The sequence below is a fragment of the Corallococcus caeni genome, assembly GCF_036245865.1.
GTDB lineage: Bacteria > Myxococcota > Myxococcia > Myxococcales > Myxococcaceae > Corallococcus > Corallococcus caeni.
The window spans coordinates 1,429,077-1,530,149 of record NZ_BTTW01000002.1; the positions used below are offsets into that span (position 1 = coordinate 1,429,077).

Consider the following 101,073-nt stretch of genomic DNA (forward strand, 5'->3'; position numbering starts at 1 on the left):
GCGAAGGCCCCCGCGCCGGTGGAGCGGTACACGCGCGTGCGTCCCCCCTCCTGGTCCGGGTTCCACAGCACGCGGTCCGCCTTGCCGTCACCGTCCACGTCCGCGAAGTACACGCGCGTGCCCGCGCTGGTGTTCGCTCCCGTCGTGCTCGTCACAGCGGCGCCGAAGGACACTGTGCCGTTGCACCTGGACACGAAGGTGTCGAAGGCGCCGGACTTCAGCGTGGGGTTCCAGCGCACCAGGTCCGCGCACCCGTCGCCGGTGACGTCCGCGAAGAGGAAGCGCGTGGCGTCGCTGGTGCTGGCCGCCTGCGTGACGGCCACGCGGTCGCCGAAGGTGCCGTCGCACTTCGCGGGGTAGATGCGCACCTCGCCGTCCCCCAGGTTGGGACGCCAGAGGACCTTGTCCGCGCAGCCGTCGCCGGTGACGTCCGCGAAGAAGAAGCGCGTGGTGGCGACCCCGCTGGTCGCGCCCGTGTTCTTCACCGCCGCCATGAAGCCGCCGTCGCACTTCGACTTCGCCACCCACGTCTCGCCCTCGCCCACCGCGTAGTTCCAGGTGATGCGGTCCGCGCAGCCGTCACCGTCCACGTCCGCGAAGAACAGCTGCGTGCCCGTGGACGTGCCGTTGGGCGTAGGGGAGAGGGTGGAGCCCGCGGAGAAGAGGGCGGGGCGGAGGGTGGCGAGCACCGGGTAGTGGTCCGACGGCGTGAGGCCGCCGCTCTCCGTCCGGTCGATGGCGGGCGCGGACGAGGTGAGCTCGCCCCCGTTGTGGAAGATGTAGTCCAGCCGCTGGTAGTTCGTGGACGTGGAGCCGCTCCACGCGTTGTTGAACGTGGCGTCGTCCACTCCCGTCACGCCGTCGAAGCGCGCGGTGCGGAACAGCCGGGCCCCGGCCTCCAGGTTCTCGATGGTGGCCTCCCCCGGCGTGGACTGCCCCTGCGCGTCGGAGTTGAAGTCCCCCATGGCGATGACCGGCAGCCCGCCGGGCTTCGTGGCGAGGAACGACGCCATCTGCTCCGCCTCCTTGAGCCGCCCCAGCGAACACTCCGCCCCGTAGGCGAAGTGCGTGTTGGCCACGAAGTACACCTGGCCCGACGTCAGGTCGCGCAGGCCCACCCAGGAGATTTTCTTCCCTTCCGCGTGGCTGAAGCACGTGGCGGTGGATGCATAGGGATTCACGAGCGCCTCGTTGCCCTGGCCCACCTCGGAAGCGATTTCAAAGCGGCTCTTCTTGAAGAAGATGAGCTTGGGGCTGCCACCGCCCGGGTTGTGGACGCCGTAGGGCTTGTCCGTGCCCGTCAGCCCCGCGATGAGGTCCGCGGGGATGCTGGGCCCGCCGGAGGGCGCCTGGGCCTCCTGCACGCCCACGATGTCCGCGTTGTTCACGAGGATGCGCTGGATGACCGCCGCCTTGCGGTTGCTCCACGCGCGCACGCCCGTGTCCACCGGGCCCCGCACGTTGTACGTCATCACCCGGAACGCCTTGTGGCCCGTCACCGCCAGCGCCCGCGACTGCCCGAGCAACGCGTCGCTGGACGGCAGCTCGCCCCCTTCCGGCCCACAGGCCAGGAACAGCGTGGCGGACAAGGAGGACAGCGCGACGGAGCGCGCGAGACGGGAACGGAAGCATCGCATGATTGCGATTATACATGGAAAACGAGAAATAACATCAATCCCGTCCCCGTGCTGAAACAGCCGGAATGTCTCACGGCGCACGGCAGGCCGCGCCCGGCGAGGGTGCCGGACGCGGCCTCGGGCTGACTGCGATTGCGTGCTACTGGCGCACGACGCGCTTGAGCTTGAAGGGCGAGGGGGACTCGCTCATCGTGTAATAGGCCGTGCCGGTCGGGTCGTACTCGATGGCCTCGCCCTGGCCCTCCACGGTGTCCGTCAGGGAAACGGGCGTGGCGGCGAACGCGGTCTCGAAGGCCGCGCCGGGGGCGGCGCGGAACTCATACACCTTGCGGTAGGTGCGCAGCAGGAAGCGGTTGGCGCACGGGTGGATGGCGCCGGACGTGGCCGCGCCGTAGTTGGTGTCCGTGGTGGTGGGCAGCGGGAGGTTGGCCACGAACACGAGCGTGCTCATGGTGCCCGGCGTGGGCAGCGGCTGGGGGAACTTGTAGACCTTGCTCGCGCCCGCGTAGGACTTGGTGATGATGTAGATGTCGCCCGTGGTGGGGTGGACCATGATGGTCTCCGCGTCCTTGGGCGTGTCCGGGTACTGGAACGGGAAGGCCTCGGCGGTGAGGTTGCCGCTCGTCTGGCCCGCGCCGATGTCGGGTTCCGGGATGCGGTAGACGGCGAAGGTGGACGGCGGCGTGGGGAAGTTGGCGCTCGAGCGGCCGATGTCGCCCATGTAGATGCACTGGCCGGCGGGGCACGGGCCGCTGGCGACGTCCTCCCAGTCCGCGGGCGTCACGTTGGACACGTTGAAGGTGCCCTTCGTGCTCGCGTCCGCGGTGCTGATGGCGACGATGGCGGTGGTGTCCTCATTGTGCGCGTAGAGGACGCCCGGCGTGAGGCGACTGGCGGCCAGGCCCGACGGCTCCACCAGCGCGGTGGCCGTCACGGTGCCCTGCGTGGTGTACGCGGTGGAGAAGGTGTCCCCCACGGAGCAGGACGCGGAGGCGTTGGCCGCGCGCAGCGCGACGACCTGCGCGATGTTCGTCTCCGCGTAGGGGGACGAGCCGTTGAACGAGCCCTGCGCGCCCGCGGCGCCCAGGTCCTTGTAGGCGACGTCGTAGATGACGCCCGTGGACGAGGACACGAGGCAGGTGTCCACGGGCTCGGTGAAGCCCGCGGGCGGGACGATGGGGCTGTCCGGGCACGCGGCGCCGGTCCACAGCTGCGAGCCGAACCACACCGCGACGCCGTTGGCGGTGCTGGTGGTGAGCGCGGGCGTGTTGAAGCTGGAGGTGAGGCCGTTCTTCTGGCCCGTCTGCGCGTCGATGGGGTTGGCCGTGTCCGCGCCGGAGAACGCGGAGATGCTGCCGGCCATGTAGCTGGCGATGTCCAGCGTGAACGCGTACGAGGACGGCTCGGAGGCGGTGGCCACCTTGTAGAAGACCCACGCCTTGATCTGCGACGCGCTCTGGTCCGAGCGCAGCAGCGTCCAGCCCGCGGGCGGCGTCGCCACCGCGGCCACGTTGTTGCGGTTGATGATGCGCGCGAGCAGCACGTCACCCACCGCCGTGCCCGTGGGCTTCGCGATGCTCAGCGACGTGCGCGTGCTGCCGCCCGCCGTGGCGCTGCTCCGGTACGCGATGGTGGACACCGCCTGCCGGGCGGTGGCGACCTCCTGCTCGGGGAGAGAAGGGGCGTCCGCGTCCAGCGGCCCGCACCCCGCGAGCGCGAACAGTGACACCGAGCACAGCATGCGTGAAACATTCCGGTTGAAGAACGTCAAGATTGCTCCTGCGAGGGGGATGAGGCGGGTACGGCAGGAGGTTGTCGGCGGGACGCGGAAAGTGTTGCGGAATTCGCGAGCCACCGCCGTGGACGTTGGCTGTGATTGCAAACTTCCGCGAGAGCCCTTTCCCTGCGTGCGCGGTTGTGGAAGAGGGTGGGGCATGAAGCGCCATGCCTCCGCCACCGAACGCAACCGCGAACCGCTGCTCACCGTCCTCCGGGAGGTGCTGCCCGCGTCGGGCACGCTGCTGGAGGTGGCGAGCGGCACCGGCCAGCACGCCGCCTTCTTCGCGCGGGCCTTCCCGGGGCTGACCTGGCAGCCGACGGACGGGGACCCGGCGGCGCTGGAGAGCATCGACGCGTGGCGTGCGGAGGAGGGGCTGTCCAACCTCCTGCCCGCCCGCCTGCTGGATGCGGCTTCGGAAGCGTGGCCGGTGGCGCACGCGGACGCCATGCTCTGCGTGAACATGATCCACATCGCGCCGTGGGCGGCCTGCCAGGGCTTGATGCGGGGTGCGGCGCGGGTGCTGCGTCCGGGCGGCCGGCTGGTGCTGTACGGGCCCTACTTCGTGGAGGGGAAGGACACCGCGCCCAGCAACCTCGCCTTCGACGAATCACTGCGCGCGCGCGACCCGGCGTGGGGCGTGCGCGAGCTGGGCGCGGTGACGGCCGAGGCCGCGCGCCACGGGCTCCAGCGCGAGCGCGTGGTGGAGATGCCCAGCAACAACCTCACGGTGGTGTTCAGCCGTTAGCGCCTCCACCGGGACGGCGTCTCCACCGTCCCGGTGTCTCCTTCCGGCCTTTGGCGTCTGGCTACAGGCCGGGGCAGTGGCCGCCCTGCATCTGGCGGGCGGTCTCGTGGACCTCGTCGATGAGCTGGCGCTTCTGCATCTCGTCCATGGCGGAGTAGGTGATGGTGATGCCCTGTGGCGTGTCGGTCGCGACGGCCTTGGAGGGGACGGTGGGCGCCCCGGCCATGCCCCGGTTGGCGCCGCCGCCGCCGGTGCCGCTGTCGTCACGGCCGCTCTGCTCCTCCGTGGAGGCGTCGCCCATGTCCTGCTCCTGCGCCAGGTCCAGGGGCGTCTCCGCCGCGCTGGTGCGCTTGGACTGCTCGTCCAGCATCCGCCGGGCGCGCGTCTGGAGGTCCGACACTTGGGAGGTGTCGGACGTGGTGAACATGAGCGCCACTCCGTCCGACGTGTCCTGCGTCTGGAGCTGCGTGCCCGGCACCGACATGGGGCAGCGTTGATCCACCTTGGATGGCGTCGCGGTGGACTGGGCGGACGCGGGCATGGGCTGCTGCGACTCCTCCTTGTGCATCCCCTTCTTGGAACAACCGGCGGAGAAGCAAAGCGCCGCGGCCGCGGCGAGCGTCAGCGGAAGTCGGGACATGGGCATGGTGTGCCTCCTCTGTCGTGGGTGCGTCGTGGGGCAAGTTGGAGCGAAGATTCCCCCTTCGCAACGCGCCCTCCGCGCCGCCGTGCCTGACAGCCCCACCCCCTGGATGGACGCCTTCATCGCGGAGCGGACACGCCGGTGCGTGGCTCACCACGCGGCTTCGAGCTGGAGCATCACGCCGTGCTTCTCGTAGTTGCCGTTCGTGGCGTCGTACGCGTGGCAGAGGTGCGCCGCGCCCTCGCAGGCCGCGGCGTCGTCGTCCGTCAGCCGCATGTCGATGTTGGAGCGGTTCACCAGCAATTCGTAGCGCGCGGTGAGGCGCAGGTGGCCCGACAGCCGGGCGCTCACGGTGGGGCCCAGCACGAAGCGCGTGTCGTGGCGGCGGCGGACGTTCCATGTCTCGGTGTCGCCCCCGGTCGTCACGACGCGCAGCGAGTTGTCCTCCAGGTAGCGGCGCCACTCCACGTCCGCGTCCAGGCTGGCGGTGAGCCATGGCAGGGGTTGCCACCGGCCGGAGGCGCCCACGGCGTGGCCGGTGAACCCGAAGGGAATGACATACGTCCGCGACGCGAGGGTTTCGTCCACGCTGGTGAAGGACTGCTCCAGCGTGCCGATGCGGTCCTGCCGGTAGCGGTACCACGCAGTGACGTTCGCGAGCCCCAGGCGCCACTCCTGCGACAGCGTCGCGTCCAGGCGCGGGCCGGTGAGGTAGGCGAACTCCTCGCCGAGCCCGTCCTTGCCCGCGGCGCCCAGGTCCAGCCGCGTGGTGGTGTGTGCGGTTTCATCCCAGGCGAGCCAGGCGTTGGCGTTCACGGAGGCCTGGAGCCCCCGGAAGTCCTCCAGGCCGGTGAAGAAGAGGTCTCCCCCCGCGAGGATCCCCACGCGCACCTGGCGAGCGGCCTCCCACTCCACGGCCGCCGTCGCGCGGTGGAGCTGGAGCGAGTAGTCCCGCACGGAGGATCCGGAGTAGGCGCGCTGGCTGCCGCCGTAGGACAGGGCCGCGAAGAGCCGGTCGGACAGGCGGAGGCGCGCGGTGAGGCCCACGCTGGCTTCGGCGAAGGCGCTCGCGGTCACCACGTCCGCGTTCGCGCCGGACACGTCGCGCGCCGCGACGCCCACCTGGAGCACGTTGCTGTCGAAGCCGGGCCCCAGGCTCGCGGAGGCCCAGGCGCCCGGGCCGCTGGAGCGCAGGCCGTAGGACAGCAGGTCCAGGTACTGGTGCGCCGTCCTGCGGTCCAGCGGGCTCAACGTCAGTTTCAGCGCCGCCGTGAGGTCCTCGCGGGCCTCCGTGCGCGAGCCCAGGCGCCAGGCGGACGCGCCCGCCATGAGCCGGGCCCTGCCGGAGTCGGGCTGTCGCGTCGCCGCGCGCAGGAAGAGCGCTCGGGCCTCGTCGAAGCGGCCGGCGTCGAAGGATGCGAGCCCCTGGCGGTAGGCCTCGTCCCCTTCGTTCGCGACGGGGGCGAGCAGGGCGCGCAGCTCCTCCACCTGCAGGGCCTCTTCCGTGGAGGCACCCGCCGCGGCTCGCTCCGCCCACTGCGCGGCGCGGTCCGGGGCGCCCGCGTCGAACGCGGCGAAGCCCGCGTTGATCCACGCCGCACGGGCGAGCGGGGCACCTTCACGGACGCTGGCGAAGGCCTCCTCTGCTTCCACGAAGCGGCCCAGTGCGTAGAGACACGCGCCCCGGTTGAAGTTCCAGGCGTCGGGCTCCGGAGCATCCGGCGCATGCCCCGCGGCATCGAAGGCTTCCAGCGCTTCCTCAGGGCGGCCGGTGCGGAAGCGGGCCAGGCCCACGAGGTACAGCGCGGCGCCCGACGGCTCGGCCTGGAGCGCCTGCTGTTCGGCTTCCGCGTACCGGCCCGCCGCGAAGGACTGGCGCGCGTCCTCCAACGGCTCCCCGGCCGCGAGCGCCACCAGGAGCAGCAGGCCCGTCCACACGCACCGCGACGTACCGCATTCCCCGCACCGGAGCGAGGGCAGCGCACCGCGCCAACGGTCACGCGTTGAAGGAAGGGGCCCTCCAGTGGACCCGGTGCGAACCGACCCGGCCCGTCGCCGCGCCCTCGGACCTGAACCCTGTCCATGAATGAGGAGAGAGCCTCCCGGGGGACTCCTCCCGGCGGCGGCGCACCGCGCGAACTGGTCCGACAGTCGGACAGGTTGTGAGCACCGCGGCGGCCCCCCGTGCTGACGAGCCGCCCATCAGACCGGCCTCGTCACCCGTCGTGGCCGGGGGCCTCCGACCCCGCCAGGCAGCCGAAACCTGTCCGACAGTCGGACCGGTTGGGACCGCGCCGGGGGGGAGGTGGACACCCCTGGAGGTCCGGAGGCGCAGGGGGAACCCGCTCCCTGCTGGCGCCGTGGGGCACGGGTCCTGTGCTCGGACCCGGCTGTCTCCACCCACGCTGTTCGTTCACAGGCCCCGGGGGCTGTGCCGACCGTCAGCGCCGGGGCGGCGGGGGCGGCTGCTGATTCGGTGGGGGCGGCGCGCCGTCGGTCCTCGGGGACGGTGAGCGCATTCGGCCCTCGTCCCCTGGCGGACGCGACCCGTTGGGACGGCCGTCCTGTCCCGGCCCCCCTGAAGGCCCACGCGCCTCATGGCCCGGGGGCGGGCGGACCGTGTCGCCCCGGGGCGGCGGGGCAGGGCGCTCCATGTTCCTGCGTCCCAGGATGGTGTCCACCTGTTCCCCCGGCGCGATGACGTCCACCGTGTGCGAGCTGCGCACGTGCGCTTGCTGCGCGCCGGAGGGGGGCGGAGGCACGGGGGCCTCGGGGGGCCTCGCGGCCTCCGTCGGTGGAGGCGCCGGGGCCTGCTGTGCTTGCGCGGCCGCGCCCCCCCACCACAGGAGGGCGGCGACGGCCGGTGTCGAGAGCCAGGTCTTCATCCGCCCGTGACCTCCAGCACCACGTCGTGCTCGATGCGCTGGTCGCCCGCGCGCGCCAGCGCCGTCACCAGATAGCGCCCTGGCCGCTGCCCACGCACCGCGATGGGAATCACGTTGCTGCCAGCGCTCAACGGCTGCGTCCACTGGTAGGACCGCAGCGGAAGCTCCTCTCCGTCCGCCCAGAAGGACAGCCCCTCCGGCAGGCTCACCTGGAAGTCCGCCTGCTCCACGGCCACGTCCGCCGTGAAGTCCAGCTTGATGACCGCCACCTTGCTCACCGGCACCTGGGTCCCGGGCCGCTCGAGCGCCGCCATCCCCGGGCTCTCCGTCCCGGTGGCGGCCGGCGTGCCGCGCACCGCGCCCAGCACCAGGAAGGTGGCCACGCCCATGGCAACGCCCACCGCCGGCCAGAGCACCGGCGCGCGCCGCCGCCAGAAGTCCCGCACCGCATCCCACCCCGACGCCGGTGTGGGGGGACCGGCCTCCACCAGCCGCCGGTGGAGCAGGGCCTGGAAGTCGGGCCCGGGCGCGTCGTCTCGCAGCGCCGCCAGACGCTCGCGCAGCACGCGGTCCTCCCTGTCCTCGGGCTCACTCATTTCCTGCTCCTTGCAACATGCGACGAAAGGTCCGGCCCGGATGTTCCAACGGGGCCTTCTTCTTGCGAGCCGTCGGGGCCCTGGCCCCCCGCCAGCAGGGCCTTCAGGTGCGCCCGGCCCCGCGACAGGCGCGACTTCACGGTGCCCACGGGCACCCCTTCAATGGCCGCCACCTCTTCATAGCTGTGCCCCTCCACGTCGAAGAGCACCACCGCGGTGCGGAACTCCGGCGGCAGGGCCCGGAGCGCCCGCCACAGCCGGTCCCGCTCCTGGGCCCGCATGAGCCCTTCGTCCGCGGACTCGGCGTCCGACGCCGCCTTCGCGTGCTCCTGCTCCAGCGGCTCCTCACGCGAGCGCTCGCGGCCGGCGCGGCTGCGGGTGGCGTCATAGAACGCGTTGCGCACCACCGAATAGAGCCACGTCTGGAACGCGGACTGGAAGCGGAACGAGCGCAGGTTCTTGTAGACCTTCACCAGCGCTTCCTGCGCCAGGTCGTCCACGTCCGAGTCCGACGCGGCGAAGGCCCGCGCGAAGCGGCGCACGCGCGGCAGGTGCGAGGACACGAGCAGCTCGAAGGCGCGCACGCTGCCGTCCTGGGCTTCGAGGATGAGTGCGCGCAGCTCGTCGTTCACGGTCGGCCGGCACTCTATCCGGCCCCGGTGCGCGCTCAAAAAGCCACGGGAAATTCCCGCCGGGAACACGGCGGAAATTCATCTCGTCTCATGGGGGCAGACGGACAGCGGCCGGGCACCGGATGACAAGGGAGCACGCACTCATGAGGCACTCGAGCAGGGGCAGTCAGTGGCTGGGAGCAGTCGCGCTGGTGGTGGGCACCATGACGGTCGGCTGCGGCAGCGCTTCGCGGACGTCGACCACGGACGCCACGTCGGATGTGTCCCAGGCGGTGGAGGCCACGTCGGACTCGAGCGACGCGGTGGAGGTGTCCAGCCTCCTGCACGGCCTGGACAAGCTGCGCCCCCAGGCCATCGAAGGCTTCCACTGTGACGCGAGCCCGGACATCACCACCGTGGACGTGTGTGGCAAAACGCTGCCCGCCACCGTGCACCTGGAGTGGACCGACTGCGCGGCCCCCGCGCGTCCCGAAGGCCGCGGTGGTGGCGGCCAGCCTCCCGGTGGTGGCCAGCCTCCCGGTGGTGGCCAGCCTCCTCCGCAGGATGGCACGGGCTCTCCGGTGCGCGGCCAGTCCTTCGACGGGGGGGACGGCGGTGGGCGGCCGGGCGGCCCCGGTCCCGGTCCGCGTGGCCCCTCCAGCGGCACGGTGGACATCGTGAACGCGTACGAAGCCTCCGAGGACTGCACGGGCGCGGTGACCCAGAACCAGACCGTCACCTTCGAGGTCTCCAGCACCAACTCCGACGGTGAGGTCTCCACCGTGAAGGGCACCACCGCCTCCACGTCGGAGCTGGTGGACGGCGCTCCGCCCCGTCAGAAGAGCACGCAGGCGGACGTGACGCGCACGCGCACGGACGCCGACGGCACGGTGGTGAAGTCGGTGCGGCTGGAGGGCTCGCTGTCCGTCGCGTTCTCCTCCGACACGCCGCCGGTGCGCACCATCGACGGCGCGTACACGGAGACGGCGCTCGACGGCACGCAGGGCGCCGTCACGCTGGCGGGCATCGTCCGGCCGTCGCGCGACGTGTGCCCCTGGCCCACGGGCGGCACGCTCACGCGCACCACCGCGGACGGGGAGAGCCACGTGCTCGCCTTCGGTCCGGAGTGCGGCGACGCCACGCTCGACGGCGCGGAGCTGAGCCTGCCCGACCGCTGCGAGCGCGGCGGCGGCCGCCACTAGCCTCACGAGGTGTCGCGGTCCGGGGGACCTCCCGAACCCCTCCCCCGAACGTCCCCCGGGCCGCGAGCCTCAGCCCCGCTTCGTCATGTCGAACAGCGCGCGGGCCTGCGGCCCCAGGAACCCGTCGAACCCTCCCGAGCGCTGGGCAATCTCGAAGTACGCATACGGCCATGCGCGCGTGCCTCCGCCCCGGAGCGTCAGGGGCAGCGGGGCCGCGTGCGTGGCCGTCTGCCTCAGCGACGTGCCGGGCGCGCCCTCGATGTCTGTCTTCATGGGCACGCCCGCCTCGCGCATGCGCCGCTGCCACGCCTCCACGTCATCCACCGCGCCGGTGAAGTGATTCACCTTGCGGCCGAAGGCCAGCAGCCACGCGCCGTACTGCGTCTCCTTCTCCAGCTCCAGCAGCGCGGCTTCATCCGGAGGCGGCGGCGCCGTGAACCACGCCGCGAGCGCCTCCACGTCCTCCGGCGGCGCGGGGTCCACTGGCAGCGCGGCGAGCAGCTCGCGGGCGCGCGGCGACAGTTCCTCCGACTTCAATTCGGACAGGAACACGCGCGGCAGCCCTTCCGGGTGCGCCAGATAGATGGCGGACAGGTGCGCGTCCGGGAACGTGTACGCGCCGGCGGGTCGCCAGCCGAACCGTTCGAACACGCGGGAGAAGAGGGCGATGCCTCCCTCCGGCCGCGCGAGCGTGCGGAACGCGACGTGGTCGTTGCGGAAGCGTCCCCCGGACAGCGCCACGAAGGTGCGCGCGAAGGGGACTTCGGAGGCATAGCGCTCCCACAGCAGGTCCAGCAGCCGCGAGGCGTCGGAGGCGGAGGTCGTCATGCGCGGCATCCTATGCCGCGGGTCCCTGCCCTCAAGGACCCCGCGGCGTGTCAGCGCGTGTTCAGCGCAGCTCCACGCCGAGCCCGCCGAAGGTCATGGCCTCCAGGTGGCCGCCGTCTCCGGAGTGCGTCATCGGCGCCTCCGCGAGCCCCACCGCCACCAGCGAGTCCCCGTCCGCGTCCACGCCCAGCAGGTGGAAGTGGCGGTCCTGCCCCGTGGGGCCGGGCCGCTGCGTGCGCACCGTCTGGCCGTCGGCGGACGCGAGCGCGAGCAGGGCCCCGGCGCCGCGCGAGATGCTCATCCCGCCGTACCACCGGTCCCACCCGGAGGCGCCCACGGCGACCAGCCCCGCGTCCGTCCAGCGCAGCGCGGAGAAGTGGTCCGCGCGGCCCGTGTCCACGCGGTGCTCGAAGCGCAGGGCGCCCGAGTCGAGCGACCACACGCCCAGGTAGCCGTCGTAGGGCGTCATCCGGTCCTGCATGCCCGGCGCGGACGGGTACCAGGCGATGGTGCCCTCCGCGTCTTCCGTCACCACGGTGCCCGCGAGCGCCACTTCGCCGCCGCGCACCGCCATGTCGAAGACGACGAACTCCGCCGTCCGGGTGGGCACGAAGACGTGCGTGCCGATGCGCGTCCCCACGGGCGTGAAGGCCGTCACGGCGAAGGGCTGGCGTTCGGTGTCCACCGGGCTGGTGACGTCCTCACCGGAGCGGCAGTGCACGGAGGTGAAGTCGTTGAACGTGCGGCTGGAGGCCATGCAGCGGGAGCTGTTCCACGTGCGGCCCACCACCAGCTGGCCCTCCGCGTCCACGGCGAGCAGGGGCCGGAGCGCGGCCTCGCGCCAGCGGAACTCGTCGTAGGCCCAGGCGGCCGGCTGCGTGGAGTGACGTCCGTCGACGACGCGGGTCCACTGCTCGCGGTAGCGCCCGTCCGTCCACTGGAGCGTCATCAGCCCCGACGCCAGCTCCTGCGTGTCGGGCCCGCCTTCCGGGACGGCCACGAGCGACAGGAAGGCCACGGCCACGTCCTCGCCGCGCGCCTCCGTGCGCAGCCAGCCGTCGGTGAGGGCGTGGACCCAGGGCGACTTCATGCGGAACGCAGGGGAGGGCAGGGTGCCTCCCAGGTCGGAGCCGGGCAGCGTCGCGGGCGCGGGCAGCGGCTGCCGCGACAGCACCTGCCCTTCCACGGACAGGCGCACCAGGTCGAAGGCCTCCGCCGTCGCGCCGGTGCGCTCGACGCCCAGGGTGATTTCGCCGGACGGGTGCACGGTGAAGTCGCTCAGGAACTCTCCCGCCGCGGCGTCGAATCGCCACAGCGGCGTGCCGTCCCGGGCGGACACGGTGAGCCGGCGGGTGTCCCGGCCTTCCGCGTCCCGCGTCGTCTCCAGCACGAAGGTGCGTCCGGAAGCCCGCCGCACCTTGAGCCCACCGAAGCCCGTGCGCGGCCGCACCACCGAGGACGGCGTGCCCTGCTCGAACGCCCGGGTGAGCCCGGGCACCGCGCAGTCCGCGCCCTCGCAGGGCGACGCGGGGCCGTCCGTTCCGTGACACGCGGAGGCGCCCCACGACAGCAGGGCGCCCAGCAGATACCGCGTCCGACGGAGGTCCATGGCTCTCATGCCTCCTCATACGGAGGCACGCGGCCCGGCGGGTCGTGCCCACCGGTTCTGCCATCCTTCCCGGAGGGCACCGCCCGTGGCTTCAGGCGGCGCGAACCTGTCCGACAGTCGGACCGGTTTGACGCGAAGGGCTCCCAGGGCGGGGTGCGTCGTTCCGCGCCCCGGGAGGCCACCCGCTACGGCACCGACACCGCCTGGAGGGCGGCGCGGCTGGGCGCCTCATCCCCCGTGACGCTCACCACGAGGCGCTGGAGGCAGCCCGCGAACTCCTGCTTCAGCGCGTCCGCCGTCACCGCCTGGAGGTGCGCGGGGCGCTGGGCCAGCGCCTCCACCGGGAAGCCCCGCACGCGCGCCTGCAGCAGCGCCGTCACCCAGGCGTCCGTGGAGATGAACGACACCGCCTGCTGCGCCAGCAACCGCGCCCGGGCGAGCTCCAGGTCCTGCGCGGACACCTCCTTGGCGAACGCCGCCAGCGTCTCACGCAGCGACCCCACGCCCTCGCTCAGCCGCTGCGCGTCCAGGCTGCCCTCCAGCAGCAGGTGCGCCGCGCCGCCCCGGCCAATCCAGGGCTGGGCCCCGAAGCCGTACGACGCCCCCGTCCCGGAGCGCGTCCGCTCGTAGACCTCCACCTCCAGCAGCTCCGCCATCAGCGCGTAGCGCGCCTCCAGCTCCGGCGTGGCCGTGGGCAGCCGGCAGGCCAGCTGCACCTGGCCCTGGCTGGCCCCGGGGCGCGCGGTGAAGAGCGTGCTCACGTTCGCGGACGCGGCGGGCAGCACCGGCGCCGGCGGCACGGCCACCGGCTGCGGCTTGCCCCGGCTCCAGTCGCCCAGGTACTTGCGCACCAGCGGCTCGACCTCCTTCACGTCGAACTCCCCCGCCACCACCACCACCGTGTTGCCAGGGCGGTAGACGTCCTCCAGCCACGCCTGCGCCTCGGACCAGGACACCTTGCCCATCTGCGCGCCCGTCGCCTCGTTGGCGTAGGGGTGCGTGCCATAGAGCGCGTGCATCAGGTCCCGGTGCGCCAGCACCTCCGGGCGCGTGTCCACCGCCTCGCGCCACGGCTGCACCTGCTCGCGCCAGTAGCGCACCACGTCCTCCGACGTGCGGGTGGTGGACAGGTCCTCGGCGAGCATCGCCAGCATGTTGCCCACGTTGCCCGCCGTGCCGGCCATGTCCACGCGCACGTGGTCCAGCTCCGTGCGGGTGCCCGAGTGCAGGCCCCAGTCGCTCAGGTGACCCTCGAAGTACGACTCGCGGAAGGCGCCCCACTTCGCCAGGTCCGCCACGCCCGGCTTCTCTCCGTGCGCCGTCCCGCCGCCCAGCGCCGCGCCCACCCGCACCACCGGCAGGCCCGGCCGGGGCACCAGCAGCACCTCCATGCCGTTCTCCAGCTTCAGCACCTGCACCGGGGCCGTGGTGGCCGTCAGCATGGAGGGCGTGACGCGCTCGCCGCCCACCACCGCGGGCTCGCCCCCGGGCAGCTTCGCCAGCACGGGGACCGCCGTCGGAAGGCCGCTCTCCCCGGGCCGCACGAGGAGGGCGTGCGCCCGGTCGCGCTGGAGCCACTGGTACGCGAAGTCCGTCACCTTGCCGCCGTCCAGCCCCATCAGCGCCATCTGCGAGCGCGTGTACGAGCGCACGTCCGTCGTGAAGTGGGTGAGCAGCGCGCGGCTCTTCGTGCGCGCCAGCAGCCGCTCCGACTCCAGCACCATGCTGGTCACCACCTGGCGGCGCAGGGACTGGAAGTTGAACTCCTGGCCCAGCACGTTGCCGGCTTCAATCTCCCCGGTCCACGTCTTGTAGACCTGGTCCAGGACCTTCTCCGCCGAGCGCTCCGGGTGGTCCCCGCGCGACAGGTGCACGCGCACGATGAGCAGCGACGCGCGGGTGCCGGACACCAGGCTCGTGGAGATGCCCGCGATGTCGCCGTCGTTGCGCACCGCTTCCCAGAGCTTGTTGTCCAGGCTGACCTCCACGAAGTCGTGCAGGGCGCTGGCCTCGTCGAAGGCGCGCGGCAGCACCCACGACAGGTACAGCTCCGGCGACGGCACCGCCGCCGCGTACACCGGCAGCGTCTTGCTGACCGGCGCGACCGGAGGCTCCGCGCGCTTCGCGGGCATGCGCGCGTCCTGGGCCAGCGGGGCGCCGGTGCCCACCCACGCGGACGGGAGGTTCTGCTGGAGCGTGGCCTCCACCTCCGCCAGGTCCACGTCCCCGGAGATGACCAGGGTGACGTTGTCCGGACGGTAGTGGGCGCGCGCGAAGCGGTGCGCGTCCGACAGGGTGAGGGCGGACAGCGACTCGTGCGACCCCGCCACGGGCCGCGAGTACGGGTCCCCCGCCGGGAAGGACACCGCGTGCACCCAGCTGTACACCTGGCCCACGTAGCCCGTCTCGTTGCGCTGGCGCAGTTCGTTGCGCACCACCTCGCGCTCCACCGCGAAGACCTCCGGGCTGACGTTGGAGAGCGGCGACGACAGCCGCTCGCCCTCCAGCTTCACCAGCGTGGCCAGCGACTCCTTGGGGGCGAGCTCCTCATAGGCCGTGTAGTCCAGGCTGGTGGAGGCGTTGGAGTGGCCCGCGCCGGAGGCATTGAGCCGCGCCCGCACGGACGGGCCGTTGGCGGGCCGTGCGCGGAAGGCCAGGTGCTCCACCAGGTGCGCCAGCCCCTCCTTGCCGCCCGGATCGCTGGAGCTGCCCGCGCCCACCACCGCGACCACCGCCACCACGGGCGAGCGCGCGTCGCGCTCCACCACCACGCGCAGGCCGGACGGCATGCGGAAGTCACGCAAGGGGAAGGACACGTCGCGCATGACGACCTGCCCGCGCTGCGGAAGCGTGGCGCAGCCGCCCAGCGTCAGGGACAGGGAGGTCAGCGCGGCCACGGCCAGGCGCGACGCGCGGAAGGGACCCGACAGGAAAGACATACGACTCCAGGTACGGACCCGGAGGCAGCCCACGCGGGGCGCACGGCCCCACGCCTCCCCCCGGGCGGGAAATGAATGAATGCAGGTGTGAATGGCCGGGGAGACAAAGCCTGACGGAAGACAGGCCGGAACGACAAAGGCAGACGACGGCGGGTTCATAGCATTCCCGCCACGGGCTCGTCACCCCTCCCCCCCCCCCTCCCAGGAGGGAATGGCAGGAGTTGCAGGGAGCCCGGGCTCCGCCGGGTCCCCGGTCCTCCGGCTAGGATACGGGCCATGTCCCGTCCGCCGCGCACCGTGCTGCCGCTGCTGGCCTGCGCCCTCTGCGTCTCCTCCTGCTACTGGCTGGACAACCTGCCCAGGGCCTCGGGTGAATGCGTGGGCACGCATCAGGGACGGCGCGTGCACTGGCCCCTCCTGGAGGAGTCCTCGCTGGTGCACCGCTCCGAGCAGGGCGAGCTGCCGGACACCTTCGTCGACCTGGACTACACGCCGGACGGCGAGCCGGCGCTGGAGGGCTTCGGCGTGGACATCCACCTGGTGGAGGGCGCCCGGGTGGAGGAGGACCGGACGGTGGGGCTCCATCCCCAGCAGGGGCAGCTGGTGCCCGCGGAGCCGTCACTGGTGACGCGGTGGGTGGGGAACATCGGCGGGTCGTCCGGCTACCTCGCCGTGCCGGGCGTCCCGGTGGAGGGCTCGGTGACGCTGGACGCGCTGTCGGGAGCGGCCGCGGAGGGCCACTTCGTCTACCGCTATGCCGACGGCGGCCAGCTGACGTGCACCTTCGAGGTGATTGTCGCCGCCAGCGAATGACGCGGTGGGACTGACAGGACGGGTGGGGGGCCTGGTTGGGATGGGCCGGATCCGCGAGTGGCGCGCGCACGTCGGCCCCCTCACGGAAGGCTTTCCCGCCGCGTCCGGCGTTCCGGTGGAGGGGGCGCTGGGACGACGACGATGACGACGACTGAGCCGTGCGCCGGCGTTTGTTAGTCTCAAGGCCATGGGCGTCCACGACTACCGATGCAGTGTCTGCGGTCCTCCCACGACGTACGCGTGCGGTGAGAAGACAGGCGAGGAGTGCGAGGAGGAGGGGATGGGCGATGACGAGGCCATCCTGGACCTGTTCTTCTTCGCCGCCGACGAGGCGCCGGAGGACGCCGACGCCTTCGAGGCGGCCCGGGGCCGCGCCCGGCGCACGCGGACGCAGCCCTTCGGCTACGACTGGGGCGAATGGGAGTTCGTCCCCAGCCTCAACTACCGGCAGCTGCTCATGGATGACGACGACGCCACGGGCGTCTGGCGCATCGAGCCGTTCGACGAGGACGAGAGCGACGGCAACCCCGTCTCGCTGGAGATTCCGGAGGACGAGCGCGTCTGGGTGGTCAACTACTGCTCCAAGTGCCATCCGCTGTTCGCGGAAGGCAAGCCGCCCCAGGACGAGCCCTGTCTGGAGTACCTCCGGGCCGTCGCCGAGAACCTGGAGCTGGACTTCGACGGCGTGAAGGGGAGCGCGGACAAGCCCGGCTTCATCGCCACCGTGCGGGAGCGGGTCGCGCGCAGGCGGCCGGTGTCCCGCTGAGCGCGGCAAGCGCCTCAGCCGGTGGAGACCCGCGCGGCGGCGGCGCGGAGGTCCTCCGGGAGGTTGGCGACCCAGTCGGTGACCTCTTCCAGGTGCAGCGTCTCCTCGCGCAGGACCTCGCGGAAGGCGTCCACCAGGTCGGACGGCCCCAATTCCTGGGTCAGGTCCACGAGCAGCGCCCAGCCGGCGTTGTTGAGGATCTCCGAGATGAGGACCGCGCGCAGCGCGTCCTGGAGCGTGGCGCACGGGTCGTCCACGGCGCGCAGCAGCCCATGCGTCCGCGGGTCGGCGCCGTCCCCGGACACCGTCACCTGGGCCGCGTCCATCCCGAGCCGGTAGATGCACTCGCGGACGAGGTTCAGGTGGTCCAGCTCCTGGTTGTGCAGCTCCACGAGCCGCTCCGGCGTGGGGCCTCCCGGGTAGCTGCCCAGGGCATGGGTCTTCACCAGGAGCCCCGCGTAGAGCCGTGAGCTGATCCGCTCGAAGGACAGCCGCTCCCGCAGCTGGGCGACGAAGATGAGGGGCGTGGGGTGATCCGCGGCCTGGAGGGCACTGCCCACCACCTCCTTGAAGTCCGGCAGGTGCAGCTCCCCCAGGTGCCCCGCGATGCGCATGAGGTTCACGCGCAGGAAGCGCACGGCGCTGCCGGAAGGGGACAGGGTCGGGTTGCGGAACAGCTCCTCCCGGGCCACCTGCTCCAGCTCCTCGGCGCTGAGCCGTGTCGCCGTGTGCTTCAGGCCCCAGTCACCACCTTCACCAGAAGACATCTCGGCCCTCCCCACGGGCATGCCTTCCAGCGCGATGGCCCGGAAGGGGGGCACAACGTGGAGACGATGCGCCCCCTCCGCCATTGGTACTGGGGTGCTATCGCGCCGCCGCCGGGGCGGAGCCCAGGGACTCGCGCAGCCTCGCGATGTCACGGGAGGGTGGCGCACCGAACATCCGGCTGTACTCGCGGCTGAACTGGGACGGGCTCTCGTAGCCCACGGAGTGGCCGGCCATCGCCGCGTCCATGGCCTGCGCCAGCATCAGGCGCCGGGCCTCCTGGAGCCGCAGCTGCTTCTGGTACTGCAGCGGGCTCATGGCGGTGACGGACTTGAAGTGGTGGTGGAGCGCGGACGGGCTCATGTGGACGGCGCGCGCCAGCCGTTCGATGCGCAGCGGCGCGGCGTAGTGCTCCTTGAGCCAGTGGATGGCGCGGGTGACGGACTCCCGGCGGCTGTCCGCCACGGCGATGCGCCGCAGCCGTTCGGAGTTCTCCCCGGACAGCAGCCGGTAGAGGATCTCTCGGATGACGAGCGGCGCGAGCACGGGGATGTCGCGCGGCGTGTCCAGCAGCCGCACCAGCCGCGCGGTCGCGTCCAGCAGCGGCGCGCCCACGGGGCCCAACGCCAGACCCCGGACCTTGTCCGTGGGGCCGGGCGCGTCCAGCTCCGCCTCCATCATCAGGCTGCCCAGCTGCCCGGGCTCCAGGTCCAGCCGGAAGCACAGGTAGGGCGCGGCGGGCGAGGCCTCCACCACCTGCCCCGTGACGGGCAGGTCCACGGACGCGACGAGGCACTGGTCCGGGCCATAGACATACAGCTCGTCGCCCAGGAGCACCTGCTTGCGGCCCCGCGCCACGATGCACAGCGCCGGTTCCTGCAGCGCGTGCAGCGGCGTGGAGGGCTGGGACGCGCGGATGAGCACCACGCGGGGGATGGCGGTGGCGTGGATGCCGTCCGTGGGCGTGTGGCGCTCCAGGAGCGTCGCCAGCTCGGACAGGTGCGGGCTCAGGGCGGAGTCGGGGCGGGCAGTGGGCATGCACGCCGGTTCTAACCCCGGACGGAAGCGGGTGCTCGTGCAGGAATGGGCAAGGGTCCGCGAGCATCCGGATACCGCCGTCCCCGCGCTCCTTGAGAGGGTGCGTTCATCCCCGGCGCCCTCTTCGCGCCGGGCCTTCCACAGGGGACGAACGCGATGACGACGGACATCCAGGGCAAGGTGGTGGCCATCACCGGAGCGAGCAGCGGCATTGGCGAGGCGACAGCTCGCCTGCTCGCCAGTCAGGGCGCGAAGGTGGTGCTGGGCGCGCGCCGGGCGGACCGGCTGGAGGCGCTGACGGGCGAGCTGAGGGCGAAGGGCGGTGAGGCTCGCTACAAGGCGCTGGACGTGACGAAGCGCGAGGACGTGGACGCCTTCGTGGCCTTCACGCTGAAGGAGTACGGGCGGCTGGACGTGCTCATCAACAACGCGGGGGTGATGCCGCTGTCGAAGCTGGACGAGCTGAAGGTGGACGAGTGGAACCGGATGATCGACGTGAACATCCGGGGCGTGCTGCACGGCATCGCGGCGGGGCTGCCGGTGATGAAGCGCCAGAAGTCGGGGCAGTTCATCAACCTGTCTTCCATTGGCGGGCACTCGGTGGTCCCGACGGCGGCGGTCTACTGCGCCACGAAGTACGCGGTGCTGGCCATCTCCGAGGGGCTGCGCCAGGAGGTGGGCGCGGACCTCCGGGTGACGGTGATTTCTCCGGGAGTCACGCAGTCGGAGCTGGCGGAGAGCATCAGCGACGCGGCGTCGCGCGAGTACATGCGCGAGTTCCGCAAGGACGCGATTCCGGCGGATGCCATTGCCCGTGCCATCAGCTACGCCATCAGCCAGCCGGCGGACGTGGACGTGAGCGAAATCATCATCCGTCCCACGTCGAGTCCGTACTGAGCGTGGATTGGCGGAATGTCAGCCCTCGCATAGGGTGGGCGTCCTCTCAAAGGTATGCCCATTCTGAAACGACCTCTGTCTGCCTTCGTGCTCGGCGCCTGCCTGTTGGCGCTGGGCGCTTGTGATTCGAACTCCAACCCCTCACCTGACGCGGGACCTGGCGTGGACGCCGGGACCGACGCCGGCACCGACCCGGATGCGGGCTCGGATGCCGATGCCGGCACGGACGCCGGCTCGACGGGCGGCATCCCGGAGGGCCATGTGCTGCTGACGCCGTCCGCGACGGAGGTCCACCGCGTTGCGTGGGGACGCGTGGAGACCCCGCTCCGGTTCGCCTTCGTGCCCCAGGCCGGGCACCACTACGACCTCATCGTCGAGGCCGGTTCCGATGGCTACGTCCTGGAGATGCGGGACGAGGCAGGGAAGTCGCTCGACTACGGCATCCCGAACCGGGGCGTCAGCTCCACCCCCCATGCGTGGCATTGGTCCGGGCTCACGGGAGGCGCCGTCCATACGGTGGAGGTCGCGTGGTACTCCGAGTACTCCGAAGCCCCCGTGGCGCCCTTCTCCTTCCGCTTCGTGGACACGGGCCTGGACGACCATGGCGACCTCTTTGCCACGGCGACGCCCTGGACGCCCTCGGAGCAGGTCCTGACGGGGGCCGGTGAGCACTGGGGTGAGCGGGATCTGCTCTCCTTCCAGACCGTGGCGGGCAACGTCTACGCGCTCGAGTGCACCTTCCCCACCCCTTACTGGCAGCTCGCCATCCTCAACTCGCGCGGACAGGACTACGGCCCCACGGACAACGGCTCCTTCGAGGAGACCCAGGCCGCCGCGGCCTTCAAGTCTCCGGGGGGCGTGTTCTACGCACTCATCAAGGACCAGAAGGACAACACCTCCACCCAGCCGTACACCTGCGTCTTGAGGGGCATGGGGGCGGAGGACCACGGGGACACCCTGGAGACCGCCACCGCGCTCTCGGCGGGCACGGCGTCCGTGCAGGCGAAGATGGAGACCTTCACGGACAAGGATGTCTTCTCCCTGGGCGTCGTGGCCGGTCACCACTACCGGGTGTCCTGCACCATCGACGGTAACAAGCAATGCGAGGTCTGGAACATCGAGCCGGGCAGCACCTCCCCGGGCCCGTCGGGCAGTGACCGCACCGTCACGGTCTTCAAGACGTCCCAGGCCACGCACTTCGTGCGCGTGAACATCAATCCGGTCGTCCCGACGCGCTGGGTGGAGGGCCACTACACCCTCCAGTTCGAGGACCTGGGCACGAACGCCCCCTGATGCAGCCCACGCCGCGGTCCCGGGACAGCTGCCCGGGACCGCGGTGCTTGCATCACATGTTGCGCCGGTACTGGCCGCCCACCTCGTACAGCGCGCGGGACAGCTGGCCCAGCGTGCACACCTTGCAGGCGTCCATCAGCGCGCCGAACACGTTGCCGTTGTCCAGGGCCGCGCGGCGCACCGCCTCCAGCGCGGCGGGGGCCGTCTTCGCGTTGCGCTTCCAGAAGGCGTCACGCGCGGTGATGGCGTAGTCCTTCTCGTCCTTCGTCGCGCGAATCACCTCCGGCGGCGTCACCGTGGGCGAGCCCTTCGGATCCAGGAAGGTGTTCACGCCGATGATGGGCAGCGTCCCGTCGTGCTTCTGCATCTCGTAGTAGAGCGACTCCTCTTGAATCTTGGAGCGCTGGTACATGCGCTCCATGGCGCCCAGCACGCCGCCGCGCTCGGAGATGGCGCGGAACTCGTTGAGCACCGCCGCCTCCACCAGGTCCGTCAGCTCCTCGATGATGAACGAGCCCTGGTTGGGGTTCTCGTTCTTCGACAGGCCGAACTCCTTGTTGATGACCAGCTGGATGGCCAGCGCGCGCCGCACGCTCTCCTCCGTGGGCGTGGTGATGGCCTCGTCGTAGGCGTTCGTGTGCAACGAGTTGCAGTTGTCGTTGAGCGCCAGCAACGCCTGCAGCGTGGTGCGGATGTCGTTGAAGGCAATCTCCTGCGCGTGCAGGGACCGGCCGGACGTCTGGATGTGATACTTCAGCTTCTGCGACCGGTCGTTGCCGCCGTACTTGTCCCGGATGGCCTTGGCCCAGATGCGGCGGGCCACGCGCCCCAGCACCGCGTATTCCGGGTCCATGCCGTTGGAGAAGAAGAACGACAGGTTGGGCGCGAAGTCGTCGATGTGCATCCCGCGCGACAGGTAGTACTCGACGAAGGTGAAGCCGTTCGCCAGCGTGAACGCGAGCTGGGAGATGGGGTTCGCCCCGGCCTCCGCGATGTGGTACCCGCTGATGGACACCGAGTAGAAGTTCCGCACCTTCTGGTCGATGAAGTACTGCTGGATGTCGCCCATCACGCGCAGGGCGAACTCCGTGGAGAAGATGCAGGTGTTCTGCGCCTGGTCCTCCTTGAGGATGTCCGCCTGCACCGTGCCGCGCACCGCCTGGAGCGTGGACGCGCGGATCTTCGCGTAGACCTCCGGCGGCAGGACCTCGTCACCGGACACGCCCAGCAGCAACAGCCCCAGCCCGTCGTTGCCCTGGGGCAATTCGCCCTGGTAGCGCGGACGCGGCAGGCCGCGCTCCTGGTAGAGCGCGTCGATCTTCTTCTCGACCTCGTCCACCTTGCCGTTCGCGCGGATCCACTTCTCGCACTGCTGGTCCACCGCGGCGTTGAGGAAGAAGCCCAGCAGCATGGGCGCCGGGCCGTTGATGGTCATGGACACGGACGTGGACGGGTCCGCCAGGTCGAAGCCGGAGTAGAGCTTCTTCGCGTCGTCCACGTTCGCGATGGACACTCCCGAGTTGCCCACCTTGCCGTAGATGTCCGGCCGGTGGTCCGGGTCCTCGCCGTACAGCGTCACCGAGTCGAACGCCGTGGACAGGCGCTTCGCGGGCAGGCCGCGAGACACGTAGTGGAAGCGCTTGTTGGTGCGCTCCGGGCCGCCCTCGCCCGCGAACATGCGCGCGGGGTCCTCGCCCTCGCGCTTGAGCGGGAAGACGCCCGCGGTGAACGGGAAGGCGCCCGGCGCGTTCTCCCGCAGGAGCCACGTCAGGATGTCGCCCCAGTCCTCGTACTTGGGCAGGGCAATCTTGGGCACGCGCAGGTGCGACAGCGTCTCGCTGATGAGGTCCAGCTCGATGACCTTGTCGCGCACCTGGAACTGGTACTTGGACGCGGCGTAGCGCTTCTTCGTCGCCGGCCACTCGGCCAAGAGGCGCCGGCAGTCCGCGTGCAGGCGGCTCTCCAGGTCCTGGTACAGCGCCACCAGGTCGCCCAGGTACGCGGGCTCGCCCTCCACGCGCTCCGTCACCTGCACCACGTCGCCAGCGTCCTTGGGCTCGACGATCTCCAGCTTCTTCTTGCCCACGTTCTGGCGCAGGGCCTGGATGGTGCCGTGCAGCTGGTACATGCGCCGGGCGATGGCGGCCTGGGCGCGCACGAAGCCGTCGTAGGACTCGCAGGCCTCGACGATCTCCGCCAGGTAGCGCGTGCGCTCCGGGGGGATGATCCACTTCTTCTCGCTCATGCCGGGCGTGAGGGAGAACCGGCTGTCCAGCGTCGCGCCCGTCTTCTTCACCAGCGCGTCGATGAGGGCCCGGTAGAGCGTGTTCATGCCCGGGTCGTTGAACTGCGACGCGATGGTGCCGTACACGGGCACCGCGTCGTCGTTCAGCGTGAAGGCGTTGTGGTTGCGCTTCCACTGCTTCTTCACGTCGCGCAGCGCGTCCAGCGACCCGCGCTTGTCGAACTTGTTGATGGCGATGACGTCCGCGAAGTCGAGCATGTCGATCTTCTCGAGCTGCGTCGCCGCGCCGTACTCGGCCGTCATCACGTAGAGCGCCACGTCCGAGTGCTCGGTGATTTCGGTGTCCGACTGCCCGATGCCGGAGGTCTCCACCACGATGAGGTCGAAGCCCGCCGCCTTGCAGACTTCAATGGAGTGGGCGACGTGCCGGGACAGCGCCAGGTTGCTCTGACGGGTGGCCATCGAGCGCATGTAGACGCGCGGGTTGTCGATGGCGTTCATGCGGATGCGGTCGCCCAGGAGCGCGCCGCCGGACTTGCGCTTGGACGGGTCCACGGAGAGCACCGCCAGGGTCTTGTCCGGGAAGTCCGCCAGGAAGCGGCGCACCAGCTCGTCCACCAGGCTGGACTTGCCGGCGCCGCCCGTGCCCGTGATGCCCAGCACGGGCACCCGGGGGGCGTCCGCGACGGCGGTCTTCAGCGCGGCGCGCAGCTCCTCGCCCGCGTCCGCGAAGTTCTCCGCGATGGTGATGAGCGACGCGATGCGCTCCGGCTCGCGGGGGAGGGGCTGCTTCAGGAGGCCCTTGTAGTCCGCCGGGCGCTTCTCGAAGTCACACTGGGAGATGAGGTCGTCGATCATCCCCTGCAGGCCCATGGCGCGGCCGTCGTCCGGGGAATAGATGCGCGCGACGCCGTACTGGTGCAGCTCCTCGATCTCCGAGGGGAGGATGGTGCCGCCGCCGCCGCCGAACACCTTGATGTTCGCGCCGCGCTCGCGCAGCAGGTCGATCATGTACTTGAAGTACTCGACGTGGCCGCCCTGGTAGGACGTGAGGGCGATGCCCTGGGCGTCCTCCTGGATGGCGCAGTCCACGATTTCAGCCACGGACCGGTTGTGGCCCAGGTGGATGATCTCCGCGCCGGAGGACTGCATCAGGCGGCGCATCACGTTGATGGCCGCGTCGTGCCCGTCAAACAGGCTGGCGGCCGTGACGATGCGGACGTGGTGGCGGGGCCGGTACGGCTGGGGAGCGGTGGTCGGTTGGGGGTGTCGCACGGGCGTACACTAGGAGTGCGGTGCAGGCCCGGCAAGCGATTGAGACAGGCGTTGGCCTTTGAACGACGCGGCTTGTCAGGCCTGCGATTGCGGCAGGAACGCGCCCAGCACACGCAGTGCGGCGGAGGTGGGCGTCGCGCGGCCTTCGCGTACGGCCTGCTCCAGGACGGGCACCAGGGCGGCCACCTCGGGGTGCGCCCGCAGGGCTGCTCGCAGGCCATCGTGCACCATGGCCCACATCCAGCCCACCTGCTGCTGGGTGCGCCGGTGCTGCAGTTCTCCAGAGGCCTCGCGCTTCGCGACGACGTCCTCCACGGAGGCCCACAGCGTGTCGATGCCGGTGCCCTCCATGGCGCTGCACGTGGTGACCACCGGCTCCGCGCCGGGGCGCATCAGGTGCAGGGCGGCGCGGTACTCGGCGCGGGCCCGCGTGGCGCGCGGCAGGTTGTCGCCGTCCGCCTTGTTGATGGCCACCATGTCCGCCACTTCGAGGATGCCGCGCTTGATGCCCTGCAGCTCGTCCCCGGCGCCCGCGAGCATCAGCACCAGGTAGAAGTCCACCAGGTCCGCGACCATGGTCTCGGACTGGCCCACGCCCACCGTCTCCACCAGCACCACGTCGAAGCCCGCGGCCTCGCACAAGAGCAGCGTCTCCCGCGTCTTGCGCGCGACGCCGCCCAGCGTGCCGCTGGAGGGGCTGGGGCGGATGTACGCGGCCTGTTCCCGCGCCAGCCGGTACATGCGCGTCTTGTCGCCCAGGATGCTGCCTCCCGTGATGCTGCTGGACGGGTCGATGGCGAGCACCGCCACCTTGTGGCCGCCTCCCACCAGGTGCATGCCCAGCGCGTCGATGAAGGTGCTCTTGCCCACGCCGGGCACGCCGCTGATGCCCACGCGGCGGCTCCTGCCGGTGTGGGGCAGCAGCTTCGTGAGCACCTCCTGCGCGAGCCCGGCGTGCTTCGGGTGCTCGCTCTCCACCAGGGTGATGGCGCGCGCGAGCACCGCCCTGTCGCCCGCGCGCACGCCGTCCACGTAGGTGTCCGCGGGCAGCAGCTTCACGCCGCCTCCTGCTCGGCGGCCAGCTTGTCGAGCAGCTCGATGGCGGCCTTCGCGATGACGGTGCCCGGGCCGAAGATGGCGGCCGCTCCCGCGGCGCGAAGCGCGTCGTAGTCCTGGGGCGGGATGACGCCGCCCACCACGACCATGATGTCCTCGCGGCCCAGGGCCTTGAGCGCGTGCTTGAGCTGCGGCACCAGCGTGAGGTGGCCCGCGGCCAGCGACGACGCGCCCACCACGTGCACGTCGTTCTCCACCGCCTGGCGCGCGGACTCCTCGGGCGTCTGGAACAGCGGCCCGATGTCCACGTCGAAGCCCAGGTCCGCGAACGCGGTGGCGATGACCTTCTGTCCGCGGTCGTGGCCGTCCTGGCCCATCTTCGCGATGAGGATGCGCGGCCGGCGGCCGAAGCGCGCCAGGAAGTCATCCGCCTTCGCCCGCGCCTCCGCGATGCCCTGCGCCTGTCCCGCTTCCGCTGAATACACGCCCGTCACCCCGCGCACGGTGGCCTCGTAGCGCCCGTAGACCTTCTCCAGGGCGTCGCTGATCTCCCCCACGGTGGCCTTCGCCCGAGCCGCGTCGATGGCCAGCGCCAGGAGGTTGCCCTCGTTGCGCCGACCCGCCTCGGTGAGCGCGTCCAGGCGGCGGCGGACCTCTTCGCCGTTGCGCTCCGCGCGCAGCTCGCGCAGGCGGGCAATCTGCGCCTCGCGCACGGCGGAGTTGTCCACCTTGAGGATTTCGATGTTGTCCGCGCGCTCCGGCGGGTACTTGTTCACGCCGATGATGGCCTGGCGTCCGGAGTCGATGCGCGCCTGCGTACGCGCGGCGGCCTCCTCGATGCGCAGCTTGGGCAGGCCCGCTTCAATGGCCTTGGTCATGCCGCCCAGCGCCTCCACCTCCTGGATGTGGCCCCAGGCCTTCTGCGCCAGCTCGTGCGTGAGGCGCTCCACGTAGTAGCTGCCGCCCCACGGGTCGATGACGCGGGTGGTGCCGCTCTCCAGCTGGAGGTAGAGCTGGGTGTTGCGGGCGATGCGCGCGCTGAAGTCCGTGGGCAGCGCGATGGCTTCATCCAGCGAGTTGGTGTGCAGGCTCTGGGTGTGGCCCTGCGTCGCGGCCATGGCCTCCACGCATGTGCGCACGACGTTGTTGTAGACGTCCTGCGCGGTGAGGCTCCAGCCGGACGTCTGGCAATGGGTGCGCAGCGCCAGGCTCTTGTCGCTCTTCGGGTTGAAGCCCTTGATGAGGCGGGCCCACAGGAGGCGGGCCGCGCGCATCTTGGCCACCTCCATGAAGAAGTTCATCCCGATGGCCCAGAAGAACGACAGGCGCGGGGCGAACGCGTCCACGCCCAGGCCGGCGGCGAGGCCCGCGCGCACGTACTCCACGCCGTCCGCGAGCGTGTAGCCCAGCTCCAGGTCCTGCGTCGCGCCGGCCTCCTGCATGTGGTAGCCGCTGATGCTGATGCTGTTGAAGCGCGGCATCCGCTCCGCCGTGAACTTGAAGATGTCCCCGATGATCCGCATGGAGGGACCGGGCGGATAGATGTACGTGTTGCGGACCATGAACTCCTTGAGGATGTCGTTCTGGATGGTCCCGCTGAGCTGCTCGGGCTTCACGCCCTGCTCCTCGGCCGCGACCACGTAGAGCGCGAGCACGGGGAGGACGGCGCCGTTCATCGTCATCGACACGCTCATCTGGTCGAGCGGGATGCGGTCGAACAGGATGCGCATGTCCTTGATGGAGTCGATGGCGACGCCCGCCATGCCCACGTCACCCGCGACGCGCGGGTGGTCGCTGTCGTAGCCGCGGTGCGTGGCCAGGTCGAACGCGATGGACAGGCCCTTCTGCCCGGCCGCGAGGTTGCGGCGGTAGAAGGCGTTGGACGCCTCCGCCGTGGAGAAGCCCGCGTACTGGCGCACCGTCCACGGCTGCTGCACGTACATGGTGGAGTAGGGGCCGCGCACGAAGGGCGGCAGGCCCGGCAGCGAGCCCAGGTGCGCCACGCCCTCCAGGTCCTCGCGGGTGTAGAGCGGCTTGACCGGGATGCCCTCGGGCGTGTCCCAGGCCTCCGCGGCGCGCGTGGCGTTGCTCGCGTGGGCGCGCTGCTTCTCGACGGCCGGCGAGGGCGTCTGGGTTTCGGAGGCGTCGAAGGCGACGCGGGAGAAGTCCGGAACGGTGGGGCGCATCAGGCCACTCCCAGTTGCGTGTGCAGCGTCTTCAGGAGTTGGAACAGGTCCGCTCCCGCGTAGAGGAAGAGGTCCACGCCGGCCGCGCGGAAGGCGGCCTCGTGTTCACCGGGGCGGCCCGCGACGGCGACCGTGCGGGCGCCCTTCGCCTTGAGGGCCGCGACATAGACAGGCACGGCCTCCGGGTAGAGGGCATCCGGCCCGGAGAGGACGGCCAGCGTCGTGCCCGCCTTCGCGAACAGCTCCGCGGCGGCGTTCGCGTCCGCGAAGCCGTGGTGCTCGTCGGCCTCGATGCCGCCCACCGCGAGCACGTTGGAAATCCACGTGGAGCGCGCGGTGTGCTCGGCCACGGTGCCCAGGTTCGCCATGAAGGCGCGCGGGCGGGCGCCGTGCGCCGCGTGGTAGCGGTCGCTCGCGTCGCGCAGGGACTCGAAGGCCTCCGCAACTCGGACGGGCTGCGGCGGGGTGACGGCGCCTGCACTGTTCGCGGGCGCGGCCGGGCGGGCCTCGCGCTGCACGGGGGCTTCGTGGAGGTGGGGGAACTCGCTGACGCCCACGATGGGGAGCTTGCGCGTGCGCACGGCCTTGTCGCGCGCGGTGCGCGTCTCCGTGAGGACGCGGGCCACGTCGCCCTGCGCGATGGCCTTGCCGATGCCGCCCAGCGCCTCGATGCGCTGGAGCTCCGTCCAGGCCGCGCGGGCGAACTCGCCGGTGAGCTGCTCCAGGTAGTAGCTGCCGCCCGCGGGATCCGCGACGCGGTTGAGGCTGGACTCGTCGCGCAGGATGAGCTGCGTGTTGCGCGCGAGCCGCCGACCCAGCTCGTCCGGCGTGCCCAGGGGCTCGTCGAAGGGGGACGTGCTCACGCTGTCCGCGCCGGCGACGACGGCGGCGAAGGACTCTGCGGTGCCGCGCAGGATGTTCACCCACGGGTCGCGCCGCGTCTTGGTGGCGCTGGCGGTGCGAGCGTGCAGCGCCATGGCCTGCGACTCCGGCGCACCGCCCGAAGCGGCGACGACCTTGGACCAGAGCAGCCGCGCCGCGCGCAGCTTGGCAATCTCGGGAAAGAACTGACCGCCCACGGACAGCGCGAACTGCATGGACCGCGCGGCCTCACCGGGGGACACGCCCGCGCGCTCCAGCTCTCGCAGGTACTCCACGCCGGTGGCGATGCTCCACGCCAGCTCGTGCACGGACGTTGCGCCCGCGTCCGCCCAGGGGCGCGACGACACCAGCAGCGCGCGCAGGCCCGGAGCGTCCTTGAGCAGCGACGTGACGAGGGGCGCGGCCTCCGCCAGCGTGCGGGCCACGTCCACCTTCGCGGCGCCGTGGCGAGCGAGCGCCGCGATGGGGTCGATGCCCAGGCTGCCGCGCAGGGTCTGCTTCGCGGCGCCGGCCTTCTTCGCCAGCACCTCTAGCAGCAGGGACGCGGGACGGAGCACGTCCGAGGTCGGCTCCAGGTGCACGGGCGTGCGGTCCAGCGGCACGTGCGCGAGCAGCCGCGCCAGCGTGGCCTCATCCCTCACGTCCAGGCCGAGGGGCGCGTCCAGCAGCAGCCACACGCCCTGCGTGCCGCGCTCCAGGTCGTCGCGCAGCACCTCGGCGGTCTCGGCCACGTCGGGGCCCGCGTACTCCTGGCACAGGAGCCAGCCGCCCTCGGTGTGACCCAGGGGCTGGGTGCCACGCACATAGGGCGCGACGCCGGGCGGTTCGGCCGGGGGCGGGGCGTCCTGGGGGGTGTAGAGGGGCTGGAGGGACAGGCCGCCTTCGAGAGGCGACTGGAGCACCGTGAAGGGCTTGCCCTTGAGGTCCTTGTCCACCAGCCGGCGCCACTCCTCGACGGAAGGGGGCGGGAAGTCCGCTGCGGTAAGAGGCACGTCAGCCATGCCCCTCCCATAGGCGCATTGCCCGCCCCGGGGCAATGGGATGGTGACGCCGCCCGCGCCGTACGCCCTGTACTGGGCGTCAGGCGCAACATCAGGCGAATATTGAAGTTAAATCATTTAATTCAATTAAATCTGATTAAGCAGCTTTGACATGAATTTTTACTGCTGGTAGGGATTGGACGTCCCGGGAGTCGCACTCCCATTGGCCCGGGACATCCCCCTTGCATGGAGGCGATGTGATGAAGCGTCAAAGCCTGTTCCTGGCCCTGCTGGTGCTGCCGCTGCTGGCGTGCGGTGGCGTGGACGTCGCGTCGGAGGACGTGGCGCCGGAAGTGGAGATGGGCAGCGTGGAGTCCCAGCTGCAGCCCAACTGGGCGTCGTGCAGTGGAGACTCGGACTGCACCTCCAACCGCTGTGGCTGCAACGGCGGCACGACCCGCGTGTGTCTGCCGAACGACACGTACCCGAAGCAGTGTGGCAACTGGACGGCGTGCACCAGCGATTCGCAGTGCACGTCCAACTGGTGCGGCTGCAACGGTGGGCAGGTGAAGGTCTGCCTGCCGAACAGCAGCTATCCGAAGACCTGCACCTGAGCCGTCCGCGCCGCCGTCCGCCCACCGGACGGTGGCGCCCGGGTGGGGAGCGAACGCAGTCGGGGAGCCCGTGGATTCATGAGCCATGAGCTCCGAGTCGAAGCCTGACCTTCGCAAGCCTGGCCTTGAAGGCCAGCTCGCGCTGGACGTGGGCGGCGGCGGTTGGGCGCAGTTCCTGGTGATGCCCACGTCCTTCGTGGGCGCCGCCTGCTTCATCGCAGGGCTCACGGGCCTGCTGACGGGCGCCCATGGGACCGCACGGCCTTTTGGGTGAATCAGCGCCGGACGTCCAGGTGCGCCCGGGCGAATGACTCGAAGTCGCGCGGCGCGCGGCCGGTGACGCGCAGCACGGTGTCCGTCACGCGGTCCTCGGCGCCGTCACGGATGGACGTGTCGAGCAGCGTGAGGAAGCGCGCATAGACCTCCGGCATGCCGGACGCTTGAAGGTGCCGCTGTGCCTCCTCCGGCGTCGCGTGCACGTGCCGGATGTCGCGGCCCGACACCCGGGACAGGATGGCCGCGACGTCGTCGTAGCTCAGCGCCTGGGGCCCGGTGATGACGTGCGCGGTGTCATGGGACGCGGCATCCGCGAGCGCACGGACGCCCACCGCCGCGATGTCTCCCGCGTCCACGAAGCCCACCCGTCCCTGGCCGGTGGCCGTCACCAGCGTGCCGTCGCGCCGGAGGCCGGCGTCGTGATGGTGGCCGGGGTTGGTGAAGTTCTGCATGAACCATGACGGCTGGAGCACGCTCCACTCCGGCGCATGCGTGCGCAGGAAGCGGTGCACCTGCCCCAGCCCCGGGGCCCCCTCTGGAACGGCGGACGCGGAGAGCAGGACGACCCGCCGCACGCCGCCGGCCAGCGCGCGCTCCAGGACGGGAATCATGAGCACGGACGGGTCCTCCACCAGCCCGGGCGCGAGGACGTACATCCGGTCCACGCCCTCCAGCGCGGCCCCATGCGTGGACGGGTCCGCCCAGTCGAAGCGCACGTGCTCCGCTGCGGCGACGGGCGGCCGCGGGTCGCGCGTGGCGGTGCGTACCGTGAAGCCCTCCGCCGTGAGCCCCGCCGCGATGGGACGTCCCGTGTTGCCGGCCGCTCCGATGACGAGGATGCGCGTCATGCCTGCTCCCGGGTGAAGGACTCGAAGGTGCCCCGGGGCGCGGCCAGCGGGTTCCAGTACTCGCGGTAGTGCACGATGCGGCCGTCGCGCACCTGCATCCGCATCACGTAGTCCTGTTCGTAGGGGATGTTCCCGGGCTGCAGCGTCGCGGTGCCGTGCACCTCCAGCCAGCCCGTCGTGGGGTCCACGCTGGGGTAGCGCCGGACGTTCGTGAAGGTGAGCCCCTGGAAGTGCTGCGTGATGGGCGCGAAGTAGGCGCGGATGGCGGAGCTGCCCTCCAGCCGCGCAGGCCCGCCGAGCGAGGGGGCGTAGGGGAACTCGACGACGGCGTCCTCCGTGAAGAGGGCGAGCCAGCGCTCGACGTCCGTGGCGATGAGCGCGAGGTGCGCGTCCATCAGCCGGTCCAGGTCAGGGGAAGGGGGAGTGCGGTCCATGTGTGGCCTCCAGCAAGAGGTGATGGACCAGGAATAGGGCGTCCGTTATGGACGCTCCATGTCACTGCGTCCAAAAGAACTGTCTTTCCGTCCAATGCCTCCGGACGAAAAGACCGACGTGGTCTCCGACGTGCTGGAGACGCTGCGGTTCAAGACGCTGCTCTTCGGCCGCTTCGAGCTGGGCGCTCCCTGGGCGGTGCGCATGCCCCGCAAGGCCAACGCGTCCTTCTACGTGGTGGCGCGCGGAAGCCTGCGCCTCCAGGTGGAGGGCTCGGCGAAGCCGGTGTTCCTGTCCGCCGGGGACGTGGTGCTGCTGCCCCGCGCGCCCGCGCACGTGCTGGATGACGGCGGCCGCCGCGCCCCCGCCGCGAGCGACTTCGTCCCAGCGCAGCTGCTCCGCCCGCCCACCACGCGGCTGGGTGGAGCAGGGCCGCTCACCACGCTGGTCACCGGCTGCTTCCAGTTCGGCGTGGACCCTGAGCATCCGCTGCTGCGGGCCTTCCCCTCCATCATCCGCCTGTCCACGCAGGAGGGGCAGGGGACGCCGTCGCTCGCCGCCACCGTGCAGCTCATCACCGCGGAGACCGCCCTGCCGGGGCCGGGGAGCGCGCTGGTGCTGGGCCGGCTGGCGGACGTGCTGCTCGTCCATGCGCTGCGGGCCCAGACGGCGCTGGCGGGAGCGCGGCAGGCGGGGTGGAAGGCGCTGGCGGATCCCGCCATCGGGAACGCGCTCGCGTTGATGCACGAGCAGCCCGGCACGCCCTGGACGGTGGAGCGGCTGGCGCAGGCCGTGGGCGTGTCGCGCTCCGGGTTCGCCGCGCGCTTCCACGCGCTGGTGGGCGAGACGCCCCTGCACTACCTGGCCCACTGGCGGATGATCCGCGCCGCGCGCTGGCTGCGGGAATCCACCGACAGCCTGGACACCATCGCCGAGCGCGCCGGCTATGAGAGCGCGCCCGCCTTCAGCAAGGCCTTCAAGCGGCGCTGGGGCGTGGGCCCCGGAGCCTATCGGCGTGCGCCCACCGACGGTGAAGCCGGCGGGCTCCGTGTCGACCTGTAACAGCCGCTGACGAAAGGAGAGGCTGTCCGCGCGTCAGATTTCAGCGCGAGCCTTTAGTAATAGCAGCGCCAGTAATCGTACCCTTCGCCGTCGCAATAGCAGTAGGCGTGGCCCACGCCCCCGGGGCGAATACACGTACGCGGGTTGGCCCCGGCGGATGGACATGACATGCCATCCAGCACATCGCACTCAAGCAACACCGAGGAGGTGACGTCGGCGCCGGGCTGAGGGGCCGTCTGGCTCGTCGTGTCATCCTCCGCCGTGGGCTCCATGGCGCCACCACAGCCAACGAGCAGCCCGAGCATCAACGCTGAAACAATTCCACGCATGTGTCCTCCGGGTTGAGAGTCATTGCGAGGGTAGCACTGCCTTGTGAGCAGGCTCAAAATTCCGAGCAATGTTTCGCAGTACGTCAGTACGGTGTCTGACAGGGGTCCTGAAAGCCCCTGCCGGAGAGCGGAGCCTGGACGGGGCCGGAACAGGGCCCGTCGACAGTTGCCAGGAGTTGCTAGCTGTAAATCATGTATAGCCTGCAAGGTCTTCTTTTTCCTTCCAGGGGTGTCCTCATGCATCCGGGCCTCAAGCGCTGCTTCGTCTCCGTTGCCGTGGTGTCCACGCTGTGTGCCGGGCTGATCGCTTCGGCGGATCCGCTGACGGGGGTGTACCGGGGCGAGGTGTATTCGCAGCCGAACGCGGTGAACGCGTACTCCACCTGGCTGGGCTTCGACGTGAAGATGGGCCAGGGGCACCAGGCGAAGGACTCGTGGGGCAACATCGAGAACCCGGGCTGGCAACTGGGCGCGTGGCGCACCTGGGTGAAGGCGAAGGCGGGCCGGCGCTTCAACTATTCGGTGGCGATGTTCCCCAGCGGGCAGGGCACGCTCGCGTCGTGCGCGGCGGGTTCGTATGACCAGCGCTTCAAGAACCTGGCGACCAACCTGGTGGCCTACGAGCTCCAGGGGACCCTCATCCGCCTGGGCTGGGAGTTCAGCGGCAGCTGGATGCCCTGGTACTCCGGCAACGGCCAGCAGGCGAACTTCGCCGCGTGCTTCCGCCGCATCGTGACGGCCATGCGCACGCAGCAGCCCAACGCGGGCTTCGAGTTCGACTGGAACCCGAACTACGACATCTCCGCCGCGGACCTGAGCGCCACGTACCCGGGCGACGCTTACGTCGACTACATCGGCCTGGACATGTACGACCAGGGCTGGAACGGCGCCTATCCGATTCCGGCGGGCTGCACGGGGTCGTGCGCGCTCACGCGGTGGCAGTCGGTGTGGAACGCCCAGTTCGGGCCGGCGCTGACGAAGTTCAAGAGCTTCGCCCAATCGCATAACAAGCGGCTGTCCGTGCCCGAGTGGGGCGTCAACGACGCGGCCACGAACGGCGGCGGGGATGACACGTACTACGTGCAGCAGATGCTGGCGTTCATCTTCGACCCGGCGAACAACGTGGGCTACCACTCGTACTTCGACATCCAGGCGGCGGACGGCCACCACCAGCTGTCCAGCGCGGACGCCAACGGCGGCAACACCTTCGTCACCGAGTTCCCCAACGCCGCCGCTGTCTTCAAGAATTACTACGCGGGCCTGAACCCGCAGCCCGCGCAGCTGTCCACCACGAAGGCCACGGTGAGCCCGGCGACGGTGACGCGCGGCCAGTCCTTCAACGTGACGGGCACCGTGACGTCCTCCACCGCGCGCACGCTGGTGGTGAAGTATGAGATCCGCAACGCGGTCGGCTCGGCGCTGGTGACATCCGCGCAGTACGTGAACCAGGTCTTCACCGCGGGCCAGACGCGCAGCTACACGTCCGCGTTCACCATTCCCACGTCGCTGAGCGCTGGCACCTACCGCGTGGACACGCTCGTCTACACGGCGGACTGGTCGCAGACGCTGCTGTACCGCAACGACACGACCTTCACCGTGAATTGAGCGGGCGGACGTCGGTGGGGCGGCGACGGCCTGCTCCAGGCCCTCGGTCCACTCCCGCGGGCACGACTCGTCAACGGCGAACGTGACCCTTGGACGAAGGGGGGAAGGACCCGCGGGGCCTCACGGCGTGGAGCTGTCGGGCGTCACCAGCAGCCGGACCGCCTCCACGACGGAGCGCCTGCGCCGGCGGAGCTCCGCGGGCGTGGGAGGGCTGCTGGTGGCGCAATAGGACAGAGGGAAGGCCCACGTCTTGGACAGCGCCAGCACCAGCGCCAGCAGCTCGTCCGCCGCGAAGTGCTTCGACACGAGCCCTTCCTTCTGGGCCTTCGCGATGGCGGCTGCCTTGTGCTGGTTGTTGCGCGCGACCGGCTCCGGGATGTCCACGGTGGGGCCGTGCTCCAACTCGTACCAGGTGGCCAGGCGCAGCACCTGCGGCCGGGCCTGGAAGCCGTCGAACAGCCGCCCCGCGTAGGCGGGCAGGTCCGCCGCGTCGATGGGCGTCTCACGCGCCACCTCCGCCACGTGCGCTTCGAACACGGCGTCGAACAGCTGCTCCTTGCTGCCGAAGTACGAATAGATGAGCGCCTTGTTGCACCCCGCCGCCGCCGCGATGCGGTCCACGCGCGCGCCCGCGATGCCCCGCTCCGAGAACTCCGCCGCGGCCGCCTCCAACAAGCGCTGCCGGGTCTTCTGCGCGTCTCCAGCCATGCCGCCCCACCATGCCCCAGCCCACTCCGGGTTGCACCCTTTCCGGGGGCCCTTTATATCTATGTAACCAACCAGTTAGTTGAAAGGATTCCCGCCATGGGTGCTCCCTCTGAGAAGTCCCTTGTCTGGCTCATCACCGGCTCCTCGCGGGGGCTGGGACGCAGCTTCGCGGAGGCCGTGCTGGCGGCCGGGCACCGGCTGGTGGCCACGGCGCGCAAGCCGGAGCAGCTGTCGTCGCTGGTGGAGCGCTACGGGGACCGGGTCCGCGCGGTGGCGCTGGACGTGACGAACCCCGAGCAGGCGAGGGCGGCGGTGAAGGCGGCGGTGGACGCGTTCGGCCGCCTGGACGTGGTGGTGAACAACGCGGGCTACGGCAGCCTCGCGCCCATCGAGCAGGTGACGGACGAGGACTTCCGCTCGCAGCTGGACACCAACCTGTTCGGGGTGATGAACGTGACGCGCGCGGCGCTGCCGGTCTTGCGCGAGCAGCGCTCCGGGCACGTCATCCAGGTGTCGTCCATTGGAGGCCGCCTGTCGACGCCGGGGCTGGGCGCGTATCAGGCCGCCAAGTGGGCCGTGGGGGGCTTCTCCGAGGTGCTGGCCAAAGAAGTGGCGCCCTTCGGCGTGAAGGTGACGGTGCTGGAGCCGGGCGGCTTCCGCACGGACTGGGCGGGGGCGTCCATGACCATCCCGGACTTCCGGCCGGAGTACGCGCCCACGGTGGGCGTGGTCGCGCAGCACATGCGTTCGCGCACGGGCAAGGAGCCGGGGGACCCGGACCGCGCGGCCCAGGTGCTGCTCCAGGTGGCCGCGATGGCGTCGCCGCCGCTGCACCTGGTGCTGGGCGGCGACGCGTTCGAGCTGTCGCAGGAGAAGCTGGACGCGCTCAAGACGGAGGACCAGAAGTGGAAGGACCTGTCGCTGTCCACCGACTTCCCGGAGGCCCGAGGGCCCGCCCCGCGCCTGTGACGGCTACCAGAGGTTGCGGCCGTCCACGAACCTCACGCGCACCGCGTCCAGGTTGAAGTCGTCGAACAGGCGCGCGTTGAGGCCCACCTTGAACTGGCCGGGCACGGGCGCGTTGTTCTCCCAGACGGGCGTGTCCGTCCAAGTGCCGCAGCCGCACTGCTGGCAGTGGTGGTGCGCGACGGGCGCGTTGCGGTCGTAGGTGGCCACCTGGTCGCGGCTCGTGAACTTCACCTGCTCCGGAGGGTAGTAGGCCCAGAGCACGCCGCGCTTGGAGCAGAAGGTGCAGTTGCAGCGGGTGACGTCCCTGGGCGGCGCGGTCACCTCGAACCGCGTCGCGCCGCAGTGACAGCTTCCCTTCAGGGGCGTGGCTTCGCTCATGCCGCCATCATCCGGAGCGCCGCGCTTCCTGGAAGCGGAGGGCGCGGGCGGTGTTCGTGCGTCGACGCTCGCACCGGGAGCACGGGTGGTCTCCGCCTGCCTTGACAGGCCTGGGGACAGTCGTGAGGATGCAAATCATTATCAACTTGGAGCCAAGAGACGGGGCCACGCGGTGGTCACGGTGCTGAGCCTCGCCGCGCTGTGCTTCTGCGCGTCCGCGGTGTCATGGCTGGCCTGTGGCGGCCGTGCGCGGTGGGCTGCGTCGGTGCCGGGGCTCGCGTCGCTGGGGTGCTGCCTGGCCGGCTTCGGGCTGGTGGCGGGGCTGCTGGTGTTGGGGGCGCTGGCGATGACGGCGGCCTCGGTGTTGGTGCTGGTGCTCGCCCCCCGGCCCGCCCGGGCGCGCGCCTTCGCGTGGGTGAGTGGCGTGGCCGGGCTGGTGCCCGTGGTGCTGATGGGCGTGGGGCGATGAGCGCGGGGCGCGGGGACAAGGCCGCGAATCACTCCGTGGCTCGGACGCTGGCGGTGGTGGTGGGTGCGCCGCTGGTCGCCTTCGCGGTGGGGGCGGCGGTCATGGCCTTCCTGCCGGTGTCGGGACCATGGGCCTTCGCGCTGGGCTTCCACCTGGTGCTGCCCGTGTGGGTGGGGCTCGCGTGCACGCTGCCGCTGGCACGGGATGGCCGGGTGGCGTGGGGAGTGTGCCTGGCGGTGGTGGTGCCGGTGGCGGTCGCGCTGATGCTTCGAGGCCCGCGATGAAGCTGTCGCCCCGGACGTTCCGCATCCAGTTCGACCTGCACGCGTGGGCGGGCGTCATCGCCAGCCTGTTCCTGTTCATCATCTTCTTCTGCGGTGTCTTCGCGATGTTCCGCGAGGAGCTGGAGGTGTGGCAGGAGCCCGCGCTCCACGTCGCGCCGCCCTCGGAGTCGCCGCCGTCGTTCGACGCGATGCTCGCGCGGGTGAAGGAGCAGGGGCCGCTGCCGCGTGGCGCGCACGTGGGGCTGCTCACGCACGAAGAGACGCGCTTCATCACCGCGTACCTCTTCGAGCCCGCCGGGCTGCGCGTGGTGTGGCTGGATCCGCTCACCGGCACCGCGCTGCCGGAGCGCAGCCGGCTGGCCAGCGAGCTGTACTGGATGCACTTCTTCTACCGGGTGCCGTGGGGGATGGAGTTCGCGGGCCTGGTGTCGGTGGCGCTGCTGGTGGCGCTGGTCAGCGGCCTGTGGATCCACCTGAAGGACCTGCGGGCGCAGTGGTGGCGCTTCCGGCCCACGGTGAAGCCGCGTTTCTCCGCGTCGGACGCGCACAAGGTGCTGGGCGTCTTCGGGTTGCCGTTCACCGCGATGCTGGCGTGGACGGGAGCGGTGTTGTGTCTGGCGGGTCTGGCGGCGCAGGGCTTCGGGAGCGCGGTGTACCGGGGGCAGGCGGACCGGGTGGCGCGGCTGCGTGGCTACAGCGTGCCGGTGCGGGAGGCGTCGGGGAGGGACGCGCCGATGCTGTCGCTGGATGCGGTGGTGGACCGCGCGCGTGCGTCGGTGCCGGGCGCGGAGGGGACGCCCCGGTACGTGGAGCTTCACGATTACGGCGATGCGAATGGCTGGGCGGGCGTGTACTTCCAGTTGTCTCCGCTGGGGCCGGACCACTTCGCGCACGTGGACACCGTGAAGGGGGAGACGTTCGGGACGAGCATGGAGTCCCGCACGCCGAACTTCAGCTTCGAGCGGCTCCTCTTCGACCTGCACGCGGGCCGGTTCGCGGAGGCGCTGATGAAGCCGCTCTACGCGCTGCTGGCGCTGGCGATGTGCGCGGTGCTCGTCACAGGCAACCTCATCTGGCTGGAGCGTCGCGACCCGTTGCGCACGCGCCGGGGCAACCGCGTGCTGGAGCGGCTGACGGTGGGCGTGTCCGCCGGGCTCGCGTTCGGCACGGCGGTGTACTGCGCCGCGAACCGCGTGCTGCCGTGGACACTGGCGCGTCGAGGGGACTGGGAGTTCGGCCTGTTCCTGGGAGCGTGGGCGTTCGCGGTCGTCATCGCGCTCGTGCCGAGCGGTTCATCGCGGCGCGTGGGCAGCATGCTGTGCGCAGCGGCCGCGGTGCTGTTCGGCGCAGTGGTGGTGGGTGACGTGGTGACGCAGGACGCAAACCTGTTCACGGCGCTGTCGCGGGGGCTGCCCCCGGTGTTCGTGGCGGAAACGTTCCTGGTCGCGATGGCGCTGGGTTGCGGCGGGCTCGCGTGGGGACTGCGCAGGCGCAAGGCAGCGGAACCTGTAGGCAGTGGCGATGCGCCCGAAGGGCCTCTCGTCAAAGCGTAACCGGAGGGTCTGTCATGCGCGCGAGACGCGCCGTGCCTCGGCCGCCACGCTGCCCGCCCCCCGGCCGATGCGGTCCTCCAAACCTGTCCGACAGTCGGACAGCTTTCCGCTGGCTGGATGGGGCGGGTGCCACCGCGGGGGGACCAAACCTGTCGGACAGTCGGACCGGTTTCCACTGGTCGGGGGGGGCCGAGGCCTCCGGTCAGCGGGCTTCCGAACTTGTCGGACTGTCGGACAGGTTTCCACTGGCCAGGTGGCCGAGGCCTCCGGTCGGCGGGCTTCCGAACTTGTCCGACAGTCGGACAGGTTTCCGTTGCTCAGATGGAGCGGGTGCCCCCAGCCGTGGTCGTCCCAACTGGTCCGACAGTCGGACCGGTTCGTGACGTGTGCCGCTGACGGGGACTCGCCGCTGGGTTCTCACCTTCTCATCCCTGGGGCAGAACCCATGACTGAGGGTCTGAGATCCCGGGAAGGCTTGTGATGGCCCGGGGCGTCGTATCCGGGAACGACATGGGGCCCTTCCCGGCGGAAAGGTGCCAGGCAAGAGCCCGCATTGATGCGGCTGCGTGTGATGGCGTCAGGCCCCTCCCGGCGGTGGTGCTCCCGCTCCCGGAAGGGCCTGCCATTCTGCTCGACGGCTACCAGGTGTAGCCGACGGTGGCGGATGCGCGGCGGCGCTCGCCGTAGAAACAGGCCGCCGCGGAACTGCACGAGGACACGTACGCCTTGTCCCCCAGGTTGGAGGCGTTGATGGCAGCGCGCCAGGGGCCTCGCTCGTAGTGCACGTTCGCGTCCACCAGCGTGAAGCCCGGGACCTCCAGCGTGTTCTCGCGGTCCGCGTAGGAACTGCCCACGCCGCGCACTCCCGCCGCCGCGCCGAAGCCCCGCAGCGCGCCGTCCTGGAACGTGTAGTCCAGCCACAGCGACGCCAACACCTCCGGCACGCCCACCGGGCGCTTGCCCAGCTCCAGGTCCGCGCCTTCCGTGATCTCCAGCGAGTACAGCGACGCGGAGCCAATCAGGCTCAGCCCGCGCATCAGCGTGGCGTTGGCCTCCACCTCGAAGCCGCGCGAGCGGACCTCTCCAATCTGCAACTGGTTGAAGGCTCCGTCCGTGGTGACGAAGTTCTGGCGCTTCAGCTCGAACAGCGACAGGCCCACCAGCACTGGGAACGCCTCCGGCTGGTACTTCACGCCCGCCTCCACCTGCTGACCCTTCTCCGGCTCGAACACCGAGCCGTCCGACTTCGTCCCGGCCACCGGGTTGAACGACCGCGAGATGCTGACGTACGGCGCGACCCCCACGTCGAACCGGTAGAGCAGGCCCGCGCGGCCGCTGAAGGCGCTCTCGCTGCCGTCGTAGCTGGACGTGGGCAGAAGCGCGTTGTCCACGTCCAGGCCCACCCAGTCATGGCGCCCGCTCAGCACCAGGTTCAGCCGGTCGTTGAAGCGCAGCTGGTCCTGGAGGTAGACGCCCAGCTGGTCCTGCGTGGACCGGTTCAGCGTGTAGCGCGACTCCGTGGGCGTGTAGTCGCCGCGCACGGGGTTCAGCAGGTCCAGCGGCGCTCCCGCTTCGTAGCCCTGCTCGTCGTCCAGCCGGTAGTTCTTGAAGTCCACGCCCGCCAGCACCGTGTGGCGCACGGGGCCGGTGGTGAAGCGCGCCTCGCCCTGGGTGTCCACCGTGAAGAGGTTCGCGCTCGGGCGGGTGACGAAGTTGCCTCGGGAGAGTCGCGCGTCCGCCGGCTCGCCCGCGTAGCCCACGCCGTAGAGCGTCTGGAAGTCCAGGCCCAGGTGCGCGAAGCGCAGGTTCTGCCGCAGGGTGAAGGTGTCGTTGAAGCGGTGGGAGAACTCGTAGCCCGCCCAGGACTGGTTGCGCTGGAAGTGGTCCAGGCTCTTGTCGCTGGTGAAGAGGTCGGTGGGGATGCGGCCGTAGGGCGCGTCCACCACGGTGCCCACGTAGGGTAGGAAGTTCTGCCCCTGCGTGCGGTCCGCCAGGAAGCTGCCGTGCAGCGTCAGCGACGTGCGCTCCGACGGCGCCCAGGTGAGGGCCGGCGCGATGAAGAGCCGGTTGTTGTCTGTCTCATCCACCTGCGTGCCGCCGCCGCGCGCCAGCGCCGTCACCCGGTAGCGCCAGTGGTTGCCCGAGTCGATGGCGCCGCCCAGGTCCACGCCCACGTAGCCGTTGGCGAACGTGTTGCCACCGACCTCCACGTGCCGCACCGAGCCCTCCACCGGCGGGCGCTTGCCCACCATGTTGAGCAGGCCGCCCGGCGACGTGCCGCCGTACAGCACGGAGGCGGGGCCGCGCACGGCCTCCACGCGCTCCAGGCCGAAGGTCTCCAGCCGCCAGGTGGCGAAGCTGCTGGAGTAGAGCTGGAGCCCGTCCAGGAAGTAGCCGCCCTCCTGCGACGAGAAGCCGCGAATCAGGAACCAGTCGTTGCGCGGATCCGCGCCGAACGTGTCCGAGCGCACGCCCGGCGTGTAGCGCGTGGCCTCCGTCACGGACTGCGCCTGCTGCGCGTCCATCTGCGCCCGGCCCACCACGGACACCGCCTGCGGCGTGTCGATCAGCGCGGTGTCCGTCTTCGTGCCGCTGCCGCTGCGGCGCGCGGTGTAGCCCTTCACCGGACCGTTGGCGCGCTCGCTGTCCACCGTCACCGTCGGCAGGACGTAGAGCTCGTCGTCCCTCGGGTCTTGCGTGGCGGCCGGGGACTCCGGAGCCCGGGGCGGCGCCGGAGCCTCCTGGGGCGCGGCGGGCTCCTGCGCCAGGGCAGGGGAGGCGAGGACGGCGAACGAGGCGCCAAGCAGCACCCCCGGGACGAGGCGGCGCGGACGGCTTCGGTTCTGGATGGGCATGTTGAGAATGATTTGCGAAATCAGGGAGGAGGCCTGCCGCGTAACACGCGCCCCCTGACGCGGCAAGACGGGAGTGGCCCGGGAGGCGCCCACGCCCTCCCGGTCCTCCCGGCTCCACACCGGATGTCTGCATTCACAGCCCCGGGGAGGTGATGACCCGGAGCTGTCTTTCACGGCTCTCCGGAGGTCCGGAGCTCAGGCGCGCTCGACGCGGAGCTTCGCGGGCAGGCCGTTGAGGCTGGCCTCTTCTTCCGTGCCGGTGAGGCCCTGGGGGCCCACGTGAATCTCGGAGGCCAGCGTCTCGCGAGCAATCTCGTCGCGAGCCGCGTCGACGACGCGCTTCACGCGGTCATCGCCGTCCACCCACAGGCGGATGCGGTCGGTGTAGCCCAGGTTCATGTCCTTGCGGGCGCCCTGCACGCGCGCCAGCAGCTCGCGCACCAGGCCTTCGTCCACCAGGGCCTCGGTGAGCTGCGTGTGCATCACCACCACGCCCACGGCGCCGCCCGCGGCGGCGTAGCCGGGCTGCGCCTCCACCAGCGTCTCCAGCTCCTCTGCTGGGAAGACCATGTCCTCGCCGCCCACGTTCAGGGCCACCTTGCCCGTGGTGAGCAGTTCGTGGTGCAGCGCGCGGCCGTCCCCCGAGTCGAACGCCTTGCGCACCGGCGCGAGCTTGGGGCCGAGCCGGCTGCCCATGGCGCGCAGGTTGGGGCGCACGCGGTAGCGCACCACGTCCGCCTCTGGGCTGCCCGGCTCCACCAGCTTCACGGTGTGCACGTTCAGCTCGTCGGAGATGAGCGCCTGGTACACCGCCACGCGCTCCGTCAGCTCGCGGCGCGACAGGATGACGTCCGCGCGCGACAGCGGCTGGCGCACCTTGAGCCGGTTGTCCGTGCGGACCTTGAGGCCCAGCGACACCAGCTCGCGCACCGCGCCCATCTCCGCGGCCAACCCCTCGTCGATGAGGCTCGCGTCCACGTCCGGGAAGCGCGCCAGGTGCACGCTCTCCGGCTGAGATGCGCCCCACGGCTTGCCCACCAGGTTGCCCCACATCTCGTCCGCGAAGAACGGGATGAAGGGCGCGGACAGCGCCGTGATGGTGGTCAGCGCCTCGTAGAGCGTGAAGTACGCGTCCTGCTTGTCCTGCTCGAAGCCCGGCGCCCAGAAGCGCTCGCGGCTGCGGCGCAGGTACCAGTTGGACAGCGCGTCCACCAGCGCCACCATCCGCTGGGCCGCGTCGTACACCTGATAAGTGTCCAGCGCCTTGGCCACGTCGCGCAGGGTGAGCTGCACCTCGGAGAGGATCCACCGGTCCAGCACCGGCCGGGCCTTCACCTCGCGCCAGCCCTGGCTCTTGCGGATGGCCAGCCACGGGGCCTCCGTGGCGCCCGCGTTGCCCTTCGCGGGATGGAACCCGTCGATGTTCGCGTAGATGGTGAAGAACGAGTAGACGTTGCGCAGCTTGACCTGGAAGTCCTTCTGCAACAGCCGCACGTTCGCCAGCGAGTGGCGCGTGTTGGACCAGGTGGGGCTGGCCGCGTAGAAGAACCACCGGAACGCGTCCGCGCCCGGGGCCTTGGTGGCGGGGTCCTTGAGCACCACGCGCTCCGTGGGCGCCAGCCGGGGCACCTCCACCGGCATCACGTCCACGCCGCGCGCGGAGGGCTTCACGCCCAGCTGCTGAAGCTCCTGCGGCGCCAGCAGCACCACGCGGCGCTTGAGCTTCTTGTGCACCTTCACCGTCACCGTGACGGGCGCGTCCGGCCGGTCCGGGCGGAAGAGCTGCACCTTCGCGCCCTCCTGCGTGTCCAGGCCCTCCAGGTCCTCGCGAGCGATGAGCGCCACGCCGGCTTCCGCCGGGACGCCGGCCTCCGTGGCGGTGAGCACCGCGAAGTCCATGCGCACCTCGTCCAGGATGATCTCCGGCGGGGTGTAGTTGCCCTTGGACTTGGACTCCTTCTTGCCTTCCTTGTCGGAGACGTGCCCCAGCACGATGCAGCTCTTGTACGGCATGGGCCACTCGCGCTTGGGCGTCAGGCCCATGCGCTTCTGCGTCTCCTCGTCGAAGAGGAGCGTGCTGACCATGAGCAGCGAGTAGAACCAGCCGCGCGTCTGGTCGATGGCCTCCGAGATGAAGTCCGCCGGGAACGCGCGGTTGAAGATGGCCTGCGACCCTTCCGCGTGCGGGAAGCCCCACTGCGCGAAGGGCATGCAGCCGGAGTCGAACCACACGTCCACCACTTCCGGGACGCGCTGGAACTTCCCGCCGGAGCCGGCCTTCTCGTACGTCACCTTGTCGATCCACGGCTTGTGGACCAAGAGGTGCTCCGCGTTGGACTCGTGCGGCTTGCCGGCGAGGAACGCCTTCAGCTCCGCTTCGACAGCGGCCACGTTGTTGCCCGGCTTCTGGCGCAGCTCCGCGATGGAGGCCACGGCCTCCGTCTCACCCGTTTCGGAGTGGATCCACAAGGGCAGCGGCGTGCCCCAGTAGCGCTCGCGCGACAGGGCCCAGTCCACGTTGTTGTCGAGGAAGTCGCCGAAGCGGCCGTCCTTGATGTTCTCCGGGACCCAGTTGACCTGCTGGTTGTTCGCCTTGGCCTGCTCGATGACGGAGGTGGTGCGGATGTACCAGGCGGGGCGGGCGTACTGGATGAGGGGGTCCTCGTCCGCGCGCCAGCAGAAGGGGTACTCGTGGCGGTACTGCTCCGTGTGGATGAGCAGCCCGCGCTCCTTCAGGTTGCGCTGCAGGTCCTTGTCCGCGTCCTTCACGAAGCGGCCCACGACGAGCGGCACCTCTTCGGAGAACGTGCCGTCCGGCTTCACCGCGCAGCGCATCTGCAGCGCTTCCGGATCCGCGAAGCGCGTGGCGTCCTTGCGGTAGGCCTTGTAGTCGTCCTCGCCGAAGGCGGGCGCCGTGTGGACGATGCCCGTGCCGCTGTCCAGCGTGACGAAGTCCGCCGGAATCACGCGCCAGCCCACCGTGTCGGAGCCGCCGTCCTTCAGGGGCAGCGTGGCGTCCGCCTCCTTCGCGAAGTACGTGTCGAAGGGCGGCGTGTAGCGCTTGCCCACGAGGTCACTGCCCTTCTGCGTGGCCAGCACGGGCAGGTCCTTCTTCAGCTTCTTGGCCAGTTCCTCGCGCAGCGCCGCGGCGAGGATGAGCTTGCGGTCGCCCGCGTCCACCGTGACGTAGTCCACGGACGGGTTGACGGCCGCGTACATGTTGGACGGCAGCGTCCAGGGCGTCGTCGTCCAGATGAGCAGCGACGTGTCCGGCGCGTCGCGCAGCGGGAAGGCCACGTAGACGCTGGGGTCGTCCACCGTCTTGTAGCCCAGGCCCACCTCCGCGGCGGACAGCGCGGTGCCGCCGCGCGGCCACCACCACACCACCTTGTGGCCCTGGTACAGCAGGCCCTTCTTGTAGAGCTCGGAGAGCGCCCACCACACGCTCTGCACGAAGCCCCGGTGGTACGTGACGTAGGCCTCGTTGAGGTCCACCCAGAAGCCGATGCGCTGGGTCAGCCGCTCCCACTCCGACGTGTAGCGGAACACGGACTCGATGCAGCGCTCCGTGAAGGGCTCCACGCCGTACTTCTCGATCTCCGCCTTGCCGTGGATGCGGAGCTCCTTCTCCACCTCCACCTCCACCGGCAGGCCGTGCGTGTCCCAGCCCGCCTTGCGCGGCACGTAGTGGCCCCGCATGGTCTGGTAGCGCGGGAACAGGTCCTTGATGACGCGCGTGAGGACGTGGCCGTTGTGGGGCAGGCCGTTCGCGGTGGGCGGGCCTTCGTAGAAGACGAAGGAGGGCTTGCCTTCGTTCGCCTTGAGCGATTTCTCGAAGATGCCGCGCTCCTTCCAGAAGGCCAGGATGCGGCGCTCCTCGGCCGGGAAGTCCATCTCCACGGGGACCGCGTTGAACAGGGGCGAGGGCTTTTCGGACATGGTGGCGTGCTTGATACCACCGGCCCGGCCCTTTGGCAGTGAATCCAGGGCCTTGCGAACCCGCCCGCACGCCGGTGGACAGATTTGTCTAAGCTGAAATTCATGCAATTCATGCGTGAAGGGTGACACCCTGGCCGCTCCCCGGGCAGCCACTGGAGGTCCCCGCGTGACGCACGTCCCCCCGAAGCCATCCCTCTCCTTCCTGCTGGCGGCGCTGGTGCTGTGCCTGGGCGCGGGCACGGCCCAAGCGCAGGTGTCCCGGACCCTGAGCACGCCGGGTCCCACGGCGCAGGCGCAGAGGGTCTACAACCTGCTGACGGACCTGGAGAACAACAGCCGCAACGGTGGGACGAAGCAGACCATCATGGGGCAGCACTGCGAGGCCCATAAGGAGGCCTACGCCGGTGAGTACTGGGTGAAGGTGGGGGACATCTCCGGCCGCCGCCCGGGCTTCGTGGAGCTGGACTTCGGGCCGGGCAACTACCACTCGACGTACGCGGAGCCCTACGTGGACTCCGCGGTGGGCTTCGCGCGCGACCGCTTCATCTACGGCGAGGGCATCGTCGGATTCAGCTTCCACCAGTCCTACCCGGGCGCGTCGGTGAAGAGCTGGGAGAACACCTTCCGGCAGTCGTGGATGGATTACGCGTGGATGGGCCGGGTCATCAACTGGCAGGCCAACACGGCGGAGTACCAGGCGCTGCTTCGGGATTTGTCCTTCGCGGCGGACAAGCTCGCGTACCTCCAGCAGCAGGGCGTGCCGGTGCTGTTCCGTCCCTTCCACGAGATGAACAAGAAGGGGAGCGCGTCGCCGTTCTGGTGGGCGAACCAGGACCCCGCCCAGTACAAGCAGCTGTGGATCATCGCGCATGACTACCTGGTCAAGACGCGTGGCTTGAAGAACCTCGTCTTCGTCTGGTCGCCGTATGAGTGGGACGGGACGTACGGCGGGGACCCGTGGAACTACTATCCGGGCAACGACCGCGTGGACGTGGTGGCCGTGGACATCTACCACGGTAATCCCTACTTCCCGGCGCAGTTCTACACGGGGCTCGCGGGCTACAACAAACCGCGCATGGTGGCGGAGACGGACAAGCTGCCGGTGCGCTGGGGCGACAGCCGCTACGGCACGGTGTCCGAGCTGGATGCGCGCCCGTGGGCCATCTACTCCGTGTGGGGGGACTCGCTCGTCTACAACCTGGGCACGACGAGCCCCAACGACTGGAACGTGTCCAGCAGCTACAAGGCCATCAAGGACACGTATGGGTATTACGGCACGTACTGGCGCGTGCTGACCGGCGGGAGCAACGCGACCTACAACTGGGGCGCGCTGCGCTGAGCGGCTCGGAGCCTCACCAGTCCGTGGAGCGGTAGTCCTTGAAGAAGTTGCCCCAGACGCACTCGCCGGTGTTCACGGCGGTGATGACGGGGTCGACGATGCGCGCGGCCCCGTCCAGGATGTCCAGCGGGGGCTGGAAGTCCAGCTCCTGCACCTTGCGCTCGGCGTGCTGCGCGGGGTCTTCATCCGTCACCCATCCGGTGTCCACGGCGTTCATGAAGATGTTGTCGCGCGCGTAGTCCGGCGCGGACGTCAGCGTCATCATGTTCAGCGCGGCCTTGGCCATGTTGGTGTGCGGGTGCTTGTCCGTCTTCGTCCAGCGGGAGAAGCTGCCCTCCATCGCGGACACGTTGACGATGTGGCCCGGCCGCGAGCGGTCCTTCAGCATCAGCGGCTTCAGCTTCCCGCACAGGATGAAGGGCGCCACCGCGTTCACCAGGTGCACCTCCAGCATCTCCGCGGTGCGCACCTCCGACAGCCGCAGGCGCCAGGAGTTCGTGGCCCTGAGGTCCACCTGCTGGAGGTCCGCGTCCAGCCGCCCCTCCGGGAAGAGGGCCTGCGTGTCGCCCTCCTGCTCCATGGCGTAGGGCAACAGCGACAGCGCCGCGGAGGAGTGGATGCCCAGCGCGGGGTCGCTGCTGCGCCAGGTCGCCACGGGCAGGGAGGTGTTCCCTCCGTCGCCCGGGCCCAGCGCGGGCCGGAGCGCGGCGATGCAGGACTCGTGGCCCGCGAGCAGCGGGCGCAGCTGGGGGGGCAGGGTGCTGGCCTCGCGCAGCTCGCCCTCCAGCAGGTGCTGGTAGAAGCCCGGCGGGCGGCGCACGGTCTGCGCCGCGTTGTTGATGAGGATGTCCAGCCGCTCGTACGTCTGTTCGATGTGGCGCGCGAACAGCTCCACGCTGGGCGCGTGCCGCAGGTCCAGGCCGTGCACCTGGAGCCGGTGGGCCCAGTCCGCGAAGTCCGGCTCGCGCGCGTAGCGGTGCGCCGCGTCCTGGGGGAAGCGCGTGGTGGCGATGACCGTGGCCCCCGAGCGCAGGAGCATCAGCGACGCCTGGAAGCCAATCTTCACCCGCGCGCCGGTGATGAGCGCCACCTGGCCGGTGAGGTCCGCGCGCTGCGTGCGCCGGGCGTAGTTCAGGTCCCCGCACGGGATGCACAGGGCGTCGTAGAAGAAGTGGAGCTTGCGGAACTCCGTCTTGCACACGTAGCACTTGCGCGGCACCTCCAGCAGGCGCTCCGGCACCGCTTCCGGCGGAGGTGGAGGCAGCATGGGCAGGGTGAGCACCGGCGCCTTGCGCAGCATGCGGATTTCCGTGCCCGAGCGCACCGCGCGGTCGTTGGCGCGCTGCGCGTCCTTGCGCTCCTTCTTGAGCGCGTTCGAGAGCCGGACCTTCGAGGCCTTGTCCGGGTGGACGAGCCGGCCCGCGGCGGCCAGCAGGGCGTGGTGGTCCTCCTCCGGGATGCGGCGCAGCAGGACGCGGTGCTCGGCGAGCGTGCTGAGCAGCGCCGTGGCGCGGCGCACGTCCTCGGCGCGGATGTCGGGGGGCAGGGCCGTGTCGACTTCGGGCGACGACGGCGGGAGGTTCTCAACGGCCAGGTTCTTCACGCCCTGGTGCTTTACCTTCCCGGGCGCTCCAGGGGAAGGCATGGCGCGAATGGGCCTGGAGGGCGGGCAGGCGGGCCGGTCAGCCCAGGCCCAGGCGGGGGAGCGTCACCTCGCGCACGCGGGGGATGCGGAAGCGGTAGAGGAACGCGTCCGCGAAGTAGTGCGCCAGCACCACGCCGTTGGTGGCGAGGACGCCCAGCGACCACAGCGGTTGCTGCCGCAGGAGGAAGGCCGTGGCCGCGCCCCCCGTCGCCCCGTCCACCAGCGCGACGAAGGGGCTGTTGGCCACGCCCACCAGGATGATGGGCGCCATGAGGGCCAGCATCGCCGCCCACACGCGCGGGCCGCGCAGGCGGGCCGTGGCTTCCGAGGGCGTGGGCTGGAGCATCCGGCCGGTGAGGAAGAAGTACTCCAGGCCGTGGATGCCCGCGCTCAGGATGGCGCCCCACAGCGGCCACACGAGGTACACCGCCACCACCGCCACGTGCGCCAGGACGTACACGCGCCGGGGGCCGCTCTGGCCTGGAGGCCCGCGCAACGCGAGCACCAGCTTCACCGCGAAGACGCCCCAGACGGCGAGCAGCACCCAGGTGAGGCCATGCGGCAGGGAGCCGGCTTCCGCCTGGCCGATGTTGATCATGGGCCGCGAGCCCAGGGCGCTGGTGACGGGCAGGGCCAGGGAGCGGAGCATCATCAGCGACAGCGCGACGGGCACGAACTGGCGCTGGAGCGTGCGCTCGGACTCGGACAGGGGCGGGGCGCCCGCGGCGCGGGCCCTCAGGCCGTGCAGCGCCCACAGCCCCTTCACCTGCGACAGCGTGTGGTGCGCGGCGAGGACGTGGATGCCCGCACCGAGGAGCAGCGCGAGGAGCGGGGCGTAGGTGTCCCCGTACCAGAGCAGCCCGAAGGTGAGCGCGAACACCGCCGAGGAGCCGCCCACGAGCAGCCGGGACTGGGTGGGCGTGGTGTGCAGCAGCTCGCGCCGGGTGCCCACCAGCAGGAAGGTGAGGACGACGTGCGTGCCGTTGAGGAAGACGTACTGCGACGTCCACCGGCCGATGAGCTGGGCGAACCCCTGCGAGCCCTCGCCGGTGAGGCTCGCGAGCCACACGGAGGCAAGGAGCAGCAGCGTGGGCAGCAGCAGGATGCTCAGGTCCGCCCGGGGCGAGAAGAGCCACAGCCCCTGGAAGCGCAGGGACGCCGGGGCTTCGGAGGCTTCGAGCGCGGGGGCGGGCAGGGGGGCCATGCGCGCGGCAGTATAGACGCGCACGGGACGGGGAGGCTCCAGCGGGCCTCCTCCCATGGAGAGCGGGCGGGGAGGCTTAGCGCACCGCAGCCTGCGTCACCGGCCGGCCGATGGAGATGCGCCCCTGCTCCGGCGACTTCGGATGGAAGGCGTCGCGGGGGCCGAACTGGAACCCCGTGGGGCTGCCCCTCGCAGCCACCTGGAAGTGGATGGCGCCCGGGCCCACGCCGCCGCAGGTGGGAGTCTGGCCGGGCTGGTACGCGCGCGGGTCGTAGTCCTTCGCCCCCGGTCCGCAGCCCGCGTAGCTCCGCACGGCCTTCAGCGGCAGCACGGATGCACCCTCCGCCGCGTGGTGCTTCAGGTCCGACGCGTCGAGCACCGGCACCGCGTAGACCGCGGGCGCGCCGTCGCTCGCGGGCGACACCTGCTTCGCGGTCCCCATCACCAGCAGGATGTGGCCGGTGTCCTTGTTGAGACCCTTGCCGCTCTTGCGTGTCTGGAGGCGCCCGGCGTCGCACCAGTCCCCCAGGCACCACGAGATGACGTCCCCGGGCCGCACCTGCCGCAGGTCCGTCACCGCCGTGAAGCCCGCGCCCTGGGCCGGCGCGGTGCCCAGGCCGTGGAACCAGGCCTCCCAGATGAACGCGCGGGGCCAGTTCCACTTCGTCTCACCCGGGAACCGCTCCGTCTTGAACTTCAGCACCGCCGCGTACTGCGTGGGCAGGGTCTTGCCCACCAGGTAGCTCACCCAGCCCGAGCAGTCCGTGTACGCCGTCCAGCCGCCCTCCTGCTGCTGGATGAGCGGCTGGCCGTCCGGCGCCTGCGTGTACGCGTAGCTCGTCTGGGTCAGGCCGTTGTTGATGGCCTGCGCGGTCTCCAACAAGGGCCTCACCCCCGGTGGCAGCTCCGAGGGCGAGGCGGCCCGCGCGGAGCCGGCCACGCAGAGGATGCAGACCGCGGTGAGCGTCTTCGCTGGGTGTCGGGCCATGACTCCTGGGAGTCGTAGCCGTAGCAGCCGTTCAGCACGACGACCTTGCGTGACGCCGGGGAGTAGAGGACAGCGCGCGTGTCGAACTCATGGCAGTTCGGGCACGGCACGCCCGCGAGTCGGTGGCACCAGCGAGGCTTCCATGGGTCACGACGACTTCTTGAAGGTCTGGCTCCAGGTGGGGGCCACCTTCTCGATGAGCGCCACCAGCTCCGGCGGGATGTCTCCGGCGCCGGTGAGGGGCCGGACCTCCATCACGTCGTCGTTGCCCATCCCGCCCGGATAGCGGCGGGCCCATTCGATGGCCTCCTCCTTCGACGCCACCTCCAGCACGTAGAAGCCGCCGATGAGTTCCTTCGTCTCCGCGTAGGGCCCGTCCTTCACGGTGGACTTGCCGCCCTTGAAGACGACGTGCGCGCCCGGGGAGGGGCTGAGGCCCTCGGAGGCGATGAGCACGCCCGCCTTGTGCATCTCCTCGTTGAATTTCATCTGCGCGATGAAGACGGCCTCGTCGAAGGGCGCGTCCGAGTGCGTGGGCTCGAGCGTGGAGGGGCGGGGGATGAGCATGAAGCGCATGGGGGTGACTCCTGGCGTGGGGTGTGACCTGCCTCCTCATAACGAATGGCCTCGCGCCGGATCGACACGGGGGATTTCATGAGGCGGGGCGCTTGAAGCACACCATCCCGAACTGGGCATCCATCAGGACCAGCTCCCAACCTTCCTTGCCCATGGAGACCAGGTAGGTGTTGAGCGCGTCGACGCCGAAGAGCGGGTTGAAGTCATCCGACTTCCGGCAGAACTGCTGCCACTCGCGCACCCGTTTCGGTTTGGTGAACCGCTGGTGCATGGGAGGCAGGTCGTCCTCCGACCCCGCGGACGTTCCACCCAGGAACGTCAGCGTGAGACAGAGGGCCTTCAGGATGGGGGAGCGCATGCCTCCATCCTAGGTGCCGGTCCTGGCCATCTCCACGGCGTCCGCACCCGCGGGCAGGCGGAGCGGGCTCAATGGGTCGTTCACCGCGCGCCAGATGACCTCCGCCACGTCGAGCGACCGGGTGAACGGCTCGGACTGCTGGCCCGCCCTCTTCTCGAAGATGCCCCGCACGAAGTCCGCGTACGCCTCCGGGACGGCGACGCCCTGGTCGCGCATCCGGGCCTGCGCGTTCTGCCCGAAGGGCGTCTCCGGGGACCGTCCCGGAATCACCAGGCTCACGCGCACGTTGAAGGGCTGGAGCTCCAGCTCGAGTGACTCCGTGAACGCGTTGAGCGCCGCCTTGCTCGCGGTGTAGACGGCGAGCAGCGGGAGCGGCTTGAACGTCGTGCCTGACGACACGTTCACGATGACCCCCGCCTTCCGCTGCCTGAATTGGGGCAGGAACGCGTGGGTCACGGCCATCACACCGAACGTGTTCGTCTCGAAGGTGGCGCGGACCGTCTCCATCGGGGTGCCCTCGAAGACGCTCAGCAGGCCGACGCCCGCGTTGTTGACCAGCACGTCGATGGGGCCGGCGGCCTCCACCAGCTCGCGGATGCTCTTCGGGTCGGTGACGTCGAGCGGGAGCACGCGCAGGTGCTCGGAGCGGGGCAGCACGTCCTCGCGCGGCGTGCGCATCGTGGCGACGACCTTCCAGCCGCGCTCGAGGAAGTAGCGGGCGGTGTCGAGGCCGAAGCCGGACGAGCAGCCGGTGATCAGAATCGTCTTCATGGCGTCTCCTGGGGTGCGGGTTCCGGTGACGGATATACGGAGCGCCGTCCGGACCTGCTACAACAGGGAGTCCAGATTTCATTCGCAGGAGTCCGGCCATGGTGGATCCGCTGGCGGAAGTGGTCACGCTGCTCCAGCCGGGCGCCCCCTTCTCGAAGTTCGTCAGCGCCGCGGGCCGGTGGAGGGTGCGGCGCGCGGAGAAGGGGCGGCCCTTCTACTGCGCGGTCCTCATGGGGCGGAGCCGCCTCGCGGTCGACGGACGCGAGCCGGTCATCCTCGAGAAGGGGGACTTCGTCCTCATCCCCGCCGCATTCGACTTCACGACGTCGAGCATCGAGCCGCCGAAGGGAAGGCACGACACGCCGCGCATCGTGCTGCCCGATGGTGAAATCCGGAACGGCGACTTCCAGGGCCCACCCGACGTCCGGATGATGGTGGGGTACTGCGTCTTCGCCTCTCCGGACGCGAGCCTGCTCGTGTCGCTCCTTCCCCAGTTCGTGCACATCCGCGGCGAGCAGCGGCTCTCCGCCCTCGTGGAGTTGGTGCGGGAGGAGTCCCGCGAACGGCGGCCCGCGCGCGAGGTCATCCTCGCCCGCCTCATGGAGGTGCTCCTCATCGAAGCCCTCCGCTCCACGGCGGGCACCGCCGCGTCGCCGGGCCTGTTGCGCGGGCTCGCCGACGAGCGCCTGTCCGTCGCGATCCGCCGGATGCACGAGCACCCGACCCGGGCGTGGACCGTGGCACAGCTGGCGAAGGAGGCCGCGCTGTCCCGTTCGACGTTCTTCGAGCGCTTCAGCCGCGCGGTGGGCGTTGCCCCGATGGAGTACCTGCTCGGCTGGCGCATGGCCCTGGCGAAGGACCTGCTGCGGCGCAAGCAGGACGTCACCGTCGCCGAGGTCGCGGAGCAGGTCGGCTACAGCTCCGCGAGCACCTTCAGCGTGGCCTTCACCCGGCACGTCGGACAGCCGCCCACGCACTACGCGCGGGCGCAGGCGGCGCCGTGACGCTCTACTTGAGAGCAGCCGGGCGGACGTGCCCCGGGCGGACACCCTGGAGGGACACCGGACGCGGCCCCATGGGTCGGACCCGGGTGGTAGAGCTGTCCCGCCATGGATGATCCAACCGACAGGGACACCGAGCGCCGCCGGGAGCCTCGCAAGCCGAAGCCGCCCCGGAAGGTGTCGCAGCGCTACCTGGAGAACGCGGCGCTGCACTACCTCAAGCGCTACGCGGCCACGGTGAGCCAGCTCAAGCGTGTGCTGATGCGCCGGGTGGACCGCTCCGTGAAGTTCCACGGCGGTGACCGCGCGGAAGGAGTGGGCTGGGTGGACGCGCTGGCGGAGAAGCTCATCCGCAACGGCCTCATCAACGACCGGACCTACGCGGAGACGCGCGTGCACTCGCTGCGTGCGTCCGGCCGCAGCGCGCGCGTCATCACCCAGAAGCTGCGCATGAAGGGCGTGGCGCCGGAGCTGGTGCAGGAGAAGCTGGCGGAGGCCACCCAGGACGTGTCCGAGGACGCCGCCGCCCTCATCTGGGCGCGCAAGAAGCGGCTGGGTCCCTACCGGCGCGACCTCAGCACGCGCGCGGAGCACCGCCAGAAGGACCTGGCGGCGCTCGCTCGCGCGGGCTTCTCCTTCGCCATCGCGAAGCGCGTCATCGACGGGACGGCGGATGACCTGCCGTCCCGCGACTGAAGGACTCGGGGCTCAGTACATCTTCAGGTCGTACTTCGCGGTGGGCGTGTAGTCGTCTCCCGCCGGCAGGTTGCGCGTGTCGGTGATCTTCACCGCGTAGACGCCATTCGCCACGACATTCGCCGTCGCGCGGTAGATGAGGCAGGAAGGGATGAGCTGCGAGCAGACGGTGCTCGTCGTGCTGCCCACGAGCGCGCCCAGCGTGCGGGTGGCGTAGTTGTACGCGTAGATGTCGATGCGCATCCACGGGCCATTGCGCAGGTTGTAGGTCTCCACCGTCATCACCTGGTTTATCGGCGTGGCCACCAGCACCCAGTCCACGTCGTTCTGGCGGTGGAAGGAGTGGTTGAGCTGCGGCGTGCCATTGTACGAGGACGCGACGGTGTGCGTGTTGTCGCTCTCATACGAATCCGGAGGCGCCAGCAGGCAGTTGGCGGGCGGGCTGAAGCCGGCATCGACGCAGACGTTGCTCACGCAATTGCAGCCGGAGGCGCAGTCCGAACCCGTGGTGCAGGCGCGCACGGGCGCCTGGTCGCAGTAGCCCGCGGGCGGCTGCGGACCGGCGACGACGGCGCACAGGCCGCTGCTGCAAACACAGGGGGACACGCAGTCGAGCGACGTCGAACAGGCCCGCAGCTCCGACTCCTGCGTCGCCAGCGCCTCCGGCTCCAGCGCGGCCTCTTCCACGTTCCCGCAGCCCACGACGAACAGCGCCAGCGCCGCCGCACTCCAACGAAGCATCTTCACGGTGTCTCCTCGGGTGGGAAGCCCGGAAAGGGGCGCGGAAGTGTGCCGCCTGACAGGAGTCCATTTCACCCGGAGTGAAGTCTGCCTTCCGTGAAGGGGGCCTGGCAATCCCTGTCAGGCTCAACGAAGCGGCCCGGCGCCTTCTGGGAAGGCGCCGGGCCGGTAGGGTCCTGCTGTCTGGCTTTGACTACTCCTGGAGGTGCGTGACGGTCAGCGCCGGGTCCGCGGCGATCTCCGCCTCCGTGTAGCGCCGGTCCACCCACTGCTTCTGGGAGAACATCGCCGTCTGGTCCGCGTACCAGGGCGAGGCCGGGTTCGAGGACTGGGAGTAGGTGAGCACGGACTTCGCCACGGGCCCCGCGTCCGTGAAGGACACGGCCATGACGAAGCTGGAGCCCAGGACGGGCTCGTAGGTGCCGTCCGGAGCGATCTGGTTGGCGATCTGGTTGAAGCAGCCCTCGTCGTGGCTGCAGCCGTGCACCGGGTAGAAGATGCCGTTCTTGCGCTTGCCCTGCACGGAGCCCGTCGCCGCGTCCAGCGGGACGCCGCGCTCGCGCAGCGTGCGGATGGCGGTGCCCAGCGCCTGGGCCACCTGCGGGTTCAGGGTGTTGAGCGTGCGCGGCGTGTTGACGGGGTCGTTCGCGTTGAAGGGCACCAGGTACGGCCCGCCCGTGACGCCTACCGCGCTGAAGACGAACACGCGCCAGAGCAGTTCGCCCCGGCTGTCCAGGTCGCCCTTGAGGTCCCACGCGGCCAGCACGGGGCAGGCGGGGCGCAGGTCCTCGAAGGTGAGGTCCGGCATCAGCACGTAGGGCGTGCGGCGGCACAGCGCCACCGCGGCGTCGCGCAGCAGTTCTCCGGAGTGGTTGCGGTTGTTGAACATCACCGTCTGGAGCTGCTCCAGCGTGAAGCGCTGGCCCTCCAGGCCGTCCGTGCCCGCCAGGCGGCCCTGCACCATCTTCAGGCCCAGGCGCGTGCGCAGGCTGCGCGGGTTCTTCTCACCGCCCAGGATGCGCGGGAAGCCGGTGAGCGGCTGGGCGGGGTTGGGCAGCCAGTAGCTGTCGTTGGAATTGGTGACGTAGTCGGCGCGCTGGAGGCGCGGCAGGCTCCCGGGGCCGAAGATGCCCGGCTCCACCGCGTCCGCGTCCGTGCCCAGGGCGCAGTCGGAGCGCGAGCCGTCCAGCACCGGCAGCCCCGCGGACTGGAGCACCAGGAGCGGGATGGGGGACAGCACGCAGCGCAGGAGCTTCGCGTCGCTGACGTGCGGCACCACGCTCATGTCCGCGTAGTACGCGCGGCCCTGCGCGTCCGCGGCGATGGTGTTCACCCACGGGATGCCCTGCCAGGTGTCCTGCGCCGTGCGCAGTTCGTCCACGTTCGCCGCGCGGTCCATGGCGAAGAAGGCGTCCAGCAGGCGCAGGTTGGTGGCGTTGGCGTCGTGGAACGCGTAGCCGGTGAGGCCGTTCCACGTCATCAGGCCGGAGGGGTACTCCAGCATGGGGCCCAGGTGCGAGCGGTAGAAGGTGTGCTGGCGCGGCGTGAGCGTCCCGTTCGCCTCCTTCGCCTGCACCGTCACGGTGCGGGTGGTCATCTCGCGGATCTGCCCGTCATACAGGTACTTCGTCGGAGCGCCCGGGATGAGCTTCAGCTCGAACGGCGTGAAGCGGTACGCGGTGGAGACGGTGTGGCTCCAGGCCAGCGTCTCGTTGTGGCCAATCAGGATGGCGGGCACGCCCAGCAGGCTCACGCCGCTGACGTTGAGCTTGCCCGGCACGGTGAGGTGCGCCTCGTAGAAGCGCTCCGAGCCCTCCCAGGGGAAGTGCGGGTTTGCCAGCAGCATGCCCTTGCCGTTGCGCGTGGCCTGGGCGCCCAGGCCGAAGGCGTTGCTGCCCAGGCCCAGCGACTCGGAGCTCGGGAAGACGTTGCGGTCCAGCGACGCGGGAACGGGCAGCGGCTGCGGCAGCGTGCCATCCGGCAGCAGGGACGGCGGCTTCGCGTCCACCAGCGCGTCCAGGAAGTACAGGGAGCTGGCGAAGAGGCTCAGCTGGTAATAGCGCAGGTACAGGTCGCGCTCGGTGATGGGGCGCACCCACGCGCCGCCCCGGCAGCGCGCGTCCGGCAGCGCGTCCACGCCGGTCTCCGCGAGGTAGCGGTTGATGCCCGCCGCGTAGCCCCGCACCAGCTCGCGCGCGTCCGGGGAGGGCCCCAGGGGCGGCGGCTTCGCCAGCAGCGCGTCCACCGAGCCGTCGTCGATGATGGCCTGGTAGAAGTAGTCGCTCTTGAGGTTGTTGTACCGGCTGCCCAGGGCCGCCAGGTACTCGCCGTCCGGCCCGAAGTAGCGCGAGCGCTGCGCGTTCACGGTCACCAGCGCGTCCATCAGCTCGCAGAAGTTGTCCTGCGCGAACGCGTAGCCGTAGCCGTAGCCCACGCCCGCGAAGTCGTCCGCCAGCACGTGGGGGATGCCGTGCGCCGTCCTGCGCACCGTGGCGGAGAGGCCGCCCGCCGCCAGCTTCACCGACGCCTTGGGGCCTTCCGGCGCCGGGGGCGTCGCGGTGCGCGGCTCGCACGCCGTGGCGCACATCAGCGCCACCAGCGGCAGCAGCCGGGCGCCGCCGTTCCTTCCGTTACGTCCGTCCATTCGAGGGGTCCTTTCCCGGTGGGGAGAAATTCCCTCCTAATTGTAGAAACGCATCATTCCTGGATCGCGCCGTCGTAGGCCGAGCGGAATTCCGTGTTTGCGTGTATGGCTCGGCGTCGGGAGCCCGGGGTGCCGGCCATGGCGCGCGGGCCCGGTGTTTACGAAAGGAAACCAGCACATGAAAAGGATGTTCGCGGGCGCGCTCGTCGTCGCGGCGTTGGGGACCCTGGGGTGCGGTGGGGCGAAGGCCTCCGGGCCGGGCGCGGAGGCCGGCGCGAGCGCAGGCACGGCGCGGCAGTCGGTGGAGGACGTGCGCGGGGGCTTGAGGGCGGCGGACCAGGCCATGTCGGACGCGGCCCAGAAGTCCGGCTCGGCGCAGGCGTTCGCGGACTTCGTCGCGGACGACGCGGTGCTGCTGGTGGACGGCGTGTACGCGCAGAAGGGCAGGGAGGCCATCCGCGCGTGGCTGGCCGCGCACCCGCTGGAGGCGGAGGGCAAGGTGCGCTGGACGCCGGTGCGCTGGGACGTCAGCGCGGACGGCACGCTGGGGTACTCGCTGGGCAACGTGTCGGTGGAGTCGGGCGGCACATCGGTGCGGCCGACCGGGCGCTACATCACCGCGTGGAAGCGCCAGCCGGACGGGCAGTGGCGCGTGGTGGTGGCGGTGCACAACGCCTCCAAGACGGCGATGACGCCGCCCGCGGGCTTCACGCCGTCGTCCACGCTGCCGGCGCCGGAGCCGCGCGCGATGGCGCCCGCGCAGGTGCTGGAGGAGGCGAAGGCCGCCGACCGCGCGTTCTCCGCCCAGTCCACGTCCGAGGGCATGGGCAAGGCCTTCACCGCCTACGCCGCCGAGGACGCGGTGCTGCCGCTCGGGTCCACCGGCATCTTCGGCCATGACGCCGTCGCGAAGGCGTACGCGCCGTTCACGCTCGATAAAATCGACCTGCGCTGGGAACCGGTGCTGGGGGACGCGGCGGGCTCCGGCGACCTCGCGTACACGGTGGGCCGCGCCATCGCCACCGGCAAGGATGAGAAGGGTCAGCCGGAGGTGGACCACGTGAAGTACCTCACCGTCTGGCGCCGGCAGGCCGACGGCCAGTGGCGCTACGTCGCCGACGGCGGCAACTCCAGCCCCGGCCCGCAGGGGCCGTGACCCATGTGTCACGAGGGGCCTGTCCGTCACGGCTGGCCCCTCGCCGGGCATGTCCCGGCAATATTCCGTCAATAGCTGAAATAGCTGTTTAGTCTTGTATTCAGGACTGACGCGCCGCATGAAGGACGCTCCCCCGTGATGAGGAGTTCCCCCTTCATGCGTTCCCTCCGGTTCATGCGTCGGCTGTCGCTTCCGCTCATGCCGCTGTTCGCGCTCGCGGCCTGTGGTCCCTCCGAGCCCGTCACCTCCGAGCCTCCCGCGCTCACCGCGCAGGAGGCCGCGCTCACCGAATTGCTCGTCAACGGCACCTTCAGCTCCGGCACGGTGGCGCCTTGGTGGAACAACGCCAGCACGCCGTCGTATGTGGAGAGCGGCAGGTGGCGCGTGGACGTGGCGGCGAACACGGCCAACCCCTGGGATGCCATCGTCGGGCAGAGCGGCCTGACGCTCACCGCCGGGAAGACGTACACGCTGGCGTTCACCGCCACCGCCACGGCCACCATCACCGCGCGCGCCACCGTGCAGCAGGAGGTGGCGCCGTACGCGTCCACGCTCACGCAGTCCTTCACGCTGGACGGCACGTCGCGCCGGTTCACCTTCCCGTTCACGTCGTCGTTCTCGTCGGGCCAGGGGCAGGTGACGTTCCAGCTGGGCGGCCGTGCCAACGCCGTCACCGTGCGGCTGGATGACATCTCCCTCTCCACGGAGAGCGGCACGGGCTCCGGCCCGGTGGCGATGACGAGCGGCTTCTACGTGGACCCCAACTCCAACCCGGCCGTGTGGGCGCGCAACAACAGCGGGGACGGCCGCGCGGCGCGCATCAACGCGTCCGTCGCCTCGAAGCCCATGGCCCGCTGGTTCGGCAACTGGAGCGGCGACATCACCCAGGCGGTGTCCAGCTACGTGGCCGCGGCGGACGCGGCGGACAAGCTGCCCGTATTGGTGGCCTACAACATCCCCGGCCGTGACTGCGGCAGCCACTCCGGCGGCGGGGCCGGCAGCCCGGACGCGTACCGCGCCTGGATTGCCGCCTTCGCGGCGGCCATCGGCAACCGGCCCGCGGTGGTCATCGTGGAGCCGGACGGCGTCGCGCAGCTCGACTGCCTCCCCAACGACACGGAGCGCGCCACGCGCCTGAGCCTGCTGCGCTACGCCTCCGAGCAGCTGCGCGACCGAGCCACCAACACCTGGACGTACCTGGACGGCGGCAACGCGCACTGGATTCCCGCCGACACCATGGCGCAGCGCCTGGAGTCCGCGGGCGTGCGCAACGTGCGCGGCTTCTCCCTCAACGTCTCCAACTTCTACCCCACGGCGGAGTCCTCCACGTACGGCAACGCGGTGAACGCCGCGCTGAACAGCCGCTACGGCTACACGCGGCAGTACGTCGTGGACACCAGCCGCAATGGCAACGGCTCCAACGGCGAGTGGTGCAACCCCGCGGGCCGCAAGCTGGGTGTCCCCTCGCAGACGGGCGGCGGCGCGGAAATGCTCCTGTGGGTGAAGACGCCGGGGGACTCGGATGGCCAGTGCGGCATCGCGCCGGGCACGCCCGCCGGACAGTTCAGCCCGGACCTGGCCACCCGCCTCATCGACGGCACCTGATTCCTCCTCGCACCTGCTCTCGAAAGGACCCGACGACATGACGATGGATACACGGTGGCTGCGGACCCTGGTGCTGGGAGTGGTGATGGGCGGCGCGGCCTGCGGGCCGGAGGACGCGATGGAGCCAGCCCTGGCACAGTCCGAAGCCGAGGCCACGGCGCTGCCCACGGCGGGCGGCGGCATCTTCATCACGGCCGCGGAACTGACCCGCGCGAGGACGCGGGCCACCGCCACGACGGAGCCGTACGCGGAGAACGCTCGCATCCTGAAGGGCCGCGCGGACGCGGCGCTGACGGCCACGCCCAGGCCGTTCCGGATGACGGACGTCTCCACCATCACCTACCACTGGTGCTCGCCGGACACGGACGGCATCGACAACTCGCTGGCGGACGCAACGGGCAAGTTCACGGACGACGCGGACCGGATGCGCACGCTGGCGCTCCAGTACGCCGTGGGCGGGGACTCGAAGTACGCGGCGCGCGCGGCGCTGTTCCTGAAGACGTGGGCGTCACAGCACACGCCCGTGAACCTGCACGACCTGCACGTGGACTACGCGGCGGCGAAGCTGGACGGCCAGACGGCGGACTACTGCTCCGACCGCCCGTGGAACTTCGCGCTGGATGGCATCTTCCAGGCGTACGGCCTCATCAACGCCAGCGACGCGTACGTGCTGCTCAAGCGCAACGGCTACGCGCTGCCCGCCGCGGACGACACGGCCGTGCGCGAGTGGCTGCGCAAGACGGCGGAGGCGGTCAACTCCAGCTTCCAGGCCTGGACGCGCTGGGCGGACGCGCACCCCACCTCCAGCGCCTTCACCCGCTACCGCTCCGACAACCACCTCAGCTGGGGCTTGGCGGGCCTGATGGCCGCGTCCGTGGCGCTGCAGGACAACGCGCTGGCGGGCTACGTGATGGACGGCACGGCGTGGACGGACCGCCGCAACGGCGCGTACGCGAACCCGTCCTTCATCAAGGACGTCATCAACCGCGCCATCGAGTCCGGTACGGGCACGGCCAACGAGGGCCGCGTCTACGAGGAGAAGATCCTCCGGGATCCGCCCATCGGCTACTCACTCTTCCACCTGTGGGCCCTGTCGCTCATCGCGCGCACCGCGGAGGTGAACTACGCGCGGCCGGGCTTCTGGGACTACGCGGGCGCGGGCGGCGGCAGCATCCACAAGGCGTACACGCGCTACGCGGCCTTCATCCTGGGCGAGCGCGCCTCGCCCCAGGCCTCGGAAGGCCCGCCGAAGGACTACCGGTGGCTGTACGAGCTGGGCTTCACGAAGTGGCGGGAGGCGCGGCTGAAGAGCGTCATCGAGGTGGGCACGCGCAACCAGTACATCGTCCAGAGCATCGGCCCCGTCACGCTGGTGGTGGGCGAAGCCCTCTAGTCAGGCCGACAGGCGATCGTGGATACATCCGACGCGCAATCATGGTGTGGATGTGTCCACGTTCAAGCGACGCACGTGCCCCCTCTCAGGGGCGCCTGTGTCGCTTTCACGAGCGACAGCGCATGCGAAGGGGCGTCGCCGCAGAAGTAGAGGAACTCGGGGCGTAGGCACCGGAGGAGCCGGTAGCGCGCAGTTCAGTGGACCGGTGGGTCTGTGTCGCCAGAAATCAAGCCGTCGGCGTCGCACGTCGCCCCATGGGGGCGCCCGCAGGAATTGATGGGTGGCGCCTTCAGCTGGATTCCTCCAGTGCCCTCCCCACCGGGTTCGCGGGGGGCGGGCCCCGGAGCGGCTGTAAACCCCGGTACCTCGCTGTCGGGCTCCATTGAGACAGCCTGTACGAGGGCGCAGGGGGCAGCGACAGGCGCCGCATTGGCTTGCAAGTGGATGCCAATGCCACGCTCCTCAACGCAGGAGCTTGCCTCCAACCCCTCATCCTGCTCGGTAGCGAAGAGAGGGTCGCTGGAATCAGCCGTCTCAATGCAGGAGCCCCCCTCGAATGCCGCGGCCTGTCCGGCATCTGATACGGGATTGTCAGGCTCATGCGTCTCAACGCTGGTGAGCGCCTCGGGCGCGGCCTCGGGAGCGACTTGCTCCTGAGGACGTGTGGTGAATTGGTCGAGCACCCGCTCATCACACGTCTTCAGCAACACCGGCAGTTGGTGCTGAAGCGCCTGCATGTCGCGCTCACCCAACGCCTGCATCGCGCAAATGGCCCATTCGCGCAGCGGCTCACCGCCCATGAAGGGCAGCAGCCGGGCCCCAATGCCCCTGAAGGCCCGTTGCAGCGACTGGATGAGGAGCAGGTGCCCGGGACGTGCAGCCGCCTGGGCCGCCAGCCGCAGCAACTCGAACTCCAACTGGGCGCAGCGCTCTCCGGGGTGCCAGCGCGCTGCGTCCCAGAGCGCGTAGCAGCTAGCCTCCAACTGGCTTACCTGCGACTCGGAGGCCCTCGCACAGCATTCGGCCAGGAGCTCCACCAGCACCTGCCGCTTGAGGCTGAAGAAGCCCTCCAGCAGCCGCCGGCCCTCCTCGGAGTGCGCGGCATGCAGCGCCAGGCCCAGGTTCTCCAGCGTCAACGATTCGTCCAGCGCCACCGCTCGCGCCTGGCGTCCGGGGTGCTGCACCACCAGCCCCCGTGCCGCCAGCCGCCGCAAGGCCTCGCGCACCGTGCCCCGGCTCACGCCATACCAGCGCGCCATCACCCGCTCCGAGGCGAGCCGTCCGTTCCTCGGCAGCCGCCCCAGCGCGATGTCCTGCTCGAGCTGCTCCTCCACGTACGCCACGAGCCCCACCCTCACCATCCCGCCACCCCTCTCGCCGATGCTTCGCCCATCCAACCAGATGGGTCTGACATGAACGGGAAGGAGCCCTCCACCCGGCTCGGGGTGGGGGCATGCGCCCTCCGGCACCGGGCGATGCGAACTGGTCCGACAGTCAGACCAGTTGGGCGACGTCGCTCCCGGCAGGTGCCTCAGTTCGCGACTCTGCCTTGGTCTCCGATTGAGGACCTCGTGGTCCGAGAGTCGGACCAATCGGGCGGCGCCGCTCCCCGCGGGGCCTCTGCCCCTCAAGGGTCGTCCCGGCACCCCATTGCGTAAACCGCCGCGGTGCGTCGCTGCGCTCCGCGAGGCCCGCGTCCTCGTGGAGGATTCCGGGTCGCAATGAATGCCCACGATCCTGTGCCGACCTGGCCGGCCGACGGAAAGTCAAACGCCTTCCCCCACGCGGTGGCTGGGGGAAGGCGTTGGGGTGATGCGGGAGCTGCGCGTGGGGCCTAGCTGGACTCGCTCACGCTGAGGCGACGGCTGGCGCCGCCGTTGCCCTTGCCCAGCGGCTGGGTGTGCTCCAGGTTCGTGCGCGCCAGGGCCTCGCGCTCTTCCTTCGTGTTCGCGGTGCGGTCCTTCTTCACGGTCATCACGCCGCCGCTGTCGTGCTTCTCCTGGGCCTGATCGATGCTCTTCTTCAGGTCGCTGGCCTTCACCCAGTAGGCGCCGTTGACGGGGTCGCGCACGCGGTAGAGGTCGTCGTCCGTGCTGTCCGTCAGGCCCGGGTTCACGCCGTCGATGGTGAGCCAGTGCAGCTCGCCGCTCTCCGGGCCCTTCTCGCCTTCCTCCAGCGTGGTGTTGAGCAGCGCGTTGGAGTCCACCAGCGCCAGCGCCATCTGCCCGTGCTTCAGCGCGCCGCTGAGCGCGTCCGTGTCGCACGCGTCGAAGCCGTTGGTGACCTTGATGCCCATGGAGCCCAGCATCGCGCCCATCTCGTCCGGGGTCGCGCCGTCGTCCAGGTTCACCTGCACGCGGTCCTTCACGCCCGCCGTCTCCGACGTGGCCAGCGTGTCCGCCTTGTTGCGCACCTTCTCCCGGGCCTCCTGCTGCGTCAGCGGGGCGGCTTCCTCCGCGCCGGCCTGCTCCAGGTAGGTGAGGGTGGCCTCCGCGCAGCCCTTCTTGCTCGTCTGGGCGACGGTCGTCTGGGGCGCGTTCCAGCCCTCCTCCTTCTGGGCCTCCGTCGCCAGGTTGGCGGGGACCGCGCTGGGCTGGGCCGTCACGTCCGTGCCCGGAGGCGGCGGGGCGGCCAGGGACGGCAAGCCCATCTTCTTGGCGCGCTCCGCCTCGAAGGAGTCCAGGTAGCGCCCTTCGGCGGCGTTGAGCGGCTTGGCGTTCGGTGAGTCCGGAAGGGGCTCCTTCACGGACTGGGCGGCCGCCGCCATCTCCGCGCGGGCCTGCTCCTGGGCCTGGCGGATGCGCGCCATGACCGAATCGAGCTTGGAGCCAATGTTGAGGGCCACGGGCATCTCCTGTCGCTTCTGGGTCTTTTTCCTCCCGCATTATCCGCGGGAGACTTCAGAGGTTGCTTCCGGATTGCTGGATCTGACGGGAACGCGCGATTTCCGACGCAACCGGGCAGGCGTCCCGGCCGAAGAACATGGAATCCTGGAATGAGGGGTACACTGGACCCATGGCGAACCGGAATGACAGGGACGACGGGCCTTCGGCGCCTGGCTCCGCACCGCGCGTTTCGACGTCGCGGGAATCCTACGGTACGGGTAGAGGCAATGCACCCGCGACGGGGCGGGGCGGGGCGGAGTCCTCGGCGCCTTCGCGTGGGGCGGGGGGCGAGTCGCAGCGCCTTTCGTCGCGGCAGGTGGGCCGGTTCGTCCCGCTGAAGGTGCTGGGGCAGGGGGGCATGGGGGTGGTGTACGCCGCCTATGACCCGGACCTGGACCGCAAGGTGGCGCTGAAGCTCCTGCGGGTGAAGGGCGGCCACGAGGACCTGGATCAGGGGCGGGCGCGGCTGTTGCGCGAGGCGCAGGCCATGGCGCGCATCTCCCACCCCAACGTCATCCCCGTCTTCGAGGTGGGGCAGTGGGACCAGCAGATCTACGTGGCGATGGCGCTGGTGGACGGCGGCACGCTGCGCGACTGGACGAAAGCAAAGCCCCGCACGTGGCAGGATCTCCTGGACAAGTACCTGGCGGCGGGCCGGGGCCTGGAGGCGGCGCACGTGGCGGGGCTGGTGCACCGCGACTTCAAGCCGGCCAACGTGCTGGTGGGCAAGGACGGGCGCGTCTACGTCACGGACTTCGGGCTGGCGCGGCCCATGGGGGAGGTGGAGGACGACGAGGACGCCGGCGAGCGCACGCGGCCGGTGGGGGATGACTCGCCGCTGAACTCGCAGCTCACGCAGGCGGGGCTGGTGATGGGCACGCCCGCCTATATGTCGCCGGAGCAGTTCCGGGGCGAGCTGCTGGACTCGCGGTCGGACCAGTTCAGCTTCTGCGCGGCGCTGTACCGCGCGCTGTACGGCATCCGCCCGTTCGACCCGGACGAGCTGTCGCGGGTGGCGTCCCAGCTGCGGGCCCGGGGCGGGGCGGAGGACGAGCCGGGCGTGACGGAGGCCGCGGCGGTGCAGGTGCTGCCGCCGTCGCCCATCCTGGAGCCGCCGCGCGAATCGAAGGTGCCGGCCTGGGTGCGCCGCGCGCTGATGAAGGGGCTGTCGCTGGAGCCGCGCGACCGCTTCCGCTCCATGGAGGAGCTGCTGACGGTGCTGGGGCAGCGGGAGCGGCGGGCCCTGCTGCAACGCCGCGCGGGCGCCGCGGTGGCGGCCACGGTGGTGCTGGGCGTGGCGGGCGGGGTGGCGTGGTCTCGCTCCCAGGTGTGCGAGGGCGCGGCGGATCTGGTGGCGGAGCGCTGGGGGCCGGACGCGCGGGAGAAGGTGACGCAGGCGTTCCTCGCGACGAAGAGCCCGGTGGCGCAGGACATGGCGCGCCGGGTGGGCGAGGTGCTGGACGGCTACGGCGCGGAGTGGGCGAAGCAGCACACGGTGGCGTGCGAGGACACGCGCGTGCGCGAGGTGCAGACGGAGGCGCTCTTGTCCCAGCGCTTCGTGTGCCTGGAGCGGCGGCGCAAGGACCTGGGCGCGCTGGTGGCCACGCTCCAGACGGCGGACGTGGCGCTGGTAGACAAGTCGCTGGACGCGGCCTGGGCGCTGCCCGCGCCGGGCGACTGCGCGGACGTGGAGGCGCTGACGGAGCTGCAGCCCCGGCCTGCGGACCCCGCGAAGCGCGCGGAGCTGGAGACGCTGGAGGGGCAGCTGGCGGAGGTGAAGGCTCGCGTGGACCTGAGCCGGATGCCCAAGGCGCTGGAGCTGGCGAAGGCGGCGGAGGCGCGCGTGCTGGCCACGGGCTACCTGCCGTTGATGGCGGAGCTGAGATTCCACCTGGGCTGGGCGCAGGCGGTGCTGGGCGACAAGGCCGCGGGCGGCGCGGTGCTGGAGCAGGCCGTCTACGACGCGGAGGCTGGCCGGGCGGATCGGCTGGCGGTGTCGGTGATGAACAAGCTGCTCTACGTGGACGGCGAGCAGGAGCAGTTCGCGCTCGCGCAGCGCTGGGGCCGGTTGGGCGAGGCGACGCTGAAGCGCGTGGGCGGCGACGCGGTGCTGGAGAGCGACCTCAAGGTGAACGCGGCCAACCTCGCGCTGATGCAGGACCACCCGGACGACGCGCTGAAGCTGCTGGAGCAGGCGTCGGGGCTGCTGGCGAAGGCGCTGCCGGAGGGCCACCCCAAGCGGGCGCGCGTGGCGTTCACGCTGGGGCGCACGCTGCTGGAAACGGGCAAGAGCGCGCAGGCGGTGACGGTGTTGAAGGACGCGCTCGCCCAGACGGAGAAGGCGATGGGGCCCGTGCACCTGGACACGGCGCGCAGGCATCAGGCGCTGTCCATGGCGCTGCGCGATCAGAAGGACTTCACCGGAGCGCTGGAGCACGCGCGGGTGTCGGTGGCGCTGCACCGCACGCTGCTGGGCGCGCAGAGCGTGAAGCTGGCGGAGGCGCTGGACGAGGAGGGGATGAGCCTGCTCGCGCTCAAGCGCTACCCGGAGGCGCTGCGGGACTACGAGGAGGCGCTGAAGGTGAAGCAGGACAAGCTGGGGCCGGACGACGAGCTGGTCTACTACTCGCTGGACGGAGTGGGGCAGGCGCTGATGGGCCTGGGCCGCACGCGCGACGCGATTGCCCCGCTGAAGCAGGCGCTGTCGTTCAAGGACGCGCAGGAGGACTCGCTGGGCGAGTCCGGCTTCGCGCTGGCGCAGGCGCTGTGGACGGAAGGTGAGAAGGAGGCGGCCCGGGACGCGGCGTCGCAGGCGCTCACGCGCTTCACGTCCGCGGGCCGCACGGCGCAGTCGAAGGACGTGGAGGACTGGCTCTCCGCCCGGCCCGCTCCGGTGGTGAAGGCCGTGCCGGTGTCCGCGACACGCGGCGGCAAGCGTCGGCGATAGGCCTGCGAACGGAAGTCAGTCCGTAGGGAGAACGGAGGGAGCCCCGCTGTGACCTCCCCCGTCAGCGGTACACCGCACGAACCTGTCCGACAGTCGGACAGGTTGGGCCCCCTGCGGCTGGGGGCGCTCCGTCCGATCATCGAGAACCGGTCCGACAGTCGGACAGGTGGCCCCTGCGGCAGGGGGAGGCCGCTCCGTCCAGGCCGCGGAACCGGTCCGACAGGTTGGGGCCGCGTCGGGCGGGAGGCACCCGGCATGGAGGGCTGCGGCTTGGGCCGTCTTCGCCCGGCCCTCTCCGGTGGCGAAGGTGGACCCGGTATTCGCGACGCTCAGCGGCAAGCGCGGGCGGGCGCGCTTCAGCCCGCCAGCGGCTTCAGCACTCCGGCAGGCCGACGCTGAGGTTCGCGACCTCCAGGACGTTGACCGCGAGGCCGCCGCGCGCGGTCTCCTTGTACTTGTCCTTCATGTCGCGGCCGGTGTCGCGCATCGTCTTGATGACCTTGTCCAGGCTCACGAAGTGCCGCCCGTCGCCGGACAGCGCCATGCGCACGGCGTTGATGGCCTTCACGGACGCCATCGCGTTGCGCTCGATGCAGGGCACCTGCACCAGTCCGCCAATCGGGTCGCAGGTGAGCCCCAGGTTGTGCTCCATGGCGATCTCCGCCGCGTTCTCCACCTGCAACGGCGTGCCGCCCAGCACCTCCGCCAGCGCCCCGGCCGCCATGGAGCACGCGCTGCCCACCTCGCCCTGGCAGCCCACCTCCGCGCCGCTGATGGACGCGTTCTCCTTGTAGAGCGCGCCAATGGCCCCCGCCGTGAGCAGGAAGCGCACCACGCCGTCCGCGTTCGCCCCCGGCACGAAGCGCCAGTAGTAGTGCAGCACCGCCGGGATGATGCCCGCCGCGCCGTTGGTGGGCGCGGTGACGACGCGCCCGCCCGCCGCGTTCTCCTCGTTCACCGCGAGCGCGTACAGGTTCACCCAGTCCAGCACCGTCAGCGGGTTGGTGAGCCCGGCTTCCGGCCGGCTGAGGAGCCGCTGGTACATCGCTGCCGCGCGCCGCTCCACCTTCAGGCCGCCGGGCAGGATGCCGCCCGTGGTGCACCCGCGCGTCACGCACGCCTGCATCACCGCCCAGATGCGCAGGAGCCCCGCGCGGATGTCCTCCTCGCTTCGCGTCGCCAGCTCGTTGCGCAGCATCACCGAGCTGATGGACAGCCGCTCCCGCTCACAGTGCTCCAGCAGCTCCGCCGCGGACTTGAAGGGCAGGGGCACGGAGGCGTTCTGCGCGCGCAGCGGATCCGCGCCCGCCGTCGCCTGCTCGTCCACCACGAAGCCGCCGCCCACCGAATAGTAGATGCGGCAGGCGAGCGATTCCCCGCCCTCGCCGAACGCGCTGAAGCGCATGCCGTTGGGGTGGTAGGGCAGCACCTTGCGCTTGTGCATCACCAGGTGCTCGCCGTCGCGGAAGGGGAGCACCAGCCGCTGGAGCAGCGACACGCGCCCCTCCGCGCGCCAGTGCGCGACGATGGACGGCACCAGCTCCACGTCCACGTCCTCCGGCGTGTCGCCGCGCAGGCCCAGGAGCACCGCCTTGTCGCTGCCGTGCCCCTTGCCCGTCGCGCCCAGCGAACCGAACAGCTCCACCTTCAGCCGCGTCACGCGCTCCAGGAGCCCTGCGTCCGACAGCCCCACCACGAACATGCGGGCCGCCCGCATGGGCCCCACCGTGTGCGAGCTGGAGGGTCCAATCCCAATCTTGAAGAGGTCGAAGACGCTGACAGGCATGGGGGCCACCATGCCATGTCCAACCCGCGCCGCCTGTGACCCCCCGCTCACGACGCGCTGCATGCATCCAGTTCAAGTCATGCAGGCCGCAAGGCGAGACAGCGCGCGTGCGCTTCCCCCTCCGTGTGTGGGGGAAGTTGCCATCCCAATCATGACGCGCGCGGGCTAACCGGCGGCGGGCTGCGGGCCCGTGGCGGGCTGGGGCGGCGAGGCGGGCGCCTTCGGCCGGAAGGCGAGCAGCCGCAGGCCGTTGAAGACGACGAGCAGCGTGCTGCCCTCGTGGAGGACCACCGCCTGGCTGATGCGCGTGAGGCCCAGCACGGCGGCGATGACGAGCACCGCGCTCACGCCCAGCGCGATGACCAGGTTCTGCTTCATCACGGCGGTGGCGCGCCGGGACAGCTCCAGCGCGAAGGGCAGCTTCGCCAGGTCGTCGCTCATCAGCACCACGTCCGCGGTCTCCAGCGCCGCGTCGCTGCCGGCGCCGCCCATGGCCACGCCCACGGCGGCGGCGGCCAGCGCGGGCGCGTCGTTGACGCCGTCGCCCACCATGGCCACCGGGTGCGTGCGGCCCAGGTCCTTCACCGCCGTCACCTTGTCCGCGGGCATCAGCGGCGCCTTCGCCTCGTCCAGGCCCACCTGCTGCGCGATGGAGCGGGCCACGAGCGCGTTGTCGCCGGAGAGCATCACCGTGCGCTCGATGCCGCCCGCCTTGAGCGCCTGCACCACCTGCCTCGCGCCGCCGCGCAGCGTGTCCGCCACGCCCAGCACGCCCAGGTAGCGGCCCGCGCGGCGCACCACCATCGTCGTCTGGCCCGCCTCCTCCAGCCGCGTCACCTCGGCGGTGACCTCCGGGGGAAGGGCCTCGCCCGCGAAGAGGGCCACGCTGCCCACCTCCACCGCGTCGTCGCCCACCTTCGCGCGGATGCCCTGGCCGTGGATGGCCTCCAGGTCGCGGCCCGCGGGCACGGCGACGCGCGCCTCGGCGGCGCCGTCCACCACCGCCCTGGCCAGCGGGTGCGCGGACAGCGCCTCCACTCCCGCGGCGGTGCCCAGCAGCTCCTCGCGCGTCACGCCCGGCGCGGCCCACGTCGTGAGCAGCCGGGGGCGGCCCACGGTGAGCGTGCCCGTCTTGTCGAAGGCGACGGCGCGGATGCCGCTCAGGAGCTCCAGGTAGATGCCGCCCTTGATGAGCACGCCGCCGCGCGCGGCGGACGCCACCGCGGAGAGGACGGCGGACGGCGTGGAGATGGCGAGCGCGCACGGCGACGCGGCCACCAGCAACCCCACCGCGCGCAGCACCGCTTCCTTCATCGGCGTGCCCGTCAGCACCAGCACCACCGGAAACAGCACCGCCGCCGCCATGACGAGCGGCGCCACGGTGCGCTCCAGGCGCTGGGCGAAGCGCTGCCGCTTGCCCTTCTGCGCCTCCGCCTGCGCCACCATGTCCACCACGCGCGCCAGCACGGACTCCGACGACAGGCGCGTCACCTCCACCTCCAGCGCCGCCTCGCAGTTGATGGTGCCGGAGAACACCTCGTCGCCCGGCTTGCGCGCCACCGGCATGGACTCGCCGGTGATGGCCGCCTGGTCCAGGGAGCTCTTGCCCTCGCGGATGATGCCGTCCAGCGGGACGCGGTCGCCCGGACGCACGACGATGCGCTCGCCGCGCGCCACGTCCGCCACCGGCACCTCCACCACCTCCGAGCCCCGGCGCACGCGCGCCACCTCCGGGCGCAGCTGGCCCAGCGCTTCGATGGAGCGGCGCGCCTTGTCCATGGCCCGGTGCTCCAGCGCATGGCCCGCGCTGAAGAGGAAGAGCAGGAACGCGCCCTCGAACCACGCGCCGAGCACCGCCGCGCCCACCGCGGCCACGACCATCATCGTCTCGATGTCGATGCGCAGCTGCGCGATGGACTGCACCGAGCCCCGGATGGCGAAGAAGCCGCCGCTCGCCATGGACAGCGCCCAGAGCACCGTGGCCACCAGCGGCGGCGCCAGCGCGAAGTGCTCCACCACGAAGCCCGCCGCCAGCAGCACGCCGGAGGCGACCACCAGGGGCAGCTCCAGGAGCGGCGCCAGGCCTCCGCCGTGCGCGTGGTGCGAACAGGCGTGGCCCGCCATGGGCACTTCCAGCCCGTACCCGAGCGCCTTCACCCGGGCCTCCACGTCCGGCAGCTTCAGCTCTTCCTTGTCGTATTCGATGACCAGGCGCTCGCTGGCGTACGCGACGCTGGCGGTGAGCACGCCTTTCATCCGGGACACCGCGTGCTCGATGACCTGGGCCGCGTCCGCGGAGTCCATCCCGCGCACGAACCAGGTGTGGTGCAGGTAGCGCGCGGCCACCTGCGCCCCCGTCTTCTGCGCGAGCGTCACCAGCTTCGACACGCTCACCAGTGACGGCTGGTAGTGGATGCACACCTCCGCGTGGCCCGCGTCGCGGCGCAGGTGCACGTCGGTGATGCCGTGCTGCGCTTCCAGGGCCGCCTCCAGCCGCTCGAAGCGGCCCTGGTCGTCCGTCTCTCCCGGCAGCGTGCCCTCCAAATCCAGCTGGAGCGCGGCGCCGCCCCCTTCCGCCGGACGGTGGGCCGGCGGACGGATGACGCGCTGGGAGTGGGCATGTCCATGGTGGTCATGCCCGTGGTCGTGGCCATGGGAGCAGGAGGGGCCGTGCACGTGGGGCTCACCGTGCGCATGCGCGTGCCCGTGGTCATGACCGTGATGGTCATGGCCGTGGTCGTCATGCCCGTGGTCGTGGTCGCACCCCGGGCCGTGGACGTGGCGCTGCACGGCGTTGCCGCCGGGTTGCGCCTCCTTGAGGCCCTTGATGTTCAACGCGCCGAACCGCGACCCGCTCTTCTTCTGCTCCGACATGGCTTTTTCTTCCTGTCGCCCTAGTGGCGGTGTCCGCGGCGTGAGTGCGAGGGCGCGGCGGCCGGGGGCGGGGCTTCGGCCTTGGGGGCCTCGTCCTCGTCCTCGTCGTGGGGGTCCTCGTCCCCATGCTCCTCGGGGACGGGCTGGTCGAAGCGCTGGCCGGCGACCTCCAGCGTGAAGCGCTTGCACGCCGGGGGCACCTCGAACTCCAGCACCGCGGGCAGGCGGCCCTCGTAGACCTTCAGCACCTTGCCCTGCTCGTCGTAGATGGTGCCGCCGGCGGCGACGGTCATGGTCTCGTCCACCAGCACGGCGACCAGCTCCGCCATCTCCTCCATGCGGTCCGCGATGCGGTGGCACCACAGGTGGCCCACGCCGGGGTAGGTGGTGTGGGAGATCTCCTCCATCTGCTCCTCGTCCACCTGCTCGCCCACGCCCATGAAGACGAAGTTGATGCGAGGCAGGCGGCCGGAGGCGATCTCCTTTGCCACCTGGGTGGCGTAGGCCGTCACGTCATGGGCGTCGTTGATCTGCGAGTCCGTGATGATGACCGCCAGGCCCCGCTTGGCGCCTTCGCCCACCTGCTGCTTGATGTGCGCCACGAAGTCGCGCAGCACCGGCAGCATCACCGTGGCCTTGCCGTAGGAGCGCGGTCCGGGGAAGCGGTAGCCCTTGGCCTCCGGGCCCGTGAGGTCGCCCACCACCTCCAGCTGGGTGCCGTCGCCCGAGGCCCAGTAGGTGACGCGCACCTTGCCGTCCCGGTCCTTGTTGGCCAGGTACTCCAGCATCCACTGCATCTGCGGCTCGACCTGGTTCTTCACCGGGGCGAGCTTCGCCAGGATGCCGCGCGGCCCGTACGCGTTCTCCATGCTCGCGGAGCCGTCCATGTAGAGGGCCACGTCCAGGCCCTCCACGGTGGGGTCGTGCAACAGCGTCGCGACGACCTTGTTGCCCATCCGGTGGACGTCGGAGAAGGGGCGGTTGATGACTTCGTGGCCGGCCATCAGTGGTGGTCCTCGTCTTCGTCCTCGTCGTGGTGCTCTTCGTCGGGGAGCGGCTGGGTGTAGCGCTGGCCATTCACCTCCAGCGTGAAGCTCTTGGCCTCTTCCGGCACGTCGAACTCCAGCACCGCGGGCAGGCGGCCCTCGTACGTCTTCAGCACCTTGCCCTTGTCGTCGTAGATGGTGCCGCCGGCGGCGACGGTCATGTTCTCGTCCACCAGCACGGCGACCAGCTCCGCGACCTGGGTGATCTCCTTCGCGATGCGGTGGCACCACAGGTGCCCCACGCCCGGGAACTCCGCGTGGGCGATGTGCTCCAGCTGCTCCTCGTCGATGTCGTCGCCCACGCCCACCAGCACGAAGTTGATACGCGGCAGACGGCCCGCGGCGATCTTCTTCGCCACCTCCTCGGAGAACTTCTCCACCGCCTCCGCGTCGTGGAGGCGGCCGTCGGTGACGATGATGGCGCAGCCGCGCTTGGCGCCCACCTTCACCTGCTCCTCCAGGTACTTCACGTAGTCGCGCAGCGCGGGCTCCAGGTACGTGAAGCCGCCCAGCTGCTTCGCGCCGGGGAACTTGTACTGCTTCACGTCGGTGCCCTTGAGCTCACCCACGACCTCCACCTGGCGGCCGTTGGTGCCACTGGCCCAGTAGGCCACGCGCAAGAGGCCGTTGCGGTCCTTGGTGGCCAGGTACTCCAGCATCCACCGCACCTGCGGCTCCACGTCGTTGGAGGCCTCCTTCATCGGCGCGCCGCGCAGCCACTCCAGGAACGTGCGCTGCTGCGTCTTGTAGGCGTACTCCTCCTTCATGCTGCCGGACGCGTCCATGTAGATGGCCATGTCCAGGCCTTCCACCGTGGGGTCGTGCAGCAGCACCGCGCGCACGCGGTCCCCTTCGCGGTGCAGGTCCGAAAACGGCTCGATCGGCTTCTCGTGTCCCATGGTCTGCCTTTCTGGAGGGTGAAAACGCTATCGCCCGGAGTGCGAGCACCGCAAACAGAGCGAGGTCAGTCCTCGAAGTCGCTCATCCAGTCCGGCTTCTTGCCGGGCGGGGTGGGCGCCTTCTCCTGCTGCCTGGAGGCCGGACGGGCGGGCGCGGCCGGAGCCGGGCCGAAGTCCGCCTGCCACGAGGCCTTTGACGCGGGGGGCGCCGGGGCCTGCCTGGGCGCGGGCTTCGGTTGAAGACTCGTGAGGCGAGGCTTCGCACCGCCCGGCTTGCCGTGCGCGTCGATGAAGTCCTGCATCCAGTCGCTGGAGCGCGCGGGCGGCGTGGGCATGCGCGGCGGGATGGCCGCGGGCGGCGTGGACGGGCGGGGCACCGTCGCGCGCGTCACCGGTGTGCCCGGCGACAGCGTGCCCGCGAGCACGTGGGCGCGCAGCGTGCGCTCCGTCTCCGTGGGCCAGCCGGGAATCAGTGGAAGGACGCGGCGCGCGAGCTCCAGGAACTCCGGCGGAGGCGCCTCGCGGGGCACGCGCACGGCCTCGTCCTGGAGCCAGCCGGCGAGCTTCCCCACCAGCCCGCCCTTCGTGGGGCGCGGCGTGGCGAGGTCGCCCTTCACCTCGTAGCCGCGCAGCTCCAGGTCCGCGATGGCCATGGCGCGGCTCGCGGCGGGCAGGTCCAGCGCGGCCAGCTCCTTCGGACCGTGGTGCGCGCGGGCGTCCTCCTGCAACTGGGTGAGCACCGCGTGCAGCACGCTCGCGACCTGCGCGCCATTGGCCGCGTGGTGGGCTTGCAGCTCCGCGGGCACCGCCGGATACGTGAGCACGAGCCCGCGGCCCTGCGCGAGCTGATCCGCGCGGTCGCCGGGCAAGAGCGCGTGGTACGCGCGGGGCACGTCGCGGCTCTCCGTGTCCTTCACGTAGTGGAAGGCGTCCTGCGCGCCGTGCGCGAAGCCCGCGAGCACGTCGCCGCGGGTCACCGTGAGCTGCCCGTTCACGCGCGTGACGGCGTTGCCCGGCCACGGGCCCGTGAGCGTGCCGTAGAGGTAGACGGGGTCGTTGAAGCCCTCCGCGTCGGCGGGGTGCTCCACCAGCTCCGGGGAGAAGAAGAACAGCTCCGCCGCGGCCAGGCGGCGCGGAGGACGGCCGGCGGCGACCTCGTGGTGCGCGAGCTGCGCCTGCACGGACGCGGGCAGCCGCGCGCGCTCGCTGCCGGGGATGAGCTGGAGCTGGCCCACGACGTCGGTGCAGACGAACCACTCGGGCTCGCCGAGGAACGCGGGCTCCAGGCGGAACGCGTCCAGGACGTGGACGACCTCCGAGGCATCGCACGGCACGGCTTCGACCGGGCTGGCGGCGTGGGGGACGAAGTAGCGGGGTGTGCTCACGGAGGCCGCGACAGGCTGGCGCAAGCCGCCAGGGCAATCAAGTGGCGGGGCGGCGTCCCCGGATCCGCGCAGCGGCGTCGAGTCCATCGTTCGTTCCACGCCCCTTAAGGGGGCCGGGCGTGGAGCGAAAGGGGCCGGGCCTCAGGCGGGCTCGATGAAGTTGAGCCGGTAGCCGTCCGGGTCCGTGACGACGATTTCGCGGGTGTACCAGGGCTGCGTGGCCGGCCCTTCCACCGGCGCCCCCAGCGCCGCCGCCTTCGCGGCCACCGCGTCCACGCCGTCCGAGCCCGCGCGGAAGCCCACGAGCACGCCCATGCCCTTTCGTCCCTCCAGTTTCAGGCTTGAAGGGTGGCTCACGAGGTACACGTCCGACTCGCCGCCCCACTGGAGGCGGAGGATGGGAGGTTCCGACGCGATGCGTTCGAAGCCGAGGCCCTCATAGAAGCGCACGGAGGCCTGGGCATCCGTCACCAGCAGCTTCACGAACGACCGCATTGTCTGGGGCTTGTCCATGGGCGCGGCAGTCTGCCCGGAGCGCTGGAGGGGCGCCACGCTCGCGTGGGGGCCATTATCGGGCCCGGGACGGAATGACCTATCATCGGGCCCGGATCGGGCTGGGGCCGGCCCGAAGCGCAAGGGGGACGGTCTCATGGGTGACGTGACACGGACGCGACAGGCCCCTGGCACCGTGGCCTATGACGACGTCAACGAGCTCATCGCCACCGCCACGCGCCTGATGCAGAAGGACGCCGCGCCGGACACGCTCACCCCGGACGATCTGCGGCGCATCGGCGAGGAGCTGGACATCCCCGCGCGCTACGTGGACCAGGCCCTGGACGCGCTGGCCCGCCGTCGCGAGGAGCAGGTCCGCGAGGCCCAGGCCCGCGAACGGCTGTCACGTCAGCGCCGCACGAGGCTCCGGCAGGGGGCGTGGGTGGGCGTGGCGCTCGCGGGCGTGCTGGCCGTGTCGGGGCTCGTCGTGCGCAACGGCCTCACCGCGACCTTGGCGGACGTGGCGCAGAAGCGGGCCCAGGTGCGCAACGTGCTGGAGCGCCGCGAGTCCCTGCGCGCGCGAGTGGATCAGCTCACGCCAGGCCTGAACCGCGACGCGGAGCTGGCGGGCGCGGACAACCGCGTGGCGGTGGAGCAGCGCCGCTACGACGAACGCGCCGCGGCCTACAACGCCTCCGCGGCCTCCTTTCCCACGAGCTGGGTGGTGCGCCTGAGCGGCTTGCCCCCGGTGCTTCCGCTGTCCTCGGAGGTCTCCCCATGGTGAAGGCCGTCCTGCTGACGTTGCTGGTTCCCATGCTGGTCCTGGCCGCCGTTCCCTCCATCACGCGGCCGGTGATGGATCCACAGGGGATGTTGACGCCTCAGGAGACGGAAGTCGTCTCCCGCGCCCTGGTGGACCTGCGCGCCCAGAAGCAGGTGCAGATGGCGGTGCTGCTGGTGGACACCACCGACGGTCAGCCCATCGAGGACTACGCGGAGGCGGTCTTCCGCGAATGGAAGGGCGGGGAGGCGGGCCGGGACAACGGCCTCCTGCTCGTCATCGCGCGCGGAGACCGGCGCTCACGATTGGAGGTGGGCTACGGGCTGGAGTCGTCGCTGACGGATGGCGAGGCCACCGACCTGCTGCACGCGCAGGGCCCGCTGCTGCGCGAGGGACGGTTCGAACCCGCGCTGCTCGCCATCATCGCGGGCGTGCGTGAGCAGGTGTCCCCGGAGAACCTCCCGAGCCCCGGCGCCGCGAGTACGTCCTGGACGCGGTTCGAGTCGCGCATGTTCCTCCTGGCCCTGTTCGTGACGGCGTACGTGGTGGCGCGGCTGCTGCTCCAGCTCCAGGTCTCGGGTCTCCGGGACGCGAAGAACTCCGTGCTGGCGGCGATGGTGGTGGCGCTGCCATCGGCCGCGCTCGTCTCAATCGGCTGGTCCGGCCCCCACTCTCCGGTGTTCATCCTCGTCGCGTATGGCGCGCTGGTGGGCCTGTTCTTCTGCGGGTGGAGCCTGCTCCAGCGGAAGCAGACCCTGTGGGGCCTGCTGCTGCTCATCCTCCCCATGTGGAGCGCGCTGGTCGGCCCGCTCCGGTCCCATGAGCCCCTTCTCGAGCTGTCGGACTTCTTCCGGTGGATCGTGTTGGGCTCCCTCCTCTCGGTCCCCGCCTCCATCCCGGTCCTGTTCGTCGGGCTGATAATCTACCGGGTGCTCCGGAACCAACGTCCCCTGGTGGACTGGGGCTCCTCTGGCTCGGGCGGGAGCTCCTCGTCGTCGGATTGGACCGTCAGCGCCTCGTCGTCGAGCTACGACTCATCGAGCTCCAGTTGGTCGTCTTCCTCCAGCAGTGATTCCTCCAGCTCCTCGTCGGACTGGGGTGGCGGTGGCGGGTCGTCCGGCGGCGGTGGCGGCAGCGACTCCTGGTAGCCACCCACCGGCTGTCTGGTCGCCTGCCCTCCGCGCGGGCGGCGTTCCGCACCTGACATCCCGGCGCCCGTCTCCGGGAGCCCTTCGCTTGCCTGGGGGGCACTCCCTACCTTGGGGACATGAAGGCTTCGCGCAAGGGCGTTCCCGTCTACGTGCCGCCCCGGACGGTGTGGTCGGTCGGGGCCCAGGTGGTGTTGCTCGTGCTGCTGGGCACGGCCCTCCAACGGCTTGGGCCCGTGCTCACGCTGCTGGCCGTGGCGCTGCTGCTGGGGCTCGCGGCGGAGCCCGTCGTGCGGCGCTTGCAGTCCTGGGGGCTGCGCCGCGGATTGGGCGTGGCGCTCATCGCGCTGACCCTGCTGGGCATCATCGGGCTGCTCATCCTCACGCTGGTGCCGCTGCTGGTGGAGCAGCTCCAGCATCTGGTGCAGGCGGCGCCGGGCTTCCTCACGGAGCTGACGCAGGCGCCCTGGGTGCGGAAGCTGGATGAGCACTTCGGCGTGCTGTCGCACCCGCAGGACGCCTTCAACATGGAGCCCGGCGTGCTGGCCAAGCCGCTCATCACCGTGCTGTCGTCCACGGTGGAGTTGATGGGCGCGGGCATCACCGTGCTGGCGCTGGCCGTGTTCGGCCTGCTCTTCGGCCAGGACCTCTACGCGAGCATCCTGGGCTGGGTGCGCCCCCGCAGCCGGGCTCGCGTGCGCCGCGTGGTGGGCCGGATGCGCGAGGCGGTGGGCAACTACCTCGTCGGCACGCTGCTCATCGTCAGCGTGGGCGGTGCCTTCACGGCCATCATGTCCCTGGCGCTGGGCGTGCCGTACTTCCTGCCGCTCGGCCTGGTGGCGATGGTGCTGGGGCTCATCCCGTACATCGGCAGCGTCATCACCGCGCTGCTGGTGACGGTCACGACGCTGGCGTCGGTGGGGTCGAAGCGCGCGATCATCGCGCTGGCGGTGTTCATGGTCTACCAGCAGCTCGAGTCCCACCTGCTGAGCCCGCTGGTGCAGCGGCGGGCCATCAAGATGAACCCGTTGCTCATCTCCCTGGTGGCGCTGGTGGGCGGCACCGTCGCGGGGCTCCTGGGCGTCATCCTCGCGGTGCCGGCGGCGGCGGCGGGGCAGGTGTTGCTCACGGAGGTGCAGCGCGAGCGGCGCAAGATGTGGCGGCGCGAGCATCGCCTCGCGAAGGCCCTGCCTTCGGGCCTGGGGAACGTGGACGAGGCACTGTTGGCGGGTCCACTCGCGACGCCGGGGAATGAAGCGCGGCGTGCGCCCCCGTCGGACTCCGGGCATCCTGGGACGCCGCACTGAGCAGGACCCCTTCCACGAGCCCCTCATGACTTCCGACGAGAGTGTTTCGGCTTCCTTCAAGCGCGCCGCGGCGGAGCGCGCGGTGGACTTCATCCAGCCGGGCATGGTGGTGGGGCTGGGCACGGGCAGCACGGCCGCGTACGCGGTGCGGCGGCTGGGCGCGCTGCTCTCCGCTGGGACACTGAAGGACGTGGTGGGCGTGCCCACGTCGCGCGCGACCGAGGCCCTGGCCGCGTCGCTGGGTGTGCCGCTCACCACGCTGGACGTGCACCCGGTGGTGGATCTCACCATCGACGGCGCGGACGAGGTGTCGCCGGACCTGTCGCTCATCAAGGGCGGCGGCGGGGCGCTCCTGCGCGAGAAGGTGGTGGCGCAGGCCAGCCGCCGGGAGATCATCGTGGTGGACGCGCCCAAGCTGTCGCCCCGGCTGGGCACGAAGTGGCCGGTGCCGGTGGAGGTGCTGCCCTTCGGCTGGCGTTCGCAGGCGCTGTTCCTGGAGTCGCTGGGCGCGCGCGTGGTGCCGAGGCTGGCGCTGGACGGAGCGCCGTACCACACGGATCAGGGCAACGTGGTGCTGGACTGTGACTTCGGTCCCATCGCTGACCCGGCGGCGCTGGCCGTGAAGCTGGAGTCCCGCGCCGGGGTGATGGCGCACGGCCTGTTCCTGAACCTGGCCACCGACCTGGTGGTGGCCGGACCCGAAGGCATCACCCACCGCGTCCGGGGCGCGTGAGGCGCAGGGCGTCCTCGGCGGTGTCCACGTCCTCCTCGCCGCCGGGCAGCGCAACCTCCACGACGCGCGACGGGTCCCGGGCAATGAGCCCGCGAGCGCCGCCCGTGGGAGGGAGGGCCTCCAGTTCGGGGAAGAGGGCGCGGGAGAAGAGGGCAGGGACGCCCCGGGTGCCCGCGTAGGCGGAGGCGACGATGGGCGCGTGCGTACGCTCGAACGTGGAGATGAGCGAGCGCAGGTGGGCCGCGTCCACGCGGAGCTGGTCGCAGAGCATCAGGACGGCGCCGTCCACGTCCGGGGGCAGCGCCCGCAGGCCCACGCGCAGGGACGAGCCCTGACCCAGCGCCCACTCCGGATTGTCCACGCACCGCACGGTGAGCCCGTCCAGCTCCGAGGCGACGTCGTCACGCCGCGCACCGAGCACGACGACCACCACCGGACTCGCGTCCAGGGCGTTCCGTGCCGCGCGCCGCACCAGCGACGTGCCCTCATGGCGAAGCAGTTGCTTGGGCTGCCCCAGCCGCGAAGAACCACCCGCGGCGAGCACCACCACGGCCACGGTCATGCGCGCCTCCGCGGGCGAACCGGCGCAGCGCAGGCCGTCACGCCGACCTGCGCTCCGGCGCCGCCGCATCCGCGTGGATGGGGGCTTGCCGCTCGCGCAGCCTGCCCCCGTCGCGTCCGGCGAGCACCGCCTGCACCTCCGCGATGATGGACAGCGCGATCTCATCCGCGCCCTCCGCGCCCAGGTCCAACCCCATGGGCGCGTGCAGCTTCTCCAGCTGCGCCGCCGTGGGCGTGCGCGTCAGCTCCCGCAGGATGCGGTCCGTCCTCGCACGGGGCCCGAGCACCCCCAGGTAGCGCACCGGCAGCGACACCAGCCGCTCCAGCAACTCCCGGTCCTGCGGCAGGCTGTGCGTCATCACCAGCACCACGCTGCGCTCGGACAGTGGCACCTTCTCCAGCACCTCGCTGGCCCGGGACGCGACGTGCGCCTGGGCCTGCGGGAACCTGCGGCGCAGCAGCTCCACCGGCCGGTCCGCCACCACCGTGAGGTGCCAGCCCAGTCCCTGCGCGCGCGCCACCACGGGCGCGACGTCGAAGCCGCTGCCGAACACCACCACCTGGGGCGCCGGCTCCACCACCTCCACCAGCACCTCCGCGCCTCCGCACGCGCCGCTCCAGGGCACGCCGCGCACCAGCGCTTCCGTCGCCGCCGCGCGCACCGGTTCGACCAGCGCGCCCGTGAGATTCCCCGCCGACACGCCGTCCTCGCGCAGCATCAGCCGCAGGCCCACCGCGTCCGCGGGCCCCCGGTACACCGTGGCCACCACCGCGCGCAGTGACTGCTTGCGCGCCTCGGCCGCGAAGGTGAGCGCGTCACCGGAGCCCGGCTCCCAGCGCTCCAGCAGGATGTCCACCACGCCGTTGCACCCGAGCGCGAACGACAGGCCGCCTTCGTCCTCCGCGGTGTCGCCGGTGGTGTCGTAGCGCAGCACGCGCGGCCCCTCCGACGTCCAGAAGAAGGCCTTGCGCACGAGGTCGCCCTCCAGACACCCGCCGCTCACCCCGCCCGCGAGCCATCCATCCGCGCCCATCAGCATGCGAGCACCCGGGCGCCGGTAGGACGAACCGGACACCGCCACCACCGTCGCCAGCACCACCGGACCGGAGGCGCGCCCGCAGGCCCGCAGGAGGTCATCGAGTTCCTTCATCGCCCGTCCATCTAACCACCCGCGCCTCGTGACCGGGGCGAATCCACACGGGCCGGATGTGCACCGTCCGACGCCCTCATTCATGCCCACCGCACGCAGGGCAGCCATCCAGCCGGCCGCCCGTCCCCTGCATGACGCTGGCGGACGTGGCCTGTCGCCACGAACTTGAGCGGAGGACTTCTGATGGAGGCTCGGTGGAATCAACAGCGCGACGGCATGACGCCCGACATCGCTTCCCCTTCGCTCATGTCACCCCGCGGGCCGGGCGCCCCAGCAAGGAGAGGGCGTCATGAAGATGCCCGAAGTGCTGGAGCATCTGCCCGCAGTGGGACACCTGCTCGGCCGCAAGCCGGGCGGGCAGGAGGACATCTTGCCCAGACGTGACCCCACCCTCACCCTGCCGGATTTTCATGCCGTGCCGCTGCCCGCCAGCGAGCGCCGGCTGGGAGACGGCCGCACCTTCATCGTGCACCACCCGTCGCCGCGCGCCCCCCGGGGACCGGGCCTCACGGTGATGAGCTACAACATCCTCATGGGCGGCGAGCGCCAGGAGGCGCTGCTGGAGTACTTCACCCAATTGGAGGCCCAGGACCGCATGCCGGACGTCATCGGCCTGCAGGAGGCGGGCGTCCCCATGGCGGTGCTGCTCGCGTCCCGCTTCGGCTTCCACCTGGCCTACCAGGGCAGCGACGGCGACGACGGCACGCGGCTGGTGAACGGCAAGGCGTGGCTCAGCCGCCATCCCATCGTGGACGCCGCGCACTTCACCTACGTCCTCACCGACGCCGAGCGCAATGAAGCCATCGCGCGCCAGGGCTACGCGGGCGAGCTGGTGGAGGACCGCGGCGTGCTCTGGTTGAAGCTGGAGGTGGAGGGCCACCCGCTCTACCTCTACAACCTGCACCACGCGCTGGGAGACCCGGCCATCAACGCGCTCAACCTGCGCCAGCTCAACGCGCTCCTGCACCGGCGCGAGGGCGTCCCCGCCGTCGTGCTGGGCGACTTCAACGCCAACACCGCCATCAAGCGCGGCGGCTCGTGGCTGGTGGCGCACCTGCTGCACCCGAAGCAGGACAACGACACGGACACCATCGAGGAGTTCCGGCTCCGCTACGGCGACGACATGCACAACGTCACCGTGGGCGACCGCGGCGTGGGCAACATCGCGGATCCGCGCCTGCGCCACGAACTGCACGTGCTGGAGCAGGACCTGCCGGAGACGGTGTGTCACGCGGCGACGGTGCGCGTGCGGCTGGCGGACCACTCGCTGACGACGCCGCACCACGCCCGCACGGAGCTGAGCTCCGGCCAGATTCCCAAGCACAGCCCCGCGTGGTGGCGGCTGCAGGACATCGCGGACTGCGCCACGCTCACCTCGCACCCGGACAGCCACGGCGTGGTGCACGCCACGGGCAAGCGCTTCGACAACTTCTACGCGACGCGCACGCTGGTCCCCGTCCTCTTCGAGGTGGACCGCTCCACCGAGTCCTCGGACCACCAGCCGGTGGTGGCCCACTACCGCTTCGCCGACGGACTGGCCAAGGCCCCGCCGCACCACTGACCTGCCGCGGCCACCGCTCAAGCGGCGATGGCCGCGCAGCGGTGGCGCGCGAACAGGTCCTTCACGTAGCGGCCCAGCAGGGCCGCGTCGATGTCCGGGCACTGGAGGTCCGTGCCCGCCAGCGCGGCGCGCGTGTGGTCGGTGCGCACGCGCGGCGTGCGGTGGTGCAGCTCCAGCACCGTGCGGGTGCCGTGGTAGACCTTCTCCCGCAGGAACGCGACCAGCGGGAAGAGGGCGTTGTCCGGCCCCACCCGTCCCAGCTCCCGCAGCCACACCGCCGGGGCCACGCGGCGCACCGGGTGCCCGTGCTCGCCCAGCATGTCGAAGAGGGCGTTGTGGGAAGGCTCCTGCTCGCGCTCCGGCGCCAGGTTGTACGTGCCGCCCGGGGCCTGGGTGAGGACCAGGTGCGCGGTGGCGCTGGCCACGTAGTCCACCGGCACCGGCAGCCAGTACTTGTCCGGCAGGTCCGGCGACATGCCCAGCTGCGCGTTGCCCACCAGCAGCCGGCACAGCATGTCGTCCGCGTTGCCAATGCCCGTGCGGCTGTGGCCCTGGATGAAGCCCGGCCGGTAGATGCTGACGGGCAGGCCGCTCTCGCGCGCGTCCACGGCGATGCGCTCCGCGACCCACTTGGCCCGCGTGTAGCCGTTCTCGTAGACCATCAGGTCCAGCGAGCGCTCCAGCGCGAAGTCCTCGTCCACCTCCTCCAGGCCCAGCAGCGTGCCCACCGCGCCGTGGACGCTGAGCGAGGACACGTGGTGCAGCGGCTTCGCGCGGCCGTGCGCGCAGAAGGCCAGCACCTGCTGCGTGCCGGCGACGTTGGGCCGCCCCGCGTCCGCGTACGGCAGGATGTAGCTGATGCTCGCGGCCGAGTGCACCACCGCGTCGCACTGGAGCGCGAGGGCGTCATGCACGGACGCCTCCATGCCCAGCCGCGTCCGGGTGATGTCGCCCGCCACCGCCTGGATGCGCCCGTCACGCCAGGGCAGGTGCACGCCGTACTTGCGCGCGGTGGCGCGAAGCCGCGCGCCGGCCTCCGCGTCGTCGCGGGCCCGCACGAGGCAGTGGATGCGCTCCACGCGCGGGGCCAGCGCCGCCAGCAGGTGGATGCCCAGGAAGCCCGTCGCCCCCGTGAGCAGCAGCGTGCGCGGCGGCTGCTTCACCAGCGCGGGCACCGCGAGCAGGGGCAGGGCCGCGGAGCGCGCGTCGGTGAGCAGCGTGGCGCGCACGCCCTGGGGGCCCGCTTCGGCGGGGGCCGCGCCGGCCTCGCAGAAGGGCAGCAGCAACTGGGGCGTGGGGTGCGAGTACACGCGCCGCGACGGCAGTGACACGCCGAAGTCCTCCTCCACCTGCGCCAGCACGTGCGCCACGCCCAGCGAGTCGCCGCCCGCCTGGAAGAAGTGCGTGGTGGGCGTGACGGTGCCCGGGGCCGCGCGCAGGCCCCGCTCGAAGGCGCGGCACAGCCGGTCGATGGGCGCGGCGGCCGTGTCGCGAGGCTCGGACGCCGCGGCGCGGGGCTCGGACGCGGTGGCGCCCACCCAGTCCGCGGGGGGCGGCAGGGCCTGCCGGTCCACCTTGCCCAGGTGGGGCATGAGCGGCAGGCGCGGCAGCGCCACGAAGCGGTGCGGCACCATGTAGTCCGGCAGCACGACGCCCAGGTGCGCGCGCAGCGCGTCCAGGTCCACCGTGTGGCCCTCCTGCACGCTGTGGTAGGCCACCAGCAGGCCCGTCGTCTGGCCCTGCGCGTCCGTGTGCTCGAAGACCGTCACCGCCGCCTGCGCGACGCCGGGGTACGCGTACAGCGCCTGTTCGATCGCCTCCAACTCGATGCGGAAGCCGCGCAGCTTCACCTGTTGATCCATCCGGCCCAGGAACACGAGCGCCCCGTCCGCCCGCCGCGCCGCCTCGTCGCCGGTGCGGTACCACCGGGCGCCGTCCGCGTCCGTGGGGAAGCGCTCCCGCGTGCGCTCGGGCTGGTTGCGGTAGCCCTCCGCCACGCCCTCGCCGCCAATCCACACCTCGCCCGTCGCGCCCTCCGCGACGTCCCTCCCGTCCGGCCCCACCACGCGCAGCCGTACGCCCGGCAGCGCCTGGCCGATGGGTACGGGGGACTCGCCGCCCTTCACCCGGTACGCCGTCGCGCAGACCGTCCCCTCCGTGGGCCCGTAGGCGTTGAAGACGCGGCGGCCGGACGCGTGCCACCGCTCCGCGAGCGGCGCCGGGCAGCGCTCGCCCGCCATCACCACGCACGCCACGTCCGGCAGCGTGTCCACGTGCGGCCCCAGCTGCCCCAGCACCGACGGCGGCAGGCACAGGTGCGTCACGCGCTGCTGGCGCAGGTACTCCGCCATGCGCCGGCCGGGCAGCAGGTCCTCGCGCGTGCCCTGCACCACGGCGCCGCCCGCGAACAGCGTGGGGAACACCTCCCACACCGACGCGTCGAAGTTGATGCTGGCGAACTGGAGGTGCCGCGTGTCCGGCCCCAGGCCCAGCAGCGGCGCCACGCCGCGCACCAGGTTCGAAAGCCCCCGGAAGGTGCACACCACGCCCTTGGGCTCACCGGTGCTGCCGGAGGTGTAGATGAGGTAGGCGGGCCGGTCCGGCGGCGCGTCGATGGCGTCCGGGACCTCCGCGTCCTCCGCTTCTTCCACTGCCGCCGCGTCCGCCTCCAGGAAGGGCAGCGGTGAGCCCAGCCATGTTTCCAAGAGCCCCACGGAGACGCGGTGCATGCGCTGGGTGACGACGCCGCGCAGGCCCGCGTCGCGCAGGATGCGCAGGAGCCGCTCGTCCGGGAGGAACGGATCCAACGGCACGTAGGCCGCCCCCGCCATCCAGATGCCCAGGATGGCCGGGATGACCTCCGGCCCGGGCACCACCATCAACCCCACGCGGTCCCCGGGCTGCACGTTCCACTCGGTGCGCAGCCGGCGAGCCACCCGGGACGCCCGGCGCAGCAGCTCCGGCTGTTTCAGCACCGTGGCTCCGAAGGCGATTTCCGCGGTCGGGGGAAGACGCAGCGTGGACGGGGGGGCCATGGTGCATTCCTTGGATGTAGTCACTCGCGCGGCGGGGGACTCGCGCGTGAAAAGTCTAAAGACTGGCAGCGCCCGCGCAATACGTGGGAACCACGCGGTGATACACGCTGAGTCTTGATTGCGACACACGGGCTCGGGTCATCCGCGCCCCCGTCTCTCCCCGAGGACGTCCGCACCCTGCGTGTGTCATTCCTGTCTGGATATATCTTTGGAACGACGCGGGCGCGTATCACCACGCCGGTGTGACGGTGTCTGTCTTTTTCCCGTGGGGGTGTGCCGCTGGTGGGTGCGACCTGATTCGTCGGGGTGGCGCCGCACCCCCTGGCGCGCTGGATGATTCAGGCGGGCTGGGCTGTAGTGGAGGACCGGATGCCTTCGCTACGACACGCCTTCCTGCTCAACGCCGTGCGCGAGCTTGGCCGCTCGGTGCCGGACATCGCCCGGACGCGGGCCTCGTGGGACGCGTGCCTGGAGCGGATCCGCGAGGCGTGCACCACGACGCTGGGCATGGAGTACGACACGCTCGCCCGCTTCGACGCGCGCTCCGTCGTCAGCCTCTTCACCCACCCGGAGCAGGCGCGCATCCTCGCCCGGCTGGTGGATGAGCGGGCCCGCCTGTGCGAGGCCCACGGCCGGTACGCGGACGCGCTGGCGGACAGCGTCTACGCGGGCCAGCTCCTCATGTGTTCGCGCGCCCGCTTCGGCCTGCCCCGGGACGCCCGCGCCGCGGACGTCCTGGAGCGCGAGGCGGGGACGCCCTCGCCCCTGCCTCCTTTAGAAGAGTGACGCGAGGCCTCAGCCCGCCTTCACCTTCAGGACGACCTTGCCCACGGCCTGGCGCGACTCCAGCTCGCGCAGCGCCTGTGCCCCCTCCTCGAAGGGGAAGACGCGCCCCACCACCGGGTTGACGACGCCGCGCGCCGCGAGCGCCTCCAGGTCCTTCGCGATGGCGCCCGTCACCTCTGGCGCCTGCATCAGGAAGGAGCCCCACGCCACGCCCACCACGGAGACGTTGCGCAGCAAGAGCCGGTTCACGGCCACGGACGGAATCTGGCCGCTGGCGAAGCCCACCACCAGAAGCCGTCCCTCCGGCGCCAGCACCTTGAGGCTCTTGTCGAAGACGTCGCCGCCCACGGGGTCCAACACCACGTCCGCGCCCCGGCCGTCCGTGGCCTCGCGCACGCCGGCCTGGAAGTCCTTCAAGAGGAGCACGCCGTCCGCGCCCGCGCGCCTCGCCACCTCCGCCTTGCGCTCGTCGCCCACCACCGCCAGCACGCGCGCCCCGGCGCCCTTCGCCACCTGCACGGCCGCGGTGCCCACGCCGCCCGCCGCGCCGTGCACGAGCACCGTCTCCCCCGCGCGCACCTGCCCGCGCCGGTGCAGCGCGAAGTGCGCCGTGTGGTAGTTCATCACCACGCCCGCCGCCTGCTCGAAGCTCCACGCCTCCGGAATGGGGAAGGCCAGCTCCGGCGCCACCACGCAGGCCTCCGCGAAGCCGCCCAGCGTGAAGGAGAAGCCCATCACCCGGTCGCCGGGCTTCACCCGCGCCCCCGCCGGCGCGGCGCGCACCACGCCCGCCACCTCCACCCCCGGCACGAAGGGCACCTCCGGCTTCAGCTGGTACTGGCCGTGGGTGAGCAGCAGATCCGGGAAGCTCACCCCGGCCGCCACCACATCAATGAGCACTCCGTCCCCGGCCTCCGGCTCCGGGACGTCCACCATCTCCAGGCCCTCCGGTCCCGTCAGCCGCTGAAGCTGCAATGCGCGCATGTGCGTCGCCTCCCTTCGGCGGGACGCTAGCCCGCCCGCCCCGCCCCAAGGGGGCCCCTCCGTGTCGCCGGTGACACGGGACCCACCCGGGTCGGGAATAAATGAGACGGCAATTTCTCCCCGTCGTTCACTCATTGCACGCATCCGCCGACAGGTGCTTCAACCATGAAGTAACCGCCTTACCGGTTTGAAGCATCCACCCCGTTTCCGCCGGGTTGCGTGAGTCCCTCCGTCATTTCAAGCAGTTGCGAGATAATCTCGAAGTCTGAGAAACGACGTAAAGGTAGAATTCTCGCCTGTACTTGAAATACGCGCCTCTCTTGTGGCACAGTGTTTTCTAATCTTTCCCCTTAGGAGGATTACATGTACGAGAAGCGAGTATTCGGCGCCCTGGGTGCCGCAGCCCTGTCCCTGATGGTTGGCGCTTGCACTGACGGCGCCCCGGCCTCGAACACGGAGGACGCGAACGTCCAGAAGGCTTCCGCCAACCTGGCGGCGGGCCAGAAGGTCATCGCGGCGGACTCCGACGCGGTCCCCACCTTCCTCACCGGTTCCTTTGGTTCCGTTCCCGCTCCCTCGGCCATCCAGGGCATCGCGGCCCAGCAGCAGCTGGCGCCGGTGCTCGCGGGCGTGGCTCCGCTGTTCCGCCTGGACCCGAACGACCTGTTCCTGAAGAAGGCCTACGTCGGCTTCGACGGTGACACCCACTTCCGTTACGGCGTGACCAAGAACGGCATCGTCGTGGACGGCGCCGAAGTCCGCCTGCACGCCCGCAACGGCTCCGTGTTCGCGGTGAACACCAACGCCCGTGGCGACCTGAAGGCGGAGGCCAAGGCCTCCATCGCGTCCGAGGCGGCCATCGCGGCGGCCATCGGTGATCGCGGCTCCCCGGAGCGCGCGTCCTCCAACGCGGAGCCCCAGCTGGTCTACCGCCGCTCGGGTGACGAGCTCATCCTGTCCTACGTGGTCCGCGTCCAGGGCGAGCTGAAGGACAGCACCCCGGTGGATGACTCCGTGTACGTGAACGCCAAGACGGGCGACGTCTTCGAGCGCGTTCCGCACATCCACTCGGCGAAGAACCGCCAGGTCAACGACATGCAGCACCGCACGAACGTCCCCACGGGCGGCGTGCGCGCCCGGTGGGAGGGTGACCCGGCCCACGCCGACGCGGTGGTGAACAACAACTACAACCACCTGGGCACGGTCTACGACTGCTACCAGAACCTGTTCGGCCGCGACTCCATCAACAACGCGGGCGCGACGCTGAAGAGCTTCGTCCACTACAGCAACAACTACGTCAACGCCTACTGGGACGGCACCCAGATGGTGTACGGCGATGGCGACGGCGTGAACGCCTCCAACCTGGCGAACTCGCTGGACGTGACGGCGCACGAGCTGACGCACGCCGTGACGGAGAACGAGTCCAACCTCACCTACTCCGGTGAGTCCGGCGGCCTCAACGAGTCCCTGTCCGACATCTTCGGCGCGGTCTGCGAGTGGTACGGCAAGGGCAAGGTCATCGACGACGGCACCTGGATCGTCGGCGACGACGTCTGGACCCCGAGCATCCCGGGTGACGGCCTGCGCTACATGAAGAACCCCACGCTGGACGGGGACTCGCTCGACTACTACCCGGACTACGGCTCGGGCGTGGACGTGCACTACAGCTCCGGTATCTCCAACCTGGCGTTCTACCTGATGTCCGAGGGTGGCACGCACCCGCGCGCCAAGACGACCCAGGTCGTCACGGGCATCGGCTTCGAGAAGGCCGCCCGCGTCTTCTACAAGATCAACGCCGACCTCCTGGTCGCGTCCTCGAACTTCGAGGCGGCCAAGACGGCCTCCGAGCAGGCCGCGACGCAGCTGGGCTTCACCGCGGCGGAGATCGCCTCGGTGGGCAACGCCTGGAAGGCCGTGGGCGTGGGCGTGCCCGTGCCTCCTCCGGTCACCACGCCGATCGAGAAGGGCGTGCCCGTGACGGGCATCTCCGGCACCTCCGGCAGCAAGGTGTACTACTCCGTGACGATCCCCGAGGGCGCCACGGACGTGACCTTCACGCTGTCCGGTGGCACGGGTGACGCGGACCTCTACGTCCGCAAGAACAACGCCCCGACGGACTCCCTGTACGACTGCCGTCCGTACAAGTCCGGCAACAGCGAGGTCTGCGCCTTCCCGACCTCCGGCCCCAAGGGCATCTGGTACGTGATGATCAAGGGCTTCACGTCCTACGCGAACACCAGCCTGTCCGTGACCTGGAAGGGTGGCTTCGTGGACATCGGCAACGAGACCCGCATCGAGAACCTCTCGGGCGTGCCGGGCTCCGCGCAGACCTTCATCATCGACGTGCCCGAGTTCAAGAAGGACTCCGGCATCAACACCCTGTCCGTCGCCCTGGGCGAGGGTGAGGGCAACGCGGACCTCTACGTCCGCGCCGCCGCCGCCCCGACGCAGTTCGAGTACAACTGCCGTGGCGTGAAGGAGAGCGCGACGGAGAGCTGCATCCTGCGCAACATCCCGGCGGGCAAGTACTACATCACCGTGTTCGGCGTGCCGAGCCTGGTGGACACCACGGTCAACGGCTACATCAAGACCGTGCTCGCGGCCTCCTACAAGGTCCCGTAGTGCCTGAAGGCGCGGGGCGCGGCGAAGGTGCCGCGCTCCGTTCCTGAGACCCCGGGCTCCCGCTTCCTCGCGGGACCCGGGGTTCTTTTTTTGTCCCGTCACGGCCAACGACGGCGCTTCAGTGCGCCATGCCCGCCGCGCGCGCGGGTGTCAGGCGCATGGACTGGACACGGCCGTAGGTGAGCGAGCGCCACAGCCACTCCACCGGGCCGAAGCGGAAGCGCGCCAGCCACCAGTGGCTGAAGGCGAGCTGCCCCGCGAAGAGGACCGCGCAGAAGAGCACCGTGCGCGACGGCGGCGTGCGGGCGATGAGCCCCAGGCCCCAGCCGTCGTACAGGCAGAGGCTCATCACGGACTGCATGAGGTAGCTGGTCAGCGCCATGCGGCCCGCGGGCTCGAACACGCCCAGCACCTTGCGCCAGCGCTCCCTCTGGAAGAGCAGCGCGAAGGCGGCCGCGTAGCCCGTGCCCATGAAGAGGTAGCCCACGTCGCGCGGGGTGCGCAGCCACGCCAGCCACCCCGGCGGGCTGGCCACGCCCCGGTAGACGAGGTTGAGCACCAGCACGAGCAGCCCGATGGTGGTGCCCACCCCCAGCCCCCAGGCCGCCAGCCGCCGCAGCAGCGGGCGGTGGCGCTCCACGTCCTGGATGAGCCCGCGGCGTCCGGCCCACAGGCCCAGCAGGAAGCGGCCCAGGACGATGGACAGCAGCAGCGGGCGGCTGGGGTTGTTCATCCCCGCCCAGCCGAAGCGCACGTTGGCCCACTGGGTGGTCAGCACGGAGTCGCTGGACAGGCCGGCGAGGAACTCCGCGCGGTGGGCCGCCTCCGCGTCCCGCGTGGCCTTCTGGGCGCGCTCCGCCTCCGCCGCGCCGTGGAGCACCGCCGGGAGCACCCGCTGTCCGACGGTGAAGGTGATGGGAAACGCGAACAGGAGCACCGCTGCCCAGCGGAGCACCGCCTTGTCGGAGCACTTGCGGAACGGCAGCAGCATGAAGCCCACCACCGCGTACGTGGCGAGGATGTCCCCCACCCACACCCCGAACATGTGGACCAGGCCGATGCCCAGCAGCACGGCCAGCCGGCGCCGGTACACCGGCACGATGGACACCCCTCGTCCTTCCGCGCGCGTCAGCTGCAGCGCGAACCCCAGCCCGAAGAGGAAGGTGAAGAGGGTGACGAACTTCTGGTCGATGAGCAGGCCGAAGAGCGAGTTGACCGCGACGTCCAGCGGGGCGGCCCCCAGCGCCAGGGACTGCTCGCGCGGAAGGAGTATCCGGCCGTTGAACGAGGTCAGGCTGTTGGAGATGAAGACGCCCACCAGCGCGAAGCCGCGCAGGGCGTCCAGGGCGTGGACGCGCTCGGAGTGCTCGGTGGGACCTGCGGAGGGTGTTTCTGACATGCCGCGGACTACACGCTGGCGCCCTTGGCAGCGTCAAACGCGCCCCCTGTCCGGACCGCGGGCTTTCAGTGCGCCGCGGGCGCCTGGCTGGCGGGGGGGAGGCGCATGGGCTGGGCGCGGCCATAGGTGAGTGAGCGCCACAGCCACTCCACCGGACCGAAGCGGAAGCGCGCCAGCCACCAGTGGCTGAAGGCGACCTGCGCCGCGAAGACGCCCAGGCACAGCAGCACCGTGCGCGACGGCGGCGTCTGGCCCACGAGCCCCAGCCCCCAGCCGTCGTACAGCCACACGCTCACCGCGGACTGCAGGAGGTAGAGCGTCAGCGCCATGCGCCCCACGGGCGTGAGCACGCCCAGCACCTTGCGCCAGCGCTCCTTCTGGAAGAGCAGCGCGAAGGCGGCTGCGTAGCCCGTGCCCATGAAGAGGTAGCCCACCTCCCGCAGGGTGCGCATGCCCACCATCCACGCCGGCGGGCTGAGCAGCCCCAGGGGCCCGCCGCCGGGAGCATTCCGGTACATCAGGTTGAGCACCAGCGACAGGGTGGCGACGGCGCTGCCCACGGCCAGCCCCCACGCCATCACCCGGACGAGCAGCTTGCGGTGGCGCTCCACCTCCTCCAGCACCCGGTGGCGCCCGGCCCACAGGCCCAGCAGGAAGCGGCCCAGGATGATGCACAGCCAGATGGGGCGGCCCGGGTTGGGCAGGTTCTGCCAGGCGAAGACGGCGTTGGCCTGCTGCGACGCCACCACCGAGTGGCTGGACAGGCCGGTGAAGAACGCCGTGCGGTGCGCGGCCTCCACCTCGCGCGTGGCCTTGGCGGCGGCCTCCGCGGCCTCCTTGCCGTGCAACAGCTCCGGGCCGTAGCGCTGCGCGATGGACAGCGTGAGCGGCAGCACCACGAAGAGCACCGCCACCCAGGTGAGCACCGTCTTGTCGGAGCGCTTGCGGAACAGGAGCAGCACGAAGCCCACCAGCGCGTAGGTGCTGAGGATGTCCCCCACCCACAGCGCGAACATGTGCACCAGGCCCAGGCCCAGCAGCACCAGCAACCGGCGCCGGTACACCGGCACGATGGACGCGCCCCTTCCTTCCGCGCGCGTCATCTGCAGCGCGAAGCCCATGCCGAAGAGGAGGGAGAAGAGGGTGATGAACTTCTGGTCCACGAAGAAGGCGTAGAGCGAGTTGACCACCGTCTCCAGGGTGGACGCCGTCAGCGCCTTCGCCTGTTCGCGCGGCAGCAAGGAACGGCCGCTGAACCAGCTCAGGCTGTTGGAGACGAAGACACCCAGCAGTGCGAAGCCGCGCAGGGCGTCCAGCAGGTGCACGCGCTCGGAGGCTTCGACGGGACCGACGGAGGAGGGCTCGGGCATGGGGCGCCACTACACGCCCGCGTGCTCCGCACCGTCAAACGCCCGCGGTGGGACGCGGCCCGCATTGCGCCCGTGACTCGCGACGTCACAGCGGCGGGATGGATTTCTCCGGACCGGGCAGAACCTCGCGCAGGCAGCGCTCCAGGCCGCCCCGGTGGCGCCACTGCATGGGGTAGCCCAGGGAGACCTCCTCGAAGCGCACGCCGTCGCGCCACAGCGTGGAGGGCATGTGCAGGTGCCCCGTCACCACCACCTCCGCGCGGTAGCGCGTGTGCCAGTCCTCCGTGAGGCGCGTGCCGCACCAGATGGAGAAGCGCGGGATGCGCGGCAGGCGCACGTGTTCGTAGCGCAGCGGGTAGTGGTTGATGAGGATGGTGGAGCACCCGGGCGGCAGCCGCTCCAGCCGCGCGCGGGTGCGCTCCACGCGCGCGTGGCACCAGGCCTGACGGGTGGGGTACGGCTCCGGGTGGAGCAGCACCTCGTCCGTGCACATCAGGTCGTCCTCCCAGGCCCACTCCAGCGCCTTGTCCGCGGGCACGGTGTCCGGGCGGAAGGTGTAGTCGTAGCCCAGGAACATGGGGACGACGACGCGGTGCGGGCCCTCGCCCGGCCAGCGCGGATACGGGTCCTCCGGCGTGAGCGCGCCGTAGCGGTGGCACAGGTCCACCATGCGCAGGTAGCGCGCCTCGCCCTTCAGCGGCGGCTGTTCGGAGGGCATGGTCCACAGCTCGTGGTTGCCCGGTACCCAGACGACCTGGCGGAAGCGCGCGGTGAGCGTGCGCAGCATCAGTTCCATGTCCGCGAGCGTCTCGCCCACGTCTCCGCCGACGATGAGCCAGTCGTCCGGGCGCGGCGCGAGTGCCGCCAGCGCCTCGTGGTTCTCCTTGTGCCGCAGGTGCAGGTCGCTGATGGCGTAGAGCTTCATGGCGTGCGTGGGGAAGGCCCTACCTTAACGCGCACGGCCGCGCACGCCATGGGAACAGCCGGCCGTCAGCCCCGGCCGTCAACCCAACGACGCCAGGAGCGCCAGCACCTGCTGCGGCGGCGCGGCGCGGTCCATCCAGGTGATGCCCTTCTCCCGCAGCCCGCGCGACGGCGGCTGCGAGGTGTGCAGCGCGCAGGCGGCGCGCGGATGCCGGGCGCGCACGCACGTGAGCAGGCACAGCCCGTCGCCATCCGGCAGGCCCTGGCCGCTCACCACCACGGACGGCGGCGCTTCCCCCATCAGCCGCTCCGCTTCGCGCACGCCCTGGGCGAAGCGCTTGTCGCCGGGCAGATACCTGGCCAGCCGCCGCAGCGCCGCGAGCGCGCGTGGATCCGCGTCCACGAACAGGAAGCTGGGAGGGTTGGAGGGCTCTCGCATGAAGGCAGTGGGTGGTGCGGACAGGCTTGACGCAAGAGGTTGTGTCGCGAAAAGCCTACCCCGGAAGTTCTTGGAAGCCAACCTCTCAAGTCATATCGACATGGGCGAACCCGGTAGGTTAACGACCCCATGGAAAAGACCCTCGCATCCCGGCTCGGAGGTGCGGCCCGCGTCGCCCGCACCCGCCTGAACCTGACCCAGGCGGACGTGGCGGAGCGCATTGGCATCGCGAGTGAAGTCTATGGGCGTCTGGAGCGCGGGCACATGCTGCCCAGCATCCAGACCTTCCGTCGGTTGTGCGTGGTGCTGTCCATCTCCGCGGACGAGGCGTTGGGTCTGAAGCCGTCGCAGGACGTGAAGTGGGCCGCGGAGCCTCCGTCCGACTACGGCGAGTCCGCGGAATTGCGCCGGCTGTTGCGCCGCGCGAAGCAGCTGGACCGGGGCTCCATCCGCATCCTCAGCGTGCTGGCCTCGCAGTTCAAACCGCGCAGCTGAAGGCGCTCCGGCGCTCATCCGGCCTCCGCCGCGCCGTCCCAGCGCGACAGCCGCTCCCGCAGCTTCCGGACGGAGGGAAAGCCGTTGAAGAGCACCACCTGCGGGTGATCCTCCAGCACCTGCCGCTCCGCCGCCTCCTTCGCCAGCGCGCGGTCCACGCCCAGCAGCAGCCCCGGGTCGGGGCGCGCGCGCAGCTCCGCCAGCCGACGTGACAGCGGCGCCGCGTGCCACGGGTGGAACAGCTCCAGCGCGACCTGCTGGCCCGTCTTCTTGTGGCGGAAGGTGAGGTCGGGCACGCACAGGCCGGCGGCGCCGGTGTGGCGGGGCAGGGGCGTCAGGTCCAGCCCCCAGGCGTCATCCTCGAAGCCCTCCGCCAGCGCGGCCACCTCCGGGGGCACGTGCCCCAGCGCGGCGGGCAGCGGGGACACCAGCGGATCCTCGTGGGAGAGCTGGAGCGTGGACTTCTTGCGCGCGTCCTCCAGCACCGCGGACAGCTCCCAGCGCTCCAGGACGGGGACCACGGAGAGGAAGCTCGCCAGCTGCAGGCCGTACTTCTTCTGCAGGGACAGCATCGCGCCGGGGCCCTCGACCTCCAGGGACCAGTCCTCGCCGTCGCGCCGGACCTCCGCCACCAGGCGGCAGAACTTCAGCCAGCGCAAGAGCTTGCGCACGCGCAGGAGCTCCGGCGACCGGGCGCGCAGGGTGAGGCGCCGGGCGTTGAGCAGCGGCCCCTGCGCGAGCGCCAGGTTGTAGCGGTCCAGCAGGCCCTGTGGCGTGAGCGCCTCCCCGTCCCAGCCGAGCAGCTTCCGGTTGCCGGGCAGGTCCGAGTACAGCGCCTCGCGGGTGTCGGGGAGCGGTGCGCCCAGGGCCTCCGTGAGGCGCGCTTCGTAGGCCTCCAGGGTCGTGTCCGGAGTGAGGGTCCGCAGCACCTTCGCGCCCACCAGCAGCGTGCGCCAGCGCGCCTCCGTGGCGCCTTCACCGGCCTCGTCGAAGAGGAGCCGGTCGAGCAGCAGCTTCACCAGCCCGCGCGCGACCTTGGGGCGGCTGAACGCGCCGGCCTTGAGGCTGAAGGACTCCTCCACGTCGTCGCGGCTCTGGCCGCGAAAGGCCTCCGCGTCCGCGAGCAGCTCCTTCGCGAGCGCCTGGAGGGACGGGTCGTGCGTCTTCACGAAGGACGGACGCAGGATGCCTTCGCGCACGCGCGAGGCGAGCAGCTCACGCGTCAGCATCGGGAGGGCCCTCCGGTTCCTGGTAGGCGCGGTGCTGTCTGCGCCGCTCGCTGATGCCGCTCTCCGCCGTCTGCGCGGAGCAGACCTCGTACAAGAGGGCGCGCTTGCCGGGGCGCTTTCGCAGGATGCGGCCCAGGCGCTGGACGTGTTCGCGCACGCTGCCGCTGCCGCTGAGCACCACGCCCACGCGGGCCTCGGGCACGTCCACGCCCTCGTTGAGCACCCGGGAGGTGAGCAGCACCGGCAGCTCCGCGCTGGCGAACGCGGCCAGCAGCGCCTTGCGCTCCGGCAGCGGCGTGTGGTGCGTGAGCGCGGGCAGCAGCAGCTTGCGCGCCAGCGTGTAGACCGTCTCGTTGTCGTCCGTGAAGACGATGACGCGGTCCTCGCGGTGCTCCAGCAATATCTTCCAGAGCGCGTCCAGCTTGCCGCTGGAGGTGAGCGCGATGCGGCGCTGCTCCCGGTAGCCCCGGTACGCCGCGCGCCCCTCGTCGCTGCGCTGGCTCTGCGCCAGGAAGCGCGCCCAGCCTTCGGGTGACGCGAGCGGCACGCCCAGCCTCCTCACGAACGTGAGGTAGCGGCCTCGCGCCTCGTCGTAGCGCGTCTTCTCGTCGGGCGTCAGCGGCACCTCGATGCGGCGGACCTCGTAGGGGGCCAGGTATTGCCCTTGGAGCTCGTCGATGCCCGTGCGGTGCACCAGCGGGCCCAGGAGTTCCTCGCACACGCGCTCGCCGCCGTCCGCGCGCTCCAGCGTCGCGGTGAGCCCCAGCCGGTAGGGCGCGAGCGTCCCCTCCGCGATGAAGCGGTAGCTGGGCGCGGGCAGGTGGTGGCACTCGTCGCAGATGAGCAGGCCGAAGCGGTTGCCCGTGAACTCCATCTGCATGGCCGCGGAGTCGTACGTCGTCACCGTGAGCGTCTGGCGGTCGTTGACGCCGCCGCCCACCATGCCCACCGGGCCGGAGAAGTGCTTCGCGAGCACGCCCTGCCACTGCGCCATCAAGTCCAGCGTGGGCACCACCACCAGCGTGGGCCGCTTCACCCACGCGATGGCCAGCACCGCCAGCAGCGTCTTGCCCGCGCCCGTGGGCAGCTCCACCAGCCCCCGGCCCCCCGCGCGCGTCCAGGCCTCCAGCGCCGCGCGCTGATGCGGGAACGGCTCGATGGGGACGGTGAGGGGCAGCTCCACCGGCTCGAAGCGCTTGGCCCGGTCCTCGTAGGGCAGCCCGCATTCGCGCAGGCGCAGGACGACGTCGCGGTAGTGCAGCGCGGGCGCGCGGAAGACGCCCGTGCGCCCGTCCTTCTGGAAGAGCGCGTGCAGGCGCGCGTCGTCGGGCAGCGTCGGGGCCACCAGCGTGCCGCTGTCGTAGTGCAGCTCGGTGGCGGGGGAGGGCAGGGGCTCGATGGCGGACGCTCGGGACTCGGGGAGCCGACGTGGGGGGAGACTCGCGCGGGGAGGGAAGTAGCGGGTTGGAAGGCGCTCCGCCACTGTGGCCCGCACGGCGGGAAGAAGCCACGGGCGCGAACGATTGGCTGCCTGGAGGCACTGCGTGCCTTCTGGACGCGGGATGGATTGCTTTGAGGGGGGGCCGGGCGTTACCTGCTCACCCCATGGCCTGGACCTGCCCCGCCGCTGCTCGCCGTGTTCCGCCCGCCGGCTGGAGGCCCGTGTCCTTCCGGGCATCGCGCTGATGCGGGTCCTGGTCGTCAGCCCGCATCCGGCGTCCCGCGCGCTGCTCAGCCGCTTCCTGGACGCGGAGCCGGACGTGGAGGTGTCCGCCACGGGCGAGCCCGATGACGCCTTCGCCTCCATCAAGGAGAACAAGCCCGCGCTGGTGGTGGTGGACCTGCGCCGCCCGGACGAGGACCACCCGCTGTTCCTGGGGCTCTTGCGCAAGCGGCATCCGTCGCTGCCGGTCATCTCGCTGGTGCCCGGCCGGCTGCGCATCTTCGACGGCCGCTCCGAGCGCGTGCGCGAAGCCCATGGCGACACCGCGGAGGCGCTGCACCACCTGATGGGCTCCGTGCTCCAGGCCACGCGCGACCTCTTGGCCCAGCACCTGCTGCGGATGTTGCGCCCGCCGGTGGGCCGGGCCTGAGGCGCTGCCGTGATTACAGGCGCAGCCGGTAGCCCACGGCTACGAGCACCGCGCCCGCGTTCACGTCGCCGGTGGTGAGGAAGTCCACCGGGGCGAAGTGGTATTTCGCCTCCAGGAAGGCGCCGCCCGGACCCAGCGGCAGCTCCGCGCCCGCGAGCGCCTGGAACCCCAGCCCGCCGCCGCTCTCCGACGCGGTGCTGTCGAACGATTCCACCGTCGCGCGGTGCAGGTACAGGCCGGGGCCCGCGCCCACGTAGGGCGTGAGCGGCCCGAGCGCGCGCGGGAAGCGGAACACGGCGGACAGCTGGATGGCCACCTCGCGCTCGGCGAGCGTGTACGGCGACTCAATCGGCTGACCCAGGTTGTCCAGCTGGGGCCCGCGCAGCGTCCCCGACGTCGAGGGCCGGTGGTAGTTCACCTCCAGCACCAGCGCGAGGCGCCGCTGGAGCAGGGGCGTGAGGTAGCCCACCTCGCCGCCCAGGAAGAGGTCGCCGCCGAGCGACGTGACGGGCTTGATGAAGCCCACCTTGGGCGCGATGAAGATGGGACCTCCGTTGTCCTTCTTGGAGGAGGGAGCGGCGGCCAGCGCCGCGACCGCGAGCAGGGCGAGGGCGTTCATGGGGAGACGGTGAAGCCGGAGGACGCGGGGATGGTTCCGAAGGCGCCGCTGGGGTCCGCGACGATGAGCCCGTAGGTGCCGGGCACGATGCCGCCGGGACACGTGGGACCCGTGACGGGCGGCGTGTCGAAGCCGGAGCAACTGGGCACGGTGGCCTTGAGCTGCGTCGCGGAGACGTAGGTCACGTCGTACAGCGGGATGTTCACCGTCTGGCCGGGATCCGTCTTCACGGGCGCGACGAGGTACACGTCGTGGTCGCCGGGCGTGAAGGGCGCCGAGCCGCTGGACGCGGGGTTGGTCAGGGTGATGGTCGTGTCACTGGTGGCGGGCCCGCTGCGGGGCGCCACGGTGAGGGTCCCCAGCCGCGGATAGGCGACGGTGAGGGCCTGGGGCCGGGTGGTGGCGCAGCCCTCGGGGTTGGTGAGGGTGAGCGCGTAGGTGCCCTCCGGCGTCGCGGGGGGCACCTCGGCTTCGATGCGCGTGTCGGAGACGACGGTGAGGGTGAAGAGGGGCCGGTCCTCTTCGCCTTCGCGCTGAAGGACGATGAGCGGCAGCGCGTCCGCGCGGAAGCCGCTGCCTTCGATGACGAGGGGGCTGCCGGCGCTGTAGTGGAAGCCCTGGGGCGCGGTGATGTTCGTGATGACCGGCGGCGGCACGACGCGCAGGCCGTCCTCGAGTTCGGAAGTTCCGCCGAGGGGGTTCGTCACGGCGACGGTATAGGCGCCGGGGGGCAGCACGTTCGATGGGGTGCTGTCGCGGGTGGGCAGGTCCATCCGCATGAGCTCGGTGCGCGCGAAGAAGAGGTGGTCGGCGGGGAGCGTGTAGTCGCTCGGGCCGCTCAGCGAGACCTGGGGTAGCTCCACGGAGGGCGTGTCGGTGAGCGCGTCGCGGGGCACGGGGGTGAAGCGGCTGCCGATGAGCTCCAGGCGCCATCCCGCCGAACCGCCTCCGGCGTTGCAGACGCGCGCGGGGGTGACGAGCCGCTGCAGCGGATTGATGAGGCCCTCGAGCTTCGGGGTGGTGCCTTCGGTCGATTCAGAGCAGGCGACCAGGCTGAGCAGTGCGGCGGCGACCGGAAGGCGCACGGGTTCCTCCATCATCCCGTCAACAAGGCTGTCACACGTTAGGCCGACGCCCGGAAGGGTCAGGAGTTTTTTCCGGCTCCGCGCCCACAGCCGTGCCCGTTCCGCCAGGTCGGATGAATCAAGTTGCTGATATTGCAGGGGAATATCCCGGCGAGAGGCGTCGGCACGGCGAATGCTAATGCTCCCCGGCAGCAGGGACGGGCAGCACGGCGGGGGGGACGGAGTCGGTGGGGGGGAAGCCGCACTGCTTCAGGGGGAACAGGGCGGGACGGGGTAGCACGCAGGACGGGGCAGGGCGGGACGGGGCAGCAAGGGCGGGACGGGGTGG

At 71.0% G+C, this 101,073-nt stretch carries 79 protein-coding genes (1 of these 79 cut by a window edge); 30 read left to right on the top strand and 49 right to left on the bottom strand.

Features of this window, described 5'->3' with window-relative positions:
* Both AABA78_RS13895 and AABA78_RS13900 read right to left on the bottom strand, forming a co-directional pair.
* Positions 1-1,637, bottom strand: the 5' portion of a protein-coding gene (locus AABA78_RS13895) for an FG-GAP-like repeat-containing protein (RefSeq protein WP_338263492.1). 316 nt of this gene lie to the left of the window's left edge; 1,637 of the gene's 1,953 nt are visible here — the first part of the coding sequence; it begins with the start codon at positions 1,635-1,637; the stop codon falls past the left edge of the window.
* Between the two features lie 139 nt (positions 1,638-1,776).
* On the bottom strand, positions 1,777-3,408 hold the full coding sequence (locus tag AABA78_RS13900) for a cell wall anchor protein (RefSeq protein ID WP_338263493.1): 1,632 nt from the start codon (positions 3,406-3,408) through the stop codon (positions 1,777-1,779).
* Positions 3,409-3,571: 163 nt separating this feature from the next.
* Here AABA78_RS13900 and AABA78_RS13905 point away from each other — a divergent pair, with 163 nt between their 5' ends.
* Positions 3,572-4,162: a DUF938 domain-containing protein gene (locus AABA78_RS13905; protein WP_338263494.1), complete on the top strand. Its 591-nt coding sequence runs from the start codon at positions 3,572-3,574 to the stop codon at positions 4,160-4,162.
* A gap of 61 nt (positions 4,163-4,223) precedes the next feature.
* On the opposite strand, the gene AABA78_RS13910 is transcribed toward AABA78_RS13905, so the two are convergent.
* From AABA78_RS13910 to AABA78_RS13925, 4 genes are all read right to left on the bottom strand, one after another.
* On the bottom strand, positions 4,224-4,808 hold the full coding sequence (locus AABA78_RS13910; RefSeq protein ID WP_338263495.1) for a hypothetical protein: 585 nt from the start codon (positions 4,806-4,808) through the stop codon (positions 4,224-4,226).
* 147 nt (positions 4,809-4,955) lie between these two features.
* Positions 4,956-6,743 carry a tetratricopeptide repeat protein gene (locus AABA78_RS13915; RefSeq protein ID WP_338263496.1) on the bottom strand — a complete coding sequence of 596 codons (1,788 nt, stop codon included), beginning with the start codon at positions 6,741-6,743 and terminating at the stop codon, positions 4,956-4,958.
* Positions 6,744-7,686: 943 nt separating this feature from the next.
* The gene (locus AABA78_RS13920) at positions 7,687-8,286 is read right to left on the bottom strand and encodes a hypothetical protein (protein ID WP_171416443.1); all 600 of its coding nucleotides are present in this window, start codon (positions 8,284-8,286) and stop codon (positions 7,687-7,689) included.
* Positions 8,283-8,918 carry a sigma-70 family RNA polymerase sigma factor gene (locus AABA78_RS13925; protein WP_171416445.1) on the bottom strand — a complete coding sequence of 212 codons (636 nt, stop codon included), beginning with the start codon at positions 8,916-8,918 and terminating at the stop codon, positions 8,283-8,285. The genes AABA78_RS13920 and AABA78_RS13925 overlap by 4 nt, the downstream gene beginning before the upstream one ends.
* A gap of 143 nt (positions 8,919-9,061) precedes the next feature.
* On the opposite strand from AABA78_RS13925, the gene AABA78_RS13930 reads away from it, so the two are divergent.
* On the top strand, positions 9,062-10,099 hold the full coding sequence (locus AABA78_RS13930; protein ID WP_338263497.1) for a hypothetical protein: 1,038 nt from the start codon (positions 9,062-9,064) through the stop codon (positions 10,097-10,099).
* Positions 10,100-10,168: 69 nt separating this feature from the next.
* Here AABA78_RS13930 and AABA78_RS13935 read toward each other — a convergent pair whose 3' ends face one another.
* From AABA78_RS13935 to AABA78_RS13945, 3 genes are all read right to left on the bottom strand, one after another.
* On the bottom strand, positions 10,169-10,927 hold the full coding sequence (locus AABA78_RS13935; protein ID WP_338263498.1) for a DUF1338 domain-containing protein: 759 nt from the start codon (positions 10,925-10,927) through the stop codon (positions 10,169-10,171).
* Between the two features lie 61 nt (positions 10,928-10,988).
* On the bottom strand, positions 10,989-12,536 hold the full coding sequence (locus AABA78_RS13940) for a hypothetical protein (protein WP_338263499.1): 1,548 nt from the start codon (positions 12,534-12,536) through the stop codon (positions 10,989-10,991).
* 185 nt (positions 12,537-12,721) lie between these two features.
* On the bottom strand, positions 12,722-15,475 hold the full coding sequence (locus tag AABA78_RS13945; protein WP_338263500.1) for a M16 family metallopeptidase: 2,754 nt from the start codon (positions 15,473-15,475) through the stop codon (positions 12,722-12,724).
* A 276-nt stretch (positions 15,476-15,751) separates the two neighbouring features.
* Here AABA78_RS13945 and AABA78_RS13950 point away from each other — a divergent pair, with 276 nt between their 5' ends.
* Together AABA78_RS13950 and AABA78_RS13955 are read left to right on the top strand one after the other, a co-directional pair.
* Complete coding sequence (locus AABA78_RS13950) at positions 15,752-16,288, top strand: hypothetical protein (RefSeq protein ID WP_338263501.1); 537 nt, start codon at positions 15,752-15,754, stop codon at positions 16,286-16,288.
* Between the two features lie 187 nt (positions 16,289-16,475).
* On the top strand, positions 16,476-17,054 hold the full coding sequence (locus AABA78_RS13955; protein WP_338263502.1) for a hypothetical protein: 579 nt from the start codon (positions 16,476-16,478) through the stop codon (positions 17,052-17,054).
* Between the two features lie 14 nt (positions 17,055-17,068).
* Here AABA78_RS13955 and AABA78_RS13960 read toward each other — a convergent pair whose 3' ends face one another.
* Positions 17,069-17,821, bottom strand: coding sequence for a ferritin-like domain-containing protein (locus AABA78_RS13960; RefSeq protein ID WP_338263503.1), 753 nt, complete (start codon positions 17,819-17,821; stop codon positions 17,069-17,071).
* A 97-nt stretch (positions 17,822-17,918) separates the two neighbouring features.
* A complete protein-coding gene (locus AABA78_RS13965; RefSeq protein ID WP_338263504.1) occupies positions 17,919-18,857 on the bottom strand; it encodes an AraC family transcriptional regulator in 939 nt (312 codons plus the stop codon).
* A 156-nt stretch (positions 18,858-19,013) separates the two neighbouring features.
* Between AABA78_RS13965 and AABA78_RS13970 the strand changes: the two genes are divergently transcribed.
* Both AABA78_RS13970 and AABA78_RS13975 read left to right on the top strand, forming a co-directional pair.
* Positions 19,014-19,754 carry an SDR family oxidoreductase gene (locus AABA78_RS13970; RefSeq protein ID WP_338263505.1) on the top strand — a complete coding sequence of 247 codons (741 nt, stop codon included), beginning with the start codon at positions 19,014-19,016 and terminating at the stop codon, positions 19,752-19,754.
* Between the two features lie 162 nt (positions 19,755-19,916).
* Positions 19,917-21,047 (top strand): hypothetical protein, encoded by a 1,131-nt coding sequence (locus tag AABA78_RS13975; protein ID WP_338263507.1) that lies wholly within the window; start codon positions 19,917-19,919, stop codon positions 21,045-21,047.
* Between the two features lie 52 nt (positions 21,048-21,099).
* On the opposite strand, the gene AABA78_RS13980 is transcribed toward AABA78_RS13975, so the two are convergent.
* The 4 genes from AABA78_RS13980 to AABA78_RS13995 form a co-directional block, all read right to left on the bottom strand.
* Positions 21,100-24,567 carry a methylmalonyl-CoA mutase family protein gene (locus AABA78_RS13980; RefSeq protein ID WP_171416466.1) on the bottom strand — a complete coding sequence of 1,156 codons (3,468 nt, stop codon included), beginning with the start codon at positions 24,565-24,567 and terminating at the stop codon, positions 21,100-21,102.
* 75 nt (positions 24,568-24,642) lie between these two features.
* Positions 24,643-25,626 carry a methylmalonyl Co-A mutase-associated GTPase MeaB gene (meaB, locus tag AABA78_RS13985; protein ID WP_338263508.1) on the bottom strand — a complete coding sequence of 328 codons (984 nt, stop codon included), beginning with the start codon at positions 25,624-25,626 and terminating at the stop codon, positions 24,643-24,645.
* Positions 25,623-27,809: a methylmalonyl-CoA mutase gene (gene scpA, locus AABA78_RS13990; protein ID WP_338263510.1), complete on the bottom strand. Its 2,187-nt coding sequence runs from the start codon at positions 27,807-27,809 to the stop codon at positions 25,623-25,625. The genes meaB and scpA overlap by 4 nt, the downstream gene beginning before the upstream one ends.
* Positions 27,809-29,692: a methylmalonyl-CoA mutase family protein gene (locus AABA78_RS13995; protein WP_338263511.1), complete on the bottom strand. Its 1,884-nt coding sequence runs from the start codon at positions 29,690-29,692 to the stop codon at positions 27,809-27,811. The genes scpA and AABA78_RS13995 overlap by 1 nt, the downstream gene beginning before the upstream one ends.
* A gap of 239 nt (positions 29,693-29,931) precedes the next feature.
* On the opposite strand from AABA78_RS13995, the gene AABA78_RS14000 reads away from it, so the two are divergent.
* Together AABA78_RS14000 and AABA78_RS14005 are read left to right on the top strand one after the other, a co-directional pair.
* Positions 29,932-30,285 (top strand): hypothetical protein, encoded by a 354-nt coding sequence (locus tag AABA78_RS14000; protein ID WP_171416946.1) that lies wholly within the window; start codon positions 29,932-29,934, stop codon positions 30,283-30,285.
* Between the two features lie 85 nt (positions 30,286-30,370).
* Positions 30,371-30,559, top strand: a complete 189-nt coding sequence (locus AABA78_RS14005; RefSeq protein WP_338263512.1) for a hypothetical protein — start codon at positions 30,371-30,373, stop codon at positions 30,557-30,559.
* 1 nt (position 30,560) lies between these two features.
* Here AABA78_RS14005 and AABA78_RS14010 read toward each other — a convergent pair whose 3' ends face one another.
* Positions 30,561-31,409 (bottom strand): NAD(P)H-binding protein, encoded by an 849-nt coding sequence (locus AABA78_RS14010; RefSeq protein ID WP_338263513.1) that lies wholly within the window; start codon positions 31,407-31,409, stop codon positions 30,561-30,563.
* Positions 31,406-31,843 carry a nuclear transport factor 2 family protein gene (locus tag AABA78_RS14015; protein WP_338263515.1) on the bottom strand — a complete coding sequence of 146 codons (438 nt, stop codon included), beginning with the start codon at positions 31,841-31,843 and terminating at the stop codon, positions 31,406-31,408. The genes AABA78_RS14010 and AABA78_RS14015 overlap by 4 nt, the downstream gene beginning before the upstream one ends.
* A 94-nt stretch (positions 31,844-31,937) precedes the next feature.
* On the opposite strand from AABA78_RS14015, the gene AABA78_RS14020 reads away from it, so the two are divergent.
* Both AABA78_RS14020 and AABA78_RS14025 read left to right on the top strand, forming a co-directional pair.
* Positions 31,938-32,903, top strand: a complete 966-nt coding sequence (locus AABA78_RS14020) for an AraC family transcriptional regulator (RefSeq protein WP_338263516.1) — start codon at positions 31,938-31,940, stop codon at positions 32,901-32,903.
* Positions 32,904-33,469: 566 nt separating this feature from the next.
* The gene (locus AABA78_RS14025; protein WP_338263517.1) at positions 33,470-34,837 is read left to right on the top strand and encodes a glycoside hydrolase family 26 protein; all 1,368 of its coding nucleotides are present in this window, start codon (positions 33,470-33,472) and stop codon (positions 34,835-34,837) included.
* Positions 34,838-34,957: 120 nt separating this feature from the next.
* Here the strand turns inward: AABA78_RS14025 and AABA78_RS14030 are convergent, their stop codons facing one another.
* The gene (locus AABA78_RS14030; protein WP_338263519.1) at positions 34,958-35,545 is read right to left on the bottom strand and encodes a TetR family transcriptional regulator; all 588 of its coding nucleotides are present in this window, start codon (positions 35,543-35,545) and stop codon (positions 34,958-34,960) included.
* Between the two features lie 96 nt (positions 35,546-35,641).
* On the opposite strand from AABA78_RS14030, the gene AABA78_RS14035 reads away from it, so the two are divergent.
* Positions 35,642-36,514, top strand: coding sequence for an oxidoreductase (locus AABA78_RS14035; protein ID WP_338263521.1), 873 nt, complete (start codon positions 35,642-35,644; stop codon positions 36,512-36,514).
* Between the two features lie 3 nt (positions 36,515-36,517).
* Here the strand turns inward: AABA78_RS14035 and AABA78_RS14040 are convergent, their stop codons facing one another.
* A complete protein-coding gene (locus tag AABA78_RS14040) occupies positions 36,518-36,892 on the bottom strand; it encodes a GFA family protein (RefSeq protein WP_338263522.1) in 375 nt (124 codons plus the stop codon).
* A 172-nt stretch (positions 36,893-37,064) separates the two neighbouring features.
* Between AABA78_RS14040 and AABA78_RS14045 the strand changes: the two genes are divergently transcribed.
* From AABA78_RS14045 to AABA78_RS14055, 3 genes are read left to right on the top strand one after another with little or no spacing between them, the layout of a single operon-like run.
* Positions 37,065-37,361, top strand: a complete 297-nt coding sequence (locus tag AABA78_RS14045) for a hypothetical protein (protein WP_338263523.1) — start codon at positions 37,065-37,067, stop codon at positions 37,359-37,361.
* Complete coding sequence (locus AABA78_RS14050) at positions 37,358-37,645, top strand: hypothetical protein (protein ID WP_171416936.1); 288 nt, start codon at positions 37,358-37,360, stop codon at positions 37,643-37,645. The genes AABA78_RS14045 and AABA78_RS14050 overlap by 4 nt, the downstream gene beginning before the upstream one ends.
* Positions 37,642-39,198 carry a PepSY-associated TM helix domain-containing protein gene (locus AABA78_RS14055; RefSeq protein WP_338263524.1) on the top strand — a complete coding sequence of 519 codons (1,557 nt, stop codon included), beginning with the start codon at positions 37,642-37,644 and terminating at the stop codon, positions 39,196-39,198. The genes AABA78_RS14050 and AABA78_RS14055 overlap by 4 nt, the downstream gene beginning before the upstream one ends.
* A 638-nt stretch (positions 39,199-39,836) precedes the next feature.
* Here the strand turns inward: AABA78_RS14055 and AABA78_RS14060 are convergent.
* On the bottom strand, positions 39,837-42,053 hold the full coding sequence (locus tag AABA78_RS14060) for a TonB-dependent siderophore receptor (RefSeq protein ID WP_338263525.1): 2,217 nt from the start codon (positions 42,051-42,053) through the stop codon (positions 39,837-39,839).
* 195 nt (positions 42,054-42,248) lie between these two features.
* Positions 42,249-45,992, bottom strand: coding sequence for an isoleucine--tRNA ligase (gene ileS / locus AABA78_RS14065; protein ID WP_338263526.1), 3,744 nt, complete (start codon positions 45,990-45,992; stop codon positions 42,249-42,251).
* A 166-nt stretch (positions 45,993-46,158) separates the two neighbouring features.
* Here ileS and AABA78_RS14070 point away from each other — a divergent pair, with 166 nt between their 5' ends.
* Complete coding sequence (locus AABA78_RS14070) at positions 46,159-47,331, top strand: glycoside hydrolase family 26 protein (RefSeq protein ID WP_338263527.1); 1,173 nt, start codon at positions 46,159-46,161, stop codon at positions 47,329-47,331.
* A 13-nt stretch (positions 47,332-47,344) separates the two neighbouring features.
* Here AABA78_RS14070 and AABA78_RS14075 read toward each other — a convergent pair whose 3' ends face one another.
* The 6 genes from AABA78_RS14075 to AABA78_RS14100 all read right to left on the bottom strand — a co-directional run bounded on the left by AABA78_RS14075 (position 47,345) and on the right by AABA78_RS14100 (position 52,873).
* Positions 47,345-48,976 (bottom strand): SDR family NAD(P)-dependent oxidoreductase, encoded by a 1,632-nt coding sequence (locus AABA78_RS14075; protein WP_338263529.1) that lies wholly within the window; start codon positions 48,974-48,976, stop codon positions 47,345-47,347.
* A 37-nt stretch (positions 48,977-49,013) separates the two neighbouring features.
* Positions 49,014-50,204, bottom strand: coding sequence for a hypothetical protein (locus AABA78_RS14080; RefSeq protein ID WP_338263530.1), 1,191 nt, complete (start codon positions 50,202-50,204; stop codon positions 49,014-49,016).
* A 52-nt stretch (positions 50,205-50,256) separates the two neighbouring features.
* A complete protein-coding gene (locus AABA78_RS14085) occupies positions 50,257-51,168 on the bottom strand; it encodes a hypothetical protein (protein ID WP_338263531.1) in 912 nt (303 codons plus the stop codon).
* A 147-nt stretch (positions 51,169-51,315) separates the two neighbouring features.
* Complete coding sequence (locus tag AABA78_RS14090; RefSeq protein ID WP_338263532.1) at positions 51,316-51,744, bottom strand: YciI family protein; 429 nt, start codon at positions 51,742-51,744, stop codon at positions 51,316-51,318.
* A 76-nt stretch (positions 51,745-51,820) separates the two neighbouring features.
* A complete protein-coding gene (locus AABA78_RS14095) occupies positions 51,821-52,102 on the bottom strand; it encodes a hypothetical protein (RefSeq protein WP_338263534.1) in 282 nt (93 codons plus the stop codon).
* A 9-nt stretch (positions 52,103-52,111) separates the two neighbouring features.
* Positions 52,112-52,873 carry an SDR family oxidoreductase gene (locus AABA78_RS14100; protein WP_338263535.1) on the bottom strand — a complete coding sequence of 254 codons (762 nt, stop codon included), beginning with the start codon at positions 52,871-52,873 and terminating at the stop codon, positions 52,112-52,114.
* 98 nt (positions 52,874-52,971) lie between these two features.
* Here AABA78_RS14100 and AABA78_RS14105 point away from each other — a divergent pair, with 98 nt between their 5' ends.
* Together AABA78_RS14105 and AABA78_RS14110 are read left to right on the top strand one after the other, a co-directional pair.
* On the top strand, positions 52,972-53,877 hold the full coding sequence (locus AABA78_RS14105; protein WP_338263536.1) for an AraC family transcriptional regulator: 906 nt from the start codon (positions 52,972-52,974) through the stop codon (positions 53,875-53,877).
* Positions 53,878-53,982: 105 nt separating this feature from the next.
* Positions 53,983-54,570, top strand: coding sequence for a regulatory protein RecX (locus tag AABA78_RS14110; protein ID WP_338263538.1), 588 nt, complete (start codon positions 53,983-53,985; stop codon positions 54,568-54,570).
* 12 nt (positions 54,571-54,582) lie between these two features.
* Here the strand turns inward: AABA78_RS14110 and AABA78_RS14115 are convergent, their stop codons facing one another.
* A complete protein-coding gene (locus AABA78_RS14115; protein WP_338263539.1) occupies positions 54,583-55,311 on the bottom strand; it encodes a hypothetical protein in 729 nt (242 codons plus the stop codon).
* Between the two features lie 193 nt (positions 55,312-55,504).
* Entirely contained in the window at positions 55,505-57,955 is a 2,451-nt protein-coding gene (locus AABA78_RS14120) for an acylase (protein WP_338263540.1), read from the bottom strand.
* 178 nt (positions 57,956-58,133) lie between these two features.
* Here AABA78_RS14120 and AABA78_RS14125 point away from each other — a divergent pair, with 178 nt between their 5' ends.
* From AABA78_RS14125 to AABA78_RS14135, 3 genes are all read left to right on the top strand, one after another.
* Positions 58,134-59,111, top strand: a complete 978-nt coding sequence (locus AABA78_RS14125) for a YybH family protein (RefSeq protein ID WP_338263541.1) — start codon at positions 58,134-58,136, stop codon at positions 59,109-59,111.
* Between the two features lie 156 nt (positions 59,112-59,267).
* Complete coding sequence (locus AABA78_RS14130; RefSeq protein ID WP_338263542.1) at positions 59,268-60,716, top strand: glycoside hydrolase family 6 protein; 1,449 nt, start codon at positions 59,268-59,270, stop codon at positions 60,714-60,716.
* A 37-nt stretch (positions 60,717-60,753) separates the two neighbouring features.
* Positions 60,754-62,109 carry an alginate lyase family protein gene (locus AABA78_RS14135; protein ID WP_338263544.1) on the top strand — a complete coding sequence of 452 codons (1,356 nt, stop codon included), beginning with the start codon at positions 60,754-60,756 and terminating at the stop codon, positions 62,107-62,109.
* A 194-nt stretch (positions 62,110-62,303) separates the two neighbouring features.
* Here AABA78_RS14135 and AABA78_RS14140 read toward each other — a convergent pair whose 3' ends face one another.
* Together AABA78_RS14140 and AABA78_RS14145 are read right to left on the bottom strand one after the other, a co-directional pair.
* A complete protein-coding gene (locus AABA78_RS14140; protein ID WP_338263545.1) occupies positions 62,304-63,452 on the bottom strand; it encodes a FadR/GntR family transcriptional regulator in 1,149 nt (382 codons plus the stop codon).
* Positions 63,453-63,943: 491 nt separating this feature from the next.
* The gene (locus AABA78_RS14145) at positions 63,944-64,954 is read right to left on the bottom strand and encodes a hypothetical protein (protein WP_171419960.1); all 1,011 of its coding nucleotides are present in this window, start codon (positions 64,952-64,954) and stop codon (positions 63,944-63,946) included.
* 170 nt (positions 64,955-65,124) lie between these two features.
* Between AABA78_RS14145 and AABA78_RS14150 the strand changes: the two genes are divergently transcribed.
* Positions 65,125-67,941: a serine/threonine-protein kinase gene (locus tag AABA78_RS14150; protein WP_370469457.1), complete on the top strand. Its 2,817-nt coding sequence runs from the start codon at positions 65,125-65,127 to the stop codon at positions 67,939-67,941.
* A 373-nt stretch (positions 67,942-68,314) separates the two neighbouring features.
* Here AABA78_RS14150 and AABA78_RS14155 read toward each other — a convergent pair whose 3' ends face one another.
* The 6 genes from AABA78_RS14155 to AABA78_RS14180 all read right to left on the bottom strand — a co-directional run bounded on the left by AABA78_RS14155 (position 68,315) and on the right by AABA78_RS14180 (position 76,426).
* Entirely contained in the window at positions 68,315-69,727 is a 1,413-nt protein-coding gene (locus AABA78_RS14155) for an L-serine ammonia-lyase (protein WP_338263547.1), read from the bottom strand.
* Between the two features lie 165 nt (positions 69,728-69,892).
* Positions 69,893-72,601: a heavy metal translocating P-type ATPase gene (locus AABA78_RS14160; protein WP_338263548.1), complete on the bottom strand. Its 2,709-nt coding sequence runs from the start codon at positions 72,599-72,601 to the stop codon at positions 69,893-69,895.
* Between the two features lie 20 nt (positions 72,602-72,621).
* Positions 72,622-73,605 (bottom strand): vWA domain-containing protein, encoded by a 984-nt coding sequence (locus tag AABA78_RS14165; protein ID WP_338263549.1) that lies wholly within the window; start codon positions 73,603-73,605, stop codon positions 72,622-72,624.
* The gene (locus AABA78_RS14170) at positions 73,605-74,546 is read right to left on the bottom strand and encodes a vWA domain-containing protein (protein ID WP_338263550.1); all 942 of its coding nucleotides are present in this window, start codon (positions 74,544-74,546) and stop codon (positions 73,605-73,607) included. Before AABA78_RS14170 ends, AABA78_RS14165 begins: the two co-directional genes overlap by 1 nt.
* Before the next feature lie 65 nt (positions 74,547-74,611).
* Positions 74,612-75,955: a hypothetical protein gene (locus AABA78_RS14175; RefSeq protein ID WP_338263551.1), complete on the bottom strand. Its 1,344-nt coding sequence runs from the start codon at positions 75,953-75,955 to the stop codon at positions 74,612-74,614.
* 117 nt (positions 75,956-76,072) lie between these two features.
* Positions 76,073-76,426, bottom strand: a complete 354-nt coding sequence (locus tag AABA78_RS14180) for a VOC family protein (protein ID WP_253895188.1) — start codon at positions 76,424-76,426, stop codon at positions 76,073-76,075.
* Positions 76,427-76,580: 154 nt separating this feature from the next.
* Here AABA78_RS14180 and AABA78_RS14185 point away from each other — a divergent pair, with 154 nt between their 5' ends.
* From AABA78_RS14185 to rpiA, 4 genes are all read left to right on the top strand, one after another.
* Positions 76,581-77,207, top strand: coding sequence for a hypothetical protein (locus AABA78_RS14185; RefSeq protein ID WP_338263552.1), 627 nt, complete (start codon positions 76,581-76,583; stop codon positions 77,205-77,207).
* A complete protein-coding gene (locus AABA78_RS14190; RefSeq protein WP_338263554.1) occupies positions 77,201-78,352 on the top strand; it encodes a TPM domain-containing protein in 1,152 nt (383 codons plus the stop codon). Before AABA78_RS14185 ends, AABA78_RS14190 begins: the two co-directional genes overlap by 7 nt.
* A gap of 119 nt (positions 78,353-78,471) precedes the next feature.
* Positions 78,472-79,659 (top strand): AI-2E family transporter, encoded by a 1,188-nt coding sequence (locus AABA78_RS14195; protein WP_338263556.1) that lies wholly within the window; start codon positions 78,472-78,474, stop codon positions 79,657-79,659.
* A 25-nt stretch (positions 79,660-79,684) separates the two neighbouring features.
* Positions 79,685-80,392, top strand: a complete 708-nt coding sequence (gene rpiA, locus AABA78_RS14200) for a ribose-5-phosphate isomerase RpiA (protein ID WP_338263557.1) — start codon at positions 79,685-79,687, stop codon at positions 80,390-80,392.
* Here rpiA and AABA78_RS14205 read toward each other — a convergent pair.
* Both AABA78_RS14205 and AABA78_RS14210 read right to left on the bottom strand, forming a co-directional pair.
* Entirely contained in the window at positions 80,367-80,954 is a 588-nt protein-coding gene (locus AABA78_RS14205) for a nucleotidyltransferase family protein (RefSeq protein ID WP_338263558.1), read from the bottom strand. The two genes, rpiA and AABA78_RS14205, sit on opposite strands and share 26 nt — an antisense overlap.
* A 37-nt stretch (positions 80,955-80,991) precedes the next feature.
* On the bottom strand, positions 80,992-82,104 hold the full coding sequence (locus AABA78_RS14210) for an XdhC family protein (protein WP_338263559.1): 1,113 nt from the start codon (positions 82,102-82,104) through the stop codon (positions 80,992-80,994).
* A 289-nt stretch (positions 82,105-82,393) separates the two neighbouring features.
* Between AABA78_RS14210 and AABA78_RS14215 the strand changes: the two genes are divergently transcribed.
* Positions 82,394-83,665 (top strand): endonuclease/exonuclease/phosphatase family protein, encoded by a 1,272-nt coding sequence (locus AABA78_RS14215; protein ID WP_338263560.1) that lies wholly within the window; start codon positions 82,394-82,396, stop codon positions 83,663-83,665.
* Between the two features lie 17 nt (positions 83,666-83,682).
* Here AABA78_RS14215 and AABA78_RS14220 read toward each other — a convergent pair whose 3' ends face one another.
* Positions 83,683-86,700 (bottom strand): non-ribosomal peptide synthetase, encoded by a 3,018-nt coding sequence (locus AABA78_RS14220; protein WP_338263562.1) that lies wholly within the window; start codon positions 86,698-86,700, stop codon positions 83,683-83,685.
* A gap of 369 nt (positions 86,701-87,069) precedes the next feature.
* Here AABA78_RS14220 and AABA78_RS14225 point away from each other — a divergent pair, with 369 nt between their 5' ends.
* Positions 87,070-87,486 carry a hypothetical protein gene (locus AABA78_RS14225; protein ID WP_338263563.1) on the top strand — a complete coding sequence of 139 codons (417 nt, stop codon included), beginning with the start codon at positions 87,070-87,072 and terminating at the stop codon, positions 87,484-87,486.
* A 9-nt stretch (positions 87,487-87,495) separates the two neighbouring features.
* Here the strand turns inward: AABA78_RS14225 and AABA78_RS14230 are convergent, their stop codons facing one another.
* Complete coding sequence (locus tag AABA78_RS14230; protein WP_338263564.1) at positions 87,496-88,470, bottom strand: NADPH:quinone oxidoreductase family protein; 975 nt, start codon at positions 88,468-88,470, stop codon at positions 87,496-87,498.
* 363 nt (positions 88,471-88,833) lie between these two features.
* On the opposite strand from AABA78_RS14230, the gene AABA78_RS14235 reads away from it, so the two are divergent.
* Entirely contained in the window at positions 88,834-91,092 is a 2,259-nt protein-coding gene (locus tag AABA78_RS14235; protein WP_338263565.1) for a M4 family metallopeptidase, read from the top strand.
* A gap of 118 nt (positions 91,093-91,210) precedes the next feature.
* On the opposite strand, the gene AABA78_RS14240 is transcribed toward AABA78_RS14235, so the two are convergent.
* The 4 genes from AABA78_RS14240 to AABA78_RS14255 form a co-directional block, all read right to left on the bottom strand.
* Positions 91,211-92,491 (bottom strand): DUF418 domain-containing protein, encoded by a 1,281-nt coding sequence (locus AABA78_RS14240; RefSeq protein ID WP_338263567.1) that lies wholly within the window; start codon positions 92,489-92,491, stop codon positions 91,211-91,213.
* A 65-nt stretch (positions 92,492-92,556) separates the two neighbouring features.
* On the bottom strand, positions 92,557-93,861 hold the full coding sequence (locus tag AABA78_RS14245; protein WP_338263570.1) for a DUF418 domain-containing protein: 1,305 nt from the start codon (positions 93,859-93,861) through the stop codon (positions 92,557-92,559).
* An 85-nt stretch (positions 93,862-93,946) separates the two neighbouring features.
* Complete coding sequence (locus AABA78_RS14250; RefSeq protein WP_171415425.1) at positions 93,947-94,786, bottom strand: metallophosphoesterase family protein; 840 nt, start codon at positions 94,784-94,786, stop codon at positions 93,947-93,949.
* A gap of 78 nt (positions 94,787-94,864) precedes the next feature.
* Positions 94,865-95,224 carry a response regulator gene (locus tag AABA78_RS14255; protein WP_171415427.1) on the bottom strand — a complete coding sequence of 120 codons (360 nt, stop codon included), beginning with the start codon at positions 95,222-95,224 and terminating at the stop codon, positions 94,865-94,867.
* 129 nt (positions 95,225-95,353) lie between these two features.
* Between AABA78_RS14255 and AABA78_RS14260 the strand changes: the two genes are divergently transcribed.
* Positions 95,354-95,719 carry a helix-turn-helix transcriptional regulator gene (locus AABA78_RS14260; protein WP_120528580.1) on the top strand — a complete coding sequence of 122 codons (366 nt, stop codon included), beginning with the start codon at positions 95,354-95,356 and terminating at the stop codon, positions 95,717-95,719.
* A 14-nt stretch (positions 95,720-95,733) separates the two neighbouring features.
* Here AABA78_RS14260 and AABA78_RS14265 read toward each other — a convergent pair whose 3' ends face one another.
* A complete protein-coding gene (locus AABA78_RS14265) occupies positions 95,734-96,948 on the bottom strand; it encodes a DUF790 family protein (protein WP_338263571.1) in 1,215 nt (404 codons plus the stop codon).
* Positions 96,935-98,338: a DEAD/DEAH box helicase family protein gene (locus tag AABA78_RS14270; protein WP_171415436.1), complete on the bottom strand. Its 1,404-nt coding sequence runs from the start codon at positions 98,336-98,338 to the stop codon at positions 96,935-96,937. The genes AABA78_RS14265 and AABA78_RS14270 overlap by 14 nt, the downstream gene beginning before the upstream one ends.
* Before the next feature lie 292 nt (positions 98,339-98,630).
* Here AABA78_RS14270 and AABA78_RS14275 point away from each other — a divergent pair, with 292 nt between their 5' ends.
* The gene (locus tag AABA78_RS14275) at positions 98,631-99,041 is read left to right on the top strand and encodes a response regulator (protein WP_120552676.1); all 411 of its coding nucleotides are present in this window, start codon (positions 98,631-98,633) and stop codon (positions 99,039-99,041) included.
* A 13-nt stretch (positions 99,042-99,054) separates the two neighbouring features.
* Here AABA78_RS14275 and AABA78_RS14280 read toward each other — a convergent pair whose 3' ends face one another.
* Both AABA78_RS14280 and AABA78_RS14285 read right to left on the bottom strand, forming a co-directional pair.
* Positions 99,055-99,660 (bottom strand): outer membrane beta-barrel protein, encoded by a 606-nt coding sequence (locus AABA78_RS14280; RefSeq protein ID WP_338263572.1) that lies wholly within the window; start codon positions 99,658-99,660, stop codon positions 99,055-99,057.
* Positions 99,657-100,745 (bottom strand): hypothetical protein, encoded by a 1,089-nt coding sequence (locus AABA78_RS14285; protein WP_338263573.1) that lies wholly within the window; start codon positions 100,743-100,745, stop codon positions 99,657-99,659. Before AABA78_RS14285 ends, AABA78_RS14280 begins: the two co-directional genes overlap by 4 nt.
* Positions 100,746-101,073 lie beyond the last annotated feature (328 nt).

What these genes read in the sequence shown, in the direction of transcription:
- AABA78_RS14030 (WP_338263519.1), bottom strand. Translation starts at nt 35,545, where the DNA reads ATGGCTGGAGACGCGCAGAAGACCCGGCAGCGCTTGTTGGAGGCGGCC.
- AABA78_RS13940 (WP_338263499.1), bottom strand. Translation starts at nt 12,536, where the DNA reads ATGGACCTCCGTCGGACGCGGTATCTGCTGGGCGCCCTGCTGTCGTGG.
- AABA78_RS14055 (WP_338263524.1), top strand. Translation starts at nt 37,642, where the DNA reads ATGAAGCTGTCGCCCCGGACGTTCCGCATCCAGTTCGACCTGCACGCG.
- AABA78_RS13920 (WP_171416443.1), bottom strand. Translation starts at nt 8,286, where the DNA reads ATGAGTGAGCCCGAGGACAGGGAGGACCGCGTGCTGCGCGAGCGTCTG.
- AABA78_RS14135 (WP_338263544.1), top strand. Translation starts at nt 60,754, where the DNA reads ATGACGATGGATACACGGTGGCTGCGGACCCTGGTGCTGGGAGTGGTG.
- AABA78_RS13905 (WP_338263494.1), top strand. Translation starts at nt 3,572, where the DNA reads ATGAAGCGCCATGCCTCCGCCACCGAACGCAACCGCGAACCGCTGCTC.
- AABA78_RS13950 (WP_338263501.1), top strand. Translation starts at nt 15,752, where the DNA reads ATGTCCCGTCCGCCGCGCACCGTGCTGCCGCTGCTGGCCTGCGCCCTC.
- AABA78_RS13970 (WP_338263505.1), top strand. Translation starts at nt 19,014, where the DNA reads ATGACGACGGACATCCAGGGCAAGGTGGTGGCCATCACCGGAGCGAGC.
- AABA78_RS14020 (WP_338263516.1), top strand. Translation starts at nt 31,938, where the DNA reads ATGCCTCCGGACGAAAAGACCGACGTGGTCTCCGACGTGCTGGAGACG.
- AABA78_RS13935 (WP_338263498.1), bottom strand. Translation starts at nt 10,927, where the DNA reads ATGACGACCTCCGCCTCCGACGCCTCGCGGCTGCTGGACCTGCTGTGG.
- AABA78_RS14105 (WP_338263536.1), top strand. Translation starts at nt 52,972, where the DNA reads ATGGTGGATCCGCTGGCGGAAGTGGTCACGCTGCTCCAGCCGGGCGCC.
- AABA78_RS14215 (WP_338263560.1), top strand. Translation starts at nt 82,394, where the DNA reads ATGAAGATGCCCGAAGTGCTGGAGCATCTGCCCGCAGTGGGACACCTG.
- AABA78_RS14025 (WP_338263517.1), top strand. Translation starts at nt 33,470, where the DNA reads ATGCATCCGGGCCTCAAGCGCTGCTTCGTCTCCGTTGCCGTGGTGTCC.
- AABA78_RS14125 (WP_338263541.1), top strand. Translation starts at nt 58,134, where the DNA reads ATGAAAAGGATGTTCGCGGGCGCGCTCGTCGTCGCGGCGTTGGGGACC.
- AABA78_RS13955 (WP_338263502.1), top strand. Translation starts at nt 16,476, where the DNA reads ATGGGCGTCCACGACTACCGATGCAGTGTCTGCGGTCCTCCCACGACG.
- AABA78_RS14195 (WP_338263556.1), top strand. Translation starts at nt 78,472, where the DNA reads ATGAAGGCTTCGCGCAAGGGCGTTCCCGTCTACGTGCCGCCCCGGACG.
- AABA78_RS14130 (WP_338263542.1), top strand. Translation starts at nt 59,268, where the DNA reads ATGCGTTCCCTCCGGTTCATGCGTCGGCTGTCGCTTCCGCTCATGCCG.
- ileS (WP_338263526.1), bottom strand. Translation starts at nt 45,992, where the DNA reads ATGTCCGAAAAGCCCTCGCCCCTGTTCAACGCGGTCCCCGTGGAGATG.
- AABA78_RS13945 (WP_338263500.1), bottom strand. Translation starts at nt 15,475, where the DNA reads ATGTCTTTCCTGTCGGGTCCCTTCCGCGCGTCGCGCCTGGCCGTGGCC.
- AABA78_RS14185 (WP_338263552.1), top strand. Translation starts at nt 76,581, where the DNA reads ATGGGTGACGTGACACGGACGCGACAGGCCCCTGGCACCGTGGCCTAT.
- AABA78_RS13960 (WP_338263503.1), bottom strand. Translation starts at nt 17,821, where the DNA reads ATGTCTTCTGGTGAAGGTGGTGACTGGGGCCTGAAGCACACGGCGACA.
- AABA78_RS14010 (WP_338263513.1), bottom strand. Translation starts at nt 31,409, where the DNA reads ATGACGCGCATCCTCGTCATCGGAGCGGCCGGCAACACGGGACGTCCC.
- AABA78_RS14170 (WP_338263550.1), bottom strand. Translation starts at nt 74,546, where the DNA reads ATGGGACACGAGAAGCCGATCGAGCCGTTTTCGGACCTGCACCGCGAA.
- AABA78_RS13910 (WP_338263495.1), bottom strand. Translation starts at nt 4,808, where the DNA reads ATGCCCATGTCCCGACTTCCGCTGACGCTCGCCGCGGCCGCGGCGCTT.
- AABA78_RS14220 (WP_338263562.1), bottom strand. Translation starts at nt 86,700, where the DNA reads ATGGCCCCCCCGTCCACGCTGCGTCTTCCCCCGACCGCGGAAATCGCC.
- AABA78_RS14165 (WP_338263549.1), bottom strand. Translation starts at nt 73,605, where the DNA reads ATGGCCGGCCACGAAGTCATCAACCGCCCCTTCTCCGACGTCCACCGG.
- AABA78_RS14255 (WP_171415427.1), bottom strand. Translation starts at nt 95,224, where the DNA reads ATGCGAGAGCCCTCCAACCCTCCCAGCTTCCTGTTCGTGGACGCGGAT.
- AABA78_RS14205 (WP_338263558.1), bottom strand. Translation starts at nt 80,954, where the DNA reads ATGACCGTGGCCGTGGTGGTGCTCGCCGCGGGTGGTTCTTCGCGGCTG.
- AABA78_RS14100 (WP_338263535.1), bottom strand. Translation starts at nt 52,873, where the DNA reads ATGAAGACGATTCTGATCACCGGCTGCTCGTCCGGCTTCGGCCTCGAC.
- AABA78_RS14035 (WP_338263521.1), top strand. Translation starts at nt 35,642, where the DNA reads ATGGGTGCTCCCTCTGAGAAGTCCCTTGTCTGGCTCATCACCGGCTCC.
- AABA78_RS14180 (WP_253895188.1), bottom strand. Translation starts at nt 76,426, where the DNA reads ATGCGGTCGTTCGTGAAGCTGCTGGTGACGGATGCCCAGGCCTCCGTG.
- AABA78_RS14075 (WP_338263529.1), bottom strand. Translation starts at nt 48,976, where the DNA reads ATGCCTTCCCCTGGAGCGCCCGGGAAGGTAAAGCACCAGGGCGTGAAG.
- AABA78_RS14155 (WP_338263547.1), bottom strand. Translation starts at nt 69,727, where the DNA reads ATGCCTGTCAGCGTCTTCGACCTCTTCAAGATTGGGATTGGACCCTCC.
- AABA78_RS14115 (WP_338263539.1), bottom strand. Translation starts at nt 55,311, where the DNA reads ATGCTTCGTTGGAGTGCGGCGGCGCTGGCGCTGTTCGTCGTGGGCTGC.
- AABA78_RS14060 (WP_338263525.1), bottom strand. Translation starts at nt 42,053, where the DNA reads ATGCCCATCCAGAACCGAAGCCGTCCGCGCCGCCTCGTCCCGGGGGTG.
- AABA78_RS14210 (WP_338263559.1), bottom strand. Translation starts at nt 82,104, where the DNA reads ATGAAGGAACTCGATGACCTCCTGCGGGCCTGCGGGCGCGCCTCCGGT.
- AABA78_RS13995 (WP_338263511.1), bottom strand. Translation starts at nt 29,692, where the DNA reads ATGGCTGACGTGCCTCTTACCGCAGCGGACTTCCCGCCCCCTTCCGTC.
- AABA78_RS14005 (WP_338263512.1), top strand. Translation starts at nt 30,371, where the DNA reads ATGAGCTCCGAGTCGAAGCCTGACCTTCGCAAGCCTGGCCTTGAAGGC.
- AABA78_RS14160 (WP_338263548.1), bottom strand. Translation starts at nt 72,601, where the DNA reads ATGTCGGAGCAGAAGAAGAGCGGGTCGCGGTTCGGCGCGTTGAACATC.
- AABA78_RS14230 (WP_338263564.1), bottom strand. Translation starts at nt 88,470, where the DNA reads ATGCGCGCATTGCAGCTTCAGCGGCTGACGGGACCGGAGGGCCTGGAG.
- AABA78_RS14265 (WP_338263571.1), bottom strand. Translation starts at nt 96,948, where the DNA reads ATGCTGACGCGTGAGCTGCTCGCCTCGCGCGTGCGCGAAGGCATCCTG.
- AABA78_RS14225 (WP_338263563.1), top strand. Translation starts at nt 87,070, where the DNA reads ATGCCTTCGCTACGACACGCCTTCCTGCTCAACGCCGTGCGCGAGCTT.
- AABA78_RS14000 (WP_171416946.1), top strand. Translation starts at nt 29,932, where the DNA reads ATGAAGCGTCAAAGCCTGTTCCTGGCCCTGCTGGTGCTGCCGCTGCTG.
- AABA78_RS13930 (WP_338263497.1), top strand. Translation starts at nt 9,062, where the DNA reads ATGAGGCACTCGAGCAGGGGCAGTCAGTGGCTGGGAGCAGTCGCGCTG.
- AABA78_RS13965 (WP_338263504.1), bottom strand. Translation starts at nt 18,857, where the DNA reads ATGCCCACTGCCCGCCCCGACTCCGCCCTGAGCCCGCACCTGTCCGAG.
- AABA78_RS14050 (WP_171416936.1), top strand. Translation starts at nt 37,358, where the DNA reads ATGAGCGCGGGGCGCGGGGACAAGGCCGCGAATCACTCCGTGGCTCGG.
- AABA78_RS14090 (WP_338263532.1), bottom strand. Translation starts at nt 51,744, where the DNA reads ATGCGCTTCATGCTCATCCCCCGCCCCTCCACGCTCGAGCCCACGCAC.
- AABA78_RS14040 (WP_338263522.1), bottom strand. Translation starts at nt 36,892, where the DNA reads ATGAGCGAAGCCACGCCCCTGAAGGGAAGCTGTCACTGCGGCGCGACG.
- AABA78_RS14280 (WP_338263572.1), bottom strand. Translation starts at nt 99,660, where the DNA reads ATGAACGCCCTCGCCCTGCTCGCGGTCGCGGCGCTGGCCGCCGCTCCC.
- AABA78_RS14095 (WP_338263534.1), bottom strand. Translation starts at nt 52,102, where the DNA reads ATGCGCTCCCCCATCCTGAAGGCCCTCTGTCTCACGCTGACGTTCCTG.
- scpA (WP_338263510.1), bottom strand. Translation starts at nt 27,809, where the DNA reads ATGCGCCCCACCGTTCCGGACTTCTCCCGCGTCGCCTTCGACGCCTCC.
- AABA78_RS14240 (WP_338263567.1), bottom strand. Translation starts at nt 92,491, where the DNA reads ATGTCAGAAACACCCTCCGCAGGTCCCACCGAGCACTCCGAGCGCGTC.
- AABA78_RS14150 (WP_370469457.1), top strand. Translation starts at nt 65,125, where the DNA reads ATGGCGAACCGGAATGACAGGGACGACGGGCCTTCGGCGCCTGGCTCC.
- AABA78_RS14015 (WP_338263515.1), bottom strand. Translation starts at nt 31,843, where the DNA reads ATGGACCGCACTCCCCCTTCCCCTGACCTGGACCGGCTGATGGACGCG.
- AABA78_RS14235 (WP_338263565.1), top strand. Translation starts at nt 88,834, where the DNA reads ATGTACGAGAAGCGAGTATTCGGCGCCCTGGGTGCCGCAGCCCTGTCC.
- AABA78_RS14085 (WP_338263531.1), bottom strand. Translation starts at nt 51,168, where the DNA reads ATGGCCCGACACCCAGCGAAGACGCTCACCGCGGTCTGCATCCTCTGC.
- AABA78_RS14250 (WP_171415425.1), bottom strand. Translation starts at nt 94,786, where the DNA reads ATGAAGCTCTACGCCATCAGCGACCTGCACCTGCGGCACAAGGAGAAC.
- AABA78_RS14245 (WP_338263570.1), bottom strand. Translation starts at nt 93,861, where the DNA reads ATGCCCGAGCCCTCCTCCGTCGGTCCCGTCGAAGCCTCCGAGCGCGTG.
- AABA78_RS14260 (WP_120528580.1), top strand. Translation starts at nt 95,354, where the DNA reads ATGGAAAAGACCCTCGCATCCCGGCTCGGAGGTGCGGCCCGCGTCGCC.
- AABA78_RS14120 (WP_338263540.1), bottom strand. Translation starts at nt 57,955, where the DNA reads ATGGACGGACGTAACGGAAGGAACGGCGGCGCCCGGCTGCTGCCGCTG.
- AABA78_RS14110 (WP_338263538.1), top strand. Translation starts at nt 53,983, where the DNA reads ATGGATGATCCAACCGACAGGGACACCGAGCGCCGCCGGGAGCCTCGC.
- rpiA (WP_338263557.1), top strand. Translation starts at nt 79,685, where the DNA reads ATGACTTCCGACGAGAGTGTTTCGGCTTCCTTCAAGCGCGCCGCGGCG.
- AABA78_RS14190 (WP_338263554.1), top strand. Translation starts at nt 77,201, where the DNA reads ATGGTGAAGGCCGTCCTGCTGACGTTGCTGGTTCCCATGCTGGTCCTG.